Genomic DNA, 112,414 nt, shown 5'->3' with positions numbered 1-112,414 from the left:
CGGACTCGACACTCCGACGGTACTCCCGGCGCGTCCGGAGGCGCACGAAGCGGCCACCGCGTCACCTTCGGGGCTGACGTGGGGGCCAACGCCGGGCGCGGTGGCTCCCTCGCCCGGCCCGGCCCGAAGGCAAGCGCGGGGCGAGGGCCAGGGCAACCCGGCCGCCGGAGAGACTCACGGCACGCGGGACTGGCCCCGCTTGAGCCCCAGCACTTCCACCGCCGCGAAACTCTCCGCGCCGCGCCCCGCGAAGTACGGGGTCAGGACGTCGTCCAGCTCCTCGAAGCCGAACGTGTCCTTGGCCGCGTCCACTCTGGCCGCCACCTTGGGCCGTTCCAGGATGGCCACCATGCCGCCGTGGACCACGAACACCTGGCCGCTGACCTTGGCCGCGCGGGGTGAGGCGAGATAGCCGACGAGGGGGGCGACGTGTTCGGGCGCGAGGGGGTCGAGGCGGCCGTCCTCGGGGAGGTCGAAGTCGGCGAAGACGTCCTCCGTCATCCGCGTCCGCGCGCGGGGACAGATGACGTTGGCCGTCACGCCGTACTTGGCCAGCGCGCCCGCCGTGGAGGTGGTCAGGCCGACGATGCCGCCCTTGGCGGCGGCGTAGTTGGGCTGGCCCGGGGATCCGGCGAGGAACGCCTCGGAGGAGGTGTTGACGATACGGCCGTGGACCGGGCCGCCGCGGGTGGCCTTGGAGCGTTCGCGCCAGTGGGCGGCGGCGAAGCGGGTGGTGTTGAAGTGGCCCTTGAGGTGGACGCGGATGACCGAGTCCCACTCCTCCTCGGACATGGAGAAGATCATCCGGTCGCGGAGGATGCCCGCGTTGTTGACCAGGATGTCCAGCGCGCCATAGGTGTCGACGGCGAGCTGAACCAGTGCCCGGGCCTGGTCGAAGTCGGCCACGTCACCGGCGTGGGCGGTGGCGCGGCCGCCGGAGGAGCGGATCTCCTCGGCGACCCGCTCGGCCGGTCCGGCGGACGCCTCGCCCGAGCCGTCGCGGCCGCCCTGGCCGAAGTCGTTGACGACGACCTGGGCGCCGAGCCGGGCCAGTTCGAGCGCTTCGGCGCGGCCGAGGCCGCGTCCGGCGCCGGTGACGATCGCGGTCTTCCCCGCCAGCGGCCGGCCCCCGGACGGTTTCAGATCTCGATGCATGTGCGCAGCGCCTCCCCGGTCCGCATCTGGTCGAGCGCGTCGTTGATCTCGTTCAGCCGCACCCGGTGGGTGATCAGCCCTTCGAGGTCGATCCGGCCCGCCCGCCACAGCGCGATGGTCCGCTCGTAGGAGCGCAGCACATCGCCGCCGCCGTAGAGCGACGGCAGGATCCGCTTCTCGTCGAAGAACAGCTCGAACATGTTGAGTTGGAGCAGGTCGTCGGAGGCGCCCGCGCCGACGACGCACAGGGTGCCGCCGCGTCGGGTGGTCTCGTAGGCGGTGCGGGCGGTGGCGGAGCGGCCGACCACCTCGAAGACGTAGTCGAAGCCCTCCCCCGCGGTGACGCTGTTCCGGGCGTCGGCGAGGCCGTCCGGAGCGACCGCCTCGGTGGCGCCGAACCGCAGCGCCGCCTCGCGCCGCGCTTCGACCGGGTCGACGGCGACGATCTGGGCCGCGCCCGCCGCCCTGGCCCCCTGGACGACGCTGAGGCCGACGCCGCCGCAGCCGATGACGGCGACCGACGAACCGGCCGCCACCCGCGCGGTGGTGAACACCGCCCCGAGCCCGGTGGTCACCCCGCAGCCGATGAGGGCCGCGATGTCGTACGGCACGTCGTCGGGTATCGGTACGGCGCAGGGGGCGGGCAGCACGACCTCCTCGGCGAAGGTGCCGGTGCCCGCGAAGCCGAAGACCTCCGCCGGACCGCCGCCGGGGCGGCGGTAGTTGGGGACTCCGGCGTTCATGAAACCGGCCAGGCACAGATGCGGCTGGCCACGGCGGCAGGACGGACAGCCGCCGCAGGCGGGCAGCCAGCACACCAGTACCCGGTCGCCCGCGCTCAGCCCGGTCACGCCCGCGCCGACCTCCAGGATCTCGCCCGCGCCCTCGTGTCCGGGCACGAAGGGCGCGGGCTGCGGCAGGACACCGCTCATCGCGGAGAGGTCGGAGTGGCACAGTCCGGTGGCCCTGACGCGCAGCCGGACCCTGCCGGGGCCGAAGCCCACCGGCTCGATGCCGTCGAGGACTTCCAGCGTGTCCTGCCCCGTCTCGTGCAGTACGGCCGCGCGCACGGCGCCTCCTCCTGGGTCACTGGGTCAAGCGTGCTCGACGGTGGTGTCGGTGAGGACGGGCGCACCGTCCCGTTCGACGGCCGTGGCCGTCACATGGATGCGGCCCGGGCCGTCGGTGGCCTGGGGGGCGTCGGCGGCATCGGCGCCCCGGGCGGCGGGCTCCGCGCCGTCCCGCCACATCCGGACGCACAGGGTCTCGCCGGGGAAGACCACCCCGGCGAAACGGGTGGTGTACGCGCGGACCCGGGCCACATCGCCGCCCAGCGCCGTGTCCACGACCGCCTTGAGCACCATGCCGTACGAGCACAGCCCGTGCAGGATGGGCCGGTCGAACCCGGCGCCCTTGGCGAACTCGGGGTCGGCGTGCAACGGGTTCCAGTCGCCGGACAGCCGGTACAGCAGCGCCTGGTCCTGGCGGATGGCCCGTTCCACGGTGTGGTCGGGCTCGCGGGCCGGGGGCTCCACCCGTTCGGAGGGGCCGCGCTCACCGCCGAAGCCGCCCTCGCCGCGGACGAAGATCCGGGTGTCGCAGGTCCACAGCGGTCCGTCGGCGTCGGCGGCGTCGGTCCGCAACACGATCACCGCGGCCTTGCCCTTGTCGTACACCGCGGCCACCTTGGACATCTGGGTGGCCTGGCCGTTGACCGGGATGGGCCGGTGCAGTTCGACGGACTGTCCGCCGTGCAGCACGGCGGCGAGGTCGACGTCGATCCCGGGTGCGCTCAAGCCCCCCGCGAGGGCCATTCCGCCGCCCGCCACGGTGGCGAAGCTGGGGAGGACATGCAGCCGGCTCTCCAGGGTGTAGCGGAGTTCACCGGGGTCGGTGGCCGGGGTTCCGGCCCCGATGCCGAGGTGGTAGAGCTGGATGTCCTTGTGGCCCCAGGTGAGAGCCGTGGTCCGGGGTTCGGCCGAGACGGCCTTGGCGGCATCGATGGGCATAGGGCGACAGCACTCCTCGGTTCCTCGGCCACGGCGGCACGGCGGGCTGAACCCCCACCGTGCGAAGACCCCGGCCCGCCCGTCCGCACCGTCGGCCGCGCCGGGGTCGCATCTGGTCGGCAGATCCGCGCCACGCACGTCCGGCCGCCGGGGCCGGGTCCGCGGAGAACGAGAACGCGTTCTAGCCGATGGCCCCATGTATAGCCCAATCCCCCAGCACTGGGAAGAGTGCTGACACTCTGTCAGTTTTGCTCGGGACATATGTCACGGCCATCCCTACACATCCGCATCTGCCCAGGTCATGGGGGGCTTGCATACAGTGCGTGCCATGTACGCCACTACCGCGGAGATCGAGCGGCTCAGACCCCCCGGCCGCTATGCCTTCCTGCCCTGGCTCTTCATGCTCAGCGGTGATGTGCACGCCCTCGTCCGGGGCGACACCCCGCTGCCCTGGCTCGGCGGCCTGGGGGTGGCGGCCTTCGTGGCGCTCTACACCACCGCCGTCTTCGCCGGTCTGGACGGGCGGCGCCGCCACACTCGGGTGCCGCAGGCCGCGCTCGCCGGACTGGCCGTGGTCACCTACGCACTGGCCATCGGCTACGCCAAGGACTGGTTGCTGTGCTTCCCGCTGCTGTCGCTGGCCACCGGAATCGTGCTCCGGGGGCGGCGGCTGGGGCCGTTCATCCTGCTCTTCGCCGGGTCGGCGGGGGTCATCTCGGGGCTGCGCGGCGGGTCCTCGGACACGCTGACGGTGGCGTACGGGACCGTGCTCTCCGGGCTGGTGACGGCCGCCATCCTGTCGCTCTTCGAGACCGTGGCCCAACTCCGCGCCACCCGCCAGGAGCTGGCCCGGACGGCGGTGGAGAAGGAACGGCTGCGCTTCTCCCGCGATCTGCACGATCTGCTCGGCCACACCATGTCGGTGGTGGTGGTCAAGGCGGAGGCGGTGCGGCGGCTCGCCCCGCACGACCTGGAGGCGGCGCTCGGCCAGGCCGCGGACATCGAGGCGGTCGGACGGCAGGCGCTCACCGAGATCCGCGAGGCCGTCACCGGCTATCGCGACGGCAGTCTGGCCACCGAACTGGAGCGGGCCGCCTCACTGCTGGACGCCTCCGGTGTCGAGGCCGCCGTACACCGGTCCGGGCCGCCGCTGCCCCCGCAGACCGAAGCGCTGCTGGGGTGGGTGGTCCGCGAGGGCGTCACCAATGTGGTCCGGCACAGCGGGGCGCGGCGGTGCGCGATCGGGATCCGCGGTGGCACCGACCGGGTACGGCTGGAGATCACCGACGACGGACGGGGCGTAGGCTCCCGTACCGCCGGTGCGCACACCACCGCGGATCCGGCGGGTACGGCTCCGGCCACCGCGGACCCGGCCATCACGGGCCCGGCCACCGCGCGCGGGAACGGCACGGTCGGCGGCACCGGTCTGAAGGGGCTGGCCGAGCGGCTGTCGGCGGCGGGCGGTGCGCTGACGGCCGGACCCGACGGCCGCCGCGGCTTCCGGCTCGTCGCCGAACTGCCGGTGGACGAAACGGTGGACGAGCTGATGGTGGACGAGTCGGCGGACGGAGTGCGGGTGGGCACGGAGGACCAGGTGCAGAGCACCGACGAGGGAGCCCGAACGGCGTGATCAAGCTACTGCTGGCCGAGGACCAGGGGATGATGCGGGGCGCGCTGGCCCTGCTGCTCGGACTCGAGGTGGATTTCGAGATCGTCGCGCAGGTCGGCGACGGCGACGAGATCGTGCCCCGGGCGCTGGAGACCCGGCCCGACGTCGCGCTGCTGGACATCGAACTCCCCGGCCGCAGCGGGCTGGACGCCGCCGCCGACCTGCGCCAGGCGCTTCCGGACTGCCAGGTGCTGATCCTCACCACCTTCGGCCGCCCGGGCTATCTGCGCCGGGCGATGGAGGCCGGGGCGGCCGGATTCCTGGTCAAGGACGGGCCGGTGGAGGAGCTGGCGGTGGCGGTGCGCCGGGTGCTGGCGGGCGAGCGCGTCATCGATCCCGGGCTCGCCGCCGCCGCGCTGAGCGCCGGGCCCAATCCGCTCACCCGGCGCGAACGCGATGTGCTGACGGCGGCGGTGGACGGTGCGACGGTGGCCGACATCGCGGCCAAGGTGCATCTTTCCCCGGCCACCGTGCGCAACTACCTCTCCTCGGCCATCGGCAAGACCCAGACCCGCAACCGGATGGAGGCGGTCCGGGCGGCCCGGCAGAACGGCTGGCTGTAGCAACCGGGCTACGCCGGGCGGTCCGTGCCCTCACCGCCCGGCCCCGCGGTGACGGCGGACGTACGCGGCAGTGTCACCGCGATCAGCACCGTGGACACCGCGATGATCCCGGTGGCCACGGTGAACGCCTGGGCGTAGCCCGCGGCGAGCGCCTGGTCCGCGGTGTCCCCGTCGCCGCGCGCGGCCGAGATCCGCTCGGCCGCCACCGTCGCCAGCACACTCAGGCCCAGCGCACCGCCCATCTGCCGGGAGGTGTTGACCAGGCCGGACACCAGACCGGCCTCGGACGGCGTCGCCCCCGACGTGGCCGCGGCGGCCAGCGGGGTCATCAGCAGCCCCGATCCCAGCGACATCACCACGGCCGGGCCCAGGACCGTGCCGAGGAAGGTGCCGTCCGCGTCCATCCGGCTCTGCCAGGCGAAACCGGCCACCACCAGGGTGCCGCCCACCATCGCGACCGTCTTCCCGTCGAACCGCGCCATCAGCCGGGGCGCCAGCTTCGATCCGAGGACGATCGACAGGGAGTAGGGAAGAAAGGCGAGACCGGCCTTGACCGGGCTGTAGTGCAACACGTTCTGCAAGTAGAGCGACATGAAATACCACATGGCGAACATCCCGGCGCCGAACACCGTCATCGCCGCGTTCGCCGCCGTCACCGAACGGACCCGGAACAGCCGCAGCGGCATCAGCGGCTCCCGGGTACGGGCCTCCACGGCCAGGAAGGCGCCGAGCAGCGCCAGTCCGGCCAGCAGCGGGGCCAGCGAGGCGGCCGCGCCCCAGCCGTACGACTCGGTCTGGACGATGCCGTACGCGAGGGCCGCGAGCCCCGCCGTGACGAGCACCGCACCCGGTATGTCGAGCCGGCGCACGGCGCCGGACCGGCTCTCGGCCAGCCACACCGCGCCCGCCACCAGGACCAGGACGCCCACCGGCACATTGACCAGCAGCACCCAGCGCCAGGACAGATACTCGGTGAGCAGTCCGCCGACCAGCCCGCCCGCCGCTCCCCCGCCCGCACCGACCGCGGTCCAGGTGCCGATGGCCCGGGTGCGGGCCGAACCGTGCGGGAAGGTGGTGGTGAGGATGGTGAGCGTGGCGGGGGAGACCACCGCGGCACCCACGCCCTGTACGGCGCGCGCCGCGATCAGCTGCCACGGTTCCTGTGCCAGCCCGCCCGCCAGGCTGGCGGCGGTGAACAGGCCGAGGCCCAGCAGGAACACCCGCTTGCGTCCGAAGAGGTCCGCCGCGCGCCCGCCGAGCAGCAGGAAGCCCGCGAAGGTGAGCACATAGGCGTTGACGACCCACTGGAGGCCGGTCTCGCCGAGCCCCAGCGACGAACGCATCGCCGGCAGCGCAACGTTGACGACGGAGACGTCGAGCACCACGAGGAACTGACCGGCGCAGGCGGCGAGCAGCACCGACCAGACCGGTGGCGCGGCCCGCGCCGCGGGCGGGGAGGTGGCGGGAGCGGGACCGGTGGTGCGTTCGGTGGCCGACGATTCCGGGTAAGGAGTATGAGCGCCCATGGCCCCTGATGCTGTCAGTCCGGCCCCGGCACCCGCATCGGCATTTCGGCGCATCCGGGCCGCGGTGGTCCTAGGACTCGCGACCCAGGCGCTCCGCGGGAAGTGCCGCGAGGTGCGGTCGTTCGTCCACCGCCGCGTCGCGGCCGGCCGCACCCGACCGGCGGAGCCGCACATCGACACAGCCCCGCGCCCCTTCGGGGCGCGACCGAACCGCACCGGACGTCAGCGAGGCCGCTCAGCCCGGCCATGCTCCGGCCCCTCCTGCCGTACCGCCGCGGCGGTACGGCAGGATGACCGGGTGACGACACAGCCCGCCGCCGCCACGGCCCCCGACAGCACGATCCTCGCCGCGTTCGAGGCGGCCAAGGGCTTCATGCCCGTCGACGAGGGGCTCGCCCTGTACGCCGCCGCCCACCAGGCGGCCACCGCGCTGCGGCTGCCCCTCGTCGAGGTCGGCACCTACTGCGGGCGCTCCACCATCCTGCTGGCCGACGCCGCCCGTGCGGCGGGCACGGTCGCCGTCACCGTCGACCACCACCGCGGCTCCGAGGAGCAGCAGCCCGGCTGGGAGTACCACGACCCGGAGGTCGTCGACCCCGAGGTGGGGCGGATGGACACGCTGCCCACCTTCCGCCGTACCCTGCACGCCGCGGGTCTGGAGGACCACGTCATCGCGGTCGTCGGCCGCTCCCCGCGGGCCGCGTCGGTCTGGGGACGGCAGGTGGGGCTGGTGTTCATCGACGGCGGCCACACCGACGAGCACGCCACCGCCGACTACGAGGGCTGGGCGCCGCATGTCGCTCCCGGCGGGCTGCTGGTCGTGCACGACGTCTTCCCGGACCCGGCCGACGGCGGCCAGGCGCCGTACCGTATCTACCGCCGCGCGCTGGAGTCCGGCGCCTTCACCGAGGTCTCCGCGACCCGCTCGCTGCGGGTGCTGCGCCGCACCGCCGGGCCGCTGGAGGGCGGCGCCCCCGGCGCATAATCCGCGACGCCCCCGGCGCGTCATCCGGCCCGGCTACCATCGCCTGCGTGTCCTACGGCAGCTTTCCTCCCGCACCCGGCCGTCGCGGCGGCACCCTGGCCGTCGTCCTGGCCGCCCTGATCCCCGTGTGCTGCGCGGGCTGGCTGCTGTGGAGCCACCTGGGCGGCTCGGACCCGGAGGGGGGCGGCGGACGCGCGGGCGGCTCCGGTACGCCCACGGCGTCGTCCACCTCGTCCCCGCCGCCGTCGTCCCGGCCGCCCTCCTCCCCCGGACCGGGCACCGCGCCGGGCACCGCACCGGACACCGCGCTCAAGGGGAAGGTCGTGGTGATCGACCCGGGTCACAATCCGAACAACCGCGACCACCCCGCACAGATCGCCCGCCGCGTGGACATCGGCACCAACAAGAAGGAATGCGACACCACCGGGACGGCGACCAACTCCGGTTACGCCGAGGCGTCGTTCACCCTCGATGTCGCGCGCCGTGCCCGCGCCCTGCTCGAAGCCCGCGGCGCCACGGTGAAGTTCACCCAGGACGGCAAGACGGCGTACGGACCGTGTGTCGACGAGCGCGCCGAGATCGGCAACAAGGCCCAGGCGGACGCCGTCGTCTCCGTCCACGCCGACGGCGCGGGCCCCGGGGAGCGCGGCTTCCACATCATCCTGCCCAAGGGGGTGCACGGCGGGGGCGCCGACACCTCGGCCATCACCAAACCCTCCCGCCGTCTCGGGGAACGGCTGCTCGACTCGTTCACCAGGGAGACCGGCAGCGAACCGGCCGACTACGTCGGAGACGGCAGCGGGTTGAACGTTCGGGGAGATCTCGGCGGTCTCAATCTCTCCACCGTTCCCAAGGTGTTCATCGAATGCGGCAACATGCGCGACGCGAAGGACGCGGCGCATCTCACCGACGCACACTGGCGGGAGCGGGCGGCGCGCGGTATCGCACAGGGCATTACGGACTTCTTGAACGGGTAGCGTCTCCGCATCCGAACGGGAGGTCACGAGCGGGATACCGATGGGACACCCCTGCTCTCCGCGCAAAGATTCACCCGTACGATGGGGCCCACCCCCGACGCCTTCAGCGCCAAGCGCATGGCGGCAGCGCTAGTACAGACGAAACCGACAAAGGACCTCACGTTGAACATCCGCTCGCTCACTCGAGGCGACGGCGTGGTGATCGGAGCAGCGGTGTTGCTCTTCATCGCCTCCTTCCTCGAGTTCTACTCAGCCGATTGCGACGGCCCCTACTGCGACAAGCTCGACCTGCCGAACGCGTGGGACATGGACAAGCTCCTGATCACGCTCCCCGCGGTGTTCCTGATCGGTCTGATCGGCGCGGGGCTGGTCGTCGCCGGGCGCTTCCAGCCGGAAACCCGTAAGATCAGCGGGCTCACCCTCAGCCAGTGGGGCGCGGGCTTCGTCGTGGTGTCCGCGTGGAACTCGCTCTGGAGCCTCATCGCCACCCCGGACGGGGGGAGCGTGGGCGTCGGTGCGATCCTCGCACTGCTGGCCACCCTCGCCATGGCGGCGGCGGTCATCGCGACCCCCCGCGTCCCGGCCCTGGCCGCACCGCTGATGGCCGGCGGTCCGGCGGCTCCGTCCCCGTACGGCCACCAGCCCCCGCAGCCCGGTTACGGCTACCCGGGCCCGGGTGCCCAGGCCGGCGCCCCGGCGCCGTTCGGTGCGCAGCCCGGTCAGCCGCAGCCCGGTGGCCAGCCGTTCGGCGGCCAGCCCGGTCCGGCGGCTCCGGCCCCGGCCCCGGCCGGTGGCGGCGACTTCTCGCCGTTCTGGTTCGCCGTGCCGGTGGCCCGTCCGCTGTACGCCGAGGACGGTTCGTCGAACACCATCGCCGAACTGGCCCCCGGCACCTGGTACCTCGCGGTCGAGCAGCGTGGTCAGGCGCTGGTCGCCCAGACCCAGGACGGCCGTCGCGGCGTCCTCCAGGACACCACGGGGATCCAGCGCGGCTGATCTCCCGTCTCGTCGGCAACGGCCCCCCGCCCGGTCACGGACGGGGGGCCGTTGCCATTCCCCCCTACCGGCCCGTACAGTCCGGCGCATCGGCTGACAGACCGTCAACCGCGCCGGAGGGAAGGGGAGATGATGCGGCTCGGCCTGGCACTCGGCTACTGGGGCCGCGGCCCCGACCCCCGCCATCCGGAACTGGCCCGGGAGGCCGACCGGTTGGGATACCACTCGGTGTGGACCGCCGAGTCCTGGGGCTCGGACGCCTTCACCCCGCTGACCTGGATCGCCGCGCACACCAGCCGGATCCGGCTGGGCACGGCGGTGGCGCAGATGGCCGCCCGTACCCCGACCGCCACCGCGATGCAGGCGCTCACCCTGGACCATCTCTCCGGCGGGCGGATGATGCTCGGCCTCGGACTGTCCGGGCCGCAGGTGGTGGAGGGCTGGTACGGACGGCCGTTCCCCGCCAGTCCGCTGACCGCCACCCGTGAGTACGTCGACGTCATCCGGCAGGTGCTGCGCCGGGAGGCACCGGTGCGGCTCGAGGGGCGCCACCACCCGCTGCCGTACACCGGTCCTGACGCCACCGGGATCGGCAAGCCGCTCAAGCCGATCGTCCATCCGCTCCGCCCCGATCTGCCCGTACTGCTCGGCGCCGAGGGGCCCAAGAACATCGCGCAGACGGTGCGGATCGCCGACGGCTGGCTGCCGCTGTACTGGTCGCCGCTGCGCACGGAGCTGTACGCGGCGGCGCTCGCCGAGGCGCGCGAGGGCTTCATGGTGGCGGCGATGGCGCAGGTGCGGGTCTGCCAGGACATCGCGGAGGGACTGAGACCGGTCAAGGCGATGCTCGGCTTCTACATCGGCGGTATGGGCCACGCGGCACGTAACTTCCACGCCGATCTGATGGCGCGGCTCGGTTACGGCCACGAGGCGCGGCGGGTCCAGGAGCTGTTTCTCGCGGGCCGCCGCGCCGAGGCGATCGACGCGGTGCCGGACGCGTTCGCCGACGAGATCTCCCTCGTCGGCCCGAAGGAACGGATCGCGGAGCGGCTGGAGATGTGGCGCTCGGGTCCGGTCACGGATCTGCTGGCGCTCTCGCCGGACGACGAGACACTGCGGGTGCTGGCCGAGCTCACTAGCTGAACCCCTGCCTGACCTGCTGAGTTGATGGATCGCATCGAACGGTTGAGCGGTCCGGTGGCAACCCAGTGGGTTTGGTTCCGGCCGGACGGGCAATCCGGACCGGCATGTCCCCACGTTACCGCTCCAGAAGCAATCAGGCCGCGACCGTCCTGGCGGTCGTGGCGGACGTCACCGCGGTCATCCTCGGCCTGTGGATCCTGTTCGCGCTCCTCGACGCCAACCCAGCCAACGATCTCGTCAACGTCGTCCATGATGCCGCCCGGTGGCTGGCAGGCTGGTCACACGACCTGTTCACCATGGATGTCGAGTGGCTGCGGACCGTTCTCAACTACGGTCTGCCGGCCCTGGTGTATCTGTTCATCGGCCACACCCTGGCCGCACGTATGCGCCGCGGCTGACAGCCGCGGCCGACCGGGCGGCTGTACCGAGCGGGCGACCGACGCGACGCGGCCGGGACTCCCCTGACGAGCCCCGGCGCCCGCGCCATGCCGCCCCCGCGGCCGAAGCCGCCCCGCGGCACGCCGCCCGGCGACCTGAGCGGCCCCCGCCTCAGCGGCAGCAGTCGGAGTCCAGCCCCCTGGGCAGGGACTCACCGCCGAAGACGGCCGTGGTCGCCTCGTCACCGCCCAGCGCCGCCACGGCCAGCACCAGCGACCCGGCGGTCCAGGTGGTGCGCTCCTCGGGCCAGATCGCGTCGTCCTCGAAGACATAGCCGGTCCAGTACATCCCGTCCTCGGCACGCAGCCGGGGGTGGAGCCACCGGAGGATGTCCACCGCGCGGTCGGACTCGCCCATCGCCCAGAGCGCGATGGCGAGTTCACAGCTCTCGCCGCCGGTGATCCAGGGGTTGGGGTGCACACAGCGCACACCGAGCCCCGGCACCACGAAGCGGTCCCAGCCGGCCTCGATGCGTTCCTTGGCGGCGGCACCGGTGAGGGCGCCGCCGAGAACCGGGTAGTACCAGTCCATCGAGTAGCGGTTCTTGTCCAGGAACCGCTCGGGGTGATGGCGTAGGGCGTGGCCCAGCATTCCGGCCGACAGCTCCCAGTCGGGCTGGGGCTCCTCGCGGTGCTCGGCGATGGCCAGGGCGCAGCGCAGGGCCTGGTAGACGGAGGAGGAGCCGGTCAGCAGGGCGTCGGTGTCCGGGCTGCCGTCCTCGTTCCTGCGCCAGCCGATCTGGCCGCCGCTCTGCTGGAGGCCGAGGACGAACTCGACGGCGCGGAAGACGGTGGGCCACATCCGGTCGAGGAACACATCGTCGCCGGTGGCCAGGTAGTGGTGCCAGACGCCGACGGCCACATAGGCGCAGAAGTTGGTCTCGCGGCCGCGGTCGGTGGGCGCGGTGGCGGCCACCCCGTCGGGGGTGTCGGGGTAGGCCGCGTACCAGGAGCCGTCCGCGTTCTGGTGGTCGGCGAGCCAGCGGTAGGCGGCCTCGGCGCGCTCGTGCTCGCCCGCCACGTCCAGCGCCATCGCGGCCTCGATGTGGTCCCACGGGTCGAGGTGGTGGCCGCGGAACCACGGGATGGCGCCGTCCGCGCGCTGCACGGCGGCGATCGCGCGGATCGTGTGGAGGGTCTCCTCGGCGGTCAGCACCCCGGGCAGCGCGAGCCGTTCGGTCCGGGGGCCGGGGCTCGGGCCGCCGGGTCGGGGGCCGTACGCCATCACGCCCCCTCCAGCGGGGTGCCGGTGTCGCCGGGGGTGTGCGGCTTGGTCGCGTACGCCACGAAGCTCTTGCCGATCAGCGGGTTCAGCGCCCGTTCGGCGACCCGGGTGGCCAGTGGCTTCTTCATGATGTCCCAGACCAGCAGCTTGTGGTACGCCCGCACGGGCAGCGCTTTGTCGTTGTCCACGCCGAAGGCGCACTTGAGCCACCAGTAGGGACTGTGCAGGGCGTGCGCGTGGTGGCTGCCGTACGGCCGCAGCCCGGCCTCGCGCATCCGCTCCAGGAGCTGGTCGGCGCGGTAGATGCGGATGTGGCCGCCCTCCACCTCGTGGTACTCGTCCGACAGCGCCCAGCACACCTTCTCCGGGCCGTAGCGCGGCACGGTGACGGCGATCCGGCCGCCGGGCCGCAGCACCCGCACCATCTCGGCGAGTACGCCCTTGTCGTCCGGGATGTGCTCCATCACCTCGGAGATGATGACCACGTCGAAGCTGTCGTCGGGAAAGGGCAGGGCGAGCGCGTCGCCCTCCATGGCGGTCGCGGTGGCACCGGCGGGGGCCTCTCCGGCCTCCTTCATGGCGGCGAACCACTGGGCGACCTCGCGTATCTCGTCGCCGTTGCGGTCCAGGGCGACGACCCGCGCACCGCGCCGGTAGCACTCGAAGGCATGCCGTCCTGCGCCACAGCCCAGGTCGAGGACACGATCGCCGGGGGCGAGCGGGAAGCGGGAGAAATCGACGGTCAGCACGGGGGTCTGCTTTCGTCCGGCGGGTTCACGGCTTGATGAGTCGCTGGTGGGAGTTCGGAAGGGGTCAGCGCCCGGCGCGGGTGGCGGGGCCGCGCGCGCCGATGGCCGCGCGGTAGTGCTCGGCGGTGCCGCGGGCGGCCTGTTCCCAGGTGAACCGCCGCAGCACCCGCTGGCGTCCGGCCGCGCCGAGTCGGCGTCTGAGGCCGGCGTCGTCCAGCAGCCGGACCAGGGAGGCGGCGAGCGCCCCGGCGTCCCCGGGCGGTACGGCGAGGCAGGTCTCCCCGTCGGCGCCCGCGACCTCGGGGATCGCCCCGCCGGTGGTGGCGACCAGCGGGGTGCCGGTGGCCATGGCCTCGGCGGCGGGCAGCGAGAACCCCTCGTAGAGGGAGGGCACACAGGCGACCTGGGCGCCGCGCACCAGGTCCACCAGCTCACCGTCGCTGATGCCCTTGACGAACTCGACGGCACCCTCGAGTCCGTAGCGGGCGATGGCGGTGGCCACCGGGCCCTGCTCGGGGCGTTTGCCGACGACGACCAGATGGGCTTCGGGGTGCTCGGTGCGGACCTTGGCGAGGGCCTCGACGAGATACACCAGCCCCTTGAGCGGGACGTCCGCGCTGGAGGTGGTGACGACGCGCCCGGGGATCTCCGGGACGGCCGGGTCGGGCGAGAACAGCTCGGTGTCCGCGCCGATGTGCACCACATGGACCCGCCCCGGGTGCACCCCGAGGTGGTCGACTATCTCGCGGCGGGAGGAGCCGGAGACGGTGAGCACCGAGGGCAGCCGCCGGGCCACCCGCTTCTGCATCCGGGTGAAGCCGTACCAGCGGCGCACCGAGGCACGGCGCTTCCAGCCCTCGGCGGCGTCCAGTTCGAGTTGGCGGTCCACGGTGATGGGGTGGTGGATGGTGGTCACCAGGGGGAGGCCGATCCGCTCCAGCCCCAGCAGCCCGTAGCCGAGGGTCTGGTTGTCGTGGATCACGTCGAAGTCGCCGCGGCGGGCGGCCAGATGGCGGCGGGCGCGCAGGCTGAAGGTGAGCGGCTCGGGGAAGCCGCCGGTCCACATGGTGCAGACCTCCAGGGCGTCGATCCAGTCCCGGTACTCGGCCGGCCGCGGGGTGCGGAACGGATCGGGCTGGCGGTAGAGGTCGAGGCTCGGCAGCTCGGTGAGGGTCACCCCCTCCCGGGTGTCCACCACCGGGTACGGCTGGGCGCCGATGACCTCGACGGTGTGGCCGAGCCGGGCCAACTCCCGGGAGAGATGGCGGACATAGACGCCCTGGCCGCCGCAGAAGGGGTTCCCCTTGTAGCTGAGCAGCGCGATGCGCAGCGGCCGGTCGGTGGCGGTGGGGGGCTCCACTCGAAGTGGGTCGGGCCCGATCTCCTGCGCGGCCTCTGCGGTCACTCGCGCCCCCTCCTAGGTGCAGTTCAGCGGGAGCGTAACCGCTTCCGATTATCTAGAACAAGTTTCACTATCGGATCGCCCGAGAAGTCTCGAAGATACCTGGCTCTCGTGACTTCGCGAGAGCCGGAACAGGTGATTCCTACCACTCGGTAACCGAGCGTATGAGCCACCTCCGCGAGGGGTCGGGCGATATCGGCGCGAGGGGGGCAAACCCCCCGCCCCAGGGAGCGGTCACCAAGCGCGGCCCGGCCCACGGACCGCGTTGCCGGCATCCGGCGCGGTTGTGCGGGAGGCGCCGGGCCCCGACCCCTCGCCCGGACGGCAGCAACCTGCCTCAACTGCGCAGACACCGGTACGGCGGGCGCCCGCCGCGCTAGCCTAGAACGAGTTTCAGTGATGGTTCCGGTGGCTCGCACCCCCGGGCCGGGCCTGCCATCATGCTCGAGTCCGCTGGGACCCGCAGACGCAACACATCGAAGTGGGACATATGACCGCAGAAGTCAAGCCAGCCCCCTTGCAGCTGACCGAGCGGCAGGAGGCACGCCGCCGCCGCATCCTGCACGCCAGCGCCCGGCTGGCCAGTCGCGGCGGCTTCGACGCGGTCCAGATGCGCGAGGTGGCCGAGAACTCCGGTGTTGCGCTCGGCACCCTCTACCGCTACTTCCCCTCCAAGGTCCATCTGCTGGTCGCGACCATGCAGGACCAGCTCCAGCACATGCACGAGGCGCTCCGCAAACGCCCGCCGACGGACGGGGACCCGGCAGCCCGGGTCGCCCAGACCCTGATGCGCGCCTTCCGTGCGCTCCAGCGCGAACCTCATCTGGCCGACGCCATGGTCCGGGCGCTCACCTTCGCCGACCGGTCGGTGAGCCCGGAGGTGGACACGGTCTCCCGGCTCACCACCGCGATCATCCTCGACGCGATGGGGCTGGAGAGGCCGCCGACGCCGGAGCAGCTCTCCGCCGTCCGCGTCATCGAGCACACCTGGCACTCGGCACTGATCACCTGGCTTTCGGGGCGTGCCTCGATCGCCCAGGTGAAGATCGACATCGAGACGGTGTGCCGTCTGATCGACCTCACGGCTCCCACCCCGTCCCACTGACCCCACGCGGCGCAGCCCAGCGCTTCCGCATGCCCTCGATCGGCATTCGCCACCGCGCGCCAGGGGCGCACGCCATCCTCGCGCGCCCCTTACGAACTCCAGGGCGGTTGTTTATGCGCCCGCGCGCTCCCCGTTGGCGCAAAACCTGCGTTCACGGCCCAGGCAATCCCGGTATTCATGAACGGCGCGCGAGCGAGCAACAACGGCGTGCGATGAAAGTTCACTTCACTGGGGGTGGAGAAGTCCGTGATACGGGTACTTCTGGTGCACGACTCGTGCCTGCTGCGATCCGCGCTGGCGACGCTGATACGGGCTGAACCGGGCATCGACGTGACCGCGTCCTCCTGGCGTGACGCGCGTAGCAGAGCGCGCTCCTTACAACCCCATGTGTGCGTCATGGACACCGACTGCACCGGCTACGACGGGCCCGGCCGCAGAGGGGAGCTGAAGAAGATCGTGAGCGCCGCCTCCGGCGACCACGGTGCGTGCGAACTCCTGGTCCTGGCCACCGCGGGGCGTCCCGGCCCGCTGCGCCGCGCCCATGAGGCGCAGGCCCTCGGCTACATCGACAAGGACGCCCCGCCGCAGCGGCTGCTGGACGGCATCCGGCAGGTGGCCAACAAGCAGCGGTTCGTCGACGACTCGCTCGGCTACGGCTTTCTCCAGGCGGCCGAGATCCCGCTGACCCAGCGTGAACTGGGGGTGCTCTCGCTCGCCGCCGGCGGCGCCTCGATCGCCGAGATCGCCCGGACCCTCCATCTGTCCAACGGGACGATCCGCAACTACCTGGCCGCGATCACCCGGAAGACCGGGGCGCGCAATCGCGTGGACGCCATCCGCATCTCGCACGCCGAGGGCTGGGTCTGACCCCGCGGCCCCCGGGCCGGATCCCTCCCGGATCCGGCCCGCCGGTCCTCGGTCGCCTACTCGTCCGGCGGAAAGACCTGTTCGCCACCGTCGCGCAGCCGGATGGCGATGGCCTCGACCGGGCAGCCCTCGGCCGCCGCGAGCACCGCCTCGGACGCGTCGGCCTCCGCCGCCACCGGATGCGCCTGCCGGGCGGTGTCCAGCCGGAATCCGCCGGGCGCGGTGCTCGCGCACAGACCGGAGCCGACACAGACGCCGCGGTCCACCTCGATCTGCCAGCGGTCGCCCATCAGACCGGCTCCCCGTCCCACCCCTGGGGCAGGTGGATCATCTTGTGCTCCAGATACGCGGCGTATCCCTCGGGCCCGAACTCCCGCCCCAGACCGGAGTCCTTGTAGCCGCCGAAGGGGCCCAGCATGTCCAGACCGAAGGTGTTGACGGAGTAGGTGCCGGTGCGGATCCGCCGCGCGAACGCCACCCCGCGCGCGGTGTCCGCCGTCCACACACTGCCCGACAGGCCGTAGTCGGAGTCGTCGGCGATCCGGGCCGCCTCCTCCTCGTCCCCGTACGGCAGCAGACAGATCACCGGGCCGAAGATCTCCTCGCGGGCGATCCGCATGGTGTTGGTGACATCGCCGAAGAGCGTGGGTTCCACGTACCAGCCGGTGTCCCGCCCGGCCGGACGTCCGCCGCCGGTCAGCACCTTGGCGCCCTCGCGCTGTCCTCGCGCGATGTAGTCCAGCGACCGCTGCCGCTGCCGCCGGGTGACCAGCGGGCCGACCTGGGTGGCGGGGTCCAGGGGATCACCGACGACCAGGGCGGAGGCAGCGGCGGTGAGGCGTTCGGCGATCTCGTCGTAGCGGCCGCGCGGGGCGAGGATCCGGGTCTGGGCCACACACGCCTGACCGTTGTTCATCCAGGCGTTGGGGACGATCCCGGCGACCGCCGCGTCCAGATCGGCGTCCGGCAGGATGACGGCCGCCGACTTGCCGCCCAACTCCAGTGTCACCCGGGTCAGATGGCGTGAGGCGACCTCCATCACCCGCTTGCCCGCCGCCACCGATCCGGTGAACGACACCTTGTCCACGCCCGGATGCCCGACCAGGTACTCACTGACCTCCCGGTCCGCCGGAAGGATGGACACCACCCCCTCGGGCACCCCCGCCCCGGTCAGGATCTCCGCCAGCACATAGGAGTCCAGCGGGGTTTCCGGCGAGGGCTTGAGGACCACCGTGCACCCCGCCAGCAGCGCCGGGGCCAGTTTGGCCGCCGCCACGAACTGCGGGACGTTCCACGGCACCACGGCCGCGACCACCCCGACCGGCTCACGCCGCACCAGCAGCGGTCCGAGACAGCCGTCCCGCCGCTCCTCGTGGACGGCGCCGCGCGCGACGGTGAGCGCGGCGTCCCACACCATCATCGCGCCGAGCGCCTGGGCCGGCACGCTCCAGGAGTACGGGGAGCCGTTCTGGGCGCTGATGATCCGGGCCAGCTCCTCGTGGCGCATCGCGATGGCGTCCTTGATCCGGGTCACCACGGCGATCCGCTCGTCCGGGCTCATCCGGGGCCACGGCCCCTCGTCGAAGGCCGTGCGCGCCGCCGCCACCGCCCGGTCCACATCCGCCCGCGCCGCGTGCGGCACCCGCCCGATGACCCGCTCGGTGTGCGGCGAGACGACCTCGATGGTCTCCGTGCCCGCCGGATCGACCTGCACCCCGCCGATGAAGAGCTGTCCGTACTCGATGAGGTCGCCCATCGCTGATGCCTCCCGCCCAGGAACACCCTCGCGCACGAATACCTGACGCAGCATCAGAACTGATACCAGCTCTCGACACACGAGGCCAGCCTCGTGACGGAACGGGCGCCGGCCAGCGCCTGGGGCGCTGCTGGAGCTCTCCTCATGGCGCCTGGACCGTCCCCGGGCCGCCGCGCGTTTCGCCAGCCGGCGCGGCGACACGGCTCCGCCGGCTCAGAGATCTCACGACCATGCCCAGCCGGCCTCCCGCATTGCACGGGCCCGCCGTATGCCCGCTTCCGTTCGCGTGGTCGCCTCCGCCGGGTCCCAGTAACGATCCGCCGCGGTGGTCTGGTCGGGGTGTTTCCGGTAAAGGATGCTCGGTTCCGCGATGAACTCGCCGGGGGCTACCACTTCCGCGGCGAGCAGCAGGGCCACCCCTTCGGCTCCGGTCAGTGCGGGCCAGCCTCCGAGCGCAAGAACAAGAGGACGGCGCGCGGCGAAGGTTGTCGTCTGCACGGACAGACGACGTTCCACCACCTCGTCGAAGAACCTGCCGGGCTGGACCGGGCCGCCCGGAGGGTCGTTCGGCCCCGGTGAGGTGTGACCGTCTTCATGGAGGTCAAGGCACGCGGAAACACACCACGGAACTCGCTCCAATGCCTCGATGTCACGCTCGAGGGCTCCCGGCAACAATACGTCGTCGGCGTCCAGCGTCCGGATCAACTCTCCTGTCGCACGTGCGAGAGCGTGTGTCCGCGCCACCGCCACCCGCCCTCGCAGTCCGGATTCGACCGAAATCCTGGGATCCTCGGGAAGGATGCCGGCGGTGATTCCGGGGTGACCGTCCTCCTGGACGCACCATTGCCATTCCCAGCCGCCCGGAAGCTTCTGCTCGCGCAGGGATTCGTAAGTCTCGTCAATGTAATGATGGCCGCCGTTGTATACAGAGGTGATGACGCTGATCGTGGGCATGGGGCACTTCCTCTCCAAAAGGCCGGCGACGCGACCGTAAGAGATCACGATAACCAGCAATCACCAAAGAGGAGTCGGCGCAAGAAATCTGAAATGCCATCACTTTCTTTTCGGGAGGCGTGACCGATGCCGACGCGGCCGGAGAGACCGAGCCGCACGCGATGTCCGGGCGGGCCGGTGACGCGGCCGATCAATGACGGCCACTCGATGGCCGGTCGGCGCTGATCCGCCGCGGAGCGTCACACGAGAAATCTGACGGCTATTCAGTTCCGGTTTATAGTGGGCAATAGCCGATGACAGGGGGACGCGGATGACGGCGCGGACGACCGGAGCGGTGCGGGTGACCGACCACGGCGGCGGGGTCTGGAGCATCCCGGTGCCCATCCCCGACAACCCCCTCGGCCACACCCTGGTCCACCTCCTGGACACCGACCGCGGCCCGGTCCTCATCGACACCGGCTGGGACGACCCGACCGCCTGGGACACCCTCACCGCCGGGCTGGAGGCGTGCGGCACCTCCGTCACCGGCCTCCACGGCGTCCTCATCACCCACCACCACCCCGACCACCACGGGCTCTCCGCCCGGGTGCGGGAGGCGTCCGGCGCATGGATCGCCATGCACCCCGCCGACGCCACGCTCGTCCGCCGCACCCGCGACGCCGAGCCCGCCCGCCGGCTCGACTACCTCGCCGGAAAGCTGGCCGCGGCCGGAGCCCCCGAGGACCATCTGGCACCGCTGCACACCGCCCGCGCCGCCGGCCGCACCGGCACCTTCCCCGGGCAGCGGGCCGCCCTCCCCGACCGCGAGATCGCCCCCGGCGCCCTCCTCGGCCTGCCCGGCCGCCGGCTGCGCGCCGTCTGGACCCCGGGCCACACCCCCGGCCATGTCTGTCTGCACCTGGAGGAGCGGCACCCCGCGAACGCGCCCGGCCACGGCCGCCTCTTCTCCGGCGACCATCTGCTGCCCGGGATCAGCCCGCACATCGGCCTCTACGAGGACCCCGAGGACACCACCGTCACCGACCCCCTCGGGGACTACCTCGCCTCCCTCGAACGCGTCGCCGCCCTCGGCCCGGCCGAGGTGCTCCCCGCCCACCAGCACCCCTTCACCGACGCCCCGGCCCGGGTGCGCGCCCTCCGCCACCACCACGAGCAGCGCCTCACCGGCCTCCTCGCCCTGCTCACCACCCCGCTCACCCCCTGGCGGCTCGCCGAGGCCATGGAGTGGAACCGCCCCTGGGCCGAAATCCCCTACGCCTCCCGCAACATCGCCGTCTCGGAGGCCGAGGCCCATCTGCGCCATCTGGTCACCCGGGGCCGGGCCGAACCCGTCCCCGGCACCGACCCGGTCACCTACCGGGCCGTCTGAGCCCGCCGTTCCCGGAGCGCCCGATTCCGGACAGCCCGGAGAATCGGGGGCCGACCGGGCGGTTAAGGTATGCGGGAAAACTTCATCCGCGTCCGCTCGGGGGAAGCCGGTGGGAATCCGGCGCTGACCCGCAACCGTGACCGTGCGGCGCCGCCCCGTGCGCGCGCCGTGCCCAGCCGGAGTACCTGGCGGACGCACCGCAGGCTCCCGCCGCCGGACCACCGGCGGCGGCACCGTCGAGGTATGCGGAGCTGAGCCCGGTGCCGACGCGTCGCGGAGTCTCCGCGCGTGGCGGGTCCGCCGTGCGCGGCCACGCGTACGCCCGCCGTCCCCCACGTCGCCCGTCGCAGCGACTCTGACCGAGAGGCACCACAGCCATGATCGTACGCCGCAGCGTCGCGGCTCTGGCCGTCTCCGCCGCCCTGTGCGCGGCCGTCGCCCCCGCGGCCTCCGCCGATGGCAAGCCCGCCCCGAAGGCGTCCGGCTCCGCGCTGCCCAAGGGGCTCTACGGCGCCGAGGACCCCAAGTTCGACGGGGTGTGGCGGCAGTCGCTGGCGCTGCTCGCTCAGGACGCGGTGGACGTCACCCCGGCGAAGTCGGCGGTCGACTGGCTGGCCGGGCAGCAGTGCGAGGACGGCGGCTTCGCCGCGTACCGGGCCGACCCCGCCAAGGCGTGCGACCCGAAGAAGGGCGAGTTCAGCGACGCCACCGCCGCCGCCGTCCAGGCGCTGGCCGCGGTGGGCGGGCGCGCGAAGGCCGTCGAGAAGGGCATCGGCTGGCTGAAGCGGAACCAGAACGGGGACGGCGGCTGGGGCATGAACCCCGGCGGCCCCAGCGACGCCAACTCCACCTCGGCCGCCATCGGCGCCTTCGCCGCCACGAGTGTGGACCCGGCCGAGGTCACCTCCGCCGAGAGCGGCAAGACCCCGTACGACGCGCTGCTCGGCCTCCAGTTGGGGTGCGACGCCAAGGCGGACGAGCGCGGGGCGTTCGCATACCAGAAGGACAAGGGCGAACCGGCCGCCAACGACCTGGCCACCGCGAGCGCCGCGCTGGCCGTACGGGGCAGCGGCTTCGTCCCGGACACCGAGGGCAGGGCGAACAACGGCAAGCCCAAGCCGCCGGCCTGCGGGAGCGGCGCCGAGGACCGCACCCCGGAGCAGGCCGCCGAGGGCGCCGCCGCGTACCTCTCGACGACCATGGCCGGACACGGCGGCCACCTGCTGTCCGCCATGCCCGGCGCCAAGAACCAGCCCGACGTCGGCGGCACCGCGGACGCGATCGTGGCGCTCTCCGCGGGCGGCCACCGCGCGGCCGCGGCCAAGCCGCTGGCCTGGCTCCGGAGCAAGGACGGCGGCGCGGCGGCCTGGGCCAAGGGCAACCCGGGCGCGCTGGCCAAGCTGGTGCTCGCGGCCCACGCCGCCGGGGCCGACCCGCGCGACTTCGGCGGCACCGACCTCGTTCAGCGGCTCAACGCCACCGGCCCGAAGCCGCAGGCCGCGTCGGGCCCGGAGGCGTCCGCCAAGAGCAAGGACGAGAAGGACGACAGCAACAGCGTCTGGTGGATCGTGGGCATCTGCGCGGTGGCCGGTATGGGCATCGGCTTCCTGCTCAGCGGCCGGAAGAAGCAGCGGGTCTGATGCGGACAGCGCCCTGCGCCGCCCCGCCCTTCCGCGCCCGGTGGGCCGCCCGGCCCCTCCGGCGGCCCGCCGCATGGGCCGAGGCTCCCCGCGACGCGGGGCCGTCAGCCGCGCGGGACGAGGCGGGCGCCCTCCCGTGCGCCGAGCGCGAAGTGGCCCGCCCCGCCGGGCGCGGGCCGTGGCGGACCGGAAAGGTACGGCGGGCGGGGGTGTCGCGCCTGGCCTCCGCCGTGGTGGCCGTCCTGGCCGGGCTGCTGGTGCCGGTGGTCGGGGCGGCTCCGGCGCAGGCCGGGTCGGGTTATCGCTACTGGTCGTTCTGGGAGCGCGAGGCCGACGCCACGAACTGGACGTACGCCACCCAGGGGCCCTCGGTGGCACGGCCCGGCGACGGCGACACGATCGGCTTCCGGTTCGCCGTCAGCGAGGACTCCCGGAACGCCGTCCAGCCGCGCGGCACCGCCGACTTCAACAGCATCTGCGCCGACACCCCGGCCAAGGACGGCAGCAAGCGGATCGCGGTGATCATCGACTTCGGCACGGCCGAGGACGCGCCCGGCGGTGACACCCCGCCCAAGAAGGCCCGTACCCACTGCGCCCGGATCGATGAGCGGGCCACCGCCGGGGAGGTGCTGGCCGCCGTCGCGAAGCCGCTGCGCTACAACTCCGCCGCGCTGCTGTGCGCCATCGCCGGATACCCGTCCTCGGGCTGCGGCGAGAAGACCGGCTCAAGCGGTGCGGGCGCCAAGGCCGGGGCCGACAAGGGCGGCACGAGCGGGGACGGTGGCGACGGCGGTCCGTCGGCCGGACTGATCGGTGGGATCGCGGCCGTCGTCGTCCTCGGGGCCGCGGGCGTCCGGCAGGCGCGACGCCGCCGCACATGAGCACCACGCCCCCGCGCACCACCCGCGGTCCGGGCGCCGGTTCCGGCCGGGCCCGGGACCGCGACCCCGGGCTTGCCGCCCGCCTGACCGCCCGCCTGCGCCCGCCCGCCGCCACCCGCGGCGGCGCGCTGCACGCGGGCGCCTGGTGGCTGTGGGCCCTGGGGCTGGCCACGGCCGCGTCCCGCACCACCAATCCGCTGCTGCTCGGACTGGTGATCGCGGTCGCGGGCCATGTGGTCGCGGCGCGCCGCACCGACGCGCCCTGGGCCCGCTCGTACACCGCCTTCCTGAAGCTGGGGCTGGTGGTGCTGACGATCCGGTTGTTCTTCGCGGTGTTCCTGGGCTCGCCGATCCCCGGCACCCGGGTGGTGTTCACCCTTCCCGAAGTCCCGCTCCCCGACTGGGCGCGGGGGGTGCGGATCGGAGGCCGGGTCACCGCCGAGGGGCTGGTGTTCGCTGCGACGGACTCAAGCTGGCCACCCTCCTGATCTGTGTCGGCGCGGCCAACGCGCTGGCCAGTCCGGCCCGGCTGCTCAAGTCCCTGCCCGGTGCGCTGTACGAGGCCGGGGTGGCGATCGTGGTGGCGATGACCTTCGCGCCCCGGCTGGTGTCCGACGTCCAGCGGCTGCGCGCCGCCCGCCGGCTGCGCGGCCGCCCCGACCGCGGGATCCGCGCCCTGCTCCAGGTCGGACTTCCGGTGCTGGAGGGCGCGCTGGAGCGGTCGGTGGCGCTGGCGGCGGCCATGGACGCGCGCGGCTACGGCCGTACCGCGCGGGTGCCACCGGCCGTACGGCGCGTCACCACGGCCCTGACGCTGGGCGGGCTGCTCGGTGTGTGCTGCGGAACGTACGGACTGCTGGCGGCCGAAGGCGCGGGCTACGGGCTGCCGTTGCTGCTCGCGGGGCTCGCCGCCGCGCTCGGCGGACTGTGGCTGGGCGGCCGCCGCTCGGTGCGCACCCGCTACCGGCCGGACCGGTGGGGGGTACGGGCGTGGCTGGTGTCGGGCTCGGGCGCGGCGGCCGCGGCGGCGATGATCTGGGCCGCGTCTTACGCGCCGCGGGCGCTGCAACCGCCCGCCGTCCCGCTCACCGCGCCGACCCTGCCGCTGTGGCCCGCGGCCGGGGTACTGCTCGGGCTGCTCCCGGCGTTCGTGGCCCCCGCGCCCCCGGGACGGACGCCGGAGCCGACGGCGGAACCGGGACCAGAATCCGGACCGGGGCCGGGGCCGGAACCGGGACCGGCCGTGCCCGGCCCGCGCCCCGACCGGCCCGCCGCCGACCGCCCGGCCGCGGAGCGGCGGCCCCACGACGCCCGGCCGGACGGCCGACCCGACGCAGATTCCGAGGAGGTCACACCGTGATCCGCTTCGAGCAGGTGTCCGTCACCTACGAGGGCGCGGCCCGGCCCGCGCTGCGCGAGGTGGACCTGACCGTTCCCGAGGGCGAGCTGTGTCTGCTGGTCGGCCCGTCCGGGTCGGGCAAGTCCACCCTGCTGGGCGCCGTCTCCGGACTGGTGCCGCACTTCACCGGCGGCACCCTGCGCGGACGGGTCACGGTCGCGGGCCGTGACACCCGCACCCACAAGCCGCGTGAACTGGCCGATGTGGTGGGCACCGTGGGGCAGGATCCGCTGGCCCACTTCGTCACCGACACCGTCGAGGACGAACTCGCCTACGGCATGGAGTCGCTGGGCGTCCCGCCGGACACCATGCGCCGCCGGGTCGAGGAGACGCTCGACCTGCTCGGCCTGGCCGAGCTGCGCGACCGCCCCATCGCGGATCTCTCCGGCGGTCAGCGGCAGCGCGTCGCCATCGGTTCGGTGCTCACCACCCACCCCCGGGTGCTGGTCCTGGACGAGCCCACCTCCGCGCTGGACCCGGCCGCGGCCGAGGAGGTGCTGGCCGTACTGCAACGGCTGGTGCACGACCTCGGCACCACCGTGCTGATGGCCGAACACCGTCTGGAGCGGGTGGTGCAGTACGCGGACCAGGTGATCCTGCTGCCCTCCCCCGGCGCCGCCCCACTGGTCGGCGCACCGGCCGAGATCATGCCGGTCTCGCCCGTCCAGCCGCCGGTGGTGGCCCTCGGCGGCCTCGCCGGATGGTCGCCGGTCCCGCTGTCGGTGCGCGACGCGCGCCGCAGGGCCGGGCCGCTGCGGGAACGCCTCGCGGATGCCGCCCCGCACGCGGTGGCCGAACCCGCGCCGGGCGCGCCGGTGGCCGAGGTGTCCCGGCTGGCCGTACGCCACGGCCGGGTCGAGGCGCTGCGCGGGGTCGGTCTGTCGGTGCGGCCCGGTGAGACGGTGGCGCTGATGGGGCGCAACGGCGCGGGCAAGTCCACACTGCTGGCGAGCCTGGTCGGTATGCACCGGCCCGCCGCCGGATCGGTGCGCGTGGGCGGCGCCGCGGGCGACGGCGGGGTGGATCCGCACCGCACCCGGCCCGCCGAACTCCTGCGCCACGTCGGCCTCGTACCGCAGGAGCCGCGCGATCTGCTCTGCGCGGACACGGTCGCCGCCGAGTGCGCCGCGGCCGACCGGGACGCGGACGCGGCCCCGGGCACCTGCCGGGCGCTGGTCGCGCGGCTGCTGCCGGACGTGGCGGACACCACCCACCCCCGCGATCTGTCGGAGGGCCAGCGGCTGGCCCTCGCCCTGTCGGTCGTCCTGACCGCCCGCCCCCCGCTGCTCCTGCTCGACGAGCCGACCCGCGGACTGGACTACGCGGCGAAGGCGCGGCTGGTGGAGGTGGTGCGGGAGCTGGCGGCGGACGGCCATGCCACCATGCTGGCCACGCATGATGTGGAGCTGGCGGCCGAACTCGCGCACCGGGTGGTCGTCCTGGCCGAGGGGGAGGTGGTGGCGGACGGGCCGATGGCGGAGGTCGTGGTCTCCTCGCCCGCCTTCGCCCCGCAGGTGGCGAAGATCCTGGCACCGCTGCCGTGGCTGACCGTACCGCAGGTGCGCCAGGCGCTGGAGGCGGCGCCATGAGCGCACCGGACGCCGTTGACACACCGGGGCGGCGGGTGCGGCCGGTGCGGCTGGGGCCGCGGTCGGTGGCCGCGCTGGCGCTGGTGTCCGCGGTCGGGACGGTGGCCTTCGGCTGGCCGCTGTTCGCACCGGGCGACTCCGGTGTCACCACCCACGCCGCCGACGCGCCCTGGCTGTTCGCCGCCCTGCTGCCGCTGCTGCTGGCCGTGGTCGTGGCCACCATCGCCGACACCGGTCTGGACGCGAAGGCCATCGCGATGATCGGGGTGCTGGCGGCCGCCGGTGCGGCCCTGCGTCCGCTGGGCGCGGGGACGGCCGGGATCGAGCCGATGTTCTTCCTGATGGTGCTGTCGGGGCGGGTGCTGGGGCCCGGTTTCGGGTTTGTGCTGGGCGCCGTGTCGATGTTCGCTTCCGCGCTGCTCACCGGCGGAGTGGGACCGTGGATGCCGTTCCAGATGCTGGCGATGGGGTGGGTGTCGATGGGTGCCGGGCTGCTGCCCGGCCCCTCCCGGCTGCGCGGCCGCGGTGAGTTGCTGCTGCTGGCGGCGTACGGGGCGGTGGCGTCCGTGTGCTACGGCACCGTGATGAACCTCCAGGGCTGGACGCTGATGCAGGGCATGGCCTCGGGGATCAGCTATGTGCCGGGGGATCCGGTCGGCGAGAACCTGGCCCGGTTCGTGGCGTACTGCCTGGCCACCTCGCTCGGCTGGGATCTGCCGCGCGCCGTGGTGACGGTGGTGCTGACCCTGGTGCTCGGCGGCACCGTCCTCAAGGCGCTGCGCCGGGCCACCCGCCGGGCGGCCTTCGACGCGACGGCCGTGTTCGAGGAGCGCTGAGGCGAGCGCTGACCGCACACGGGACGGGCGGGCCCGGTCGTACGCACCGGGCCCGCCCACCGGCCGGCAGTGCGCGCTCCCGGTGTCACAGCCGCTGGATGATGGTCCCCGTCGCGAGGCCGCCGCCCGCGCACATCGTGATCAGCGCGAACTCCCGGTCGGCGCGCTCCAGTTCATGTAGGGCGGTGGTGATCAGCCGGGCGCCGGTGGCACCGACCGGATGACCCAGCGCGATCGCGCCACCGTTCACATTCACCTTCTCCAGGTCCTGTTCGAAGACCTGCGCCCAGGACAGCACCACGGAGGCGAACGCCTCGTTGATCTCCACCACGTCGATGTCCTTGAGCGACATCCCGGCCTTGCCCAGCACCGCCCGCGTGGCGTCGATCGGGCCGTCGAGGTGGAAGTGCGGATTCGCGCCGACCAGCGCCTGGGCCACGATCCGGGCGCGCGCCTTCAGCTTGAGGGCGCGCGCCATCCGCTTGGAGGCCCACATCACCGCACACGCGCCGTCGGAGATCTGCGAGGAGTTGCCCGCGGTGTGCACGGCGGTCGGCATGATGGGCTTCAGCCGGGACAGCGCCTCCGTGCTGGTGTCGCGCGGCCCCTCGTCCCGGTCGACCAGCCGCCACATCCCCTGTCCGGCCGCCTGCTCCTCCTCGGTCGTGGGCACCTGCACGGCGAACGTCTCGTGTTTGAAACGCTCCTCGGCCCACGCCCGCCCGGCCCGCTCCTGCGAGAGCAGCCCGAGGGCGTCCACCTTCTCCCGGGTCAGCCCGCGGTTGCGGGCGATCCGCTCGGCCGCCTCGAACTGGTTGGGCAGATCGACGTTCCACTCGTCCGGGAACGGTTTGCCCGGACCGTGCTTGGAGCCACTGCCCAGCGGCACCCGCGACATGGCCTCGACCCCGCAGCCGATCCCGATGTCGATGACCCCGGTGGCGACCATGTTGGCCACCATGTGATTCGCCTGCTGCGAGGAGCCGCACTGACAGTCCACCGTGGTCGCCGCGGTCTCGTACGGCAGGCCCATCGCCAGCCAGGCGGTGCGCGCGGGGTTCATCGACTGCTCACCCGCGTGGGTCACCGTGCCGCCGACGATCTGCTCGACGCAGTCGGGCTGGATACCGGTGCGGGCGAGGAGTTCGCGGTAGGTCTCGCCGAGCAGATAGGCGGGATGCAGATTGGCCAGCGCGCCACCGCGCTTGCCGATGGGGGTGCGTACGGCTTCGACGATGACGGGTTCCGCGGCCATGTCTCGTCCTCTCCTCGTCCTCGCCTCCGCGGGGCTCCCGGCAGCACCCGCGCCCGTAGCGTACGTACTACCTATGCAACTAGTACGTGTTCTAGTTCCGCCCTCAGTCTGCTGACGCCCGCCCCGGCGGCGCAAGGGTTGTGCAGAGCCCGAGTCGGGCCGTTCACGACAACAATGGCCGCCATATCTCTTGCCACTTGTAGAACCGGTTACTACGTTGCGGACACTTCTGATGGGCCGTCAGATCTACGGGATCTGGAATCTGGAGTGGCCGATGTCGTGTCCAGCGCTCCCCGAGGGCTTCGATCTCACCGACCCCGACCTCCACCAGCACCGGGTGCCCCTCCCGGAGCTCGCCCTGCTGCGCCGGACCGCCCCGGTGTGGTGGAACGCGCAGCCGCACGGCGTCGCCGGGTTCCAGGACGACGGGTACTGGGCCGTCACCCGCCACGCGGATGTGAAGGAGGTGTCCACCCGGCCCGAGATCTTCTCCTCGCACCGCAACACCGCCATCATCCGCTTCAACGAGCACATCCAGCGCGAGCAGATCGACGTCCAGAAGCTGATCATGCTCAATATGGATCCGCCCGAGCACACCCGGGTCCGCCAGATCGTCCAGCGCGGTTTCACCCCGCGGGCCATCCGCGCGCTGGAGGGCGCCCTGCGCGACCGCGCCGTGCGCATCGTGACGGAGGCGAAGGCGAACGGCACCGGGGACTTCGTCACCGACATCGCCTGCGAACTGCCGCTCCAGGCCATCGCCGAGCTGATCGGCGTCCCCCAGCGGGACCGCTCCAAGATTTTCGACTGGTCCAACAAGATGGTGGCGTACGACGATCCGGAGCTCGCCATCACCGAGGAGATCGGCGCCGAGTCGGCCATGGAGCTGATCTCCTACGCGATGAACCTGGCCGTCGACCGCAAGGCCCGCCCCGCCCAGGACATCGTCAGCCGGCTGGTGGCCGCCGAGGACGAAGGCAATCTCCAGTCCGACGAGTTCGGCTTCTTCGTGCTGCTGCTCGCGGTGGCCGGAAACGAGACGACGCGCAACGCCATCAGCCACGGGATGCACGCCTTCCTCACCCACCCCGACCAGTGGGAACTGTTCAAGCGCGAACGCCCGGCCACCGCCGCGGACGAGATCGTCCGCTGGGCCACCCCCGTGATGTCCTTCCAGCGCACCGCCACCCGGGACACCGAACTCGGCGGTGCGCGGATCCGCGCGGGACAGCGGGTCGGGGTGTTCTACTCCTCCGCCAACAACGACCCGGAGGTCTTCGACCGCCCCGAGGTCTTCGACATCACCCGCGACCCCAACCCCCATCTCGGCTTCGGCGGCGGCGGACCGCACTTCTGCCTCGGCAGGAGCCTCGCGGAGCTGGAGATCCGGCTGATCTTCAACGCGATCGCGGACGCCGTCCCGGACATCCGGCTCACCGGCGATCCACGGCGGCTGCGCTCGGCATGGCTCAACGGGATCAAGGAGCTGCGGGTGGCCTACGCGCAGCGGCCGGACCAGCGGGTGGGCTAGGCGTCACAGCGGGCACAGCGGGCATAGCGGGTACAGCGGTCACTTGAACGGGACGTTCACACAGGCCACCCGGTCCCCGGCCATCCCCGCCTTCCCCTGCCGGGTACTGGTGGCATGCTCGTGGATCACCACCGAACGCGCCTCACCGGCCCGGAAGTGCCACTTCACCCACGACTTGGACCAGCCCTTGCCGACCGAGTTGGTGGTGAGGTCGAGCCACACCTCGTTGTGCGGGTTGGCGAACTGGGGATTGGTCGAGGGCTGCTTCGGGTCCTGCTTGTTCTGGTAGTGCGGCCCCGACGAGTCGGGCTTGGTGCCATACGGCTTCGTATGGACATGGATCCCGAAGTGATGGTCGGGCGCGAGGCCGCGCAGGCTGATGAACACGAACGTTCCGTGGTGCATCATGCGGTAACCGTGCTCGTGGCCGTGCGCACCCTCGTGGTTCTTCATGCCCTTGCCGCCCACCCGCGCCTCCGCGATGAACACGCTCGCGGTCGTCGGCACCAGCTGCTTGTCGTAGGTCACCGCACCGGCGTTCTGCGCCTGTGCCGCAGGCTGGAACGTGTCGTGGACGAAGACGAAGGGGTGTGGCGACGCGGCGACCGCGGGTGTCGCGAGGGCCATGGAGGCACCTATGGCGACCGCCGCGGTTGCTGCCTTCACCAGCAACATCCTTGATCCCTCCTCGGTCGGGGTCCCGATCCCCGTCTCGATTCCCGGATCCCCCGTGCAACGCGCTTTCGCTCCTTTCCGCCCTCTTTCAACGCTAGACCCGCTGGTCATGCCGCTCAACGCGAGGACTACCCCCCTTTGGGGGCCCGTCCGCGGCGGACTGGGGCTCCTCGACGGGCTCGGCATCGTCGTGCCGTCCGCCGCGCTGCCGCACCAGCCCCGGTACCAGTCCACGGGCCCGGGCGACCGCGGCGCCCATCGTCGCCGACAGCGGTGGCGCCTCCTCGTGCGGGCACGTGCCCACGCCGAGCAGCAGGTACTGGAGGCCGAACCCGGCCGACACGATGACCGCGCCGCCGATCGCGTCCAGAAGGTAGTGGTTCGCGGTGCCCACGATCACGGCCGTCGTGAGCAGCGGGTACAGCGCGCCGAGCACCTTCGCCCAGACGTACGGCGCCACGATCGCGATCACCACCCCGCACCACAGCGACCACCCCACGTGCAGCGAGGGCATGGCGGCGTACTGGTTGGACAGCTTGGTCAGCGCGCCGAAGTCCGGGTTCCGGAGATCCTGCGGACCGTGCGCGGTGTCCACGTACCCCAGGCCCATCAGCCGCGGCGGGGCGAGCGGGTAGAGCCAGAAGCCGACCAGCGCGAGCAGGGTGGCGAACGCCAGTGGGGTACGGGCCCAGCGGTAGGTGGCCGGGCGGCGCAGATACAGCCAGCCCAGCAGCGACAGCGGGATCAGGAAGTGGAAGGTGCTGTAGTACCAGTTCATGCTGTGCGCCAGCCACGACGTATCCGCCACGATCCCGTTGAACCAGTGCTCGATGTCGATGTGCAGCCAGCCCTCGAGCGTGAGGACTTGGTCCCCGTGGCCCTCGGCGACACCGCGTTCGTCGGGCGCGTGGCCGCGGATCCACGAGTACGCGAAGTAGCCGACGCGGATCAGCATCAGTTCGAGCATCAGATTGGGGCGGGACAGCGGCCGCCGCAGGAAGCGGAGTAACGGCACCCAGGAGAAGCGGCTCTTCGCGGGCTCCACCACCGGAGTCGGGACCGGGCTGTCCCACACCGGCGAGGCCCGGGAGAGGAACGGCACCACACAGGCGGCGGCGAGCGCGGCCAGCAGCGGTGCGTTGTAGCCGATATGGCCGAGAACCTCGATGTCGGGCAGCAGCGCCGTACGGTTGAGCGACATCACCAGCACCACCAGCATCGGCCACACCAGCCGGTCCGAGGCGCGTTTGCCGACCCGGCCGACCACGGCCAGCAGGATCCACAACTGCTGGTACTGCCAGGAGGTGGGCGAGACCGCCAGCGCCACACAGCCGGTGATCGCGGCGGCCAGCAGCAGCTGACCGTCCTGGGCGTAGCGCACCGCGCGGCGCAGACCGACCACCACGACCGTCACCGCCAGCAGCGCGAGCAGCCCCAGTTCGGCCGGGCCCGCGAGGCCGATGCGCAGCAGCAGCCCGTGCAGGGACTGGTTGGCCAGGCTGTCGGCGGGTGCGCCGAGTCCGGCGCCGCCGATGTGGTGCGCCCAGTACGTCCAGGAGTCTTGCGGCATCGCGGCCCAGGCCAGCGCGGTGCAGGCGGCGAACGTCGCACCCGCGAGCGCGGCCGCGCGGCGCCGTCCGACGAGCCACATCACGACCGCGAACAGCAGCAGCGCGGGCTGGAGCGCCGCGGCCACCCCGATGAGCACACCCGCCTGCCGTCCGGAGGTCCTGGGCATCACGGTGAGGACGACCAGCAGCACCGGGATGACGCTGGTCTGGCCGAGGGTGAAGGTGCTGCGCACCGGGAGCGAGAGCACCAGCAGGCAGATGCCCAGGGGCGCGGCCAGCAGCGAGGTGCGCCGGGAGACCGGGCCGGGCAGGGCGCGGGCGGCGACGAGGCCGAGGACCACGACGAGCAGCAGGGTGCCGAACGTCCAGGCGACCCCGAGGCTCTGCTCGGCGGCGCGGGTCAGCGGTTTGAGCACCAGCCCGGAGAAGGGGGTGCCGGTGAACGCGTCCCCGTCGTAGAGCGATCCGCGCACATGCAGGACGCCGTGCTCGCCGATCCATGTCTCGAGGTCGGTCAGCCGCTCGTCCGGTGGCAGCCGCAGCACCGCCGCGGCCTGACGGGCCGCCAGTACACCGGCCAGCAGCCACAGGGCTCCCAGCACCATTCTGGTCCGTGACGCCCCTGCCCCGACGGCGCCGGATCCCGACCCCGAGCCCGGGGTTGTCCCCAGTCCGCTCCGCTCCGCGTTCGCCACGCCCTGCCGTCCCCCACTCGCCCTCTGTATTCATCCGGATGTGATGAGACCCTACTGAGCCCACTTCTCAGACGCGGAACACTCCCCCTTCACCTGACTGTCGTTTCCGATTGTCCGGAAGATGTCAGGGTTTGGCGGGAGTGCATCCACTCGGATGCGAGTCCTTACGGTCCGGACCAATTTCATCAGGGGTGCGGGGTGCGTCGCGAATCGGGCCCGGAGCGGATGCCCGCAGCGGTACTGAGGGCAGGTCAACCGGTGTGCGCGGCGGCCCCGGTGGCCGACTGAGGCCCGCTGAGGCTCGATCAGGAGGCCGGACCCGCCGCCCGCTGGAACGCCCCCGGGGTCACCCCGAAGCAGCGGACGAACCAGCGGTGGAAGTGACTCTGGTCGGCGAACCCCGCCTCGGCCGCGGCCTGCGCCGCGCTGCGCCCGGCCACCAGCAGTCCGCGGGCGCGGCGCAGCCGGAGTTGACGCTGAAAGTCGCTGGGGGCCATGCCGTACTCGGCACGGAAGGCCCGGTAGAGCGCGTACCGGCTGCATCCGGCCGCCTCCGCGAGCCGGGTCGCCGGAATCTCCAGCAGGTACTCCTCCTCCAGCACCGCCCGGGCGCGCCGGGCCGCCTGCGCCTGTGCGCCGCCGACCGGGAGCGTACGGGCGCGCACCGGCCGGGTGGCGGTGCGCCGCACCATCGCGCCGACGGCGGCGGTCAGCCGCTCGTCGCGCACCAGCGGGCCCGCGCCGCCGACGAGGGCGGTGTGCAGCCGCAGCAGGGCGTGGCCGAGCACCGGGTCGGACTGTACGGGGTCGTCGAAGAGCGGCAGCGCCACCTGGCCGGGGTCGATCTTCCTCATATCGGAAAGGACGTCTCTCACCACATCCGGACCAATATGCACAATCCGGTACTTATAGCCGAGCTCGGCGGCGGCCTCACCGTCATGCGGATCGTCGGGGTTGAAGACCATCGCCAGCCCCTCCCCACTGGTGCGCAGCGCGCCCCGGCAGCGGAAGCGCTGGGCGCCGATCTCGGTCACACCGAAGGAGTACGCGTCATGGCTGTGGGGATGGAAGCGGTGCCTGAAGAAGTGCGCGTGCATGGCTTCGACCGGCCGGTCGGGGTCGCGCCAGTAGCGGGCCCAGTCACCGGAGCCGTTGTTGCGCTCGTCAGCTGGGTTCACCACTCCATTGTGCAGCCGACCGCCCCGCACCAGCGTTCAAGACCACATTCCGGACCGTGGGGGAAGGTCTCCCCATGCGTGACGACACCAAGATCGCGGTCATCGTCCGGGACGACCTGGCCGACTGGCAGAAGCTCAACGTGACCGCCTTCCTCTCCAGCGGGCTCGCCCACGCCACGGACCAGATGGTCGGCACGGCGTACGAGGACGCCTCGGGCAACACCTACCTCCCGATGTTCCGCGAGCCCGTCCTCGTCTACGCCGCCGACTCCCCCGCCCTCACCCGCACCCACACCCGCGCCCTCTCCCGCGGGCTGGCCACGGCCCTTTACACCGAGGAACTGTTCACCACCAACAACGAGGACGACAACCGCGCGACGGTACGGGCGGTGGCGGCCGACGACCTCAACCTGGTGGGCCTCGCGGTGTACGGACCGCGCAACGCGGTGGACAAGGTGGCCAAGGGGCTGAAGCTGCACGGCTGAGTGGCAGGATGGCCCCATGAGCGTAGTCAAGATCAACGTGCTGACCGTCCCCGAGGAGCAGCGCGAGGTGCTGGAGAAGCGCTTCGCCTCGCGCGCGGGGTCCGTGGAGAACTCCGACGGCTTCGAATGGTTCGAGCTGCTGCGCCCGGTCGAGGGGACCGACCAGTACCTCGTCTACACCCGCTGGCGCAGCGAGGAGGACTTCCAGGCGTGGATGGAGGGCCCGATGAAGGCGGCCCACCAGCGCGGCGGCGAGGACGCCCCGCAGCAGAAGCCCGCGGCCTCCGGCTCGACGCTGTGGTCGTTCGAGGTCGTCCAGCAGGCGTCCCCCAAGCAGGACTGAAACGGGCCCCGTACGCGTCGCTAGCCCCCTGACGCCGACCAGAGGGCTAGCGGTTTCGTGTTGTACCCGTCAGAACGACTGGCGGATGGTCCCGTGTGCCGATACACATCGGGGACACTGGCACGGCGGCCAGACCGATGTGTCAACTGGTTTCAGGGGATCGGTGGACCTGACCACGCGCGTTGGCCCGCAGGTCTTCCCGCTGTCCCGCGAAACACGCAACGTCATCATCGAGCGGCCCTTCACCGGGCTGCCTCTTGATCCCCGTTACGCCGTGCTTCGGCTTGCTGTCGTAACAGCGCCCCGCACACATCGCAGTCGTCGTTGGCGTGTTCGCGGGTGGGGTGGCTGGGCTAGTGTCCGACACGTTGTCGCTCCCGTTAGCGATGGCCATGCCCCCGGGCCGGTCGCACGGTCGCGGGGGTCCTTACGTACGTCAAGACAACCGCGCCGGTGGAGTCCCGGTTGGTGACTGACTGGTGACTGCGTGGTGACAGCCCGTACCCTGGTCGCCATGAACAGCGGGGAGTTCAGCCAAAGAGTCCGCGACCTGCTTCACGATCGGGGCATGAGCGTCCGGGCGGTTGCCCGTCACCTGAACTACGACCATGCCTATCTGTCCCGCGTGCTCTCCGGGAAACAGCAGCCGTCGGTGCAACTCATCACGGGGCTGGACAAGCTGCTTAAGGCAGACGGGGAACTCACCGAAATCGCGGTACGAGTAGCACCGCCAACGGTTTCGCCGGAAGCTGCTGAATCACCGGCCATCACTGATCGGATACTCAGACTCAGCGAGGCACGCGGAGCCGACTTCGCACAGGCCATCCGGGAGACTTCCCATCGCCTGGTCGTCCTGGACAACGAACTCAGCGGAGTATCCATCGCAGAGCCCGCAGGCCGTGCGTTCAAGGTCGTGCATCGGCGGCTCGGAGTCGGAGACTACGATCCCCGTTACGAGCGCGACATTCAGTCGGCCGCTGCGGAACTCGCCGAAGTCGCCGGTTGGGCTCTTTTTGACGCGGAAATACACGGCGCCGCCCGGCGCTTCAACTATGAGGCACTGTTCCTCGCGAATCTCTCGGGGGACCGCTCCATCGCACTGCTGACGCTACAGAACATGGCGATGCTCAGTGAATGGCGTGGACGGAACCAAGAGGCGCTGGCCATCGCCCGCTCGGTGCTCAACCGTAGACGGCTGTCCCCGCGCGTGGAGGCGATGTTCCGCATCCGTGAAGCGAAGGGACTGGTCGGCACGGGACGTACGTCGGATGCCATCGAGTCGCTTCAACGCGCCCGATCGCTCATCGAGGACGGTGACGATGTCGGTGCACCGGACTGGTCATGGTGGGTGACCCACAGGGAAATCGACGGCCACTGGGGTCACGCACTTCAGATCGCCGGTGACGTACAGAATGCCATCGAGCGGCTACTGCAATCCGCACAACCAGGGCGTGGCGTCGCGACCGGCTACGCAGGTATGTCATCCGCACGACTCGCGCAATGCCTACTGGACGTCAATGCCTGGCGCGACGCGGAAGACGTCGTCAGGTCCCTGGTCACCGCCGCACCCGGAATCTCCTCGGGACGGACCCTCCGCCTGATCGGTCACGTCGCCAAGCAGCGCGAAAGGCTAGAGGGTGCACCGCCCAGCCTTACGGACACTCTTGAGCACCTGGGGGAAAAGCTCGACGAGGATCCGTTCACCCTCTGACAGGGTGTGTTGCCGAGATGCCCGAGTCGCGCACTGCGGGCACCGCCGCCGGCCGTAGAGACTTTTGGGCGGGAGCTGCCACGGGGTGAGAGAACAGGGGCCTTACGCTGGTCCGGCGAATCGGGCGGATCTGTGATCCTGCCCGCGTTTGCGACCGACCGCCGTCTCCGTGACGCCACGCGACAGCGGCTGTTTACAGCGAGACCTTCCGTTCGTCGGCCTTGAGACCGCGGAGTGTCCACAGTCCGTACAGAGCCAGCAGCGGTTTGACGACCACCCACTCGCCAGGGCGGTAGTCATCCGCGCGCACCAGCCTCTCTGCAAGATCGGGGCGCTGCCGCCGCAAGTACGCACGGGCCTTGAGCGCATGAGCTGGCTGGGAGGCGATCTTGATGCGGTTCACGTCCTCAAGTAATGGGATCACGTTCGTGATGTTCTCCCACGTCGTCGCGCTTTGGTCTTCGAGGAGCACCGTGCCGTCGAACTGGAGCACCGACGTCGCGTAGTCAGCCATCAGCTGGGCTTCCGCAGCGCCGCCGCCGGCCGCACCGCCGCTGAAGATCACGCGGGTCCCATGCGCACCGTCGGCGGCGATGGAGCGAATTCCAGCACGGGTTCGCCATCGGTTGATCAAGTTCGCCGTCGCCTGGGGATTCCGGTACCCCAACACCACCACGGCCTCGGAAGCGCCCCCGCTGTTCCCCACGAGAACTCGAGACCAGCGCCAGTTCAACCACTCACCCCAGGCCAGGGCTGCAACCCCAGCTATTGCCAGTCCTGTCCTTCGCCGCATGGGGTGACTCTAGGTGTTGCGGGGCAGGACGTTGGTGACGATCGTCAGGACTGGGCGGGGATCCGTCGGCAGCGGCACCGTGGTTCAGCGTTGGTCGAGTCGGACGACTCCGTCCAGCAGCGACAGCAGGAGGTCGTCGAGCCGGTCGTGGTCGAGTTGGAGCCGGGTGGCGATGTCGTCGCACGTGGTGAAGCTGATGGCGGCCGCGACAGTTACGCCGGCGCCGTGGGTGTCGAACGGGCTGCGCACTCGGTCGGCTTCGGCGAGCCGGGTGACGAACAGAGCGACCTGGTCGAAGCGCCACTTCTCTCGGCTGCTGATGACGCGGTGGGCTTCCGGATCGACCGCGGAGAGGCTGATCAGGCGCCGGAGCAGGTCCGGGTCGGTGCTCCAGAAGCGGCATGTCTCGGAGACCATCGCCCGGAAGGCGGCGACCGGGTCGTCGAGGGCGGCTGCCGCGTGCATACCCGCCACCAGTCCGGCGCGCTGGGCGAGATCTTCGGCGACCGCGTCGAGCAGACCGAGTTTGGAGCCGAACTGCCGGTAGATGGTCACACGGGTGACGTCGGCGTCCGTGGCGACGTGTTCGAGGCTGAGGTTGCGGTACCCGGAGGCGATCAGATGCTGCCGGGCGGCCGTGAGGATGTTGGCCCTTGTGCGTTGGACTCCGCGGGCGCGCAGCCCTTCGTATCCCGGCTTCGACTCGTTCTGCTCCACGCCGTCAATGATACAGCTTGTATCTCGTGATACGGCTTGTATCATGAACTGCATCGACCGCTTCGGCTCCGGATGACGAGGGGTGCCCGACATTGACCGATCACCCAGTGGCACTGGTGACGGGGGCGAACAAGGGACTGGGAAAGGAGACCGCTCGACAGCTCGCCGCGCGCGGGATCACCGTTGCACTCGGATGTCGCGACATCGAACACGGCAAGGCTGCCGCCCACGAGTTGGCCACAGCGGGCGTCGCGCCGGTCCCGGTCCGGCTCGATGTCACGGACGCGGACAGTGTCCAGGACGTTGCCGACTGGCTGGAAGCCGAGTTCGGGCGGCTGGATGTGCTGGTCAACAACGCGGGAACGGTCGTTGACCAACCCGCCGAACACACCACCGCCGCCGTGATGCGGCAGACCTACGAGGTCAATGTCTTCGGTGCGGTCACGATGATCCGGACCATGCTGCCCCTGCTCGGCACATCGCGGGCACCGCGCATCGTGAACGTCTCCAGCACCACCGCGTCGATGGCGATGACCAGCGGTGGCACCGACTTCGGCGGCGACGCGGACATGCGACTGGCCTACTCCTCGTCGAAGGCGGCGCTGAACATGCTCACCGTCCAGTACGCCAAGGCATTCAGCAAGAACGGCACACTGTCGCACCTCAAGATCAATTCGGCCACGCCGGGCTACACCGCCACCGATATGACCAGGCACCGCGGCACCCGCACGGTCACCGAAGGAGCCCGCATCATCGTCGACCTCGCCACCCTGCCCGAGGACGGCCCCACCGGCGGCTTCTTCAACGACAACGGAACGGTGCCGTGGTAGGGCCACAAAGGGGCCGCCCCCGGCTCCACGGCTCTCAGCGAGACCGCGGGGCACACCGCGGGACACACCGCGCGGTCAGCCGGAAGCGTGGCCGGGCCGGAGGCCGGGGTACGGGGTCAGACCCAACTGGGGCTGGCTGCCTGCTCCTTGACCGTCACATTCAGCCGGTTGAAGAAGTTGGCCGTGGCGATCGTGAGGAGGATCGCCGAGAGCCGCCTCGGTGACACGGCCGGCGCCCTCCGCGCTGAGGTCATGAACGCGCAACCGCGACGTCAACGGCCCGCCGCTCCACCTTCCCGATACGCGCGGGAGTCATCACGCGGATCAGCCGACCGCTGGTGGCCGTGTCCTTACCGACCACCAACATGTCGATCACCGGCTCTCCTCCTTGCTCGACGCCCCGCAGGCGGATCCCGGCACGGCCCGGCCTCGCATCGTCGACCGTGACGTCGTACACCAAGGTTGTCGAGTCATAGGCCATGACGAGGCGAGGACAGGACATCGCGGCATCTCTCAGACGCTCCGAGGGCCTCCTCGACGCACCGAGGTCGGGTCGCTTGATCACCAGGAGGTAGGCCCCCGTCTTGGCATGCCGGAACCCCAGCGAGCCGGCCCGGCCCCCGTACGATCGGTCCAGCGTCTCGAACAGATTCCGGCATGCCGCCGGATGTATGTCCCTGATCTCGGATTCCGCACCGTCGATCAACGGCTCCTGGCGCCAACCCGCCGCCGCCAATTCCTCGGCCAGCGACGGGCGCGGGGCATGCGGTCGGTCGGTTGAGCATCCGGACGCCCCACCGAGTGCCAACGAGAGAGCGAGAACGCTCAGCGGTCCTTTGTGTCCCACCGCACATGCTCCAGGTATTCAGCGCTCTCGGCACCGTCCCGCCGTGCCAGCTCGATCAGTTGCGCATATCGGAGTTCGCCCTCTCCGACGGTGATGACCTCCTGGACCGCATCTGCCATCGGCAGCATCTCCGGAGAAAGCGATACCGCCTCCGGTGCGTCCAGTTCCTCCGCGGCGCGGAGGAAGTGGACGATCACGGCGGCCAGCGCCACGTCCCTGGCCTCGAGTTGCACAGCGTCCCTGAGCCTGGCGACCTCTTGAGCCATCCCCAGGAGTTCGCGCGCGTCAGCCACCATAGGTCTCATTGCGGCCCTAGAGAGTCAGCGCCCGGATGGGCGAGTAGTAGGTGGGCAGCGTCCAGACATTGCCGTGCTGCCCGAAGTGCGTCCCCTTGGTGCGGTACTTCCAGGTACCGGGCCGCTTCAGGGTGTCGTCGTTCACGTGAATGACCGGACCCTTGTTGTGGCTGACAATCGCGTCACCGCGGTCTTTCCAGGAACGGTCGTAGATCTGGATGTGTGCCTGCGTGTTGGCCTCGTCCAACCTGTCGGAACACCTGACCCGCACGAAGCCCTTGACGGTCCGGCGATTCGATGCCCAAGGCGTACCGACACCCCTGTCCCACTTGCACGTTATGTGATGCTGAGGTGTCGCCTCGTCAGCCAGGGCGACCGGCACCGGCCCCATAGGGCCGACAGCGAAGGCGAGCGGTAAGAGCATTGCTGCGATCTTCAACGCCGCACGCATGAATGCAGTTCCTCATCTCAATATGCCGGAAACGGCCATCCTTGGCTGGATGACCTCCTTTCCCAACCATCCAGAACGCTATGACCACCCCATATGCACCGCAAGCGAACATTGCGCGCGGAAGGTGAACACACCCAGAACATCCGGCAACACCACGGCACATCCCATACACCCTTGGCCGGGGATAAATTGACGTTTGAATAACGTGCCCGAGGTGCTGTCGAGACCCCGACTCACAGACACGCACCCGACTCGATGGGAGCCGACGGCTTTCGAGTCAGACCGCCCGAAGCCGCTTGTAGAAGAACGAGCAGTCCTCGAGGGTGCCGTCCGGGTCGGCGGCGTAGGCCGGGACGAGGCCGTAGCGGGTCCAGCCGTCGGCGAGGTAGACGTGTTCGGCATCGCTGCCGGTGCGGGTGTCCAGCAGCAGGAGGGTGACCCCGGCGGCCACGGCGGCGGCTTGGGCCGTGGCCAGGAGGGCGCGGGCCAGCCCGCGGCCGCGGGCGGTGCGGTGGACCATCAGCTTGAGGATCTCGGCGCGGTGGCGGCCGTTGGGCTTGGCGGACAGGGCCAGGCTGACGGTGGCGGTGATACCGGCCGCGTCCCGGCAGACCCAGACCAGCAGACCGCCGTCGGCGACCGCCGGGGCCTGGGTGCGCCACCAGGCGGCGGCCGACTCCTGGTCGAAGGGGGCGAGAAAGCCCATCGAGGCACCGTCGTCCACGGCGTCGACGAGGAGTGCGGCGAGCCCCTTGACGCTGCTGTCGAAACTCTCGGGGGCCAGGCGGTCGATGGTGTAGTCGAAGGACGTCACGGGAGCACCACCAGCACCGCGTAACGCACGGGTTCGGCACCCACACAGCGGAACCGCGAACTCCCCCACAGCCGGAACCGCAGACAGTCCCCCGCCCCCAGCTCGTGCACCCGGCCGTTGGCGGTGATCTCCACGGCCCCCTCCAGCACCCAGATGTGCTGCTCGAGCCCTGGCACCGGCGGTCCGTCGTACGCGATGTCCGCGCCCGGGCTCAGGGTGCCCTCGACGATCTCGCCGCGCAGTCCGGCATGGGGCGGCGAGACGGAGCGGCGTACGAAGCCGGACGAGTCGTCCCGCCACACCGGTTGCGCCGTGGCGCGCACCACCTGCGGCGGTTCCGACTCCACCTCGGCCAGCAGCCGTGACATGGTCCGCTCGTAGACCGCGCACAACCTGTTCAGCAGGGCCGCCGTCGGGCTGATCTCACCGCGCTCGAGGCGGGAGAGCGTCGACCGGCTGATGTCCGCCCGCCGTGCCAGCTCGTCCAGCGACCAGCCCCGTTCCGTTCGCAGCTCCGCAAGCCGCGCGGACAGCCGCGCGTCCAGCACGTCCCCGTCCGCCTCCAGACCGTCTCTCATATCCGAGATGATATCCCACATACGAGAAAACCCGCCCCCGGTCGGGAGACCGGGGGCGGGCGGAGGCTCACGGGGACGCTCGCTCAGATGCTGAGCAGGCGCTCCAGGACATTGCGGTAGCCGCGCATGGCCAGCCGCAGTTCCTCCGTCTCGGACACGACCGTGCCGTCGTCGTGCCAGGCCGAACGCAGGGTCTCGCGGCGCTCGGTGAGCAGGGCGTTGATCCGGCTCGCGAGCTCCTCGAGGAGGACGTCCGCCTCCTCGACCGCGCCGCGCGGGGAGTCCACGAACCCGCTCACCGCCTGCCGCAGACGCTCGTCGAGCGCCTCGTGCTCACTGGTCGGCAGCACCGGGAAGCTGGGCCCGCTCGGCGTGCGCGACGTACTCGGCGTACCGGGCGCGCCGCCGGACGGTTCCGCGCGGGGCGGGGCGGTCTCCTGCTTCTCCACGGTCCGCAGCCGCCGCGTCTCGTGTCGTTCGCCGTTGAGTCGGTTGATGCGCTTGAGTCGTTGGGTGTCGCGCTCCGGGGTGTGCGGGGCGATGGGGTCCTCCATCGCTACGGGGTCCGTCGTCGGGTCCGTCACCAGGCTCCGCCCTTCCTCGTACGGCCAAGGCCCAGCTCCCACCGGCCGCCGCGGCGCGAACGGTGCGCGGTGCGCGGGGGCGAGGTGGGGGTGTGATGTGTGTCGCCGTCGGCGTGGTGCGGTGGCTTCACCAGGTCCTCGAAGAACGGCCGGGCGTGCGCCACGGCCTCACGCAGCTCCTCCGTGTCCGCGAGGCCCTCGCGGGCCCGCGCCGCCGCGGTGTGGATCTGCCGGTAGCCCTGCACACACTGCGCATGGTGCACGGACAGCGCGGTGACCTGCTCCGCGTAGCTGGCGGACGGATAGCCGCGGTCCCGGGCGAGGCGCGCCAGCAGCTGGTCGGCAGCGGCCACCGCCCACTCGGGCGAATCGATGAACTGCTCCTGCACACCGGCCCATTCGGCCGCGTAACGCTCGCGCAACTCACCGGCGAGCGGCTCGGCCCGCAGGTCTCCGTACCGTGCGAGCCGTTCCTCCAGTTCACGGTGGGCGGCCGCGGTGTCACCCGCGTGCTCCGCCACGCTGAGTTCGTATTCCGGTCCGAAATGGCGCCGCAGCACACGCTCTCCGCGCCCCGCACCGCCACGTGCGATCCGGACGGCGAGCGCGGCCGCGACGACGACCGCAACGACAACCACGATGATGATGGCGCCAGTTGACATGGTCTGCTTCTGCCTTCCCGCCAGTCGCCCCCGACGGATCCGGGAGCGCCTTACCTCTGCGGGTAGCCCGAGCGCCCGCCCTCAAACGAAGTCGCGACCCGGGCACCCCTGCTGCGAGGATCGCGGCATGCCCGGCACCGCACCCCGTACGCCCCGCGCCACCGCCTGCTGGACCGTGTCCGCGCGGCCGGTCGACGACCCGGTGGCGACCGCCCTGTTGCGCGCCTACCTGGTCGATGTCGCCGACCGCTACTACCAGTTGCACGAGGGCCGGAACGCCACCCCCGAGGAGATCGAAAGCGCGCTGCTGGAGATGCCCAGCGACGACCTCACCCCGCCGGAGGGGGTGTTCCTGCTCGCCCACCACAACGGCGGACGCGAACCCGCCGGATGCGCCGGGCTGCGGCGGCTCGACACGCACACCGCCGAGCTGAAGCGGGTGTTCATCCGCCCCGGCAAACGCGGTCTCGGCGGGGGCGGTGCGCTGCTCACCGCCGTCGACGCGGCGGCTGACGCGCTGGGCGCCCGGCGGATCGTGCTCGACACCCGGTGGGACCTGGTCGAGGCGCGGTCCCTCTACGCCCGCCACGGCTACCGGGAGGTTGCGCCGTTCAGCGACGGGCCGTACGCCGAGGTGTGGATGGCCAAGGAGCTGGGGTGATCCCGTTGACGGCGCCCCTTCGACGGCACCCCGCCGAGGACGCTCACGGGGCGCGGTCCACACCCCGCGCCGTACGCCCCCCTCACCGCGCCCACGGCGGCTCCGGCCCCTGCCACGGACCGCCGCCCCGGCCGCCACCGTTGCCGTTGCGCGGCTGCTCCGCGTCCGAGCCGCACATCTCCCGCGCCAGCTCGTCCACCAGCTCTATCAGGTCCGTGGGGCGCGACGGCGACCACCAGTCGCCCAGCAACTCGGCCAGCGACGCCTGACGGGCCCGGTACAGCTTGGCCACCACCTCCCGCCCCTGGGCGGTCAGCATCAGCTCCAGCCCGTACCGCCGGCCGAGCCCCCGCTCCTCGATCTGCCGGGCCGCCTCCGTGATGACCCGCAGCGGCACGGGGGTGCGCTCGGCCAGCAGCGCGGGCTCGACCGACCCGTGGTGGTCGATGCGCAGCAGCATCCAGCTCGCGGCCGGTCTGAGATCGAACCCGGCCCGCCGGGTGATGTCCGCGTAGATCTGCCGACGGCCCTCCCGGCTGCCCAGCAGCGACAGGGCCCGCGCGCATTCGTCGTGCGAGGAGCGCTCGACCGGGTTGCTCGCCAGGACCTCGCTCGCGTCGGGTGCGGTGACACTGCCGCGCAGCGGCTCCTCCCGCAGATACCAGGCGAGGACGAAGGCGATCAGCACCACCGGCACCGCGTACAGGAAGACATCGGTGATGGAGACGGAGTACGCGTGCAGCACCGCCGAGCGCTGGTCGGACGTCAGCCGTCCGATGGCCCGCGGGTCGGCGGTCAGGGCGCCGATGTCGACACCCGCCGGGAGCCGCTGTCCGGCGAGCGCGTCGGCGATGTGCGGGCCGAGGTTGTTGGCGAAGATCGTGCCGAAGACGGAGACGCCGAACGAGGCGCCGATCGACCGGAAGAAGGTGCTGCCGGAGGTGGCGACGCCCAGGTCCGCGTAGCCCACCGAGTTCTGCACGATCAGCACCAGCACCTGCATGACCAGGCCCAGCCCGCTGCCGAAGACGAAGAAGTACGCGCTGGTCTCCACCACCCCGCTGGTCGCCTCCAGCTGGTGCAGGAGCAGCAGCCCGACGGCGGTGACCGCGGTGCCCAGGATCGGGAAGACCTTGTAGCGGCCGGTGACGCTGACCAGATGCCCGGAGACGGTCGAGGCGAGCAGCATGCCGATGACCATCGGGAGCATGTGGACGCCGGAGACGGTCGGTGAGACGCCCTGGACGACCTGGAGGAAGGTCGGCAGATACGTCATGCTGCCGAACATCGCGAAGCCGACGACGAAGCCGATCACCGCGCAGAGGGTGAAGGTTCGGCTGCGGAACAGTTTCAGCGGCAGCACCGGCTCCGCGGCCTGCGACTCCACCCGTACGAAGGCGAACAGCAGCCCCGCGCCGAGCGCCGCGAGCCCGACGATCTGCCAGGAGCCCCAGCCGTAGGTGACACCGCCGAGCGAGGCCACCAGCACCAGGGCGACGGCGACCGCGGCGATCAGGGCGGTGCCGAGGTAGTCGATGGTGTGCGGGGTGCGGCGTGCCGGGATGTGCAGCACGGTGGCGATGACGAGGAGGGCGACGATGCCGAGGGGCAGGTTGATGTAGAACACCCAGCGCCAGCTGAGCTGGTCGACGAAGAGCCCGCCGAGCAGCGGTCCGAGCACACTGGTGGCGCCGAAGACCCCGCCGAAGAGACCCTGGTAGCGGCCGCGTTCACGAGGCGGGACGATATCGCCCACGATGGCCATCGACAGCACGATCAGACCCCCGCCGCCCAGCCCCTGGAGGGCGCGGAAGGCGATCAGCTCGCCCATGTTCTGGGAGATGCCGCACAGCGCCGAGCCGATCAGGAAGAGGACGATCGCGGCCTGGAAGAGCTTCTTCCGCCCGTACTGGTCACCCAGCTTGCCCCACAGCGGGGTGGCGGCGGTGGAGGCGAGCAGATACGCCGTGACGACCCAGGACAGATGCTCCAGACCGCCGAGGTCGGCGACGATCGTCGGCAGCGCGGTGGAGACGATCGTGCTGTCGAGGGCCGCGAGCAGCAGTCCGAGCAGGAGCGCGCCGATGGCCACCAGGACGGTACGCTGCGGCCGGCCCTCCCAGGGGGCAGCTGCCACCGGACCCGGCGCGCCCGGCGCCGGAGTCGGGTGGCCGGCGTCCTGCGCCATGGCGACTCCTCGGCTGCTCGGGTTCCCATCTTCACCCCATCCTCACCTTTATGCCCCGTTACGGCCCGCCGAGCGGGTCCACGCAGCGGCCCACACCGCGGACGAACACCTGCGCGCAAGCCGATCGGATGCCGCATAATCGCTGCGAATCCAGGGAGGGAAAGACCCGTGACGGCAGAATCCTGCCCGCACTGCTTGGCCCCGGCGCGCGCCAACGGCCGCCCCGGGTGCGCCTGCGCAGCGCGCGCCGCCGCCGCTGCCACCGCCGTCTCGACGGCGGGCGACACCGATGAGGCGACGCATGTGCGGCCCGTTGTCGCGCGCTCCGAGGAGAGTGTGACCAGACCCGGTCCGCGCGATGTGCGGCTGTTCGAACGCGGCCCGTCAAAGGCGGAGGCGCAGGCAAAGGCGCAGGCGGAGGCAAAGACGGAGGCGGAGGCAAAGACGGAGGCGGAGGCAAAGACGGAGCCGAGCACCGGCACGGCGGACACCGGCGCAGACACCGGCCCCGGCACGAGCGCCGACGCCGACAGCGGCACGAAGGCCGACGCCGACGCCGACGCCGAGACCGACGCCGCCGCGACCCAGGCGATCCAGCCCGTCGGCGACCCCGGCGGGAGCGGTGACCCGGACGCGGACGCCGCGGCCGGAGACACCGGCGACGCCACCTCCGGCCGCCACCGCAAGAGCCGCCGCAAGCCCGTCGCGATCATGCTCGCGGGCGCCGCCGCCGTGGCCGTGGCCGGGACGCTCGCCTTCGGCACCGGACTGCTGGGCGGCGACAACGAGGACGACGGCGGCGGAAAGCGCGAACGCACGCTCGCGACCACCCGGCCCAGCTCCCCGGCCGACAACGGCGGCGGGGCGTCCGAGGACGGCGGCGGGTCCGGCGGGCCCACGTCGTCCTCGGGGCCCGGCCTCTCCGGGCCCGCCGGAGCGCACGGATCCGGCGCCCCGCGTACAGACTCCGGCTCCGGCCCGGGCCGCGACGTCGACCCCGCGCTCCCGAGCGCCTCCGCCTCGGCCCCCGCGACCCACACCAAGGCCGGGCCGAAGCCGACAGAGTCGACCGGCCCGGCCTCCACCCCGCCCACGAGCCCGGACCCCACCGGTCCGGCCGTGCTGGGCGAGGGCGACAGCGGACCCGAGGTCAGCGAGCTTCAGAAGCGGCTGACGCAGTTGCTGATGTACCTCGGCGCGGCGGACGGCGAGTACGACGAGGGGGTCAAGGACGCGGTCTCCAGCTATCAGGACCGCTATGACGTCAAGGGCGACCCGGACGGGGTCTACGGCGAGAACACCCGCCGTGACCTGGAGTCCAGGACCGATGAGCCGTGATCGTGCCGCCCGCCGAGACGGCGGGCGGCAGCGGGCCCGGCAGATCGGCCACGGGAAGCACTGGCGTTGGGGCGGACCTATTTGTATGGTGGAGGAACAAAGTGGTTCCGCCCGCACTCCCTGACCGGCGGGCGGAGCCACTTGTCTTCTTTTTTCTCTTGCTCACCCCTTTTAGCGCGCTTAGTCGCGTACATCGCGTTCCGCTTCCCGAGCACTGAGGAGTCCGCCGATGCCGGCCACCACCGCACTCACCGCCCGCGCCCTGCTCCTCGACATGGACGGCACGCTGGTGAACTCCGACGCCGTCGTCGAGCGCTACTGGCGGCTGTGGGCCGCCGACCAGGGGCTGGACGAGGAGAGCGTGCTCAAGGTCGTCCACGGGCGGCAGGCCCACGCCACCATGGCGGTGCTCCTCCCGGACCGGCCCGCCGAACAGAACCTGGCCGACAACCAGTGGATGCTGGAGCGGGAGAGCACCGACCTCGACGGCGTTGTCCCGGTGCCCGGAGCGCCCGCCTTCATGGCCGCGCTGGCCGGTCTTCCGCACGCCTTGGTCACCTCGGCCGACGAGCGGCTCGCCCGCGCCCGGATGGACGCGGCCGGACTGCCGATACCCGAGGTGCGGGTGACCGCGGAGAGCGTCGGCGTGAGCAAGCCCGACCCGGAGGGCTTCCTCAAGGGCGCCGCCGAACTGGGCTTCGCCCCCGCGGACTGCATCGTCTTCGAGGACTCGGAGGCGGGCATCGCGGCCGGGCGGGCCGCCGGGATGCGGGTGGTCGGCGTCGGCCCGCGCGCCGCGGCCCACGCCCCGGACGTCCATGTACGGGACCTGGAGGGGATCCGGGTCGAGGCCGCGCCCGACGGCACCCTCCGGCTGCGCATCACGGCCTGAGCTCCCTGAGCTCCGGAGCCCCTGGACCCCTGGGCCCCCTGAGCCCCCTTCGGCCGGCCCGGTCCGCCTCCGCGCCGTCAGCCGGTCACGGCCTCGTAGACGCTGAACCCGCCCAGTGTCAGCATCACCAGCGCCGCGACCTTCGTGATCAGCCGCAGCGGTACGTACCTCATCAGCGTGCGGCCGCCCAGGATGCCCAGGCCCGCGACCGTCCACAGCGCCAGCACCGCGCCGACGCCGACCGACAGCGGGTCGTGGTAGCGGGCGGCGAGGTTGGCGGTCATGATCTGGGTCAGATCGCCGAACTCCGCGACCAGGATCAGCGTGAAGCCCGCCCCGGAGACCTTCCAGAAGCTCTGGTCGGCGGGCTTGCGGATCTCCTCCTCGTCCTCGTCCTTCTTGAAGAGCAGCATCGCCGCGCCACCGAGGAAGAGCGCCCCCACGAACGCCGAGAGGAGCCGTTGCGGCAGCAGGCTGAGCGCACTGCCCGCCGCGATGGCGAGGCCGACATGGAGGGCGAAGGCGGCCGCGACACCCGCGAAGACGTAGGCCGCGCGGTAGCGGGCACCGAGCATCAGCCCGGCCAGGGCGGTCTTGTCGGGCAGCTCGGCGAGGAAGACGACGCCGAAGACGACGGCGGCGACGGTGAAGCTGAACACAGGCTGGTTACCTCATCGGGTCGGGCCGCACCGAGGGGCCCCGGGGAGGGATCGCTTCGGCACGGCAGCGTCGGACACTGCGGCCGAAGGTCTCGCTGGCGTACGGGCGACCGGTCCGCGCGATGTGACGGCGGTCTCACTCTCGTACGCTCCGGGCGCCGGCCCGCACCTCGAGGGGCGGGCAGTATGTCGACGGTCCGGCGAGGAGCTACTCCCCTTCTGCTGCCCACCAGGATACGGGACGCCCCCGGAAGCCCCGGCGGCTGCCCCGCAGGCCCGGCGGCCCCGCAAGCCCCGGCGGCCGGGACCCCCCGCGGCCGGAGCCACCGGTGAACGGCGGCCGCGCACCACGCGGTGGTACGCGGATGTGAGGCATCCGCTTCCAGTAGCCCCTTGCGTTGACATGGCCGCGTCGCCACCCTGTTACCTGGCGCCCACCCCACAGCAACGCGGCGCCGACACGATGGCCGGGCACCGGCCAACGACCCCCCACATCAAGGGAGTTCGCATGTCCACAATGCGCGTCCACTCCGCCCGGCGCAGCGTCTACGCGCGTCGAATATGCGTCTTCGGCGGATTCGCGGCTCTGTTGGGCACTCTCGTCCTGAACGGGCCGAATGCCCAGGCCGAGCCGCCCGCCCCGCCGAGCGCCGAGACCGTCCGCGGCTACCTGGGCGAGCTGACGGTGAAGGCGGAGGGATCGATGGACGGTTACAGCCGCGAGAAGTTCCCGCACTGGATCACCCAGAACGGCGCCTGCAACACCCGCGAGGAAGTCCTCAAGCGCGACGGCACCAACGTCCAGACCGACTCCAGCTGTGCGGCCACCAGCGGCAGCTGGAAGTCCCCCTACGACGGCGCCACCTGGACCGACCCCGCCGACGTGGACATCGACCACGTCGTGCCGCTGGCCGAGGCGTGGACGTCCGGCGCGAACTCCTGGACCACCGACCGGCGCCAGGGCTTCGCCAATGACCTGACCCACGCACAGCTCATCGCCGTCACGGACAATGTGAACCAGTCCAAGAGCGACCAGGACCCGGCGGAGTGGCTTCCGCCGAGCACGTCCTACCACTGCATGTACGCCCGGATGTGGGTCTCGGTGAAGCACGAGTACAAGCTGTCGGTCGACGACGCCGAGAAGTCCAAGCTCAGCCAGATCCTCAACGGCTGCTGAGACCGCTCCACCGCACCCCCGCGCCGCACGGACGGCGCGAAACACGTGCCGGGACCTCCCTGCTCTCCTCCGTCGTTCCGTACCGTACGCATACGGAAACGACGGAGGAGGGCCGGATGGCCGGGCTGCGCCTGGGACCACTGCTGCGGCAGGTCGACTGGGAGACCGGGACGAACGCGACCGTCTGGGTCGAAGCCGACCGGCCCTGCGAAGCCGAGGTGAGGTGCGCCGACGGCGCCGGCGGCACCGCCGCCACCTGGCATATCGCCGGGCACCACTACGCCCTGGTCCCGGTCACCGGGCTGCGCCCGGGAAGCGAGACGGCCTACCGGGTGCTGCTGGACGGCGAGCAGGTCTGGCCGCTGCCCGATTCGGACTTTCCAGACAGCACGATCCGCACCCCCGCGGCCGCCGCCGGCGCCGGAAGCCCCGCCACCGCCGGAAGCGAGGACGTGCCCGTACGCATCGCGTTCGGCTCCTGCCGCTGGGCGGCTGCGCCCTCCGACGCCTCGCACGACCCGGTCGGGCCCGACGCCCTGGACACCCTCGCCGCCACCCTGGCCCGCACCCCCGGCGCCCCGCGCCCCGATGTGCTGGTGCTGCTGGGCGACCAGGTGTACGCGGACGAGACCTCCGAGGAGACCCGCCGCCGCATCGCCGCCCGCCGCGATCCGAACGAGCCACCGGGTGAGCAGGTCGCGGACTACGAGGAGTACACCTGGCTCTACTACGAATCGTGGCTGGACCCCGAGGTGCGGTGGCTGCTCTCCACCGTCCCCAGCTGCATGATCTTCGACGACCACGACGTCATAGACGACTGGAACACCAGCGAGGCGTGGCTCAGCCGGATGCGGGCCACCCCGTGGTGGGAGGAGCGGATCGTCAGCGGTCTGATGTCGTACTGGGTGTATCAGCACCTGGGCAACCTCTCCCCCGCCGAACTGGCCGCCGATCCGCTGTACGCGGCGGTGCGCGAGGCGGCCGACGGCACGGAGGCGCTGCGGGAGTTCGCCTCCCACGCCGACGCGGACCCCGCGTACACCCGCTGGAGCTACCGCCGCGACTTCGGGCGGGTGCGGCTGCTGATGGTCGACACCCGGGGCGCCCGGGTGCTGAGCGAGCACGAGCGGGCGATGCTCCATGACAAGGAGCTGGCATGGGCCCGCGAACAGGCGCTGGAGGGCACGGACGCACCCCACCCGCCCCACGGCACGGACTCACCCCACGCGCCCCACGCGTCCCAGGGCACAGGCTCGCCCTACGACCACCTGCTGATCGGCAGCTCCCTGCCCTGGCTGCTCCCCCACTTCGTGCATGACGTCGAGACCTGGAACGCCTCGGTGTGCACCGGCAGACGCGGAGCGCGCTGGGCGCGCATCGGCGAGGATCTGCGGCAGCGGGGCGACTTGGAGCACTGGGCCGCGTTCCCCGAGTCCTTCGACGCCCTGACCGATCTGATCGTGCAGGTGGGCGGCACGGCCTCGGCACCGGCCACGATCAGTGTGCTGTCGGGCGATGTGCACCACGCGTACATCGCCGAACCGGACTGGTCGCGCTGGCCGGGGCGGCCGCGCAGCCAGGTGCGCCAGCTGACCTGTTCTCCGGTGCACAACAGCATCCACGCCTCGATCCGGGCGGGTTTCCGCTTCGGCTGGAGCGGGGCGGGAAGGGCGATCGGCCGGCTCTTCACCCGCCACGGCCGGGTTCCGCGTTCGAAGCTGAGCTGGCGCAAAACCGGCGGCCCGTGGTTCGGCAACCAGCTGATGACGCTGACGCTGCGCGGACGTACCGCGCGGCTGCGGCTGGACCAGGCGCGGAGTGGCTCGTCAGGCGGCCCGGCCCGGCTGACGGCGGAGTTGGAGACGGAGTGGACCGGGCCCTGACCGCGGGGCGCCCTCCTCCCGCCCCCCGCCGACCTCGCACACCGTGGTGCGAGTGATCCGCCCCACACCGGAGGGATCAGTTCCGGCCAGCGGCTCGATTCCCCGGGAGCGACCGGCATGAGGGGCGCGCGTCCTGCGTCCAGCATCTGCGCGGTACGGCGGACGCGTTGCTGAGGGGACTGCCGCGTACCGGGCAGGGCCGCCCGCACCAGGTGGACGGCCTACGAGACGGGCGGTGTCGATGTCACCCCGGCGCCGTACCGGCTGGTGGACGCTCAGAACAGGCCGCATCCGTGTCGGTTCGCCGTCGGCGTGCCGACCGAGGGCGTTCACTGGGTGATGGCCGCCGGGGCCCGGCCGGGGGTGAATTCGGTCACGTTGTGCGACACCGACGCCATTGCGCGTGCGGTGCTGCGGGTGGCCGTATCGGACGGAGCCTGGCAGGAAAGTGTCCCCGTCCCGCGTATCCGCCCCTGAAGGGCGAGGCCAGACGTTCTCGAAACAGTGGACGGGGGCTCAAGTTTGGCAGGAACTTGAACTTGCAACAATAGGTGAGGGTAACCTAACCTGGCGCGTTGTTTCCCGTCCCCGGAACAAGGAGCACGCCCTCATGTCCCCCTCGACCGCGCCACGCTCGCTCGGCGAACTGCTCGACACCGGCAGGCCGTACGTTCTGTCCCTTTTCCGCATCGTTGTGGGTCTGCTCTTCTTCTGCCACGGCGCCTCCTCCCTGCTGGGCTGGTTCGGCGGGATGATGGGCACCGGCAAGACCGTCGACGCGGGCACCTGGCCCGGCTGGTACGCCGCGGTGATCCAACTCGTCGGCGGCGGCCTGGTGATGCTCGGACTGGGCACCCGCAGCGCCGCGTTCATCTCCTCCGGTTCGATGGCCTACGCCTACTTCGTTGAGCACCAGCCCGAGAAGCTGTGGCCCATCGAGAACGGCGGCGAGGCGTCCGCGATGTTCTGCTGGGCGCTGGTGCTCCTCGTCTTCACCGGCCCCGGCCCGCTGGCGCTGGAGCGGCTCTTCTCGCGCGCGTCGGCCGCGGACGCCCCAGCGCGGCGTCAGCCGACCGCGGTGTAACAAACCGGCCGTTCAGGACCTGTCTCGTCCTGCATCACGCCATGCGGGGCACATGTGCCCCGCATGGCGTGATGCGCACAACATGGTCACCCCTTACCGCTATCCTCTTCCGTCACAGGCGTACGCTGTACGGCTGTACAGGCCGCGTCTGCCGCTTCCCGGCGACAAACGCAGCGGGGGAACGGGATCGGGAGTAGAACGGTGCTGGAAGAATTGGGGTCGCTGACCAACACCCCATGGATTTACGCGGTTATCGCGGTGTCCGTCCTGCTTGACGTCTTCCTGCCCGTCCTGCCCAGTGGGGTCCTGGTCATCACCGCGGCCACCGCCGCAGCCGGGACCACGGTGGACGCCGTCGGCGCGGTGCGCCAGGCGGACGCCGCCGACTTCCCCGCGATGCTGGCCCTGGTGCTGTGCGCCGCGACCGCCTCCGTCCTGGGTGACATGGTTGCCTATCGGCTGGCCTTCCGTGGCAGCGACCGTCTGGATCGAGCCATTGCTCGCTCCCGCCGGCTCACCAACGCCCAGGAGAAGTTGGACACCGCTCTGGTCCGGGGCGGCGGTCCGCTGGTGGTCATAGCCCGTTTCGCGCCCGCCGGGCGCTCGGTCGTCAGCCTGGGCGCCGGTGCCGCCCACCGCAGGGTCAAGGAGTTCCTCCCGTGGTCGGCGGTGGCCGGGCTGGCATGGGCCGCGTACAGCGTGGCCCTCGGCTATGTCGGTGGCCAGTGGCTCGGCGCCACCTGGCTGGGAACCGCGGTCTCGGTGCTCGCGCTCTTCGCGGCGGGCGCGGGTGCGGCGTATGTGATGAAGCGCCCCGACGAGGACGAGGCGGGCCCGATGCCGGTGGCTGCCGCCGCGGCGGGCCAGCCGGTCCAGTACCCGTAGCGCGGTGTCCGGGCACACGGGAGTCGCGGCCGTGCGGACCGGAGCCGAGGCCGGACGCACCGGAGCCGAGGCCGTGACCGGGCGTGCCGCACCGGTCCGCGGCCGCACCGGGCCCGTGTCGGTGGGCGATTACGACTCGGCCCCGGATTCCGGCTACCGTCCCCCCATGCGTACCCCCTTCCTGCCGGGCCCGGCATGCTGAGCCGCACCGCCGGGCTGGTCGCGGCGTTCCTGGCCGGCCTCGCCCTGGTCGTCGCCGCCGTCCTCGTCGTGCGGCAGCTCACCGCGCCCTCGAAGCCCGGGTTGCCGGTGATTCCGGAGGCCCGGCGCCCGGTGGTGGAGGTCGCGGCGCGCCTCTGCTCCCCGCTGAGCGTTCCGCTGCTGGCCGCGCAGATCGACGCGGAGAGCGGCTGGCGGGCGGACGCCGACTCCGGGCAGGCCCAGGGCATTTCGCAGTTCGCCCCGGACACCTGGAAGGAGTGGGGGCGGGACGGCAACGGCGACGGCAAGGCCGATGTCTGGGAGCCCCGGGACGCCATCCCCTCGCAGGCGCGCTACCTGTGCCATCTGTACACCGTGGTCGAGGAGGTCCCCGGCGGCTCGACCCGGCTGGGGTCGACCCGGCTGGCGCTGGCCGCGTACAACGCGGGGCCGAGCGCGGTGATCAGGGCAGGGGGCGTGCCGAAGATCCACGAGACGCGCGGCTACGTGGACAAGATCATGAACGATCTGCTGCCCAAGTACCGGAAGAGCGAGGCGAAGTACCAGGAGAGCGAGGCGAAGCACCGCTCCAAGAAGCGCGGCACCCCCAGCCCCTCGCCTTCCTTCCCCGCCTCGCCGTCGTCTTCGTCGTCCGCCTCGTCCTCCGGGGCCACCGCGTCGTCCACCTCGCTGTCACCCGCCCCGGACGCCGCCGCGGCCCCGCCGTCGACCACGCCCGGCGCCACCGCGCCCCCTACCCGTCGGCGGCGATGAAGTCCTCCACGGCCCGGACCAGTTCCAGCGGGGTCTCATCGGCCGGGTAGTGCCCGGCGCACGGCAGCTCGACCAACTCGGCGTTGGTGTACCAGCGCAGCCAGGTCTGCCGCATGACGTCGGCCGTCAGCGCCGGGTCGTGCGCCCCGACCACCACCCGGACCGGTACCTCGGCCCCGCTGACCTCCTCGTGGAAGTCCTCCAGGGCCCAGGAGTCCAGCCACGCCCGGAACGCCTTGGCATCGCTGTACTTCACCGAATGCCGCACCATCAGGTCCAGCCACGCGGCCGGATGGCGATTGCCGGTGGTCAGGTCGATGATCACCCGCCGGTTCTCCGGACGCTCGGCGGCGGACGCGAACAGTTCCCACTGCTCGCCCTCCATGGGCACCCCGCTCGCGGGCACCGGCGCCACCCCGATCAGCCGTCGGACACGGTGCGGGGCCGCGGCCACCACTCGCTGGACGACGGCGCCGCCCATCGAGTGTCCGATGAGCGAGAACCGGTCCCAGCCGAGATGGTCGGCGAGCGCGAGCAGATCCCGCCCCGCCTCACCGGTGGTGAACGCGCCGGAGATGTCTCGCGCCTCCCCGTAACCGCGCAGATCCGGCAGGACGTAGGTGAAGGCCCTCCGGTCGACGTGCGGCAGCATGGCCGTGTACGCGGCCCGGTCCGAGAACCAGCCGTGCACCGCCATGACATGGTGCGGACCGTCCCCGACGGTCTCATACGGTGGAACGATGGGCCCCATGGCACCTCCGGTCCCAGTCGGGTACGGGCGCGCGGCGCATACCCGTGGGGGACAACGGTGACGTCTCCCGCGGAAGGGGGCAAGCCCGATGCGCATATGCGTGCCCGTTGATGTGGAGGACGTCCACATCGTGGACATGATGTGTTGCATGTGTCGGGGGAGCTTAGGGATGGTTCACGAGGTTCGCCACATTCTTGCTTGATTTTGACGAACCGATCGGTCACGGCGGGACGTGCGATCTGGCGGCGAGCGCGTTCACCAGACATATTGCGGCCCAACTGGTCCACGGTATAGGCAGGTTGAATGGTCCGCACCGCTGTGGACAGGACGCTAGAACTCCCGGATTAGGGTGTCAATACGGCCTTGACGGGCGCGGTGACGGGTCATGGGCACCGGCCCTGCGGCACGGCCCGCCGCGCCGTTCCCCCGTACGGGCGGGCTCCCCGGCCCCGCCTGCGTGTCAGCCGTACCGCGCGGGCAGAGGCGTAGTCAGATGACGGCTGTGGCGCGCGATGACGGGACGATCCGGCGATACGGTGCCATGGTCCTGCGGATCGCGGCCGTGGCCGCCCTCTACTACGCGGGCGCCAGGATCGGACTGTTGCAGGAGCTGGTGCGGGGCCAGGTCACCCCGCTGTGGCCACCGACCGGGATCGCGCTCGCCTGTCTGCTGCTGCTCGGCCCCGGCATCTGGCCGGGGGTCGCGCTCGGTGCGCTCGCGGTCAACGCCCCGATCGGGCCGTCGCCGCTCGCCGTCGTCGCGATCGTCGCGGGCAACACCCTCGCCCCGCTCTGCTCCTTCCTCCTCCTGAAGCGCGCGGGATTCCGCATCTCCCTGAACCGGCTCCGGGACGCGCTGGCCCTGGTGTTCCTCGGTGCGCTGCTCGGGATGCTGATCAGTGCCACCGTCGGGACCGCCGTACTCGTCCTGGCGGGCGCGCTGCCGTCCGGCGGCTTCTGGCCGGCCTGGTCGGTGTGGTGGACGGGCGACGCGATGGGGGTCCTGGTGATCACTCCGCTGCTGCTCGCCCTGCGCGGGGCGCGGGTGCCGCGCGAGATCCACCTCTACCGATGGCTGGAGGCTGCGGTCCTGCTGCTGGGCACGGCGGCCGTCACGCTTGTCGCCACCCGGAGCATCGCGAGCCTGCTCTTCCTCGTCTTCCCGTTTCTGATCTGGGCGGCGCTGCGCTTCCAGTTGGCGGGCGCCGCGCCGTGCTCGTTCATCGTCTCCGTGCTCGCGATCAACGCGACGGCGGAGGACATCGGTCCGTTCTCGGGCAACTCCCTGCTGACCCAGATGGTGACGCTCCAGGCGTTCAACGGCACCACCGCACTGACCGCCCTGCTGCTGTCGGCGATCATCGCCGAACGGAACAACACCCGGCGGCAGATCGAGCGGGTGTGCGCGGAGCTGGCGGAGGTGGTGGTCCGGCTGACGCCGGACGAGACGCTGCGGCCGTGGCCGTCGCAGCGGGACGACGAGGAACCTCCGGACGGACGGGGCTAGTGCGGGCGGGGCCCGGGGAGCCCGGGCGGGGGCGGCGCCGTCTGACAGGGCGTACCGAACACAGCGCGCGACGGGGGCGTACGCGGCAGGGGTGTACGCGAACGAACGCACCCGGCAGCGGCGTACGCCACGGCGCGGCCCGAGCGAGCGCGCCCCGACCCGACCGCATCCGCCCCCATCACCACACCCCCCGGCGGCAACCGGGACACCGCGCGCCAAGAGAACGACAGGAACCATGACCGCCACGACAGCCACCCGCTACCTCTATCTGACCCGGCACGGCGAGGCCACCGCGGACGAGCACGAGCTGACGGGCGTGGGCCGCCGCCAGGCCGTCCTGCTCGGCAAGCGGCTCCGGGGCGTGCCCCTGTCGGCGATCCACCACGGTCCACTGCCCCGTGCCGCCCAGACCGCACGGCTGATCGGCGACCAGCTCGACGGCGTGCCCGCGCATGTCTGCGAACCGGCCGGGGACCACGTCCCGCACACCCCGAGCGGCATGAACCCCCCGCCGACCCGGCGGACTTCCTGCTCGAGTTCGTCCACCGGTTCCCGGCGGGGGAGCGGGAGCGCGGCCCGCTGCCGGCCCGGCAGGCGGTGGAGCGGTTCACCGGCCCGGTGGACGGTCCCGAGGACCGCCACGAGCTGCTGGTGACCCACAACGTCCTCATCGGCTGGCTGGTCCGGGAGGTGCTCGACGCCCCCAACTGGCGCTGGCTGGGACTGAACCACGGCAACGCGGCGCTGACGTTCATCCGCTGGCCGCCGCCGGGCCGCCCGCCCTCCGTGGTCTTCTGGAACGACATGGCGCATCTGTCGTCGGAGCTGCGCTGGACCGGCCTCGGACCGGATCTGCGGGCCATGCCCTGAGCGGAGCCGCGCGCTGACCGCGGTCGCGCCCTGACCGACACCGAGGGGGCACACCGAAGGCCGGACCCGCGCTGTTGGGTCCGGCCCCCGCTGTGTCCGAGTCGCATGCAGCCCAGCAAGCGTGAATAAGGACAGGACCCACCGTAGAGCCCGGCACTGACATTGATGCTGATACTCAGGTTCCGGTGGCCGTGGCTCGGGCACTGACTGACGCCCTGCTGGGCTGTCTTCGCGTTGTTCTGTCCGGCCGCCGGAACCTGTTCTCATGGCTCCGGCCGGGCGGAACATGACCTGATAGGAGCTTGACCAGAAGCCCCTTCAATGTCCTGTCTGCGCCACCCGGCCGGTGCCCACCTCCGGTTGGAAGGTGCCGTCAGCATGACATCAGAGGTCGCGGAGGACACCGCGGACCAGGACGTGTCCGGTGGGGTCGACTCCCACGCCGACACCATCCACGTCGCTGTCATCAGCGACAACGGCGGCCACCTCGCGGACGCCGAATTCGCCACCACCGCCGCCGCCGGATACGCGGCGGCCCTGGCCTTTCTGACCGCATATGGTCATGTGATCGCGATCGGTGTGGAAGGCACCTCCTCCTACGGGGCCGGCTTCACCCGGGCCGCCCACTCCCAACGGGCACCAGGTCGTCGAGGTCAACCGTCCCGACAAGGCCGAACGCCGCCGCACCGGCAAGTCCGACCCGATCGACGCCTACGCCGCCGCCCGCGCCGCCCTGTCCGGACGAGCCGGCAGCGCTCCCAAGGACGACACGGTCGGGGGGATACGCGCCTTGCACAACGCCGCCCGCTCGGCCGTCAAGGCCCGGACAGCCGCACTCAACCAGATCGGCAACGTCCTTGTCACCGCCCCAGAGACCATCCGCGCGAAATACGGGCAGCTCAAGGGCACCGACCGCACCGAGGCATCGGATCCATCCGGCACATGAGACCACGGTCAGCCGCCGGTCCTTGCTCAGCGGGGGCGGGTGCGGGAAAGATCATTCACCACACCGGCGGCCCGGGCGGCGGTCAGCCACTGCGGGAACTCCTGGAGCAACTGGTCGTAAAGGCTTTCGTCGGACAGCGACTTCGGGGACGGCCCGGCGGCGAAGAACCCGGCGTTGTCGACCAGGCGCCTGTCCGGCACCGGCAGCTCGTCCAGCTTCCGCAGGAAGCGGAACTCGTCGGAACCGAAGCCGATGAACTGCCAGAAGATCGGCAACCGCGCGGCCGTGCACAGCACATGCTCCGCGGCGGTCTTGGACGTCGGGGAGCCGTCGGTCTGGAAGACGACGAACGCCGGGTCGTCGGCTCCCGATGCCTGGTAGTGGTCGATCACGGCCTGCATGGCGATGTGATAGTTGGTGCGCCCCATGTGCCCCATCGCGTCGTGCAGCGGATTGATCCGGTCCCGGTAGTCGTCGAGGCTGATCTCCGCGGTGCCGTCGATGTCCGTGGAGAAGAACACCACCGGCACCACCCCGTCGTCATCGAGGTTGGCGGCAAGGGCGAGCGTCTGCTCCGCCAAGTGCTGCACGGAACCGTCGCGGTAGGAGGGCCGCATGCTCCCGGACCGGTCCAGCACCAGATACACGGCGGCGCGCTGCCCGCCGACCCGGTGCTTGGCCAGGGACACCGCGGCCGCCTTGTAGAGGCTGACCAGCCCGGGAGCCCGGGCGGCAACCTTCTCCAGACTGACCCCGGCGGCGGAGGCGCCGGTCGGGGCGGCGTCCGTGGGAGTCGGCTTGGGTGGCTTGCGGTAGTCGATTCGGGGGCGCTTGCGGTAATCGATGACCACGCAGGCATTGTGCACCCAAGCGCCGGGGCGCGTCCCCCCTTCGACCGAACCGTACTGGCTGATCGGGATCGATACCGCCCGCGGCTGGTGCGTTCGGGCAGGGTCTCCGTGCTCACCGCACTCGCAGACGAGACGACGCGCCTCGGCGTGCCACCCGGCTCGTGGACTGCCGACCGCCCCAGCTACCGGCGGATGCCCCTCGCCCCCGACCGGTATCCGGCCGACGCCCAGCCGCCGCACCAGGCCCTGGCCCAGGCAGCCGACGAAGTCCTCCAGAAGGCCCGTACCCAGGAGGTAGACCGTGGCCGCACAGCTCCTGGCCGCCCCGGACAGGAGAAATCCGTTGCCGCGCCACGGCGCGGATCGGCATCCTTCATGACCGTGATCACTACGGACACATCCGCGAACGCCACCCTCGTGATGCCGGTCAGCGTACGCGACCTCCGGCATCGGGATCTGCCCGCCTGCACCTGGTCCGGCTCACCCACACATCTACGCCGTGTGGAAAGGGAGTTGGCGCGGGCCGCCGTCGGCGAGGTGGACTATCTGGCGGTCTGCACCCCGGCGGATCTGCCGGTCGCCATCGGTGGTGTGGACTATCAGGCCTCCGAGGGGGCCGGAACGCTCTGGCAGCTCGCCGTGCTCCCGGCGCTCCAGTCGCAGGGGCTGGGAACGCTGTTGATCCGGGCCGCCGAGCGGCGGATCAGGGCCCGTGGTCTGCGCAGGGCCGAACTCGGTGTGGAGGAGGACAATCCGCGGGCCCGGACCCTGTACGAGCGGCTGGGCTATACCGCGTACGGTCGCGCGCCCGACGCCTGGGACGAGGAGGGGCCTGACGGTTCGGTCCGGCGACACGAGACGATGTGCGTTCTCATGCGGAAAGGGCTGTGAGCGCCCGTCGTGCTCCGGCCAGCCGACCAGCACTGACCTGGCGTCATGGGCTCATGGCATTGCCGCCGTGCGGGCACGAGGTGTGGAGAAGCGTCGCATGCAGGGGCTCTCGACACCCCGGTACAGCGACCATGAGGCCAGCACGACCAGCGGAAGAGCGATGGGGAATATCGCGATGCCGTTCCATTCCTGGTCTCTGAGGGGCAGGACCACCATCGCCAGAGCCATGCCGTGGACGAGATACATGGCGTACGAGATCTCACCCAGGAAAACAGCGGGTGATGTGCGCAGCAGGGACGCCTTGCCACGTCGGTCCAGCTCCGCGGTCGCGTGCACGAGCAGGACGATCGGGACCACGGTCGCAGCGGCATAAGTGCAGGTTTGCGGCAGGTATTCGCTGCCGAAGACGATGATGCCGATGACGCTCATCCCCGCCGGGAAGGCGCCGATCCGGGGCAGCCGGATTCCGGTGATGGCGATACGAGCCGTCACCATGCCGAGGACGAATTCCGGCAGGCGCGCGAGGGGCAGCAGATACACGGACCAGAAGCTGAAGAACTCCGTGCCGTCAGGACCGACAACGCATGCGCAGATCACCGGCCATGCCCAGGTGAGGGCGATGGCTGTGCCGGCGCCCAGGAGAAGGCCGCGTCGCGACAGTCGATTGATCAGGGGTAGGAGCGAAGGGAAGAGGAGATAGAAGAACATCTCCGCGGCCAGTGACCAGGATGGCGGATTTCCTGCCAGTACGAAGCGCTCGCTGGGAATCCAGGTGTTGACCAGGAACAGGTTGGAGAGGTTGGCCGCGATCCCGGAAGCGCTCGTGGTGGCCGCCGTGCTGGTGATGATCAGGGCGGTCACGACCAGGCACCAGGTGAAGAGGTGATTGGGGAAGATCTTGGCGACGCGCCGACGCCAGAACGCCCGTGTGGTGTCGGTCGGGCGGGCGGAACAGCATACGGCGCATAGGAGACCTCCCGCTGATGGGCGCGGGGGCCCATCGCTACCGCTCATACGCATGGTGAGCGGGTGGGTCACCCGGGATCGACATGGATGTCCGACCGTGGCCGTGGAGAGCTGGGCGACCCCCTCGCGCGGATAGCCACGATTGACCCACCGCTCCGGGCCGCGGCATAGCAGGAAGGGCAGAATTCACCCGCATGGCCTAGAGCGCGCCGAGTTGACGGATCCGGCGTGCGCGGAGCCCGTCGAGCGTGGCCCGCTCACGCCCCCGGCGCCGTCCACGGATCCTCGCGGGACAGCAGCTCGGACAAGGACACTCCGGACCGGGACGCGAGGGTCCGCAACCTCCGCAGTTCGGCGCGGGTGCGGGGCCGCGGCTTCGGCTCCTTGCCGCACCCGCACCCCGAGAACCCCTCGTAGCGCAGCCCCTCGCCCAGGACCTCGGCGACCACCGACCATCCCGGACGTCACGCCTCCGCGGCGGCGCGAAGTCATGGCCCGCGCACACCAGCGGCCGGGCGCAGTTCGGGCAGGGCCGGTTCGTGCCCACCGGGCCCGGGAGCTGCTTGAAGCTGACACGACATGACAGACACGCGTAGTGCAGCTTGTAGATGGTCATGGCGTAGAAACACATCCGCTCACCGTAGTGAGCCGCCCCGCGACAGGTCCAAGGGTTTCACATGGCGCTCATCCGCGCTCAGCGATCGCTCCGGGCGTCCTCCCCATCCGGCGCAACAGCCGATCCTGTACGGACTCATGAGCTGCGGGCGCAGCTCCGGGTGCGGCGAAGAACCGGTGGCTTGTATTGACGTCGGCGGGAGTCTCGGGCAGACCGGCATAGATCTCGTCGAGATGGTCGCTGATCCAGGCAACCAGCCCCGAATGAAGATGCTCATCGGCACCGACCGCGCGGGCGAGATCCCAGGTGTGCATGGTGATATCAGTCAGCTTGACCCCCAACGCCCGCTCGCCGGTGAGCTTGCCCAAGGGGTAGTCGAGCACCCTGTTCAGAGCGCCCGGAGCGGCGAAGGCCTCAGCGCACAACTGGAGGGAACGGACGTAAGCGCCGACTGCATCCGTGCCGAGAGCATCGGCGTCCCGTGAACGCAGAAATTCCGCGCCTGTTCCGCCGTCCAGAAGCCCGACGTAGTTGAGATTTCCGCGGACCACATGATTCACCAACTGCCGGACATTCCACTCCGTACACGGCGTCGGCCATGTCCACTGAGCGGACCGCACCGCTCGCAGTCTTTGTTCGAACTCGGCCCCGGACAGCAGGAATCGCTCGATGAGTGTTTGTGAGGAGTCAGCCACGCCCCAAGCCTCGCGGTCACCGGAACGCGGGGCCGGCGGATATCGGACATCGCGTTGCCGGCTTGGGGTGCCCGTCGAGTCCAGTGAGCTTGCCGTGCTCGGCGTCGGCCGCTGTCTGGAGTTCGATGAGTCGTCAGGGATTTCCACGGCCGGGTCATAGGCCGCTGATCAGACCCTCAATCGGATGGCGATCAGGTAGCGGCTAGGAACTCGACAGCCCGCTCATCCAGCTCAGCGGCATACCGCACTCCGCGGGCCCGAAAACGAGCAAGATCACTACGCATCCGCTTCACCGCCTTGCGGGTGCGGACGGACCGCACACCGTTCATATGGTCCATCGCCCGGTTCCAGGTGGCACACGCCTGCTCGATGCTGCCGCCCTTGAGCTGCATCTCGGCGCTCGCCACCAGGTCGAGGGCGACGATCCGCGCATAGGTAACTGGACGAGATGCTGCGGCCCGCGCGTACTGCTCCGCTGCCGCCTTCCGGTCGCCCAACGTCTCGTAGACCTTGGCATTGCGCGAGTAGACCGACGCAGCAGGCGGACCCCAGGCAAGAGCCCAGAACGGCACCTCGTCCCCGCAGTCAGCGGCCAGGAGAGTACGCGCCCGCTCGGCCTCACCAACGGCCGCCTGCTTCTGCCTGGACTTGGCCAGGGTGTGGGCGTGCACGACGCGGAAGAGCGCTTCTGTCTGCACGTCGACCTTGCCCTTGGCGCGGTTCAGCCCGGTCTCGGCCAGGCCGAGGCAGTGTTCGGGCCGGTGCAGCTTGAGCCCTTGCATGGCCATCGTGCGCATCACGAACCCGTCGTGGCCGGGAACACCGGACTCGACGGCGAGAACGTAGGACTGCAAGTAATAGCGCTGAGCCAGGCCCTGCTGTCCTGCGTCGTAGGACTTCCAGCCGAGCAGGTGCACGCCGCGGCTGGCGGCAGAAAGCATGTGCCGGCGGATCTCGTCGGTTCGGAAACGGCCTCGGCACAGAGGGGCGACGTCGTCGCGCAGGTATTGCACCAGGGCACTGCGTCCGTGCTGTCCGCCGTGGCGTTCGTCCATCTCGGAGAAGAGGCGCACCATGTCGCGGACCGCAGCCACTTCCGCCATGCCTATGGTCTGACCGGTGCGGGCAGCGGCGGTGCGGGCGGCGATCTCTTGTACGTACGACAGTGGGAGGCTGGCGGCGGCGACCGAGTAGGCGGACGTGGTGAGGAAGCGGCGCCGGTCCAATTCGTGCCTCCACATTGGCAGCAGGGTGTCCAGTGGATCCTTGTTGAGGGACAGTCCCAGGCTGTCGTCCTCCTCTTCGTGTGGCGCAATGCCCAGATCGTGAAGGGTCAGCAGGCGGCCGAGCTGGCGGGAGAGTGCCACGGCGAGATAGCGGCCGGTATCGCCTGCGGGGACGACACCACTGATCCAATGCTCGATGGTGGACTTGTTGGTCCGTAACGCCGTCCCACACTCGGCGGCTACGGCGCGCACCTCCTTGGCCAGGGCCTCGTACGTCAGCCCAGACTCGGCGACCAGGTTCCTCAGCTGGTGATTCGGCGTGCCCTTGGTCATGAGTACCTGCCCCGTATACCCGATATACCGCTTGCACTGCCCGACACCGTACCGCCGACATCCCGACCTGGGTTGACTGGTTGTCAGGGCCAGGCGGTCGGGGAAATGCGACTCTCCCGGCCCCGGCCGCGTGGCCAGGCACGACGTCCACAGCGCGCTCACTCCCGGGCGCGAGGGACGGAACACCATGGAGGTAGGAATCATGAACACACAGATGACCGCTCCCGTGTACACCGCTCCGGTCGTCCTGGACGCCGGTGATGTCGTCCGGGTGACGCTGGGCACGAACAACTTCGACACCGCCGACGACACCCAGTACAAGAACGCCTGATCCATCGGCTGCCTGGGGCCGGGCGGTGTGCGCCGTGGCCCGGCCCCAGGCTCCGGACTTGAACGGGCCCGGGGCGTCGAGGAGGACCGTGTTGGGGCACGGCCGTTCGCAGCCCGGCGCCCGTTCCGTTTCGACCACCAAGAGCGATAGCGACGAGAGCGGGCTGCTGATGCGGTGGAGCACAGGATGGTGCGGAGCGAGCCGACACGACCGGCTACCGAGGAACAGAAAGCCCGTACCGGGCTTGGACGCAGCGTGGACCGTTGACTGGCCCACCAACCAAGTCCGGTCAGCAGGCTCCGGCGCGCTGGCACTGGCAGTCATCGGTGACTGCGGGGCCGACGGTCAGCAGCTGCACCAGGCGCTGACGGCCGTGCGGGCGAGAGACTGGGCGGCGCTGACCTGCTGGCCTGGCTCCTACCTCACGATCGCGCGTAGCGGCGAATGCCTGGCGGTCATCGGCGATCTGGCCGGCCAGCACCCGGTGTACTGGCGGACAGAGGGCGCAGGAACGTGGTGGTCGACCTCGGCCGGGGCGCTGGCCGCACTCGATGGGGCACCGTTCGATCCGACGGCTCTCGCCGCTCACCTGGCCCTGGCCCAGCCGGACGTCTTGGGGCAGCGGAGCCTCTTCCGTGCAGTGAGTCGCGTCCCGACCGGCCACCTGCTACTGATCAGCCCCGATGGGGCGAACACCGTCCGCTACGAGCCGGTCAACTACCAGCCCATGAGCCTTCCAAACGCCGCCCCGCGGGTACGGGCAGCGCTGAGCGAGGCGGTCGATACGCGTCTGGATGGCACACGAGCGGTGAGCGCGGACCTGGCCGGGCTGGACTCCACAACGCTGGCTTGCCTCGCTGCCCGGCGCGGGCCCGTCACCGCAGTCACTTTCGCCGATGCCCGACTGAGGGATGACGACCTCGAGTATGCGGTACGCACTGCTGCGGCTGTACCGGAACTCACCCATCACACGGTGCCCGGCCGCGAAGAGACGGTGTACTACAGCGGCTTGGACGACCTATCCGCGCTGCCTCTGACCGACGCGCCCAACGCATACACGGTCACAGCCGGCATCAAGCGGGCCGTGCTGGAAACGGTCACCGAACACCAACCGGCGGGCGTCCACCTCACCGGAGCGGCCGGGGACGCCGTGCTGTCCGCGCCTTCCTCCTACCTGTCCGACCTGCTGCGCGACCGCCAGCACCGCCGGGCCCTCGCGCACGCACACGCCCACGCCCGGCTGCGGCACATCTCCCCGCTGACCGTACTGCGACGCGCCCGCCCGGCCTCGCGCACCGGCCTGGCCGATGCCTGGCGGCACACCGCCACCGAACTGCGCCACGCTCCCCGCGAATGGGTACCGCAGGCCGAACGTCCCGTCGCCTGGACACCCCTGCTGGCCACCGCTGACTGGATGAGCCCCGAGATGCGCCACCAACTCGCGGAAGCCCTCGACACGGCCACTGGCGAACTCGTCGAGGAGCCTCGGCATCTGGCTGCCTGGACGGACCGGCAGGACCTCGCGCGGGTCGGGGCAGACACCAGCGGCTTATGCGAACTCGCCCGCGCCGGACACGGCGTGGAGATCGCCGCCCCCTTCCTGGACAACGAAGTCATCCGAGCCTGCCTGGCAGTCCCCGCCGACCAGCGCGGCGCACCTGGCCGATACAAGCCGCTGCTGGGCGAGGCATTCACGCACACCGGCCTCCTGCCCGACTTCGTCCTTTCCCGCTCGACCAAGGGCGGCTTCAACGCGCTCGCCTACGCAGGACTCACCCAGCACGCGCCGGTCCTCGCCCGCCTGCTCGGCCCCTCCTCCCGCCTCTCCGCCGCCGGACTGATCACCCAGCCTCCCGTAGAGCGCATGCTGCAACGCGCCGCCGCGGGCCAGCCGACCGCTCAGGGCGCCCTGCATCTGGCGGTCAGCGCCGAGGTCTGGCTGCGCCAGCTGGAGACCACCACATCCACCTCATGGTGGGAGGTGGACAGCCATGTGGCAGCTGCGTGAGGGCGCTCATGCGGTGCTCACCGACGAAGGCGGCGCCATTCTGGACGAGCACAGCGGCCGCTGGACCTGCCTGACGCCGACCGCGTCGGCCGCGGTGATGCTCCTGCTCGCCTCCACCACCGAGGAGGAAGCTGCCGACCGCTTCGCCGAGCGGTACCGGATCCCCGGTGAGCAGGCGGCCGCCGACGTCCACACGGTCGCGGACACACTGGCCAAGAACAAACTCGCCAATTCCGGCGAGGCGCCGTCCCGGCGGCGCTGGTGGAGGTGCCACTCGTGACCAGCATGGAGGCATACTCCACCACCCGTTCCGGCACCTTGGGCGAGCGGCTGGCCGCCGCGGCCGGGCTCGTGCTCGCCCTGGTACTGCTCAAGCTGCCCTTCCGACACACCGTCCACGCCGCCCGTCTTGCCCGCCGCCTCGACCGACGCGACCTCGATGCGGCCCGGGCCGAGGCCCTGATCGGCGCCGTACGGCACACCGCCCGCCTGTGGCCGGGACGAGCCGCGTGCATGGAAACCTCGCTCGGCGCGGTCCTGGCGGCCGCCCTGCTCGGCCGTCGTCTGAACTGGTGCCTGGGCGTGCGGTTCTCCCCACCGCCGGTCGAATACCACGCGTGGGCCGATCTGCCCGGCCACGGGCCGGTCGGCGAGTACACCGCCGCAGGGTGGCACCACCACACTGCCCTGACGATCTGACCCACCCGGAGTCGCCGGCGCGTGTCCTTCCCCCGCCAGGCGCAGTTATCGCAAACGAGTGCCCCATCACCTCGAAGGAGTGAACAGTGACCGCCGTCGCCGACTTCGCCGAGCTCGTCCCCGAACGCCACTACACCCACCACGAAGGCCGCGGCGCCACCCCACACCGCTCCAACCCCAAGGTGATCCACCGCGAGCTGACCACTCTCGACGTCCAGTCGGGCATGAGCGTCGCCGAGATCGGCACCGGGTCCGGCTACTCCGGCGCCTTGCTCGCACGGCTCGTCGGCTCCCACGGGTCTGTCGTCAGCCTCGACATCGACGAGTACCTCGTGCGCTGGGCCAACCTCATCCACCACGAGCGTGGAATCGACAACGTGCGTTGCCACGTCGCGGACGGCACCACCGGGTTCCCCGAGCGAGCCCCGTACGACCGGATGGTGGCGTGGTGCACCCCGCCGTTGCTGCCCCAGGCGTGGGTGGAGCAGGTAGTCGACGGTGGCCTTATCGTCGCTCCGCTGCCGATCGCGCCTGTGCCCAACATGACCGTGGTCGCCAAGATCCGCATCCGTGACAAGCAACCCCTCGTGGAGGCCGTGTTCACGGGCGGCTACATCGAGGCGACCACCGCGCCGAAAGGCGACCTCGACCTACCTGGCAGGTGGGTCGACTGGGAAAACCGCATCCCGGTTCCCTCCTGGATCTCCATCGCGTGGCGCGGGAAGGATGACTGGCGAAACTCAGGCGCCCGCACCACTCTGCACCGGCTACTGAAGAACGCGCATACCGAGCCGTACGGCGGCGCCAAGGTCGACTGGCCGTCGTGGCGGACCTTCCTTGCCGCGGCAGGCAATCCGTATCTGACGATGGCAGGGCTGAACCCGGACCTGTGGGCGCTCGGGCACTCGACCCGGACGACGGCGGCGGTCATCCAACAGGACGGTATGATCCTGGGTGACCGGCCCGGCTCTCCTTCTCTTGCAGTCCTGCGCGGGTGGCTCAGCGACTGGGAGGCGGCAGGGCGCCCAGCTCCCGAGAGCTATGCGCCGGGCCTGGAGCGGTGTGACGACGGGCAAGCGCCCACTGGGTGGGCGCTGCGGCTATCCCGGTAATCACGGGCGCCGCTTCGCCCTGTGCGCGGCGATGCCGATCGCGCTGATCGCGTACACGTTCGCCAACCACCGATCTCCTGCCGCACGGAACACGTACGTGCTGGTAGACGCTGACGCCATCCATCGTCACCTAATTGGACAATGCACGGATCGGCAAGGCTCAAGGATTACAAGGCGCTCTCCCGTGGCGCACACCTCCCCAGGCGATAACCACGGGCCTACTGAGGCAGGAGTCGATGGCGCTGGATGGAGAGCAGCGCCGTCCATCAGAGTCGTGCGGTCTGACCCTATGGACCGGGTACCCCTGTTGCCTAGAGTTACACCCCGTTGCATTTGAGTGATCCGCTGGGGATGTGGCATCTATGTGGCATCCGAACGCTAATGGCCCCTCAATTCAATCGAGTTGAGGGGTCGATACAGGCTTTCAGCTGCTGTCATTCACTGTGGGCGCAGACGGGTTCGAACCGCCGACATCTGCCTTGTAAGGGCAGCGCTCTACCGCTGAGCTATGCGCCCCAGAGCGAGAGGTCAGCCTACAGTGTCCGCGGGCCGGGGCAGCAATCCCGGTTTCGCACTCGACCCGCCGGAGGCGAACCGCCCGACCGCTGTGCACGTCAGTGACGGGTGGGAGAATGACATCCGGGCCTACGGGCGATCCATGGCGATCCCACGGGCGATCCATTGGGAGAGGCAAGTGGCGGCGACACCTGGTGGCGGGGGCGGGCGGCGTTGGTTCGGGGGGCGTGGGGAGAGTCAGCGGGCCGAGGCCCAGGCGGCGAAGGACGCGGCGGCGGCCGCGTTCTACGAGCTGGACACCGCCCAGCGCGATCTGCGGATCTCGATAGAGACGATCACCGCCGTGGACGACTCCCCCGCCGCGCGCCGGGCCGCCGCCGACTTCGCCGCGCTCGGACAGCGGATCGACCAGGTCAGCCATGACTACATCACCGCCGTCGACGCCCATGATCTCGACCGGGACGATCTCGACGGGGCCACCGCCACCCGGGCGCGGAGGGATCTGACCCGGGCCAAGGACGAGCTGCTGCGCACCAAGGCCGATCTCGACCGGTTCGAGCAGGGGCTCGGGCCGCTGTTGCGGCAGGCGGAGACGCAGCTCGCGCGGCTGGCGCCCGCCGTGGAGCGGGCGCGGCAGGCGCTGCTCGCCGCCACCAACGCGCTGGACACCGTACGGGCCTCCGGGCTGCGCGCGGACGATCTCGCGGCGCGGCTGGCCGCCCTCTCGCCCGAGCTGACCAAGCTCAACCAGGGCGCCGGGCAGCACGGTGTGCAGGACACCATCCGGCGCGCCGACGATGTGCTGCGCAAGGCGGAGGCCGTGCGCGGCGAGGCCGAGCGGCTGCCGGAGCGGGCCGCCGAGATCGACCGGCGGCTGGTGTCCCTGCGGACCCGGGCCCAGGCGATCACCACCCGGGCCGGCGGGGTCGAGCCGGTCCTCAGCGAGCTGCGCCGCCGCTACAGCGCCGCCTGCTGGCAGGACCTCCAGCCCGTCCCCGCGCAGGCCGGGCGGGATGTCGCCCTGGCCGAGGCGAAGCTCAAGGAGGCGCAGACGGCCCGGGAGGAGCAGCGCTGGCCGGACGCCACCGCGCTGCTCGCCACCGTACGGGCCCTGCTGAACACCACCGACGAGGCCGTCTCCGCCGCCGGGGACCGGCTGCGGCGGCTGGACGAGGTGTCGTTCGACCACCAGAAGGAGGTCGACCGCACCCGCTTCGCCATCCGCGACGCCCAGCGGCTGGCCATGGCCGGCCGCAGCACCCCCGACCCGCGCCATGCGCGCCCGCTGGACGACGCGGTGGGACGGCTGGGGCGGGCCGTCGCGGGGCTGGAGGGGCGGCATCCCGACTGGTGGCACTTCCTGTCCGAGACCGAGGCCGTACGGCAGACGGCCGCCCGGGTGGTGCAGGAGATCCGCGACGAGCGCGGGGGCGGGGCCGGCGGGCGCTGAATCACTGGGCTGCGTGTCCCCGGCGGATCTGGTTCACCGCCCTGACCTGGCCTTCGCTGGCTATGCTCCTGTCATGCCTCGCTACGAGTACCGATGCCGCTCCTGCGGCACCGCCTTCGAGCTGAACCGGCCGATGGCCGAGTCCACCGCGCCCGCGTCCTGCCCCGAGGGGCACGACGACACCGTGAAGCTGCTGTCGACCGTGGCCGTCACCGGCACCGCCTCCGGTGCCTCCGCCGCCGCGCCGCCCCGGCCACAGGGCGGCGGCGGATGCTGCGGGGGCGGGTGCTGCGGCTGAGGTTGAGGGGATCCGGCGGGGGGCGGATGCTGGGAGGTACCTGCGTACCCGCGTGGGTGCGGTACGGCCCCGCGGGTACGGCCTCGACGGCGATGCCGAGGTCCGGCGAAGCGAAGGAGGCCGGAGATGGCTACGGGCCGCCCCTCCCCCATCGGTGCGCACCCCGCGGGAATCGCACGGCATTTCCCCGAGCGGATCGGTGGCCACACCACTCTCGACGAACATCTGCCCGTCGATCACCGGCTGAGCAGGGTCTACCGCGCCGGGGCCGGGCTCACCGGGCTGGTCCTGGTCGCCTTCGGCATCCTCGGCCTGGTCAACAAGATCGGGTTCTTTGCCACCGGTGACAACACGGTCGCCGGTCTCAACACCAACGGCGCGCTGAGCGTGCTGTCCATCGCCATCGGGCTGCTGCTGTTCATCGGCATGGTCATCGGCGGCAATTTCGCCTCGACGCTCAATATCGTGCTCGGGGTCCTCTTCCTGCTGAGCGGGTTCGTCAATCTCGCCCTGCTGGAGACCGACGTCAACTTCCTGGCGTTCCGCCTCCAGAACGTGCTGTTCAGCTTTGTGGTCGGGCTGATGCTGATGTGGTTCGGCATGTACGGGCGGGTGAGCAGCAAGCTGCCGCACGACAATCCGTACTGGCGGGCCCGCCACCCCGATCTGGCGGAACGCGAGGACCGGGCCCGTGCGGCCGCCGTCACCCGCCACCGTGCCGTCGAGGGCACCGGTGGCGGGGGGGCGGAGGCGGCAGGGGAGGAGAAGGGGCGAGGGACCGGTCGGCCGCCCGGTAAGTGGGGCAAGCTGGACCGGCCCGACAAGCCCGAGGGCGAGAGCGAGGGCCGTTCGCACTCCGACCGGCCGCCCGGTAAGTGGGGCAAGCTGGACCAGCCCGGAAAGACCTCCCCCGAGGGGCAGCACGAGGGGAGGGGCGAAGGGCAGGACACCCAGGAACCGCCCCCGCGCCGCCGACGGTCCCGGCGGCTGCGCGACCGGTTCAGCCGCGGCGACGGGCCAGCGTGAGCCCGTCCGCGACCGTCAGCATGATCGCTTCCATCCGGTCGTCCGCGGCCACATGATCGTTGAACTTCCGGATCGCGGCGCCCGGGCCCGTGGTCGCCGGGTCGGTGACGTCGCCGTTGAAGAAGACGTTGTCCGCGACGATCACCCCGCCGGGGTTCAGCCGCGGCACCAGCTCCTCCCAGTAGTCGATGTAGCTCGCCTTGTCCGCGTCGAGGTAGGCGAGGTCGATATGCGGTTCGGCGGGCATCGCCTTCAGCGTCTCCAGCGCGGGCGCGATCCGCAGGTCGATGCGGTCGGCGACACCCGCCTTGGCCCACGCCTCCCGCCCGTACGCGGTCCACTCCTCCGAGACGTCGCACGCGATCAGCTTGCCGTCGGCGGGCAGCGCCTGCGCCATGGCCAGTGCGGAGAAACCGGTGAAGGTGCCGACCTCGACGATGTGGCGGGCGCCGGTCAGCCGGACCAGGAACGCCAGTAGCGGGCCCTGCTCCTCGGCCGACTGCATCCCGGCGTACTCGGGGAGCCGGGCGTGCGTGACCTCGACGAGCTCACGCTGCACGGGGTCGAGTCGCGGGTTGTGCCGCAGCATGTACTCGTACAGCTCGGACGTGATCGGAGTGCTCTTGCTCTCGGCCACGGATCCCCCTTCGCTTCTTCGCTCAACTGCCCAGGTGGCGCGGGACAGCCAGGACTCGGCGACTGTAACCCGAGCCGCCGGGGAGATCGAGCTTGTCGAAGATCGCGTCGATGCGCTTCGGAACCGGGCGGGCGTTCCGCCGGCGAGGCCGCGCGACCACGCCCCGCCCGGTTCCTGGCGGATCAGCCCCGGCCGCGGGAAACCGCGCGGATGACCTCGCTGCGCGCCCGCGCCCAGGTGACCGAGGAGCGCTCGGACAGGGCGCGGATGATCTCCTCGCCCGCCGCCACGCCCTTCTCCTCGAGCGCGGTCACCTCCGGTGCCGTCCAGCCGTCGTCGGCCAGTTCGCCGTGGCCGGGGCGCCAGCCGCGGTCGGCGGCCAGCAGCAGATCGGTGTCGAGCAGCGAATCCCCGGCGGCGAGCACCTCGTCCGCCCCGGCACGGCGCTTGATCTCGGCCACCGCCGCGCTCTTGGTGAGCGGTTTCGGCACGGCGTAGAGCTTGCGGCCCTGGAGGGAGACGGTCCAGCCGCGCGGCTCCGCCCACTCCGCGAGTTCCTTGGCGTACTCCTCGGGCAGCAGGTCCCGTTCGACCACGAGATAGGCGAACAGGTCCTCCGCCACCCGCTCCTTGAGCAGCCAGGCGGGGTCGGCGGTGGCGCTGAGGTGGGCGGTGATCTCGGCGAGCGGGGCGCATTCGCCGTCCAGCCTGGTGCGCACACCGGCGTGCCACTCGGGGTCGGACTCGCCGTTGACCAGCAGATGGCCGCCGTTGGCGCAGATCGCGAAGCGGGACGGCGGGCCGGGGAGGCGGACCCGGCGGTACTGCTCGGGGGTGCGGGTGGTCGTCGGCACGAAGATGGAGGTACGGGCCAGTTCGGCGAGCAGCCCGGCCGCGGTCTCCGTCATGTACGACAGCGGACGGCCCTCGTACACCTCGACGCACAGCAGCCGCGGAGCCTCGGCGTCCGGCATGTCCAGGCCGAGCGCGGCCGCCGAATAGATCAGGGTGCGGTCGAGGTCACTCGCCACCACAACGCTCATCGTGCCGCCGCCGTTCTTCTCTTGGCCATCTCGTCCGACATGTTGTTTTCAGCCACGTTGCTGTCAGGCGTAGTGTGGCCGACCTCGCCGTCATCGGCTGTGACGTGGACCGCTTTTCCGTCCACTCCGGTGGCGCCGCGGGTGTAGCGGGGGTGGATCAGCCCGACGCAGGTGTAGGGCAGATCGTCGGTCTCCTCCACCGGTACGCCGCGCTGTTCGGCCAGCAGCCGCACATGGTCCAGGTCCGCGCCGGCACCGCGCTTGGCGAGGATCTTCCACGGGACACGGCGCAGCAGCACCCGGGTGGTCTCGCCGACACCCGGCTTGACGAGGTTGACGTCGTGGATGCCGTACTCCTCGCTGATCCGCTCGACGGCGGCCCAGCCCTCCCAGGTCGGGCTGCGGTCGGCGGCGGCGAGCCGCTTGACGTCGGCCGCGACATCCTCGGCGACCGCGTCGAAATGGGCGCTGACGGTGTCCAGGAAGTGCCCGGACACATCGGATCCGGCCAGTTCGCGGTAGAACTTCGCGCCGTGGAAGTCATCCGGTCCGACCAGGTCGGCGCGGAGCACGGTGCGCGATATCAGCCCGGAGACGGTGGAGTTGAGGCAGGCGGAGGGGACGAGGAAGTCGTCCCGGGTGCCGTAGGTCTCGACACAGCGGCCCGGGTCGGCGAGGACGGCGATCCGCGGATCGATGTCCGGGTACGGGGCGACGGCGTCCGCCAGTTCACGGGTGATCGCGCCCTTGCCGGTCCAGCCGTCGACGAAGACGATGTCGGACGGGTCGTGATGGTCCGCCAGCCAGCGCAGCGCCGCCGTGTCGATACCGCGGCCGCGCACGATGGAGATCGCGTAGTGCGGGAGGTCGAGCCCGTGCGCATGCCGCGCCCAGCGGCGCATCAGCACCCCGACGGGGGTTCCGGCACGGGCGAGTGAGACCAGGACGGGGCGCGGGCGGGGGCCCCTCCCACGCCGGGGGCGTAGGGGGAGCTCGGCGAGCACGGTCTCGGTGACGGCGCCGACCGCGCGTGCGATGCGGGCGGCCGAGGCGGTCAGCGCGGCCCGGAACAGCGCCTGGTACTCCTCGCTGGGCTGGTACTCCTGCGGCAGCGACTCGGCGTAGTGCGCACCGCCGCTCTGGATCGCCTCCTCGCGCTCCTCGGTGGGGGCCTCCAGCGTGACCTGCGAGAAGTCCTGGAGCAGCCAGCCGACTTCGTCGGGGGCGTAGGAGGAGAAGTCGGGTCCGCGCAGCGGCTCGGGCGGTGGTCGGTGCATACGGGGGGCCTGTCGTTCGGTGCGGGTGACGGGGGTCGGGGAGGAAAGCTCAGCAGGCTCGGAAGGCTCAGCGGGCGCGACCGGTACGGACGGTGCGGTCGGCACATGCGACGGGACCACGGCCAGCAGCACCCGGCCGGTGTGCGGCGCCAGCCGGGCCAACAGCCCGTCGGGGGCGTGCAGCGCGGGGGTGTCGGCGGCCGAGTCGACGACGGCGACGACCGCGTCGAAGCGGCGCGCGGGGTCGCCGCCGGGCGCCACGTTGTACGCGAAGCGCGGACCGGGCCCGTCGGCGGGGCCGTCATGGGCGGGGAACGCGATCCGGGTGCGGATGGCGTAGCCGGGGTCGTCGACGGCGAGCACGGGCGACCGCGTGGTCGTCGAGTACCGCACCTCGGCCCCGTCGAGGGCGTGGTCCAGCGCCTCGGCGAGCCGCAGCGGTGCGTACATCAGCTCCTCGAAGCCGAGAACGAGGACCCGGGTGTCCCTGAGGCGGGTGCCGTCACCCGGTGTCGGCAGCACCTCGGCGATCCGGGCGGCCATGCCCGGGAGCGCCGCCTCCAGACAGGCCCGGTGGGCGGGGGTGAAGCCGTGGCGGCCGCCGTCGGGCAGCCCCGCGGGCCAGCCCAGGTCGACCCGGACGGCGGCGGGCGCGGACGGGGGCGCGTCCGGGTCATCCGTCCCGGCCCCGGGCTCGGGCGCGGGCTCGTGCTCCGCCACCAGCCGCTGCCCGTGTTCGAGGACGCCCTCGGGCAGGTGGACCGTGCCCGTCGCCGCGGCGATCAGGTCCACCCGGGCGCCGAGTTCGGCCGTGAACGCGTCCAGCCGGGCGCGGTCCCCCTCGGAACGCATGTCGACCAGGGCGACCACCACGTAGTGGTCCCGGGGGAAGCGCCGGTGCAGGGCGGCGATGGTGTTGAGCACCGTCCGACCGGTCGAGAACTCGTCGTCCACCAGGACCAGCGGACCGTCACCGGCCAGCAGTTCCGGGTCCTCCGGCAGCAGCAGATGGGAGGTGGCGTGGCTGTGCTCCTCCTCGAAGCCGCCGACGGTCGCGACGCCGTCGACCGGACGACGGGTGGAGTGCAGATACGGCGCGAGGGCGAGGCCGTCCGCGACGCTGTGGCCCAGACCGGTGGCCGTCTCGGCGTATCCGAGCACCACCGCGCGCGCCGCGGCCTCGTCGCCCAGCAGCTCCCGGACCCGGTGGCCGAGCCGTACGCCCGCGCCGTGGACCGCCGCGGGCCGCTGCGGGACATGTTTGCCGAGCACGTTCGACACCAGCAGATGGGCGCGCTTGGGGTTGCGCCGCAGCGCCAGCCCCAGCAGTCCGGTCAGCTCCTCGCCGCCGTCCAGCCGTACCCCCAGCCGGTCCGCGACCCACTGTCCCGACCACACCACGCCGTACGCCTCGTCTCTCTCATCGTTCTCGTTCGGTTGTCCCGTCAGCCCCCCGTGGCTTTCAGCGTCCCCGCCGCCCCAGCCGTTTCCGCCGCGTCCGCCGCGGCCCGTCGTTCAGCCCGCCCCCACGCTCGCCGACAGCAGTTCCACGAAGCTCACGTCCTCCCGGGCGACGCCGAAGACCTCGGCGCGCAGCATGGTGCGCTCCGCCCAGGCCCGGTGCGGCTTCACCTCGTTCATCTTGTTGGTGTACGAGGAGCGCAGCACCCCGCCGCCGTACCGCTCGGGCTCCAGGATGTCCGCCGCGTCGCTGAACTCCTCGTGGCTGACGACGGAGAGCACGTGCACGGGGGCGACATGGGTGGGGTGGATACAGGTCTTGCCCAGCAGGCCGTTCGCCCGGTCCAGCTCGATCTCGCGCAGCAGACCGTCCATGTCGTGCTCGATCAGCGCGGTGCGCAGCGCCTCCGCGCTGCCGCTGAAGGGGCTGTGCCGCAGCTGCGGTTTGAACATCCGCTCATGCTGTTTGAAGTACTCCCACACCGGGCCGGTGACCGTGAAGCCGGTGCCGTCGGCCCGGCCCAGCATGTTCACCACGTCCGCGATCACGGAGGCGACGAGCTGGACGTCGTAGGCGGTCATATCGGGCGCGCGGCGCAGTCCGTACGCGGAGCACAGATCGGTGACCCCGAGCCGCAGGGCCAGCACCCGCTCCCGGTACTTGTCGACGATCCGGCCTATGCCGCTGAGGGTGTCGGTGCGGGTCTCCCGGTGCATCAGCTCGGGGGATTCCAGGACCGGCATCGCGAACAGCCGCCGTCCGCCCAATTCGGCCAGCGTCTCGGCGTTTTCGGCGGATATCAGCGCTTCGAGGAAGGAGACGCCCCGTTCCTCGGTGAACTTCGGCAGTACGAATCCGGACAGCAGCCGGACGGTCGGTCCAAGCCTCCGGACGAGATCGACGATCTGTTCCGGGGTGCGGACCCGGATGAACAGCAGGGGCAGCGCGGCGTCCGGACCGCGTTCGGCGAGCGTGCCGAATTGGCGCACGAGGTTCTCCTCCGCCTCGGCCACTTCGGCGTCATGGATGGAGTCCTCCAGGCACAGCACCATGGACACCACGCCCCGACCTGCCTGTTTGACGATGTCTTCGGCGAGCCGGGGCCGGGTGGCGGGCGAGTAGAGCGTGGCACCGAGGGCGACCGCCAGGGTCCGGGAGGGCGAGTCCACGGTGAATTCACCGGGCTCCCGGTGGAAGAGGCTCGACCGTACCTCATCCCGCAGGTGTCCAAAATGCCTCATACGTCTCCCCGTGCTGCCAGTACCCGCTGCGGGCCGTGACGGCCCTTGGTTGGCCGATAATCGTACGTGCGAGGAAGGGTCAAAAGTTCCCCAAGATCGTGAAAATCGCGTAACTCATAGGGGTTGAATCCATGTCCAGCGCGCCATCCCGGCCGCCGCGTCCTTCCGCACACCGGACGCGCACCGCCTCCGCCCCCGCACCCTGCGTTGTCCCGGGGCCGTCCGGGAGGGCAGGATTGCGGCCATGACGCACGCGATGCTGAAGGGATCGAACATCCCGCTCGAGACTACGGCCATACGAGCGGTGCTGCGCTGGACCCCCGGCACCGACGTACCCGATGTCGACGCCTCGGCGCTGCTGCTGGCCGAGGACGACCGCGTGCGTTCGGACGAGGACTTCGTCTTCTACAACCAGCCGCGGCACCCCTCGGGCCTGGTCCGCCATCTGCCCAAGAAGCGGTTGCCGGAAGGGCTGACCGACACCATCGAGGCCGAGCTGTCCGGCCTGGAGGCGGGGGTGCGCCGGGTGGTGCTGGCCGCGTCCGCGGACGGCGGCACCTTCGGACAGGTACGGGATCTGAGCCTGGTGCTGTACGACGCGTCGGCCGCGACCGACGCGGAACCGATCGCGATCTTCGAGGTGCAGCCGGAGACGGGCAGGGAAGCCGCACTGATCTGCGGGGAGCTGTACCGGCGCGAGGACAGCTGGAAGTTCCGCGCGCTGGGCCAGGGCTATGACACCGGACTGGTCGGTCTGGCCACCGAGTACGGCATCTCGGTGGACGACGGCGAGGACGAGGGCGCGGCGCCCGCGCCGGGTGAGCCGGAGGACGCGACCGAGCCCCCGTCCGCCTCCGCCGCACCGCCGTCGCCCCCCTCCCCGACTCCGCCTCCCGCACCGGCCCCCTCGTCCTCCCCCACCCCGTCGCAGGCCGAGACCCAGGCGCTGCCGCCGCAGGCACCCGCGCCCGGCTACGGCTATCCGCCGCCGCACCCCCAGCCGCACCCCCCGGGGCCGACCCCGGACCCGTGGGACCCGCAGCGGATGACGCCCGCCGCGGCGCAGGGGGACGGTCACGGCTATGTGCCGCCGCAGCCCAGCGCGCCACCCCCGCCGCCGCCCGCGGGCTATCCGCAGCCGCCGGCGCAGCAGCCCTACCCGCCACAGCCGTCCTACGGCTATCCGCAGCCGCCCGCGTACGGCTATCCGCAGCAGGTGCAACGGACCGGGCCGGTACCGCCACCGCCTCCGCTGCCCGCGCCGGTGCCGGACCCCAACTTCACGCTGCCGCCGCAGGGGCCGCAGTTCCAGAACCGCTAGCGGGACCTCTCCGGCCCCGGCCGGGGCCGGAGAGGGCGCGGCGCGGGGCTACACCTTGGCCTTGTAGCCGCGGCCCCACTGGAGACCCCAGCCGTACAGCCGGTCCAGCTCGGCCTGGAAGCCGTAGACGTACTTCACCTCGCGGCGCACCACCATCTCGCCCTTGACGTTCTCGATCATGACCACGGCGCAGGAGCGGGCCTGCGGGGCCCGTTCGTGCAGGGCGATCTCCACCCGGGGGCCATTGCTCGGGTAGAGCGTGACCATGCCATGGGTGCGGTCGAAGGCGGGGGTGCCGTCGTAGATGTAGACGAACACCAGCAGCCGCTTGATGTCGTCCTTGTGGTCCATGTTGATGTAGATCGTCTCGCCGGAGCCCGATCCGAACCGGTCGTCCCCGCTGAGCTTGACGTACGGCGGCTCGTTGAGATTGCCGAAGAAGTTGCCGAGCGGCTGGACCACCCCCTTGGAGCCGCTCTTCAGCTCGTACATCACCGCCAGGTCGAGGTCGACGTTGACCATGGCGGGCCCCTGGGCCTGCACCACCGCGGGCTTGAACATCCGCAGCGGATGGCGCAGCGAGCCGCGCCCGGACTCGTTGAAGTCCGAGGTCCGCATCTGCCAGGAGAGGTTGATCCGGAGGTTGCCGCTGGCGGCGCCCTGCTTGGTCAGGGAGATCACGGAGTGCCGCTTGGTCAGCTCGACCACTCCGGACGCGTCACCACTGTCGAACTCGCGCCACGCGGACCGCCCCCAGTTGCTCCAGAACGCCATCGTGCGCACCCCCACCCTTCATGGCTTCCGCCTGCGTGAACTGCCGCGGGGCGGCCGGGAGCTGAAAACTCTCGGCCGCCCCGCTCAGAGCGTTCCTCAAACGCCCCCCGGTCACACTCCGGAGGTGACTTCCGTCTTTGGCTCGGAACCCTCGCCCGCTTCGTGTTCCCGGCGGTTGCGCACCACCGAGGACCAGTACGAGGCGCCGATCAGCACCACACCCACCAGGCCGGTGATGACCTCGTTGATCTCGTACTTGATGGTGGCGAGCAGGATCAGGGCGAGCGCGCCGATGGCGTAGTGCGCGCCGTGCTCCAGGTAGACGTAGTCGTCCAGGGTGCCCTTGCGGACCAGATAGACGGTCAGCGACCGGATGTACATCGCGCCGATGCCCAGACCCAGCGCCATCTCGAAGATGTCGTTGGTGATCGCGAAGGCGCCGATGACGCCGTCGAAGGAGAACGACGCGTCGATGACCTCGAGGTAGAGGAACATGAAGAACGCGGCCCTGCCGGCCAGGCCGACCACGGTGGCGCCACCGCTCCGGCCGTTCTTCGCGGCCGGGGCCGGCTCCTCCGCGTCGTCCTTGCCGCTCTTCTCGTCGCTCTCGTCCTCGTCGTCCTCCTCCTCTTCGAGCTTGTCCTCGAAGTAGCCCGAGATACCGCCGACGATCAGATAGGTGACCAGACCGGCGACACCGGAGAGCAACACGGTGGAGCTCTTGTCACCGCCGCCGTGGGCCACATCGGTGGCCACGGTGGTCGCGGCGACCAGCAGGGTCACCAGGGCGATCACGATCGAGAAGGTATCCAGCTTGCCCAGCTTGGCCAGGGGCTTCTCCAGCCAGGCCAGCCACTTGATGTCCCGATCCTCGAAGATGAAGTCGAGGAAGATCATCAGCAGGAACATCCCGCCGAAGGCCGCGATCGCCGGATGCGCGGCCGTCACCAGGTGTTCGTACTTGTCCTTGTTGTTGATCGCGAGATCCACGGCCTCCAGCGGCCCCATCTTCGCGGTGATGGCGACGATCACCACCGGGAAGACGAGGCGCATACCGAAGACGGCGATCAGAATGCCGATGGTCAGGAAGATCTTCTGCCAGAAGGCGTTCATCTTGCGCAGAATGCCCGCATTGATGACCGCGTTGTCGAATGAGAGCGAAACCTCCAGGATCGAGAGGATCCCGACGATCGCGAGCCCCTTCCACCCCCAGAGGACGCCGGCCAAGGCCAGACCGCCCGCCGTTACGGCGAACGACCAACCAAAGGTTTTGAGGAGCACAGGCAACCCAATCCTTCTTCGTAAGGTCTCCCCCGCGCGCTGTACGCGGCTTTACGAAACGTTGACCCCGAAGTCTAGAGCGATGCCGCGCAGCCCCGACGCGTACCCCTGCCCCACGGCCCGGAACTTCCATTCACCGCCGTAGCGGTAGACCTCGCCGAAGATCATCGCGGTCTCGCCGGAGGCGTCCTCGGAGAGATCGTAGCGAGCCAGCTCCTGACCGTCGGCCTGGTTCACCACCCGGATGAAGGCATTGCTGACCTGCCCGAACGTCTGACGCCTGGCATCGGCGTCATGGATCGAGACCGGGAAGACGATCTTGTCGACCTGGGCCGGGACCTGGCTGAGGTCGATCAGCAGCGACTCGTCGTCACCCTCGCCCTCACCGGTGAGGTTGTCACCGGTGTGCTCCACCGAGCCTTCGGGGCTCTTGAGATTGTTGTAGAAGACGAAGTACTCGTCTCCGAGCACCCGCCCGTTCTGACACAGCAGTGCGCTGGCGTCGAGGTCGAACGGCGCTCCGGTGGTGGAGCGCGCGTCCCAACCCAGGCCGACGAGCACCTGTGTGAGATTCGGCGCGGCCTTCGAGAGGGAGACATTGCCTCCCTTGGCGAGCGTAACGCCCATGATCCTGGTTCCTCCCCGGGTGTTGCGTGCGCGAAGCGCATCCGGCGCCGCACTCCTGCCTGGGTGCAGGGATGCGGCGCCGGGCGCGGTGGTGCCGTCGCGGCCGCGGGCGCCCACCCGAGGTGCGCACGCGCGGTCCACGGATCGCCGTGGCGGCGCTCGTCAGACGTTGACGCCGAAGTCCTGCGCGATGCCACGCAGCCCCGAGGCGTACCCCTGGCCGATGGCGCGGAACTTCCACTCCGCCCCGTTCCGGTACAGCTCGCCGAAGACCATGGCGGTCTCGGTCGAGGCGTCCTCGGACAGGTCGTAGCGGGCCAGCTCATTGCCGTCGGCCTGGTTCACGACGCGGATGAACGCGTTGCGCACCTGGCCGAAGCTCTGCTGGCGGGACTCGGCGTCGTAGATCGACACCGGGAACACGATCTTGGCGACATCGGCCGGGACCCCGGCCAGGTTCACCTTGATCTGCTCGTCGTCGCCCTCGCCCTCACCGGTGAGGTTGTCACCGGTGTGCTCCACGGAGCCGTCCGGGCTCTTGAGGTTGTTGAAGAACACGAAGTTCTGGTCGTTGCCGACCTTGCCCTCGGCGTTGGTCAGCAGGGCACTGGCGTCGAGGTCGAAGTCGGTGCCCGTGGTGGTGCGGGCGTCCCAGCCCAGACCGACGATGACCGCGGTCAGGTTCGGGGCTTCCTTTGACAGCGAGACGTTGCCGCCCTTGCTGAGGCTGACTCCCACGAGTCCTCCCAAAAAAGGTTCGTCAGGAGCACTGCGTGCCCCCTCATGGTGGATGCGGATACCTTCGGTGAGCCTTGCGGAACCCATAAGGATCAACGCGTCGATCCTAGTGAGCGGTTCCCGGCGGCTACAGGGTTTCGCGGCTTGCGGCCGAGACTCAGAGCGTCTCGAGGGCCTTCACGTACTCGTTGAGGTCCCGGGCGTCGGGCAGACCGTTGACCACGGTCCAGCGCACCACGCCCTCCTTGTCGATCACGAACGTGCCGCGCACCGCGCAGCCCTTCTCCTCGTCGAAGACGCCGTAGGCGCGGCTGGCCTCGCCGTGCGGCCAGAAGTCCGACAGCAGCGGGTACTCCAGCCCCTCCTGCTCGGCGAAGACACGCAGGCTGAAGGGCGAGTCGTTGGAGACCGCGAGCAGCTGCACCTCGTCGTTGACGAAGGTCGGCAGCTCGTCGCGGAGGGCGCACAGCTCGCCGGTGCACACGCCGGTGAAGGCGAACGGGTAGAAGAGGAGCACGACGTTCTTCTCGCCCCGGAAGTCGGAGAGCCTGACCGTCTCTCCGTGCTGGCTCTTCAGCTCGAAGTCGGGGGCCTTGGTACCGACCTCTATCGCCATGGGATGTCCCTTCGCTCTCTCGCTCATGTGATCCGTTACGGTGGCGTCCACCCTACGCGCCGAGCCCCCCTCCGAAAGCGAACGGAGGGGGGCTCGGCTGTGTGGTTTCCCGGTCTCAGCGCTTGCTGGTGCGGGCGGCCTTCGGGGTGACCAGGCGGCTGCCGGTCCAGTCCTTGCCCGCGTTGAAGCTCTTGGTCTGGGACAGGCCGGCGGTGGTCGCGGCCTCGTTGATGTCGCTCGGCTCGACATAGCCGTCACGGCCGGTCTTGGGCGTCAGCAGCCACACCGGGGCGCCGTCGTCGATCATCTGGATGGCGTCCACCAGCGCGTCCGTCAGATCACCGTCGTCCTCTCGGAACCACAGCACCACGGCGTCGGCCACGTCGTCGTACTCCTCGTCGACGAGCTCCTGGCCGGTGATCTCCTCGATGACCTCGCGGAGCTCCTGGTCGACATCGTCGTCGTAGCCGATCTCCTGGACCACCTGCTCGGGCTGGAAACCCAGCCTCGCGGCCAGGTTGGTCCGCTCCTCCGCGTGGTCCGCGGTCGCGCTCACGGATTGCCTCCTGTCATCTTTCGTTCACTCTTCGGATCCGGCGACCCCGCGCGCGTACGCGAGGGGCATGGGGCGTAGTCCACACGGGCCGGGCGGATCGCGCAAGTACCCGGCCAGCGATCCCGCCCAAACGTTGACGTCTCGCCGCAACTCCCATCATGGAGGAACGGCGCGAATCAGCGGGTAGCCGCCTCGATTGCCCCATTATGTCCGGCTTACGTGTGTGTATCGCCACCCTACGCCGACCCGGAGCCGAACGGTCGTACGCAGGTGCCCTCCGTCGTGGGCGTAAGGTTGCGATTTGGCCGTCACACCCGACCGGCCCGCAGCGCCCATCTCGCCAGGTGGCGGTTACCACCCAGTAGAGATGACGTATCCCGTACCCGAGGTACACGATGGAGACCGGCGCGACCAATAGAGCACGAATCCATCTCCGTGCACCGCACGACCGAAAAGCGAAGGAATAGCGTGGCTTCCGGATCCGATCGCAACCCGATCATCATTGGCGGCCTTCCCAGCCAGGTCCCGGACTTCGATCCCGAGGAAACCCAGGAGTGGCTCGACTCGCTCGACGCAGCCGTCGATGAGCGTGGCCGGGAACGTGCCCGCTACCTGATGCTTCGCCTGATCGAGCGCGCCCGCGAGAAGCGGGTGGCCGTGCCCGAGATGCGCAGCACGGACTACGTCAACACGATCGCCACCAAGGACGAGCCGTTCTTCCCCGGCAACGAGGAGATCGAGCGCAAGATCCTGAACGCGACCCGCTGGAACGCGGCGGTGATGGTCTCCCGGGCCCAGCGTCCGGGCATCGGGGTGGGTGGCCACATCGCCACCTTCGCCTCCTCCGCCTCGCTGTACGACGTGGGCTTCAACCACTTCTTCCGCGGCAAGGACAACGACAGCGGCGACCAGATCTTCTTCCAGGGCCATGCCTCCCCCGGCATCTACGCCCGGGCCTTTCTGCTGGACCGGCTGACCGAGGCGCACCTGGACGGATTCCGTCAGGAGAAGTCCAAGGCCGGCCACGCCCTGTCCAGCTATCCGCACCCGCGGTCGATGCCGGACTTCTGGGAGTTCCCGACCGTCTCCATGGGCCTGGGCCCGCTGGGCGCGATCTACCAGGCCCGGATGAACCGCTACATGGAGTCGCGCGGTATCGCCGACACCTCCGCCTCCCATGTGTGGGCGTTCCTCGGCGACGGCGAGATGGACGAGCCGGAGTCGCTCGGCCAGCTCTCCCTGGCCGCCCGTGAGGGCCTGGACAACCTGACCTTCGTGGTCAACTGCAACCTCCAGCGGCTCGACGGCCCGGTGCGCGGCAATGGCAAGATCATCCAGGAGCTGGAGTCGCAGTTCCGCGGGGCCGGCTGGAACGTGATCAAGCTGGTGTGGGACCGCAGCTGGGACCCGCTGCTCGCCCAGGACCGCACCGGTCTGCTGGTCAACAAGCTCAACACCACGCCGGACGGTCAGTTCCAGACGTACGCGACCGAGACCGGCGCCTACATCCGCGACCACTTCTTCGGTGACGACCAGCGGCTGCGCTCCATGGTCGAGCACATGACCGACGACCAGATCCTGCACCTGGGCCGCGGCGGTCACGACCACCGGAAGATCTACGCGGCCTACGCGGCGGCCAAGGCCCACAAGGGCCAGCCGACCGTGATCCTGGCCCAGACGGTCAAGGGCTGGACGCTCGGCCCGAACTTCGAGGGCCGCAACGCGACCCACCAGATGAAGAAGCTGACCGTCGACGACCTCAAGGGCTTCCGCGACCGGCTGCACCTGCCGATCCCGGACAAGGAGCTGGAGTCCGGTCTGCCGCCGTACTACCACCCGGGCCGGGACTCCGAGGAGATCCAGTACATGCACGACCGCCGCAAGGCGCTGGGCGGCTACGCGCCGACCCGTGTCGTGCGCGCGAAGCCGCTGGCGCTGCCGGGCGACAAGACCTACGCGGCGGTGAAGAAGGGCTCCGGCCAGCAGTCGATCGCCACCACCATGGCGTTCGTCCGGCTGCTGAAGGACCTGATGCGGGACAAGGAGATCGGCAAGCGCTTTGTACCGATCGCGCCGGACGAGTACCGCACCTTCGGCATGGACTCGCTCTTCCCCTCGGCGAAGATCTACAACCCGCTGGGCCAGACCTACGAGTCGGTCGACCGTGAACTGCTGCTGGCGTACAAGGAGTCCCCGACCGGGCAGATGCTGCACGACGGCATCTCCGAGGCGGGGTGTACGGCCTCGCTGATCGCGGCGGGCTCGGCCTACGCCACCCACGGCGAGCCGCTGATCCCGGTCTACGTCTTCTACTCGATGTTCGGCTTCCAGCGCACGGGCGACCAGTTCTGGCAGATGGCCGACCAGCTCGCGCGCGGCTTCGTCCTGGGCGCGACCGCCGGTCGTACGACCCTGACCGGTGAGGGTCTCCAGCACGCCGACGGCCACTCCCAGCTGCTGGCCTCGACCAACCCCGCGGTCGTCGCGTACGACCCGGCGTTCGGCTTCGAGATCGCCCACATCGTGCAGGACGGTCTGCGCCGGATGTACGGCGAGAACAGTGAGGACGTCTTCTACTACCTCACCGTCTACAACGAGCCCATCCAGCATCCGGCCGAGCCGGAGAACGTGGACCGCGAGGGCATCCTCAAGGGACTCCACCGCTTCAAGGAGGGCGAGAAGGGCGCGATCCCGGCGCAGATCCTCGCCTCCGGTGTCGCGGTGCCGTGGGCGGTCGAGGCCCAGCGCGTGCTCGCCGAGGACTGGAACGTGAAGGCCGATGTCTGGTCGGCGACCTCCTGGAACGAGCTGCGCCGTGACGCGGTCGAGGCCGAGGAGCACAATCTGCTCCACCCGGAGGAGGAGCAGCGCGTTCCGTACGTCACCCGGAAGCTGGCGGACGCGGAGGGCCCGAAGGTGGCCGTCTCCGACTGGATGCGTGCCGTTCCGGACCAGATCGCGCGATGGGTGCCGGGCACCTACCAGTCGCTGGGCGCCGATGGCTTCGGCTTCGCCGACACCCGGGGAGCGGCGCGCCGCTTCTTCCACATCGACGCGGAGTCGATCGTGCTCGGGGTGCTGACGGAGCTGGCCAAGGAGGGCAAGATCGACCGCTCGGCGCTGAAGCAGGCGATCGACCGCTACCAGCTGCTGGACGTGGCCGCGGCCGACCCGGGCCCGGCGGGCGGCGACGCGTAGCCGTCCGCGACGGCGCTGACCGGATATGACCGGACGCGGGGCGGGCTGGACCTCCAGCCCGCCCCGCGTTTCGTGTGCTCCCGGCTCACTTCAGGGCGACGGCAGAGTCGTCGCCCTGGCGGATCGTGACCGAGCCGGAGTCGCCCGGTACCGACCACACGTCGTCGGCACCCCCCGTACTTGTAGACGGCGTCACCGGCCGGGTACAGCCGTGCGCTTATGCGGGGCGTTTTGAGGCCTGGAATTCATTCATGAGGACGGCAGTCAGCCGACCATGCGCCTGAGCCAGGTGTAAAGCCGACCTGAGCGTCTGGTAATTGCTCAGCCAAGCACCAGAAGCAGTGCGGCCGCGACCAGCTCCTGGAGGGGCCCGATCGGGTCGGAGACGACCCGCCTGGGATGCCCGGGTGCGTCCCGACCTGCCCTTCAGTTCACTCCCGTAACTCCAGACAAATGCGCCCACCAGACAAGCGTTCGCAGTGAGAAAAAATCATTCAAACGGATCCGGAATTCCCCTACCGGCCCATTGTGACGCTCCTTCGGTCGTGGCTATGTTCCTGACCGTTGCCCGAAAAATCGGGACACGAGTCCAGCGCCCCTGCGCACTGCGGAGCAGCAGCGCGAAGGGGCGGGCAGCCGCGCCGAAAACGCTTTCCGTAGGCGGTCTCCGGAGCAGAACGGTGCGGCCCGGAATTGGGGGGAAGAGATTTCCATGGTCACATACGGAGAAATCCGCACGGCACTGCACCGCGGCGAGGCGCGCTGGAACGTCAACGAAGGGGCGGGCGACGAGGCGCAGGTGCCGGTGTACGCGCTGGGCGTTCCGAGCGACGAGCACCTGGTGCCGGCCGCCGAAGCGCCGCCGGTCGACCTGGCCGCACTGCTGCGGCAGAATCCGACAACCAACCAGATGCTGGCCGCCCGTCGGGCGGCACTCGGGCTGCCCAGCGGGCCACTCGCCGTCGACCAGAACCTCATTGCCCGTGCCGCGCCGCAGAACGGCGTCGACGAGGCGGGGTTCAGCGCCCAAGTGGACTGGCGCAACCGCTGGGGAACCAACTGGGTCACCCAGGTCAGGGACCAGAACCCGTGCGGGTCCTGCGTGGCGTTCGGAACCACCGCGGTGGTCGAGAGCCGGGTGCGGATAGAGCACGCCGTATGGACCGTGCGCTCCGAGGGCGACACCCATGACGGCCAGGGCCTGCGGTGCGCGGACGGTTCCTGGCCGAACACCTATTTCGACTGGATCAAGGGACACGGGATCGCCGACCCGGCCTGCTGGCCTTACCACACGGACAACGCCCCGTACCGGCCGACAGCGGATCGCTCGGGACGGACGGTGAAGATGGACGGATATACCCAGTTGGGGTCGACCGACGACCAGAAGCGCTGGCTGGACACGGTCGGTCCGATCAGCTGCTGCATCGAGGTGCCCGACGACTTCTTCGCCTACCGCACCGGCGTCTACCACAAGACGGTGTCGCACATCGCGGGCCTGCACTGCGTCGCGATCGTCGGCTACAGCGACCCTGACCGGTGTTGGATCGCCAAGAACTCCTGGGGGCGTGCCTGGGGCGACGGAGGCTACGTCCGCATCGGCTACGGGGAGATCCGCATCGACGAGTTCGCCAAATACGGCGTGCTGTCCACCAACCCCGACCCGTGGACCAAGCGCCGCCTGCACAACGGCAACCTCTACGAGAGCGGAAACGGTGCCACCCACCGCAACTTCGAAATGCTGGCCACCGCCGAAGGCCGGCGCATCCGGCACTGGTGGCGGGACAACACGGCAACGGGCTTCCCGTGGGCGCAGGCATCCGAGTTCGGCCTGGACGCCGCGTGCTGCCCGACACTCACCAGCACTACCTTCAACCGCAACTTCGAGTCGGTGCACCTCACGGACGCGGGTCGGCTGCACCATTGGTGGCTGGACCAGAACAGCGGCAAGTGGAACGACGGCGGCATCTTCGGCCCGGCCAACGCAGCGGGTGTGCCCGGATTCATCCAGTCCAACTACGGCGCGCCCGGCAACTTCGAGGTCGTGGTGCGGCTGGGCACCGGCGTGCTCCAGCACTGGTGGCGCGACGGCGGCGGCTGGCACGCGGGGCCGACGTTCGGCTCCCATGTCGCCTTCAGCGGCGCCTCACTGGTGCAGAGCACCTACGGCACCCAGGGAAACTTCGAGCTGGTGTGCACCCTGGGCACCGGCCAGATGCAGCACTGGTGGCGGGACAACGACCACGGCATGGTGTGGCGGCCGGGACCGCTCTTCGGCTCCGGGATCGCCGGCCCGCCCGTGATGATCCAGGGCCAGTACGGCATGGCCACCGAGAACGGGACCGGAAACTTCGAGCTGTGCGTGGCCGCCGGCGGCCGCGTACAACACTGGTGGCGCAATAACTCGGCCGACATGAGCTGGCACTGCAGCGCCGTCTTCGGCCACGATATAGCCGCGGTCACCGGACTGGTCGAAGGCAGTTTCGGCTTCAACCTGGAGATCGTCGTGCTCCGCACCGACCGCCGCTTGCAGCACTACTGGCGCGACGGCGCCGGCTGGCACGAGGGCCCGGTCATCGGCCAGGCCTGACCGCCGCGCACGAGGCCCCGAGCCGCCCGCGGCCCGGGGCTCCTGCCCCCGTCGAACGGACCGCCCGCATGACCGCCCCGCACAGGACCCTCACTCTCCGGCCCGGTGAACGGCAGGAGCTGCGGCTGCCGACGCTCAGCGCCGCCGGCTACACCTGGACCTGGCAACTACAGGGAGACGCGGAGGCCGTCGAGGTCGTCCAGGGGCGCCCGCCGGCCGAGGAACTGGCAGGCCGCCCCTTCGGCACCTCCGCCGACACCTTGTTCACCCTGGCGGGGGTGCGGCCCGGCCGGGCCCGTCTGCACCTGGCACACCGCCGGGTTTGGGAGCGGGACAAGCCTCCGCTGGAGCAACGTAGCTACGACATCACGGTCCAGCCCACCCCGTAGAGCTCCACGCGACGGCCACCGTGCCACCCGTCTCGGCGGACCGCCGGACATCCCCTCGCTGCCGCCACCCCTCCCGCGGCAGGCGGACGTAGCTCCACGGGCGTGCGGAGGCGTCCGGGACGCACCGAGGACGGGTGAACACCACGGCAGGCGACGGCCGTCGGAGCGGCGGGCCCGTCAGGGCAGCGGGGCGCGGTGCAGGGTGACGAGCAGGCACCAGACCCGCTGCGCGATCTGGGCGGGAGTGGCCCGGATGAGGCCGTGCAGCCAGTCGGCGAGCACCCCGGCGAAGGTCGCGGCCACGGCCGAGGCCACCAGTTCCGGCTCCGGCGCGCCGGCCAGCGTGCGTTCGGTGTGGCTGCGGGCGCGCAGATCCTGGTGGAGTACCAGGCCGAGCGGGCCGCCGCCGCCCGGGCGCAGGAGTTCCCGGTAGAGGCCGGCGTGCGGGGTGAGCTGGTCGAAGAAGGTGCGCAGGGCGGGCGGCGGGGTGGCGGGGTCGGGGGTGCCGCGCCAGGCGTGCAGGGCGTCCACCGCATCGCGGACGATATCCGCGCAGGCGTCGACGGCGAGCGCCTCCAGGTCGGTGTAGTGGAGGTAGAAGGTGGCGCGGCCGACCCCGGCCCGGCGTACCAGGGCGGCGACGCTGACCGCGGCCAGCGGGCGCAGGCCGCACTCCTCCAGCAGGGCCTGGCGCAGCTTGGCCCGGGTCCGGGCGGTGCGGGGGTCGGCCTGCACGGCGGTCACCGGGCCAGCAGGACGGCGGCGAGCGCCAGCCCCCCGGGCAGCGCCTGCGCGACGAGGATGCGCCGGTTCGTGGTGAGGCCGCCGTACAGCCCGGCGACGAGCACGCAGGCGAGGAAGAAGACCTGGACCCGGAGCCCGGTCGGGTCCCCGGCGGCCAGGCCCCAGACCAGCCCGGCCGCCAGGAATCCGTTGTAGAGGCCCTGGTTGGCGGCCAGCGGGGCGGTGGCGCGGGCCAGGGCCGCATCGAAGCCGGAGAGCTCACGGCCCGGCTTCTTCTCCCACAGGAACATCTCCAGTACCAGGATGTACGCGTGCAGGGCGGCCACCAGGCCAACCAGCACATGCGCGGTCGTCTCCATCGGTGCCCCCACTTCATAGACAGGTGCTCATAATACATAGACAGCTGTCTAGGATGCTCCCGTCGCGGGCACTGCCCGGACGCCGGGCGGGCTGGACCTCCAGCCCGCCCGGCGCCGGTCCTCAGCGCTCCCAGATCTTGAAGGCCCGTACCCGGTAAGCGGTTTCCGGGGCCCAGGTGCCGGTGGGATAGGTACGGAACTCACCGGTCTCGGCGCACTCCGCGCTCTGGTACGCGGTGACCGGCCGCCCGGTGCGGTTGGCCAGCGAGGCGGCCCAGCCGCCGGACGGCAGGGCGACACAGCTCTCGATGTCGGTGCCGGCCAGTTCATGGACCTGGCGCGGTCCGGTGAAGCCGGTTCCGTGCCACAGACACAGCTGTCCGGCGTCACAGTCGCCGAGCCGTGGTGGCGGTGCGGCGTGGACCGGTGCCGCCGTGGCCGCCGTGAGGGCCAGGGCGAGCGCGGAGAGGGCCGCGGTGACGGTCGTGGTGACGATGGCGCGCGTCGGGCGCGTTGGGCGCATGGTGAACGAACTCCCCGTGTGGACACAGCAGAAACGGGAGTCAGCCTGTCGGCCGACTCCCGCTGTGCGCCACGGAGTTGAGCGAGGGTCACCCTGATAGGGGGTGTCCCACCCGGATTCCGCAACCGGTTTCCCTCAGAGGTATCCGGGGGATCCCGTACGGGTCAGATATGTCCCGCCCCGGCGCCCGCCTCCGCGTTCGCCCCGCGCTTGGTGAAGGCCGCGACCACGGCGGCGATCACCGCGACCACCCCGGCGACCACGAACGCGAGGCTCATCCCCGACACGAAGGTGTCATGTGCGACGCCGGTGATCTTCCCCGCGAGCTCCGGCGGAGTGCCCTTGGCGATCGGCGCCCGGCCGACCTCGACCGCCTCGGACGCCTTGGACATCTGCTCGCCCGAGACCGGCGGCAGCTTGGCGCCGGCCCATTTGCCGGGCAGTTCGTCGTCCACCTCGGCGGCCATCACCGCACCCAGGACGGCCGTCCCGATGCTGCCGCCGACCTGCATGGACGCCTGCTGGAGACCTCCGGCGACACCGGACAGCTCGATCGGCGCGTTGCCGACGATGACCTCGGTGGCACCGACCATCACCGGGGCGAGGCCGAGGCCGAGCAGACCGAACCACAGGGACATCTCCGTGGTGGAGGCGTCCACGTCCATCGTGGAGGCGCCGAACAGCGCGACCGCGGTCAGCGACATGGCGACCACCAGCGGAACCCGCGGTCCGACCTTGGTGATGACGGCGCCCGCCAGCGGCGAGGACACGATCATCATCGCGGTCAGCGGCAGTAGGTGGAGCCCGCTCTTGACCGGGCTCATCCCGTGCACGTTCTGGAGGTAGAAGGTGACGAAGAAGAGTCCGCCCATGAAGCCGAACGCCATCAGCACCATCAGCACGGTCCCGGCCGACAGCGGGACGGAGCGGAACATGCCGAGCGGGATCAGCGGTTCGGGAGTGCGGGTCTCCCAGAAGGCGAACACCACGAAGCAGACCGCCGCGAGGCCCAGGAAGAGCAGCGTCGCGGGGTCGCCCCAGCTCCACTCCGAGGACTTGATGACCGCCCAGATGAGGCAGAACATCCCGCCGGACAGCAGCAGGATGCCGGGGATGTCGAAGGACTTCGGGGCCTTCTCGGCGCGGTGGTCGACCAGGATGAACAGGCCGAGGGCCAGGGCGAGCAGACCCACCGGCAGATTGATGAAGAAGACCGACTGCCAGTTGACGTGCTCGACCAGCAGCCCGCCGACGATCGGTCCGCCCGCGGTCGAGGCGCCGATGACCATGCCCCAGACGCCGATCGCCATATTGAGCTTCTCGGCGGGGAAGGTGGCGCGCAGCAGGCCGAGCGCCGCGGGCATCAGCAGCGCGCCGAACAGGCCCTGGAGCACCCGGAAGGACACCACGAGCGGAACGGTCGAGGAGAAACCGATGGCCGTGGAGGAGAGCGCGAAGCCGACAACACCGATGAGGAAGGTCTGCCGGTGGCCGAAGCGGTCACCCAGCTTGCCCGCCGTGATCAGCGCGACGGCCAGGGCGAGCAGATAGCCGTTGGTGATCCACTGGGCGTCGGCGAGCGAGGCGCCGAGGTCCTGGGCGATGGCGGGGTTGGCGATGGCGACGATGGTGCTGTCGAGGGCGACCATGGCCACCCCGAAGGCGACGGTCAGCAGCGTCAGCCAGGGATGACCCCGCAGCCCCTTGCGGGGGTCGGATATGGGCGGAGGTTCCGCCGCCGTACCGGCGGCGGTGGTCGAAGACGTCATGTCCGGAGGCTAATGTCAGCCTCTGACATTTGACAAACGGATTCATCCGCGGGTTGCTGACTACTTCCCCACAGGTATCGTGAGCAGCCCGAACGCAGCAGGAAGCGAGAGCCGACAGGTGACAACGGACGAGGCGGGAGCGGCGGTGGTGACGCCCGCGCCGACCGGACTGCGCGAGCGGAAGAAACGGCGCACCCGGAGCGCCCTGGTGCGCACCGCCTTCGAGCTGTTCACCCGTCAGGGGTACGACGAGACCACGATCGACGAGATCGTCGAGGCGGTGGACGTCTCCCAGCGCACCTTCTTCCGGTACTTCGCCAACAAGGAGGAGGTCGCCTTCGCCACCCAGGGGGCGGCGGAGGCGCTGTGCTTCGACGCGCTGTGCGACCGGCCCGCCGACGAGGCACCGCTGAACGCCCTGCGCAACGCCGTCCTGGACGCGTGGGACCGGATGGGCGAGACCCTCGAGGAGCTGGTGCCCACCGAACTCCATCTGCGGATGTACCGGGTGATCGAGTCGACCCCCGCCCTGCTCGCGGTGCATCTGCGCCGGACCATGGAGCTGGAGGAGCGGCTGGCCCGGGAGATCGCCCGCCGCGAGGGGCTGGACATCGACGAGGACCCGCGCCCGCGCCTGGTGGTGGCGATGTTCGGCGGGGCGGTCCGGGTCACCGGGAAGCTGTGGGGCGAGGGTGACGACACCAGCCAGGCGGCGCTGCGGGACATCGCCGCCCGCCAACTCGACCATGTGGGACCGGCACTCGCCGAACATTGGAGCAAAAACGATTAAATCGGACATAGCCCCCACGTTGGGTGGCCCCCAAACGTGATATGACTCACGGCATTTGGCGACCACCACCGCGCTTCTCCTAGTGTGTCCCGCGGTGACTTCCTTCTCGGAGCTCAGCTCCCCCTCTCCCGGTTCCACCGCCTGGCGCGCGCTGCTCGCCCTGGCGGTGGTGTTCGTCCTGCTCGCCACCACCGGCTGGACGGCCGTACGGGCCCAGAGAGGGGACCGGGACCCGCTCGCCGCGTCGGTCGACGCCTGGCGCCACGCGTCCCTGGACGGTCACCGGCTGCCCGACCCGTACTCCTCGCCACGGCGGCTGAGCCGCTGGTTCGACACGCTGAGCAAGGCCGAGACCAGCCGCCTCGTACGCCGCTATCCGCTCGTCGTCGGCAATCTCAACGGCGCGCCGGTGGGGCTGCGCTACCGCGCCAACCGGGTCGCCCTGATCCAGGCCCGGGCCGTGGAGCGCGAGCGGATGCACGACAACAGGCTCACCCCGCTCGGCCGCAACGACGCCACCCGCCGGATGCACCGCTACCAGGATCTGCTCGGCCCCGGCCGCCAGATCCTCTCCTTCGACCCCTCGGGCCAGGGCCGGGCCGCCGAGGTCTTCGGCGACCTCGCGCACGCGGGCCGGGTCTCGGTCGTGGTGCCGGGGGTGGACACCAACATCCTGACCTTCCAGAAGAGTGACAAGCCGTACGCCGCCACGGTCGGCATGGCCCGCGCCCTCTACCGAAACGAGCGGACCAACGCCCCGGAGACCCGTACCGCCGTCATCGCCTGGGCCGACTACACCACCCCGGCGGGCATCGGCATGGACGCCGCCACCGGCAAACTTGCCGCCCAGGGCGCACTGCGGCTGCGAGCCCTGGTCAACGCGCTGCCCGCGCCCTCCCGGGTCTCGCTGATGTGCCACAGCTACGGCTCGGTGGTGTGCGGTGTCGCCGCCCGTGACCTGCCGCCCAGCGTCACCGACATCGCGGTGGCCGGAAGTCCCGGAATGCGCGCCGACCACGCCTCCGACCTGGGCACCAGCGCCCGGGTCTGGGCGATGCGCGACTCCGGGGACTGGATCCAGGACATCCCGCACCTGGAGGTCGGCGGGCTCGGCCACGGCGCCGACCCGGTCTCCTCCGGCTTCGGCGCCCGCAGGCTGTCCGCCGACGGCGCGGACGGCCACGCCGGGTACTTCGAGCCCGGTACGACCAGCCTGGACAACCTGGCGCGGGTGGGCGTCGGCGCGGTCCAGTCCGTGAGCTGCGCGGACGGTGACGAATGCACCGCCGGGCTGACCTGATCGCACACCACACACGCGACGCGCGTAGCGCTCAAGGGAGGACGGGCGGGCCACCGCCGCATACGATGAGCCGCATGGGTGATGTGCTGGCCGGTTTTCAGACCGTCTGGGAGTTCGACACCGACTCCGTGCTCATCCGCTTCGAACGGGGGATCCGCACGCCGAAGCTGCTCCAGGCGCTCGGCGAACGCCGCGTTCCCTTCGAGGCGCTGTCCGCGGTGGAGCTCGCTCCCGGCAAACGAGGCACCGTGGTGCTGCGCGCCGTGCCCAGACCCGGCGCCGACCCGCTGATGGACGCCGCCGACGGCCAGCTCAAAGAGGCGTACGACCCGTACCGGCTGGTGCTGCCCGCCGAGCGCGAGACGCTGGCCGAGTACTACGCGGAGGAGATACGCGGCGCGCTCGCCCGCGACGCCGACACCCCCGCCGAAACCCATCTGGTCACCGCGCCCGCGCCCCCGATGTCCTTCAAGGCGTACGACGGCAAGGCGTCTTTCGACGGCAAGGAGATCTCCTTCCGCTGGTTCTGGACCGGAGCCTCCTCGGCCAAGTGGAAGGCCGGGGACCAGCGCTTCCGGGTCGACGAGCTGAGCGGTGTGGAGTGGTGCTCACCGGAGAGCAAGGGCTCCGCGGGCCCCGCCCCCAAGGAGGGCGCCGCCAAGAACGGCAACGGCCATCTGCGGCTGATCGAGCGCGCCACCGAGGACCGCCCCGCCGGCCGGGCCGACCACGATCCCGCCGCCGTGGTGTTCGGGATGGGCTACGGCCTGGTCCACCAGTCGCTGCCGTTCGCCGCCGCCGTGCTGGAGGCCGTACGGGCCGGCAACGCGGGGCAGGGCACCGAGAGCGCCCCCGTGCCGGCCCGTCCCCCGGGCCCCCGCCGCGACCCGGCCGACATCGCCGAACGCATCCGCCACCTCGGCGAACTGCACACCCAGGGGCTGCTGACGGACGACGAGTTCAGCACGAAGAAGGCCGAGCTGCTGGCGGAGCTGTAGCACGGCGAGGGACCGCTCCGGCACCGCCACCGCACCGATACCCAGGTATGACCCGCATCCGACTCCCAGGTATGACGTGCGGGCGCGCCGCGGAGCCTACGCTGAATCCGCCATGTCCAGCCGCTCTTACGCCCCCGCCGACGCCGCCCCGGCCAACGCGCCCGCCACGGCCCCCACTTCCACCGCGCACGAGGGCCTGTTCGCGGCCGCCCGGCGGCAGGTGGGCACCCTGCTCCGCGCCCTGACGACACCCAGCTATCCGGCCACCCCGCTGTTCGCCCAGTCGCCCCGGCGCTGGCTGCGCAGACTGCCGTACGGGGTGGCGATGGTGCTCACCGCGGTGCTGGTCCCGGTCTCCGCCCAGGTCCTCACCAACGACTACGAGGAGTCCGGCGGGACCGCCACCCTGCTGGCCATCGCCCAGACCACCCCACTGCTGCTCGCCGTCACCCGCCCCCTCCAGGCGTGGTGGATCACCATCATCAGCGATGTGCTCGGCGCGATGATGGTGCTCGACCCCGGTATGGAGCACCGCGTCTGGCCCTGGCTGCCCGCCGGGATCGTGGGCTATCTCTTCCTGATGCTGGCCCTCGCGCTGCGCGAACCGCGGCCCACGCTGGTGGCGGTGTGGCTGGTCACCGGCGGCGCCGGACTCGCACTCGGCACGGGCTTCGACACCGGGGCCGACAGCAGCGGAGTGCTGCTGTTCGTGCTCAGCGGTGTGGTGCTGCTGATCGGCGGCGCGCTGCGCGAACGCGGGGACGTCCAGCGGCGGCTGGCCGAGCAGGAGACCATCAGCGAGGCCGAACGCGCCCACCGCACCCTGCTGGAGGAACGCGCCCGAATCGCCCGCGAACTGCACGACGTGGTCGCCCATCACATGTCCGTGATCACCGTGCAGGCGGACAGCGCGCCCTACCGGATCGGCGGCCTCCCGCCCGACGCGGAGCGGGAGTTCGGCTCCATCGCCGACACCGCCCGGGAGTCCCTCGCCGAAATGCGGCGGCTGCTGGGCGTACTGCGCAGCGAGGAGACCCGCGGCGAGCGGGCGCCGCAGCCGGGGCTGCGCCAGGTGCCCCAACTGGTCGAGGCCACCGTACGGGCCGGGATCCCGACCGAGCTGACCGTCGCGGACGCCGTCGCCGGACTCGGCCCGCTGCCGCAGGCGGTGGAGCTGTCGGCGTACCGGATCGTGCAGGAGGCGCTGGCGAACGTGGTGCGGCACGCGCCCGGCGCCGCCACCCGGGTCTCCGTCTCGGCCGCCGGGGATCCCGCCGCGCTCACCGTCCTGGTCGTCAACGGGCCGCCCGCCGGTGTGCCGACCACTCCCCTGGAGACCACCGGCACCGGCCACGGCCTGGTCGGCATGGTCGAGCGGGTCCGGCTGGTGGGCGGGATGCTCGACACCGGCCCGCTGCCCGACGGCGGTTTCCGCGTCGCGGCCCGGCTCCCCCTCGTAGACCTCGAAGAACCCTCGTAGCCCCGAAGAGACGGATCCATGACCATCAAGGTGATCATCGTCGACGACCAGGCGATGGTGCGTGCGGGGTTCGCCGCGCTGCTCGCCGCGCAGAGCGACATCGACATCGTCGGCGAGGCGCCCGACGGACGGCAGGGTGTGGAGGTCAGCAGGCGCACCCACCCCGATGTGGTGCTGATGGACGTCAGGATGCCCGAGATGGACGGCCTGGAGGCGGCCCGCCAACTGCTCGACCCCCCGCGCGGGGTCGTCCACCGGCCCAAGGTGCTGATGCTCACCACCTTCGACGTGGACGACTACGTCTACGAGGCGCTGCGCGCCGGGGCCAGCGGCTTCCTGCTCAAGGACGCCCCGCCCGCCGATCTGATCTCCGCGGTGCGGGTGGTGGCGGCGGGCGAGGCGCTGCTCGCCCCCTCGGTCACCCGCCGTCTGATCGCCGACTTCGCCCGCCAGCGCCCGGCGTCCCGCCGCAACAACACCCTCGCGCTGCGCCGCGGCGGGCTGACCCCGCGGGAGACGGAGGTGCTGGAGCTGATCGCGCGCGGGCTGTCCAACCAGGAGATAGCCGAATCGCTGGTGCTGGCCGAGCAGACGGTGAAGACACATATCGGCCGGGTGCTGGCCAAGCTGGAACTGCGCGACCGGGCGCAGGCGGTGATCTTCGCATATGAATCGGGGCTGGTGTCGCCCGGCGGGCCGTAGGGGCCGGCACGCCCGTGGCACCTCGTACGGTGATCACCATCCGGGGACGATGAGGCGTCGGCCTGGCTGCTGTCCGCGTTTTGAGCCCGCGGCTTGACGTCGGGAGAGTCCTCGTCCCGGGCAGGAGGGCAAGTTGTCCGTTGACTGTGAGCTCACCGGTGGCCGCACCACAGGGGACGGAGTCGTTCGTGGAGTCCTCGTCGGCCAACGGCTCCCTTCGGGTAGTGGCGGCGCAGGTTGGCGGCGAGGACGCGGTCGAGCGTGCGGTCGGACAGCATCGGGCCCAGGCGCATGATCAGGGCGGCATCCCGGCCGGCGGTGTAGCGGGTGCGCGGTCTACGCGTCGTCACGGCCCTCGTGATGACCCGGGCGGCGGCGTCGGCGGTCAGGCCTGAAGCAGTGCCCGAGGTCATCAACTTGTTGTTCGCCTGGACCAGGCTGCCGTAGCGCTCGTCCTGCTCCGGCGTCATCCGGGCAGCCAGGTGGTTCGCCGTCTCGACCCCGCGGGCAGCCATCTCCGTGCGGACGCCGCCGGGCTCGACCACGACCACCTGTACGCCCAGCGGAGCGACCTCCCGGCGGAGCGAGTCGCTGACCGCCTCCAGGGCGAACTTCGCGCCGGCGTACGCGCCGTATGTGGCCATGGCGAACTTGCCGCCGACCGAGCTGATGTTGATCACACGACCCTTGCTGCGCAGCAGCGCGGGTAGGAGCGCTTGAGTGACGGCGATGTGGCCGAACAGGTTGACTTCGAACACCCGCCGCCACTCCGTCATCGGCAGGGCTTCGACCGGGGCGTTCACCTGGACGCCGGCGTTGTTGACGAGCGCGTGCAGCGGGCGCGGGTCGTCGGCGACCCGCGCGGCGAGTGCCTCCACCTGCTCGGACTTGGTGATGTCGAGGATGACCGGCTCGATGCCGGTCGATCGGATGGCGTCGGCGTCACGGTCGCGTCGCACGCCGGCCAGGACGTGAAATTCCTGGCGAGCCAGTTCGCGGGCGGCTGACGCGCCCATGCCCGTGGAGGCTCCGGTTACGACGATCAGCTTCTGGGTTTCAGATGACGTTGTCATCTTGGATACGGTACCGGTTCAGATGACACTGTCAACTGTATGATGGACGTCATGACTACCCGTGCGGAGTCCGCCGCCGCCACCCGCCGCGCTCTGCTCGACGCGGCCGCCGAGCTCCTCGACCTCGGCGGCCCCGAAGCGGTCACCTTGCGCGAGGTGGGCGCGCGGGCAGGCGTGACCCGGGGAGCGCCGTACCGGCACTTCACGGGCAAGGACAGCCTGCTGACCGCCATCGCGGCCAAGAGCTGGGAACGGATCGGCGACCAGGTGCACGCCCTTCGGACCGACCCGGCCCTGTCTGCCTCCGAGAAGCTGCGCGGCGCTCTCCGCGCCCTCATCGACGTCGGCCGTAACCAGCCGCACCTGTACCAGGTGTTGTTCAGGCGGCGCGCAAACCTTCCTGGGCCACTCGGTGACGGGATGGATCGCATCCGGCGTCAGCTATGCGGGCCGGAAGGCGACCCGGCCGTGGCCGACCGCGCGGCCGAACGCTTTCAGGACGAGTTCCTGGACATCGTCGCCGCCCTCGTGGGAGAGCGGAACGCACGGCACTACGGCGCCCTGCTGCTGACCAGCGCCCACGGCATCGCGGGCATGGAGCTCAGCGGCTACCTCGACACAGACAAGTGGCAGACCACCACCGACGAACTCGTCGACACCCTCGTCCGCATCGTCACGGACGCCGGCGAAATGACATAGCAACGCCCACGCACCCTCGACGGCAGACGCCCCGTGCGAGGACGGCGAAGACCCGCGGCGAGCTGATGCTTTCCTTCTCGTCTCGCTCGACCTGCACCTCCTGGGTGCCTTCGCTCTGCCGGTTGCGGAAGCCATCCGCACTATCCTCCGGTCCGCCTGAACACCTGCCGGTTCGGCAAGAAACCTTCGTTTTCTGAAGATCGCCGCGCGGGGCCGCCCGGACCCCGCAGGGGCTCAAAACCCCTCCAAAACCAGGGGCATTCAACAACCCCGGACCACCGTTTTCTGACATGACCCGGGGCCATGACCGCCCTCGAACCGGCTGAGCCGGACCTCCTCGTCGCCGAACCGCTCCTCCGCACCGAAATCAAGATCGGGTACGCCCGCTACGGCCGCAGCCTCCAGGACCTCATCAACATGGTCGCCGAACTGCGCGAGCGAGGCATCGGCTTCACCTCGCTGCACGAGAACACTCGACACCGCCACCCCCGGCGGCCGGCTCGTCTTCCACGTCTCGCCGCCCTGGCGGAGTTCATCCGCGAGCTCATCGTCATCAGCACCAACGAGGGCCTGGCCGCCGCCCGCGCCCGCGGCCGCGTCGGCGGACGCCCCAGCGTCGCCACCGAGGAGATCATCCGCGCCGCCCGCGATCCGCTGCCCGACCCCGGCCGCTCGATCACCTCGATCGCCAAGCTCCTCGGTGTCTCCCCGGGCACCCTCTACAACCACATCCCCGACCTGCGGAACTGCGGTCGGGCGCCGTACCCCGCCAGCTCCAAGCACCCGCGAAGCAGTCCAGCGTCAGCAAGATCAATTTCAGCGGCACTTTCTGTACCGCAACTACTGAGGCCCGGTGAGTCCCGTAAGTTCACGCAAACTGAAGGGTTCTCGGTGGGAACTCAAGGGTCCGTCGTCGTGCTCTGCGGAGTTGCTTCCGTGGGTTCGGGGCCAACTCGCGACCTTGCCGTTCCTGGCCCCCTGGACCGGCAAGACGCCGAGCGGCCCCCTGCTCGAACGCAGCGAAGCGGAGTTGCGAGCTTGGGGAAGGAGTTGAGAGCTTGGGGGCGGGGCAGCCTCGGGTCGCTGCTGTACCGGCGGGCGGTGGGCGAGGCCGTCGCCACGGCGCTGGCGGTACGCGACGGCGCGCCGTCGACCGGCCCCGCACCCACGTACGCGCAGGTGCAGGCCCTCGTCGACGGGCCCGGCGTCACGTGCCGGTGAGCTTGTCGAGGTCGGGGGCGTAGACGGTCATCCAGTGCGGGTTCAGCCGGTAGTAGACGACCTCGCGGTTCCAGTCGAAGGCGTCGTCGCCGTAGAAGTCCTTCAAGTAGGCGAGGAGTTCCTGCCAGTCGGCCGTGGTCTCGGCGTCCTCGGGGTTCAGCTCCTCCACCGTGCCGTGGGTGAACACGCCGAGGTCCTCGCCGCGCATGTGCGCGACGCTGGCGGCCGGACGGGCCGCGAGATGACGGGCCTTGGCGGCGTTGCGCGCCGTGCCGAAGTGCCACCGGCCGTGCAGGAAGTGCCCGTCGGCGCCGCTGATCCGCGGTTCGCCCTTTGCGGTCACCGTGGAGAGGGCGAGCGTGCACATGCCGGTGAGGACCCCGGTGAGCTGCGCCGCCGTGATGGTGCGGCCCTCGACGATCGAGCGGAGGTGTGCGGTCGAGCCGGAGAGGGAGGAGTCGAGGAGGGACTGGAGCTTGTTGAGTTCTTCTGGGGTTTCGCGCATACGTCCATCGTCGGCCGTAAACCCGACACCCTCTGTCGTCATTGATGAAGCAGCGGTGAGGTTGCTCCGCGCGGGCGGGCAGCTAAGTTCGGCACGGAAAAGAACGCCGAAGCCGTCCGGCGGCAAGTACAGGACCAAGGTGCCGTCGAGCACGGTCACTGGATGCGCCAAGAACGCCTCAACACCTACGAGAGCTTTCTTGAAGCCTGGGATGAGTGCCTGCGCCTCTCCCAAGGATCTGCTGGCGCCGACTCCAAGTCGCGTCAATCCGGGCCAAGTTCTCTTCCTGAGGGCGATGCCGAGTGCTCGGCTGCCTGTTCCAGTAGTGCCCGTGCGGAGTCCGCGTAGCGCATCGCAGTCTTCTCGTCGAGCCCGAACACCTCGGCGAGGTGAAGCGGATCGGGCCCGTGGGTCAGCGCCTCTTCGAGCTGCCGGTCGACGCGGAGCCGCTCCAGCGTCGCGTCCTGGCTGCGCATCGAGGAGCTGATCCAGTGGTTGCTGGCGCGGCTAGTCTTGGTGGCGGTCTGGTTGTTGATCAGCAGATGGAGGTTCGCGGTGCTCGGCCACCGGTTTCGCCGGTGCTCCAGCCAGTCCAGCAGCAGTTTCAGGGTGAGGTCGTCGAGCGGGCGGAGCGTCCGGCGGTGGTCAGCCGTCGGTTGCCGAGGTCGACGTCGTCGAGCATGAGCATGCCGATCTGGGCGACCCGGGCGGCGTGCACCGCGGCGAGGGCGAGGATGAGTCGTGTTGCCGGGGTGGTGGCCGCCGCGACGGACCGGCCGACCTGGGCGGGGACCAGCGGCTGGAGCACGCCGTACTCGTACTGGCCGACCTTGATCCGGCTGGTCGGGTTGCGGAAAAGCAGCCCATTCCGCTTGGCCCAGGAGAACAGCGAGCGCAGGGCCACGAGTTGGTCACGCCGGTGGTGGCCGTGCAGTGTCTTAATGTAGGTCCGGACGTCGTCGCGGGTCACTTCCCGCAGGTGGTCATAGCGGTCCGACCATTCCAGCAGGGCCGGCCGGACACGGTTGAGGTAGAGCCAGACCGTGCCTTCCCGTCGCGGGAGGCTGCGGGGCCACCGTCACGCAGGACGCGGGTCCAGCGCTCGGCCTCCGAGCGGATGCCGGGTGCGAGACCCTGCAGACGCTCGGCGAGCCAGCCCTCGAAGGAGGGTTCGCTGTCGTCCTCGAAGATCCCCATCTCCTCCAGGACCGTGACGACGTGGCCGACCGGGAGGTCGCGGGACCGGAGCGGGGTGAAGATCTCGCTGTGCCGGATGGCGTCGCCCTCGACGTACCCGGTGAGGACAAGGGCCAGGCCACGGTTGACGCCGAAGCGGATGTTGCGTCCCCAGCCCCGTGCCTCGGCGAACCGGTGAGCGAGGTACTTCGCCCAGGTCAGCCAGGGGCTGGTCAAGTCGACGCCGGAGGGGTCGAGGCGGCCGTAGTCGCGCGGGACCTGTCCGAACAGCGGCAGCTGTCTCCAGTCGGCATTCGGCCGCCAGGCCGGCGCGGGCGGCGGCTTGCGAGGGGCGCCCCGCCGTCCGCCGCGCCGCCGAGGGGCGGGTGCCGATCCGTTGCGGTGGTGCATGCCTCACGGGGTGTCGCACAGTTCCCCCGGGTCACCCCCTACCCCGGTATGACTCCCGACTTGGCACCGCGGTGTGACGCCCCGCCACCCACCGGCTCCCTACGTTTCCCTCGCCACCGAACGGAAGAGGGAAACCCGCGGCCATGTCCCCGACGCACCGACCCAGGCACTACGCCCGCCGTCTGATCACGGCCGCGCTCACCGTCACCGTCATGGCCGGCACGGCCGGGTGGACCGTCGCCCACGAGGAGCAGGCGATCACCGGGCCGCCGCCCGGCACCGCCTCCTGGCTCGCAGACCACTCGCTGCCGGGCCCCGGGCGGGAGCTGCCCGACCCGGCCACCACCTCCCCGGCCCGTATCGCCCGCTTCTTCGCCGGGCTCACCGACGTCCAGCGGCGGGCCCTGGCCATCCGCCATCCGCAGGTGGTGGGCAACCTCGACGGTGCGCCCCTCGCACTGCGCTACGAGGCCAACGCCCGCGCCGTCCGGGCCGCGCGCGACAAGGAGCGCGCCGCCGACCCCGGCAGCCCGCTCGTCGAGCGCTACACCACGCTGCTCTCCCCGGGCCGTCACATCCTCGCTTTCGATCCGCGCGGCCGCGGCCAGGTCGCCGAGGTCTTCGGCGATCTGGCGACGGCGCGGCGCACGGCCGTCGTGGTGCCCGGCTCCGACATCGATCTGAACACCTTCGACCGCGACCACGACCGGTACGGCACCCCCGTCGGCATGGCGCGGGCGCTGCGGGCGCAGATGGCCCGGGAGGCGCCCGGCACCCCCACCGCCGTGGTGGCGTGGGTCGGCTACACCACGCCGGTCGGGCTCGGCCCGGACGCCGCGACCAGCCGGCTGGCCGAGGCGGGGGCACCGCGTCTGGACCGGTTGCTGGCGGGTCTGGCGGTGACCACCGCGGCCACCGCGGAGGCGCCGCCCACCGTCTTCTGCCACAGCTACGGCTCGGTCCTCTGCGGGCTCGCCGCCTCCGCGATGGACCGCGCCCGGGTCTCGGACCTGGTGGTCCTGGGCAGCCCCGGGATGCGCGCCGACAGCGCCGAGGGCCTGCGCACCTCCGCGCGGGTGTGGGCGGCCCGGGACAGCACCGACTGGATACGGCGGGTGACGGGCTACGCGTTCCTGGGTCTCGGCCACGGCGAGGACCCGACCGACCGGTCCTTCGGTGCCCGGGTCGTCTCCGCCGACCGCGCCCACGGCCACACCGGCTACTTCGCCCCCGGTACGGACTCGCTGCGCAACTTCGCCCGGATCGCGCTCGGCCGGTTCGACGGGATCCGGTGCGCGGACCACGACGACGGTGCCCAGGACTGCCGCCATGGCCTCGTATGACCCCCGTCCCTCGGCGCTCGCGGCGCTGTGTGCCGCTCTGTTCGCCCTGGAGCGCCCGGAGTGCCCCGAGGACCCCGAGGGCCCCGGCGACGGGAGCCGCGCGGGTGACGGCGCGGGCCCGGCCGGGGTCCGCCGGGCCGTGCTGGGCCGGGCCGCCGCCGCGTTCGCCGTCCTGTGCGTGACGGTCGCGCTGGCGGCCCTCTGCGGCTGAACCGGCCGCCCGCTCTCGATCAGGCGCCTTCCGCCCGCTGCCGTGCCCCGGAGTAGATGCTGATCTTGTAGTCGATGACCTCGAGCGTGCTCTGGAGCTCCGCGATCCGCATCCGGACGTTCTCCCGGTGCTCGGTCAGCAGCTCCTCGCGCTCGCGAAAGGTGTCCTGCCCGGTACGGACCATCTCTGCGTAGCGGACCATGTCCGCCACCGGCATCCCGGTCAGCCGCAGCTTGCCCACCAGCTCCAGCCAGTCCAGGTCGCGGTTGGTGAACCGGCGCTGCCCGGTGTGGGTGCGGTCCACGTGCGGCATCAGCCCGATCCGCTCGTACCAGCGCAGGGTGTGCGCGCTCAGCCCGGTGTGCGCGGCCACCTCGCTGATCGTGTAGCGGTCCTGTCCGGTCGGCCGCGGGTACGGATGTTCCTCCGCACAGATCCGCGGCTTCGCCGGAGCCGGAGCGCTCTCCATCACGGTCATGCCGATACCCTCTCGCCGGTCTCGATGCTGTGCGCGTTCCCTGCCCGGGACAACGCTATGGACTTGGAGTGCACTCCAAGCAAGCGGATTGTGGGGCGAAATCCGGCGGGCACTAGGCTCAGGGCCATGGAAAGCCTGCGGATGATCGAGAACTGGCCGGTCCCCACGGCGGCGGCGGCCGTCGTCACGGCGGACGGCACCCCGGCCGGATCGTACGGCCCGGCCGACCACCGCTTCCCCCTCGCCTCGGTCACCAAGCCGCTCGCCGCCTACGCCGTACTGGTCGCCGTCGAGGAGGGCGCGGTCGAGCTGGACGAACCGGCCGGGCCCGAGGGCTCCACCGTCCGTCATCTGCTCGCGCACACCTCCGGGCTCGCCTTCGACGAACACCGCACGGTCGCCGCCCCCGGCAACCGCCGGCTGTACTCCAACGCGGGCTTCGAGGTGCTGGGCGACCACCTCGCCAAGGCCACGGACATCCCCTTCGGCGAGTATCTGCGCCAGGCGGTGCTGGAGCCGCTCGGCATGACCGCGACCGAGCTGACCGGCTCCCCCGCCAAGGACGGCGTCTCCACCGTGGCGGACCTGGTGCGGTTCGCGGCCGAGCTCCAGGCGCCGCGGCTGCTGGCGCCCCAGACGCTGGCCGAGGCCACCTCGGTGGTGCACCCGGGGCTGACCGGGGTACTGCCCGGCTACGGCCACCAGCGGCCCAACGACTGGGGGCTGGGCTTCGAGATACGCGACGGCAAGTCGCCGCACTGGACCGGCGGTTCCTCCTCGCCGCGCACCTACGGGCACTTCGGCCAGTCCGGCACCTTCCTGTGGGTCGACCCGGAGGCGCGGGCGGCCTGTGTGACCCTGACCGACCGGGCCTTCGGACCGTGGGCCGTGGAGGTCTGGCCGGCGCTGACCGACGCGGTCCTCGCCGAGCTGCGCACCGGCTGAGCCCCGCGCGGGCCCCGGGGGCGTCAGCCGTACACCGGCTCCGCGTGCATCTCCCACACCAGCAGCTCCGCCGGGCCCTCGGCCCGCGCCACCAACCCGTGGGCATCCCGCAGCCGGGCCGCGTCGCCCGCGCCCAGCGTCTCGTCCCCGATCCGCACCGCGCCGCGCACCCCGTGGACGTAACTCCAGGGCGCCTCCGGCAGCGCGGTGCGCTCACCGTCCCCGAGCCGCCGCACATGCAGCACCGCCTCGGTGCGCTCCAGCGCGTACGGGGTGCCGTCGGCGATACCGCGCACCACCTCGTACCCGGGCTCGGCCGGGGCGACGGGGCCGGGCACCAGCCACATCTGTACGAAGACCAGGGATTCCGCGCCCGCGTTCCGCTCGGTGTGACGCACCCCACTGCCCGCGCTGAGCCGCTGGACATCGCCGGGGCGCACCACGGTCCGGGCACCGGTGGAGTCCTCGTGGGTGAGCTCGCCCGCGACCACCCAGGTCACGATCTCCAGATCGCGGTGGGGGTGCTCGGCGAAGCCCGCGCCGGGCGCGAGACGCTCCTCGTTGCACGCCACGAGCAGCCCGAACCGCACATTGTCCGGGTCGTAGTGGCCGGAGAAGGAAAAGGCGTGGCGCGTCTCGATGCCGGCGCCGTCCCCGCCCGGATACCGTGCACCGGACCGCTGTATCCACATCACGCGGTCCACGGTAGTGCGCTCCCCTCCTCTCCCTCCTCTCCCTCCTCTCCCTCCTCTCCCTCCTCTCCCCTCCTCTCCCCTTTCTGCCTCCTCCGACCTCCCCGCCCCCCGCGTACGCCATCCGATAAGGCAGTCTTGTCCTCGTGCCTGAACCAGCCGCGAACCTCCCGCATCCCCACAGTGCCACCCTGCGCCGCCTGGAGAAGTCGTCCGGGAAGCTGGCCGCCGGCGCCATCGCGCGCATGGACGAACAGCTGCCGTGGTACCGGGCGATGCCGCCCGAGAACCGCTCCTGGATCGGTCTGGTGGCACAGGCGGGTATCGCGGCCTTCACCGAGTGGTTCCGGCATCCGGAGGCCCCACAGGCGATCAGCACCGATGTCTTCGGCACCGCCCCGCGCGAGCTGACCCGGGCGATCACCCTGCGGCAGACCGTGGAGATGGTGCGGACCACCATCGAGGTCATGGAGTCCGCGATCGACGACGTGGCGGCTCCGGGCGACGAGTCGGCGCTGCGCGAGGCGCTGCTGGTGTACGCGCGGGAGATCGCGTTCGCCACCGCCCAGGTGTACGCGCAGGCGGCCGAGGCGCGCGGCGCCTGGGACGCCCGGCTGGAGTCGCTGGTGGTCAACGCGGTGCTGTCGGGCGAGGCGGACGAGGGGGCGCTGTCCCGCGCCGCCGCCCTCGGCTGGAACGCGCCCGAGCATGTGTGCGTGGTGCTGGGCACCGCCCCGGACGGGGACAGCGAGCTGACCGTGGAGGCGATCCGGCGGGCCGCCCGGCACGCCAAGCTCCAGGTGCTCACCGGGGTGCTCGGCGACCGTCTGGTGGTGGTCGCGGGCGGTTCGGACAATCCGCTCCAGGCGGCGAAGGCACTGATCGGGCCGTACGCCCCGGGCCCGGTGGTGGCCGGTCCGGTGGTCTCCGACCTGCTGGCGGCGACCCGCTCGGCGGGGGCCGCCGCGGCGGGACTGAAGGCGTGCACCGCCTGGCCGGACGCCCCGCGGCCGGTGCTGGCGGACGATCTGCTGCCGGAGCGGGCGATGGCCGGGGATCCGGCCGCCCGTGAGCAGTTGGTGGAGGAGATCTACAGACCACTGGAGGAAGCGGGCTCCGCGCTGCTGGAGACGCTGAGTGTGTACCTGGAACAGGCCAGCAGCCTGGAGGGCGCGGCCCGGATGCTCTTCGTACACCCCAACACCGTCCGCTACCGGCTGCGACGTGTGACCGACGTCACCGGGTGGTCACCGTCCGACGTCAGGTCGGCGTTTACGCTGCGCATAGCCCTGATCCTGGGTCGGCTCGCCGATGGAGACATACTTTCCTGACCCTTTGTTGGAGTCCAACAATTCCCCTGACGGTTCTTCGTCCTTGTCCTCACGGGCGAGCCGGACCACCCACAAGAGAGAGTGTGAGAGTGCTCGTACTCGTCGCTCCCGGCCAGGGCGCTCAAAAGCCCGGCTTCCTGACCCCCTGGCTCGACCTCCCCGGTGTCACCGAACGTCTGACCTGGTGGTCGGCCGTTTCCGGCCTGGACTTGATCCACTACGGCACCAAGGCCGACGAGGAGGAGATCCGCGACACCGCGGTGGCCCAGCCGCTGCTGGTGGCCGCCGGTCTCGTCGCCGCCCACGCCCTGTTCTCCGACGGCGCCGGAGCCCCCTCCGGTCCGGCCGCCTCGGCGCACCGGCTGGGCGCCGCCGCGGGCCACAGCGTCGGTGAGATCACCGCCGCCGCGGTGTCCGGGGTGCTGACCGACGAGGCGGCCATGGTGCTGGTCCGCCGCCGTGGCCTGGCCATGGCGGACGCCGCGAGCCGCGCCGAGACCGGTATGGCCGCCATACTGGGTGGTGAGCAGGACGAGGTCGTCGCACACCTCGACAAGCACGGGCTGACCCCGGCCAATGTCAACGGCGCCGGGCAGATCGTGGCCGCGGGCACCGCCGAGCAGCTGGCGGCGCTGGCCGAGGACAAGCCGGAGGGCGTGCGCCGCGTCGTTCCGCTCAAGGTGGCCGGTGCCTTCCACACCGACCACATGACCCCGGCGGTCGCCACGCTCGAGGCCCTGGTCGCAGGTGTTCCGGTCGCCGACCCGCGCACCGCTTACGTCTCCAACCGCGACGGCAAGGTGGTGACCTCCGGTACCGAGGTGATCGAGCGGCTGGTCGCCCAGGTGTCCAACCCGGTCCGCTGGGACCTGTGCATGGGGACCTTCCAGGAGCTGGGTGTCACCGGGCTGATCGAGCTGGCCCCGGGCGGGACGCTCACCGGTATCGCCAAGCGCGCGCTGCCGGGCGTGGTGAACGTGCCGCTCAAGACGCCGGACGACCTCGACGCGGCCCGCGCGCTGATCGCCGAGCATGCCGACCCCGCCGCCGCCACACCGGCCGAACAGGAGCTCCGAGACGCATGACCGCGAAGATCAAGCCCAGTAAGGGCGCACCGTACGCGCGCATCCTCGGTGTCGGCGGCTACCGTCCGACCCGGGTGGTGCCGAACGAGGAGATCCTCAAGCACATCGACTCCTCGGACGAGTGGATCCGCAGCCGCTCGGGCATCGCCACCCGTCACTGGGCCGGACCGGACGAGACGGTCGCCCAGATGTCGGTCGAGGCGGGCGGCAAGGCCATCGCGGACGCGGGGCTGACGCCCGAGCAGATCGGCGCCGTGATCGTCTCGACGGTCTCGCACTTCAAGCAGACCCCGGCGGTCGCCACCGAGATCGCGCACCTGCTCGGCACCGGCAAGCCGGCCGCGTTCGACATCTCGGCGGGCTGTGCGGGCTTCGGCTACGGAGTGGCCCTGGCCAAGGGCATGGTCACCGACGGCACCGCGGAGCATGTGCTGATCATCGGCGTCGAGCGGCTGTCCGATCTGACCGATCTGGAGGACCGGGCCACGGCCTTCCTGTTCGGTGACGGCGCGGGCGCGGTGGTGGTCGGCCCGTCCAAGGAGCCCGCGATCGGCCCGACCGTCTGGGGCTCGGAGGGCGACAAGTCCGACACCATCAGCCAGACGCTGCCCTGGGATGTCTACCGCGAACGGAGCAGCGAGGAGGTACGTTTCCCCGCGCTCCGGCAGGAGGGCCAGGCGGTCTTCCGCTGGGCCGTGTACGAGATGGCCAAGGTCGCCCAGCAGGCCCTGGACGAGGCCGGGATCACCGCCGACGACCTCGACGCGTTCATCCCCCACCAGGCCAATCTGCGGATCATCGACTCGATGATCAAAACCCTCAAGCTGCCGGAGCACGTCACGGTCGCCCGTGACGTGGAGACCACCGGCAACACCTCGGCCGCCTCCATTCCGCTCGCCATGGAGCGGCTGTTGGCGACGGGGCAGGCGAAGAGCGGCGACACCGCGCTCGTCATCGGATTCGGAGCGGGTCTCGTCTACGCAGCGACGGTCGTTACCCTCCCTTAGGCTCCATAGTCCATATCCACGCAGCCCCGTACGACCGGGACGCTGCGCACCCAACCGCAACACACCGAAGAAGGAGCGCCGCAATGGCCGCCACTCAGGAAGAGATCCTCGAGGGTCTCGCCGAGATCGTCAACGAGATCGCCGGTATCCCGACCGAGGACGTCCTGCTGGACAAGTCCTTCACGGACGACCTGGACGTCGACTCGCTGTCCATGGTCGAGGTCGTCGTCGCCGCCGAAGAGCGCTTCGACGTCAAGATCCCGGACGACGACGTCAAGAACCTCAAGACCGTCGGCGACGCCGTCGACTACATCGTCAAGCACCAGGGCTGAGCCGAGGGCTCGTCGCCACCCATGCGGTGGCAGGTCCAGCACCCTCTACACGTGGAGTAAGAATTCCTGTGAACTCGACCAATCGCACCGTGGTCGTCACCGGTGTTGGTGCCACGACGCCGCTGGGTGGCGACACCTCGTCGACCTGGGAGGCCCTGCTCGCCGGTCGGTCCGGTGTCAGCCTCCTGGAGCAGGACTGGGCGGCCGATCTGCCGGTCCGGATCGCCGCGGGCATCGCGGTCGACCCGGCCACCGTCATCCCCCGGCCGCAGGCCCGCAAGCTGGACCGCTCGGCGCAGTTCGCGCTGATCGCGGCCCGTGAGGCCTGGGCGGACGCGGGCTTCACCGCCAAGGCGGGCGAGGACGGCTCGGTGGACCCCGACCGGCTGGGCGCGGTCGTCGCCTCCGGTATCGGCGGGGTCACCACCCTGCTCGACCAGTACGACGTGCTGCGGGAGAAGGGCGTCCGCAAGGTCTCCCCGCACACGGTGCCGATGCTGATGCCCAACGGCCCGGCGGCCAACGTGGGTCTGGAGGTCGGCGCCCGCGCCGGTGTCCACACCCCGGTCAGCGCCTGTGCGTCGGGTGCGGAGGCCATCGGCTACGCCATCGAGATGATCCGCACCGGCCGTGCCGATGTGGTCGTCGCCGGCGGCACCGAGGCGGCCATCCACCCGCTGCCCATCGCCGCGTTCGGCAACATGATGGCGATGTCCAAGAACAACGACGATCCGCAGGGTGCCTCCCGCCCCTACGACGTCGACCGCAACGGCTTCGTGCTCGGCGAGGGCGCCGGTGTGGTGGTCCTGGAGTCGGCTGAGCACGCCGCCCAGCGCGGCGCGCGGGTCTACGCCGAGGCCGTCGGACAGGGCATCTCGGCCGACGCCCACCACATCACCCAGCCGGAGCCGTCCGGCAACGGGATCGCGCACGCCCTCCAGAACCTGCTGGACGCCACCGACCTCAAGCCCGCCGAGATCGTGCACATCAACGCGCACGCGACCTCGACGCCGCAGGGCGATGTCGCCGAGATCAAGGCGCTGCGCAAGGTGTTCGGCCAGGACGTGGACCACATGGCGCTGTCCGCCACCAAGTCCATGACGGGCCATCTGCTCGGCGGCGCGGGCGGTGTGGAGACGGTCGCCAGTGTGCTGGCGCTGTACCACCGGATCGCCCCGCCGACGATCAACATCGACAACCTCGACCCCGAGGCGGACGCGGACGTCGTGCGCGGTGAGCCGCGGGCGCTTCCGGCGGGCACCATCGCGGCGCTGAACGACTCGTTCGGCTTCGGCGGACACAACGTGGTGCTGGCCTTCCGCACCGTCTGACGGCCACGTCGCTCACCTCACGGTGGCCCGCTGCCGGCTCCGGCCGGAAGCGGGCCACCGGTGTGCGGGGCCTCAGCCCC

110 protein-coding genes, 1 tRNA gene, 5 pseudogenes and 1 riboswitch (1 of these 117 only partly in view) are annotated in these 112,414 nt (G+C 71.0%); of the genes and pseudogenes, 60 read left to right on the top strand and 56 right to left on the bottom strand.

Translation table 11 applies throughout. The features are described from left to right. Positions 1-174: 174 nt before the first annotated feature. From HUT19_RS28790 to HUT19_RS28780, 3 genes are read right to left on the bottom strand one after another with little or no spacing between them, the layout of a single operon-like run. Positions 175-1,155, bottom strand: a complete 981-nt coding sequence (locus HUT19_RS28790; RefSeq protein ID WP_176183235.1) for a 3-oxoacyl-ACP reductase — start codon at positions 1,153-1,155, stop codon at positions 175-177. Then, positions 1,140-2,225, bottom strand: a complete 1,086-nt coding sequence (locus HUT19_RS28785; protein WP_176183234.1) for a Zn-dependent alcohol dehydrogenase — start codon at positions 2,223-2,225, stop codon at positions 1,140-1,142. The genes HUT19_RS28790 and HUT19_RS28785 overlap by 16 nt, the downstream gene beginning before the upstream one ends. A 24-nt stretch (positions 2,226-2,249) precedes the next feature. Beyond that, positions 2,250-3,164 carry a MaoC/PaaZ C-terminal domain-containing protein gene (locus HUT19_RS28780; protein WP_176183233.1) on the bottom strand — a complete coding sequence of 305 codons (915 nt, stop codon included), beginning with the start codon at positions 3,162-3,164 and terminating at the stop codon, positions 2,250-2,252. 328 nt (positions 3,165-3,492) lie between these two features. On the opposite strand from HUT19_RS28780, the gene HUT19_RS28775 reads away from it, so the two are divergent. Both HUT19_RS28775 and HUT19_RS28770 read left to right on the top strand, forming a co-directional pair. Continuing rightward, positions 3,493-4,794, top strand: a complete 1,302-nt coding sequence (locus tag HUT19_RS28775) for a sensor histidine kinase (RefSeq protein WP_176183232.1) — start codon at positions 3,493-3,495, stop codon at positions 4,792-4,794. Then, positions 4,791-5,396 carry a response regulator transcription factor gene (locus tag HUT19_RS28770; protein ID WP_176183231.1) on the top strand — a complete coding sequence of 202 codons (606 nt, stop codon included), beginning with the start codon at positions 4,791-4,793 and terminating at the stop codon, positions 5,394-5,396. Before HUT19_RS28775 ends, HUT19_RS28770 begins: the two co-directional genes overlap by 4 nt. A gap of 8 nt (positions 5,397-5,404) precedes the next feature. On the opposite strand, the gene HUT19_RS28765 is transcribed toward HUT19_RS28770, so the two are convergent. Further along, on the bottom strand, positions 5,405-6,922 hold the full coding sequence (locus HUT19_RS28765) for an MFS transporter (protein WP_176183230.1): 1,518 nt from the start codon (positions 6,920-6,922) through the stop codon (positions 5,405-5,407). 373 nt (positions 6,923-7,295) lie between these two features. On the opposite strand from HUT19_RS28765, the gene HUT19_RS28760 reads away from it, so the two are divergent. The 5 genes from HUT19_RS28760 (at position 7,296) to HUT19_RS28740 (ending at position 11,421) form a co-directional block, all read left to right on the top strand. Further along, complete coding sequence (locus tag HUT19_RS28760) at positions 7,296-7,907, top strand: class I SAM-dependent methyltransferase (protein ID WP_176187421.1); 612 nt, start codon at positions 7,296-7,298, stop codon at positions 7,905-7,907. 47 nt (positions 7,908-7,954) lie between these two features. Further along, positions 7,955-8,884 carry an N-acetylmuramoyl-L-alanine amidase gene (locus HUT19_RS28755; protein ID WP_176183229.1) on the top strand — a complete coding sequence of 310 codons (930 nt, stop codon included), beginning with the start codon at positions 7,955-7,957 and terminating at the stop codon, positions 8,882-8,884. Between the two features lie 162 nt (positions 8,885-9,046). Next, positions 9,047-9,880 (top strand): DUF5336 domain-containing protein, encoded by an 834-nt coding sequence (locus HUT19_RS28750; protein ID WP_176183228.1) that lies wholly within the window; start codon positions 9,047-9,049, stop codon positions 9,878-9,880. 132 nt (positions 9,881-10,012) lie between these two features. Further along, a complete protein-coding gene (locus HUT19_RS28745) occupies positions 10,013-11,023 on the top strand; it encodes an LLM class F420-dependent oxidoreductase (RefSeq protein WP_176187419.1) in 1,011 nt (336 codons plus the stop codon). A gap of 104 nt (positions 11,024-11,127) precedes the next feature. After that, positions 11,128-11,421: a hypothetical protein gene (locus tag HUT19_RS28740; RefSeq protein ID WP_176183227.1), complete on the top strand. Its 294-nt coding sequence runs from the start codon at positions 11,128-11,130 to the stop codon at positions 11,419-11,421. Between the two features lie 151 nt (positions 11,422-11,572). On the opposite strand, the gene HUT19_RS28735 is transcribed toward HUT19_RS28740, so the two are convergent. From HUT19_RS28735 to HUT19_RS28725, 3 genes are all read right to left on the bottom strand, one after another. Further along, complete coding sequence (locus HUT19_RS28735) at positions 11,573-12,685, bottom strand: prenyltransferase (protein ID WP_176183226.1); 1,113 nt, start codon at positions 12,683-12,685, stop codon at positions 11,573-11,575. Beyond that, the gene (locus tag HUT19_RS28730; protein ID WP_176183225.1) at positions 12,685-13,434 is read right to left on the bottom strand and encodes a class I SAM-dependent methyltransferase; all 750 of its coding nucleotides are present in this window, start codon (positions 13,432-13,434) and stop codon (positions 12,685-12,687) included. Before HUT19_RS28730 ends, HUT19_RS28735 begins: the two co-directional genes overlap by 1 nt. Positions 13,435-13,498: 64 nt before the next feature. Then, positions 13,499-14,839: a glycosyltransferase family 4 protein gene (locus HUT19_RS28725; RefSeq protein ID WP_176183224.1), complete on the bottom strand. Its 1,341-nt coding sequence runs from the start codon at positions 14,837-14,839 to the stop codon at positions 13,499-13,501. A 487-nt stretch (positions 14,840-15,326) separates the two neighbouring features. On the opposite strand from HUT19_RS28725, the gene HUT19_RS28720 reads away from it, so the two are divergent. Next, positions 15,327-15,941 (top strand): TetR family transcriptional regulator, encoded by a 615-nt coding sequence (locus HUT19_RS28720; RefSeq protein ID WP_176183223.1) that lies wholly within the window; start codon positions 15,327-15,329, stop codon positions 15,939-15,941. 246 nt (positions 15,942-16,187) lie between these two features. Then, a complete protein-coding gene (locus HUT19_RS28715) occupies positions 16,188-16,808 on the top strand; it encodes a LuxR C-terminal-related transcriptional regulator (protein ID WP_176183222.1) in 621 nt (206 codons plus the stop codon). A gap of 56 nt (positions 16,809-16,864) precedes the next feature. On the opposite strand, the gene HUT19_RS28710 is transcribed toward HUT19_RS28715, so the two are convergent. The 3 genes from HUT19_RS28710 to HUT19_RS28700 all read right to left on the bottom strand — a co-directional run bounded on the left by HUT19_RS28710 (position 16,865) and on the right by HUT19_RS28700 (position 19,518). Next, entirely contained in the window at positions 16,865-17,098 is a 234-nt protein-coding gene (locus HUT19_RS28710) for a ferredoxin (RefSeq protein ID WP_176183221.1), read from the bottom strand. Next, positions 17,098-18,564: an aldehyde dehydrogenase gene (locus tag HUT19_RS28705; RefSeq protein ID WP_176183220.1), complete on the bottom strand. Its 1,467-nt coding sequence runs from the start codon at positions 18,562-18,564 to the stop codon at positions 17,098-17,100. The genes HUT19_RS28710 and HUT19_RS28705 overlap by 1 nt, the downstream gene beginning before the upstream one ends. 222 nt (positions 18,565-18,786) lie before the next feature. Next, positions 18,787-19,518: a glycosyltransferase gene (locus tag HUT19_RS28700; RefSeq protein ID WP_176183219.1), complete on the bottom strand. Its 732-nt coding sequence runs from the start codon at positions 19,516-19,518 to the stop codon at positions 18,787-18,789. 310 nt (positions 19,519-19,828) lie between these two features. Here HUT19_RS28700 and HUT19_RS28695 point away from each other — a divergent pair, with 310 nt between their 5' ends. The 6 genes and pseudogenes from HUT19_RS28695 to HUT19_RS28670 all read left to right on the top strand — a co-directional run bounded on the left by HUT19_RS28695 (position 19,829) and on the right by HUT19_RS28670 (position 27,232). Next, positions 19,829-20,887 carry an MBL fold metallo-hydrolase gene (locus HUT19_RS28695; protein ID WP_176183218.1) on the top strand — a complete coding sequence of 353 codons (1,059 nt, stop codon included), beginning with the start codon at positions 19,829-19,831 and terminating at the stop codon, positions 20,885-20,887. 76 nt (positions 20,888-20,963) lie between these two features. Further along, positions 20,964-21,095, top strand: a riboswitch (cobalamin riboswitch). A gap of 169 nt (positions 21,096-21,264) precedes the next feature. Further along, positions 21,265-22,527 (top strand): prenyltransferase/squalene oxidase repeat-containing protein, encoded by a 1,263-nt coding sequence (locus HUT19_RS28690; RefSeq protein ID WP_176183217.1) that lies wholly within the window; start codon positions 21,265-21,267, stop codon positions 22,525-22,527. A gap of 209 nt (positions 22,528-22,736) precedes the next feature. Then, complete coding sequence (locus tag HUT19_RS28685; RefSeq protein WP_176187417.1) at positions 22,737-23,408, top strand: SCO2322 family protein; 672 nt, start codon at positions 22,737-22,739, stop codon at positions 23,406-23,408. Continuing rightward, a pseudogene (locus HUT19_RS28680) lies at positions 23,405-24,768 on the top strand (energy-coupling factor transporter transmembrane component T). Before HUT19_RS28685 ends, HUT19_RS28680 begins: the two are co-directional and overlap by 4 nt. Further along, positions 24,765-26,396 (top strand): ABC transporter ATP-binding protein, encoded by a 1,632-nt coding sequence (locus HUT19_RS28675; RefSeq protein ID WP_176183216.1) that lies wholly within the window; start codon positions 24,765-24,767, stop codon positions 26,394-26,396. The pseudogene HUT19_RS28680 and the gene HUT19_RS28675 overlap by 4 nt, the downstream one beginning before the upstream one ends. Next, positions 26,393-27,232 (top strand): ECF transporter S component, encoded by an 840-nt coding sequence (locus HUT19_RS28670; RefSeq protein WP_176183215.1) that lies wholly within the window; start codon positions 26,393-26,395, stop codon positions 27,230-27,232. Before HUT19_RS28675 ends, HUT19_RS28670 begins: the two co-directional genes overlap by 4 nt. An 85-nt stretch (positions 27,233-27,317) precedes the next feature. Here the strand turns inward: HUT19_RS28670 and HUT19_RS28665 are convergent, their stop codons facing one another. Next, a complete protein-coding gene (locus tag HUT19_RS28665; RefSeq protein WP_176183214.1) occupies positions 27,318-28,487 on the bottom strand; it encodes a steroid 3-ketoacyl-CoA thiolase in 1,170 nt (389 codons plus the stop codon). 274 nt (positions 28,488-28,761) lie between these two features. Here HUT19_RS28665 and HUT19_RS28660 point away from each other — a divergent pair, with 274 nt between their 5' ends. Next, complete coding sequence (locus tag HUT19_RS28660; protein WP_176183213.1) at positions 28,762-30,018, top strand: cytochrome P450; 1,257 nt, start codon at positions 28,762-28,764, stop codon at positions 30,016-30,018. A gap of 39 nt (positions 30,019-30,057) precedes the next feature. On the opposite strand, the gene HUT19_RS28655 is transcribed toward HUT19_RS28660, so the two are convergent. The 3 genes from HUT19_RS28655 to HUT19_RS28645 all read right to left on the bottom strand — a co-directional run bounded on the left by HUT19_RS28655 (position 30,058) and on the right by HUT19_RS28645 (position 34,056). Next, entirely contained in the window at positions 30,058-30,693 is a 636-nt protein-coding gene (locus HUT19_RS28655; protein ID WP_176183212.1) for a superoxide dismutase family protein, read from the bottom strand. A 94-nt stretch (positions 30,694-30,787) separates the two neighbouring features. Beyond that, positions 30,788-32,869: a bifunctional glycosyltransferase 87/phosphatase PAP2 family protein gene (locus HUT19_RS28650; RefSeq protein WP_176183211.1), complete on the bottom strand. Its 2,082-nt coding sequence runs from the start codon at positions 32,867-32,869 to the stop codon at positions 30,788-30,790. Positions 32,870-33,264: 395 nt separating this feature from the next. Further along, on the bottom strand, positions 33,265-34,056 hold the full coding sequence (locus HUT19_RS28645) for an AraC family transcriptional regulator (RefSeq protein ID WP_176187415.1): 792 nt from the start codon (positions 34,054-34,056) through the stop codon (positions 33,265-33,267). 155 nt (positions 34,057-34,211) lie between these two features. Here HUT19_RS28645 and HUT19_RS28640 point away from each other — a divergent pair, with 155 nt between their 5' ends. The 3 genes from HUT19_RS28640 (at position 34,212) to HUT19_RS28630 (ending at position 36,676) form a co-directional block, all read left to right on the top strand. Next, entirely contained in the window at positions 34,212-34,622 is a 411-nt protein-coding gene (locus HUT19_RS28640; RefSeq protein WP_176183210.1) for a DUF2000 domain-containing protein, read from the top strand. Positions 34,623-34,638: 16 nt separating this feature from the next. Next, the gene (locus HUT19_RS28635; RefSeq protein WP_176183209.1) at positions 34,639-34,965 is read left to right on the top strand and encodes an antibiotic biosynthesis monooxygenase; all 327 of its coding nucleotides are present in this window, start codon (positions 34,639-34,641) and stop codon (positions 34,963-34,965) included. 514 nt (positions 34,966-35,479) lie between these two features. Continuing rightward, a complete protein-coding gene (locus HUT19_RS28630; RefSeq protein WP_176183208.1) occupies positions 35,480-36,676 on the top strand; it encodes a helix-turn-helix transcriptional regulator in 1,197 nt (398 codons plus the stop codon). Between the two features lie 193 nt (positions 36,677-36,869). On the opposite strand, the gene HUT19_RS28625 is transcribed toward HUT19_RS28630, so the two are convergent. Both HUT19_RS28625 and HUT19_RS28620 read right to left on the bottom strand, forming a co-directional pair. Beyond that, the gene (locus HUT19_RS28625) at positions 36,870-37,469 is read right to left on the bottom strand and encodes a YdcF family protein (protein ID WP_176183207.1); all 600 of its coding nucleotides are present in this window, start codon (positions 37,467-37,469) and stop codon (positions 36,870-36,872) included. A gap of 84 nt (positions 37,470-37,553) precedes the next feature. Beyond that, on the bottom strand, positions 37,554-38,186 hold the full coding sequence (locus HUT19_RS28620) for a TetR/AcrR family transcriptional regulator (RefSeq protein ID WP_176183206.1): 633 nt from the start codon (positions 38,184-38,186) through the stop codon (positions 37,554-37,556). A gap of 92 nt (positions 38,187-38,278) precedes the next feature. Here HUT19_RS28620 and HUT19_RS28615 point away from each other — a divergent pair, with 92 nt between their 5' ends. Further along, the gene (locus tag HUT19_RS28615; RefSeq protein WP_176183205.1) at positions 38,279-39,016 is read left to right on the top strand and encodes an SDR family oxidoreductase; all 738 of its coding nucleotides are present in this window, start codon (positions 38,279-38,281) and stop codon (positions 39,014-39,016) included. A gap of 250 nt (positions 39,017-39,266) precedes the next feature. On the opposite strand, the gene HUT19_RS28610 is transcribed toward HUT19_RS28615, so the two are convergent. From HUT19_RS28610 to HUT19_RS28580, 7 genes are all read right to left on the bottom strand, one after another. Next, entirely contained in the window at positions 39,267-39,722 is a 456-nt protein-coding gene (locus HUT19_RS28610) for a hypothetical protein (RefSeq protein WP_176183204.1), read from the bottom strand. Positions 39,723-39,841: 119 nt separating this feature from the next. Further along, positions 39,842-40,159 carry a hypothetical protein gene (locus HUT19_RS28605; RefSeq protein ID WP_176183203.1) on the bottom strand — a complete coding sequence of 106 codons (318 nt, stop codon included), beginning with the start codon at positions 40,157-40,159 and terminating at the stop codon, positions 39,842-39,844. A 16-nt stretch (positions 40,160-40,175) separates the two neighbouring features. After that, positions 40,176-40,406, bottom strand: a complete 231-nt coding sequence (locus tag HUT19_RS28600) for a hypothetical protein (protein ID WP_176183202.1) — start codon at positions 40,404-40,406, stop codon at positions 40,176-40,178. A 481-nt stretch (positions 40,407-40,887) separates the two neighbouring features. Further along, positions 40,888-41,424, bottom strand: a complete 537-nt coding sequence (locus tag HUT19_RS28595; RefSeq protein WP_176183201.1) for a GNAT family N-acetyltransferase — start codon at positions 41,422-41,424, stop codon at positions 40,888-40,890. After that, the gene (locus tag HUT19_RS28590) at positions 41,421-42,002 is read right to left on the bottom strand and encodes a helix-turn-helix domain-containing protein (protein ID WP_176183200.1); all 582 of its coding nucleotides are present in this window, start codon (positions 42,000-42,002) and stop codon (positions 41,421-41,423) included. The genes HUT19_RS28595 and HUT19_RS28590 overlap by 4 nt, the downstream gene beginning before the upstream one ends. Before the next feature lie 83 nt (positions 42,003-42,085). Continuing rightward, a complete protein-coding gene (locus HUT19_RS28585; RefSeq protein ID WP_176183199.1) occupies positions 42,086-42,586 on the bottom strand; it encodes a hypothetical protein in 501 nt (166 codons plus the stop codon). Beyond that, the gene (locus HUT19_RS28580; RefSeq protein ID WP_254885840.1) at positions 42,583-43,248 is read right to left on the bottom strand and encodes a hypothetical protein; all 666 of its coding nucleotides are present in this window, start codon (positions 43,246-43,248) and stop codon (positions 42,583-42,585) included. Before HUT19_RS28580 ends, HUT19_RS28585 begins: the two co-directional genes overlap by 4 nt. Before the next feature lie 127 nt (positions 43,249-43,375). On the opposite strand from HUT19_RS28580, the gene HUT19_RS28575 reads away from it, so the two are divergent. Further along, the gene (locus HUT19_RS28575) at positions 43,376-43,909 is read left to right on the top strand and encodes a GNAT family N-acetyltransferase (RefSeq protein WP_176183198.1); all 534 of its coding nucleotides are present in this window, start codon (positions 43,376-43,378) and stop codon (positions 43,907-43,909) included. 82 nt (positions 43,910-43,991) lie between these two features. Here HUT19_RS28575 and HUT19_RS28570 read toward each other — a convergent pair whose 3' ends face one another. After that, complete coding sequence (locus HUT19_RS28570) at positions 43,992-46,097, bottom strand: MFS transporter (RefSeq protein WP_176183197.1); 2,106 nt, start codon at positions 46,095-46,097, stop codon at positions 43,992-43,994. 168 nt (positions 46,098-46,265) lie between these two features. Between HUT19_RS28570 and HUT19_RS28565 the strand changes: the two genes are divergently transcribed. Together HUT19_RS28565 and HUT19_RS28560 are read left to right on the top strand one after the other, a co-directional pair. Beyond that, entirely contained in the window at positions 46,266-47,435 is a 1,170-nt protein-coding gene (locus tag HUT19_RS28565; RefSeq protein WP_176183196.1) for a peptidoglycan-binding protein, read from the top strand. Positions 47,436-47,664: 229 nt separating this feature from the next. Further along, positions 47,665-48,327 (top strand): HAD-IA family hydrolase, encoded by a 663-nt coding sequence (locus tag HUT19_RS28560; RefSeq protein WP_176183195.1) that lies wholly within the window; start codon positions 47,665-47,667, stop codon positions 48,325-48,327. A gap of 77 nt (positions 48,328-48,404) precedes the next feature. On the opposite strand, the gene HUT19_RS28555 is transcribed toward HUT19_RS28560, so the two are convergent. Further along, on the bottom strand, positions 48,405-48,986 hold the full coding sequence (locus HUT19_RS28555) for a TMEM165/GDT1 family protein (protein WP_176183194.1): 582 nt from the start codon (positions 48,984-48,986) through the stop codon (positions 48,405-48,407). Positions 48,987-49,494: 508 nt separating this feature from the next. Between HUT19_RS28555 and HUT19_RS28550 the strand changes: the two genes are divergently transcribed. From HUT19_RS28550 to HUT19_RS28530, 6 genes and pseudogenes are all read left to right on the top strand, one after another. Then, on the top strand, positions 49,495-50,163 hold the full coding sequence (locus tag HUT19_RS28550; RefSeq protein WP_176183193.1) for an HNH endonuclease family protein: 669 nt from the start codon (positions 49,495-49,497) through the stop codon (positions 50,161-50,163). A gap of 116 nt (positions 50,164-50,279) precedes the next feature. Further along, positions 50,280-52,046 (top strand): alkaline phosphatase D family protein, encoded by a 1,767-nt coding sequence (locus HUT19_RS28545; protein WP_176183192.1) that lies wholly within the window; start codon positions 50,280-50,282, stop codon positions 52,044-52,046. A 146-nt stretch (positions 52,047-52,192) separates the two neighbouring features. Beyond that, positions 52,193-52,523, top strand: a pseudogene (locus HUT19_RS43300) (FAD-binding protein); the annotation flags it as partial. Between the two features lie 133 nt (positions 52,524-52,656). Then, positions 52,657-53,130, top strand: a complete 474-nt coding sequence (locus HUT19_RS28540; RefSeq protein ID WP_176183191.1) for a DoxX family protein — start codon at positions 52,657-52,659, stop codon at positions 53,128-53,130. Between the two features lie 201 nt (positions 53,131-53,331). Further along, positions 53,332-54,015 (top strand): DedA family protein, encoded by a 684-nt coding sequence (locus HUT19_RS28535; RefSeq protein WP_176183190.1) that lies wholly within the window; start codon positions 53,332-53,334, stop codon positions 54,013-54,015. A 195-nt stretch (positions 54,016-54,210) separates the two neighbouring features. Next, positions 54,211-54,990: a lytic transglycosylase domain-containing protein gene (locus tag HUT19_RS28530; RefSeq protein ID WP_176183189.1), complete on the top strand. Its 780-nt coding sequence runs from the start codon at positions 54,211-54,213 to the stop codon at positions 54,988-54,990. On the opposite strand, the gene HUT19_RS28525 is transcribed toward HUT19_RS28530, so the two are convergent. After that, positions 54,971-55,741 (bottom strand): alpha/beta fold hydrolase, encoded by a 771-nt coding sequence (locus HUT19_RS28525; RefSeq protein ID WP_176183188.1) that lies wholly within the window; start codon positions 55,739-55,741, stop codon positions 54,971-54,973. The genes HUT19_RS28530 and HUT19_RS28525 overlap by 20 nt on opposite strands. Positions 55,742-56,234: 493 nt before the next feature. Between HUT19_RS28525 and HUT19_RS28520 the strand changes: the two genes are divergently transcribed. Together HUT19_RS28520 and HUT19_RS28515 are read left to right on the top strand one after the other, a co-directional pair. Further along, complete coding sequence (locus tag HUT19_RS28520) at positions 56,235-57,248, top strand: MASE1 domain-containing protein (RefSeq protein ID WP_176183187.1); 1,014 nt, start codon at positions 56,235-56,237, stop codon at positions 57,246-57,248. A 235-nt stretch (positions 57,249-57,483) separates the two neighbouring features. Then, a pseudogene (locus tag HUT19_RS28515) lies at positions 57,484-58,118 on the top strand (histidine phosphatase family protein). A 384-nt stretch (positions 58,119-58,502) separates the two neighbouring features. Here HUT19_RS28515 and HUT19_RS28510 read toward each other — a convergent pair. Next, positions 58,503-58,682, bottom strand: coding sequence for a hypothetical protein (locus HUT19_RS28510; protein WP_176183186.1), 180 nt, complete (start codon positions 58,680-58,682; stop codon positions 58,503-58,505). 13 nt (positions 58,683-58,695) lie between these two features. Between HUT19_RS28510 and HUT19_RS28505 the strand changes: the two genes are divergently transcribed. Further along, positions 58,696-59,064 (top strand): transposase, encoded by a 369-nt coding sequence (locus HUT19_RS28505; protein WP_176183185.1) that lies wholly within the window; start codon positions 58,696-58,698, stop codon positions 59,062-59,064. A 26-nt stretch (positions 59,065-59,090) separates the two neighbouring features. Here the strand turns inward: HUT19_RS28505 and HUT19_RS28500 are convergent, their stop codons facing one another. Beyond that, the gene (locus tag HUT19_RS28500) at positions 59,091-59,810 is read right to left on the bottom strand and encodes a VWA domain-containing protein (RefSeq protein ID WP_254886236.1); all 720 of its coding nucleotides are present in this window, start codon (positions 59,808-59,810) and stop codon (positions 59,091-59,093) included. A 480-nt stretch (positions 59,811-60,290) separates the two neighbouring features. Here HUT19_RS28500 and HUT19_RS28495 point away from each other — a divergent pair, with 480 nt between their 5' ends. Next, positions 60,291-60,806, top strand: coding sequence for an N-acetyltransferase (locus tag HUT19_RS28495; RefSeq protein ID WP_176187412.1), 516 nt, complete (start codon positions 60,291-60,293; stop codon positions 60,804-60,806). A gap of 51 nt (positions 60,807-60,857) precedes the next feature. Here HUT19_RS28495 and HUT19_RS28490 read toward each other — a convergent pair whose 3' ends face one another. The 4 genes from HUT19_RS28490 to HUT19_RS28475 form a co-directional block, all read right to left on the bottom strand. Beyond that, positions 60,858-61,820, bottom strand: coding sequence for an acyltransferase (locus HUT19_RS28490; RefSeq protein ID WP_254885839.1), 963 nt, complete (start codon positions 61,818-61,820; stop codon positions 60,858-60,860). Between the two features lie 209 nt (positions 61,821-62,029). Further along, a complete protein-coding gene (locus HUT19_RS43295; protein ID WP_254885838.1) occupies positions 62,030-62,221 on the bottom strand; it encodes a hypothetical protein in 192 nt (63 codons plus the stop codon). Positions 62,222-62,456: 235 nt separating this feature from the next. Then, positions 62,457-63,083: a TIGR03086 family metal-binding protein gene (locus tag HUT19_RS28480; protein WP_254885837.1), complete on the bottom strand. Its 627-nt coding sequence runs from the start codon at positions 63,081-63,083 to the stop codon at positions 62,457-62,459. A 191-nt stretch (positions 63,084-63,274) separates the two neighbouring features. Beyond that, on the bottom strand, positions 63,275-64,642 hold the full coding sequence (locus tag HUT19_RS28475; protein ID WP_176183183.1) for a hypothetical protein: 1,368 nt from the start codon (positions 64,640-64,642) through the stop codon (positions 63,275-63,277). Between the two features lie 202 nt (positions 64,643-64,844). Between HUT19_RS28475 and HUT19_RS28470 the strand changes: the two genes are divergently transcribed. The 5 genes from HUT19_RS28470 to HUT19_RS28450 all read left to right on the top strand — a co-directional run bounded on the left by HUT19_RS28470 (position 64,845) and on the right by HUT19_RS28450 (position 68,792). Beyond that, the gene (locus tag HUT19_RS28470) at positions 64,845-64,973 is read left to right on the top strand and encodes a lasso RiPP family leader peptide-containing protein (protein ID WP_176183182.1); all 129 of its coding nucleotides are present in this window, start codon (positions 64,845-64,847) and stop codon (positions 64,971-64,973) included. Positions 64,974-65,142: 169 nt separating this feature from the next. After that, on the top strand, positions 65,143-66,981 hold the full coding sequence (locus HUT19_RS28465) for an albusnodin/ikarugamycin family macrolactam cyclase (RefSeq protein ID WP_303332614.1): 1,839 nt from the start codon (positions 65,143-65,145) through the stop codon (positions 66,979-66,981). Continuing rightward, positions 66,965-67,261: a PqqD family protein gene (locus tag HUT19_RS28460; RefSeq protein WP_176183180.1), complete on the top strand. Its 297-nt coding sequence runs from the start codon at positions 66,965-66,967 to the stop codon at positions 67,259-67,261. Before HUT19_RS28465 ends, HUT19_RS28460 begins: the two co-directional genes overlap by 17 nt. Before the next feature lie 5 nt (positions 67,262-67,266). Beyond that, positions 67,267-67,680 (top strand): lasso peptide biosynthesis B2 protein, encoded by a 414-nt coding sequence (locus tag HUT19_RS28455; RefSeq protein ID WP_176187406.1) that lies wholly within the window; start codon positions 67,267-67,269, stop codon positions 67,678-67,680. Positions 67,681-67,766: 86 nt separating this feature from the next. Next, positions 67,767-68,792, top strand: coding sequence for a protein-L-isoaspartate O-methyltransferase (locus tag HUT19_RS28450; protein ID WP_176183179.1), 1,026 nt, complete (start codon positions 67,767-67,769; stop codon positions 68,790-68,792). 444 nt (positions 68,793-69,236) lie between these two features. Here the strand turns inward: HUT19_RS28450 and HUT19_RS28445 are convergent. Next, positions 69,237-69,308: transfer RNA gene (locus HUT19_RS28445), tRNA-Val, on the bottom strand. Positions 69,309-69,486: 178 nt separating this feature from the next. On the opposite strand from HUT19_RS28445, the gene HUT19_RS28440 reads away from it, so the two are divergent. From HUT19_RS28440 to HUT19_RS43290, 3 genes and pseudogenes are all read left to right on the top strand, one after another. Then, positions 69,487-70,758: a hypothetical protein gene (locus HUT19_RS28440; protein WP_254885835.1), complete on the top strand. Its 1,272-nt coding sequence runs from the start codon at positions 69,487-69,489 to the stop codon at positions 70,756-70,758. Positions 70,759-70,831: 73 nt separating this feature from the next. Beyond that, positions 70,832-71,056 (top strand): zinc ribbon domain-containing protein, encoded by a 225-nt coding sequence (locus HUT19_RS28435; protein WP_176183177.1) that lies wholly within the window; start codon positions 70,832-70,834, stop codon positions 71,054-71,056. Between the two features lie 126 nt (positions 71,057-71,182). Further along, positions 71,183-71,737: pseudogene (locus HUT19_RS43290) on the top strand (DUF4383 domain-containing protein); the annotation flags it as partial. A gap of 319 nt (positions 71,738-72,056) precedes the next feature. Here HUT19_RS43290 and HUT19_RS28425 read toward each other — a convergent pair. The 5 genes and pseudogenes from HUT19_RS28425 to HUT19_RS28410 all read right to left on the bottom strand — a co-directional run bounded on the left by HUT19_RS28425 (position 72,057) and on the right by HUT19_RS28410 (position 77,742). Then, positions 72,057-72,671 carry an O-methyltransferase gene (locus HUT19_RS28425; RefSeq protein WP_176187404.1) on the bottom strand — a complete coding sequence of 205 codons (615 nt, stop codon included), beginning with the start codon at positions 72,669-72,671 and terminating at the stop codon, positions 72,057-72,059. Between the two features lie 70 nt (positions 72,672-72,741). After that, positions 72,742-72,828: pseudogene (locus HUT19_RS43285) on the bottom strand (DNA-binding response regulator); the annotation flags it as partial. A gap of 73 nt (positions 72,829-72,901) precedes the next feature. Beyond that, entirely contained in the window at positions 72,902-73,762 is an 861-nt protein-coding gene (locus HUT19_RS28420; protein ID WP_176183175.1) for an HAD family hydrolase, read from the bottom strand. Continuing rightward, a complete protein-coding gene (locus HUT19_RS28415; RefSeq protein WP_176187402.1) occupies positions 73,759-76,437 on the bottom strand; it encodes a phosphoribosyltransferase in 2,679 nt (892 codons plus the stop codon). The genes HUT19_RS28420 and HUT19_RS28415 overlap by 4 nt, the downstream gene beginning before the upstream one ends. A 117-nt stretch (positions 76,438-76,554) precedes the next feature. Then, positions 76,555-77,742, bottom strand: coding sequence for an HpcH/HpaI aldolase/citrate lyase family protein (locus tag HUT19_RS28410; protein ID WP_176183174.1), 1,188 nt, complete (start codon positions 77,740-77,742; stop codon positions 76,555-76,557). 244 nt (positions 77,743-77,986) lie between these two features. On the opposite strand from HUT19_RS28410, the gene HUT19_RS28405 reads away from it, so the two are divergent. Continuing rightward, positions 77,987-79,063 (top strand): TerD family protein, encoded by a 1,077-nt coding sequence (locus HUT19_RS28405; protein ID WP_176183173.1) that lies wholly within the window; start codon positions 77,987-77,989, stop codon positions 79,061-79,063. A 48-nt stretch (positions 79,064-79,111) separates the two neighbouring features. Here HUT19_RS28405 and HUT19_RS28400 read toward each other — a convergent pair whose 3' ends face one another. From HUT19_RS28400 to HUT19_RS28375, 6 genes are all read right to left on the bottom strand, one after another. Next, on the bottom strand, positions 79,112-79,837 hold the full coding sequence (locus tag HUT19_RS28400) for a TerD family protein (RefSeq protein ID WP_176183172.1): 726 nt from the start codon (positions 79,835-79,837) through the stop codon (positions 79,112-79,114). A gap of 111 nt (positions 79,838-79,948) precedes the next feature. Continuing rightward, a complete protein-coding gene (locus tag HUT19_RS28395) occupies positions 79,949-81,118 on the bottom strand; it encodes a DUF475 domain-containing protein (protein ID WP_176183171.1) in 1,170 nt (389 codons plus the stop codon). A gap of 51 nt (positions 81,119-81,169) precedes the next feature. Beyond that, positions 81,170-81,745, bottom strand: coding sequence for a TerD family protein (locus HUT19_RS28390; RefSeq protein ID WP_176183170.1), 576 nt, complete (start codon positions 81,743-81,745; stop codon positions 81,170-81,172). Positions 81,746-81,907: 162 nt separating this feature from the next. Further along, the gene (locus tag HUT19_RS28385) at positions 81,908-82,483 is read right to left on the bottom strand and encodes a TerD family protein (protein WP_176183169.1); all 576 of its coding nucleotides are present in this window, start codon (positions 82,481-82,483) and stop codon (positions 81,908-81,910) included. 157 nt (positions 82,484-82,640) lie between these two features. Next, on the bottom strand, positions 82,641-83,099 hold the full coding sequence (locus tag HUT19_RS28380; protein ID WP_176183168.1) for a peroxiredoxin: 459 nt from the start codon (positions 83,097-83,099) through the stop codon (positions 82,641-82,643). Positions 83,100-83,214: 115 nt separating this feature from the next. Then, positions 83,215-83,655, bottom strand: a complete 441-nt coding sequence (locus HUT19_RS28375; protein ID WP_176183167.1) for a DUF3052 domain-containing protein — start codon at positions 83,653-83,655, stop codon at positions 83,215-83,217. 468 nt (positions 83,656-84,123) lie between these two features. Between HUT19_RS28375 and aceE the strand changes: the two genes are divergently transcribed. From aceE to HUT19_RS28360, 3 genes are all read left to right on the top strand, one after another. Further along, positions 84,124-86,853, top strand: coding sequence for a pyruvate dehydrogenase (acetyl-transferring), homodimeric type (aceE, locus tag HUT19_RS28370; RefSeq protein ID WP_176183166.1), 2,730 nt, complete (start codon positions 84,124-84,126; stop codon positions 86,851-86,853). Positions 86,854-87,565: 712 nt separating this feature from the next. Next, the gene (locus HUT19_RS28365) at positions 87,566-89,440 is read left to right on the top strand and encodes a C1 family peptidase (RefSeq protein ID WP_176183165.1); all 1,875 of its coding nucleotides are present in this window, start codon (positions 87,566-87,568) and stop codon (positions 89,438-89,440) included. A gap of 68 nt (positions 89,441-89,508) precedes the next feature. Next, positions 89,509-89,829, top strand: a complete 321-nt coding sequence (locus tag HUT19_RS28360) for a protease inhibitor I42 family protein (RefSeq protein ID WP_176183164.1) — start codon at positions 89,509-89,511, stop codon at positions 89,827-89,829. Positions 89,830-90,006: 177 nt separating this feature from the next. Here the strand turns inward: HUT19_RS28360 and HUT19_RS28355 are convergent, their stop codons facing one another. The 4 genes from HUT19_RS28355 to HUT19_RS28340 form a co-directional block, all read right to left on the bottom strand. After that, complete coding sequence (locus tag HUT19_RS28355; protein WP_176187400.1) at positions 90,007-90,564, bottom strand: TetR/AcrR family transcriptional regulator; 558 nt, start codon at positions 90,562-90,564, stop codon at positions 90,007-90,009. Between the two features lie 5 nt (positions 90,565-90,569). Then, the gene (locus HUT19_RS28350; protein WP_176183163.1) at positions 90,570-90,932 is read right to left on the bottom strand and encodes a DUF1304 domain-containing protein; all 363 of its coding nucleotides are present in this window, start codon (positions 90,930-90,932) and stop codon (positions 90,570-90,572) included. Positions 90,933-91,053: 121 nt separating this feature from the next. Continuing rightward, complete coding sequence (locus HUT19_RS28345; RefSeq protein ID WP_176183162.1) at positions 91,054-91,455, bottom strand: peptidase inhibitor family I36 protein; 402 nt, start codon at positions 91,453-91,455, stop codon at positions 91,054-91,056. Positions 91,456-91,619: 164 nt separating this feature from the next. Continuing rightward, positions 91,620-93,224, bottom strand: coding sequence for an MFS transporter (locus HUT19_RS28340; RefSeq protein WP_176183161.1), 1,605 nt, complete (start codon positions 93,222-93,224; stop codon positions 91,620-91,622). Positions 93,225-93,342: 118 nt separating this feature from the next. Here HUT19_RS28340 and HUT19_RS28335 point away from each other — a divergent pair, with 118 nt between their 5' ends. The 5 genes from HUT19_RS28335 (at position 93,343) to HUT19_RS28315 (ending at position 98,494) form a co-directional block, all read left to right on the top strand. Next, positions 93,343-94,014, top strand: coding sequence for a TetR family transcriptional regulator (locus HUT19_RS28335; protein ID WP_176183160.1), 672 nt, complete (start codon positions 93,343-93,345; stop codon positions 94,012-94,014). A 94-nt stretch (positions 94,015-94,108) separates the two neighbouring features. After that, on the top strand, positions 94,109-95,314 hold the full coding sequence (locus HUT19_RS28330; RefSeq protein ID WP_176183159.1) for an alpha/beta hydrolase: 1,206 nt from the start codon (positions 94,109-94,111) through the stop codon (positions 95,312-95,314). 74 nt (positions 95,315-95,388) lie between these two features. Beyond that, entirely contained in the window at positions 95,389-96,312 is a 924-nt protein-coding gene (locus HUT19_RS28325) for a DUF4429 domain-containing protein (protein ID WP_176183158.1), read from the top strand. 112 nt (positions 96,313-96,424) lie between these two features. Next, a complete protein-coding gene (locus HUT19_RS28320; protein ID WP_176183157.1) occupies positions 96,425-97,792 on the top strand; it encodes a sensor histidine kinase in 1,368 nt (455 codons plus the stop codon). A gap of 18 nt (positions 97,793-97,810) precedes the next feature. Further along, on the top strand, positions 97,811-98,494 hold the full coding sequence (locus HUT19_RS28315) for a response regulator transcription factor (protein ID WP_176183156.1): 684 nt from the start codon (positions 97,811-97,813) through the stop codon (positions 98,492-98,494). A 152-nt stretch (positions 98,495-98,646) separates the two neighbouring features. On the opposite strand, the gene HUT19_RS28310 is transcribed toward HUT19_RS28315, so the two are convergent. After that, on the bottom strand, positions 98,647-99,567 hold the full coding sequence (locus tag HUT19_RS28310) for an SDR family NAD(P)-dependent oxidoreductase (RefSeq protein ID WP_176183155.1): 921 nt from the start codon (positions 99,565-99,567) through the stop codon (positions 98,647-98,649). 51 nt (positions 99,568-99,618) lie between these two features. Between HUT19_RS28310 and HUT19_RS28305 the strand changes: the two genes are divergently transcribed. Together HUT19_RS28305 and HUT19_RS43280 are read left to right on the top strand one after the other, a co-directional pair. Further along, the gene (locus HUT19_RS28305) at positions 99,619-100,266 is read left to right on the top strand and encodes a TetR/AcrR family transcriptional regulator (protein ID WP_217712289.1); all 648 of its coding nucleotides are present in this window, start codon (positions 99,619-99,621) and stop codon (positions 100,264-100,266) included. A gap of 303 nt (positions 100,267-100,569) precedes the next feature. Beyond that, positions 100,570-101,487 (top strand): recombinase family protein, encoded by a 918-nt coding sequence (locus HUT19_RS43280; RefSeq protein WP_254885833.1) that lies wholly within the window; start codon positions 100,570-100,572, stop codon positions 101,485-101,487. Here HUT19_RS43280 and HUT19_RS28290 read toward each other — a convergent pair. From HUT19_RS28290 to HUT19_RS43265, 4 genes are all read right to left on the bottom strand, one after another. Next, positions 101,474-101,992, bottom strand: coding sequence for a pyridoxamine 5'-phosphate oxidase family protein (locus tag HUT19_RS28290; protein ID WP_060943813.1), 519 nt, complete (start codon positions 101,990-101,992; stop codon positions 101,474-101,476). The genes HUT19_RS43280 and HUT19_RS28290 overlap by 14 nt on opposite strands. Positions 101,993-102,255: 263 nt before the next feature. Continuing rightward, the gene (locus HUT19_RS43275) at positions 102,256-102,468 is read right to left on the bottom strand and encodes a hypothetical protein (RefSeq protein ID WP_254885832.1); all 213 of its coding nucleotides are present in this window, start codon (positions 102,466-102,468) and stop codon (positions 102,256-102,258) included. A 128-nt stretch (positions 102,469-102,596) separates the two neighbouring features. Beyond that, entirely contained in the window at positions 102,597-102,962 is a 366-nt protein-coding gene (locus HUT19_RS43270; RefSeq protein WP_254885831.1) for a hypothetical protein, read from the bottom strand. Then, positions 102,959-103,579 (bottom strand): hypothetical protein, encoded by a 621-nt coding sequence (locus HUT19_RS43265; RefSeq protein ID WP_254885830.1) that lies wholly within the window; start codon positions 103,577-103,579, stop codon positions 102,959-102,961. The genes HUT19_RS43270 and HUT19_RS43265 overlap by 4 nt, the downstream gene beginning before the upstream one ends. Before the next feature lie 143 nt (positions 103,580-103,722). Between HUT19_RS43265 and HUT19_RS28280 the strand changes: the two genes are divergently transcribed. Together HUT19_RS28280 and HUT19_RS28275 are read left to right on the top strand one after the other, a co-directional pair. Next, positions 103,723-104,922 carry an alpha/beta hydrolase gene (locus HUT19_RS28280; protein WP_176183153.1) on the top strand — a complete coding sequence of 400 codons (1,200 nt, stop codon included), beginning with the start codon at positions 103,723-103,725 and terminating at the stop codon, positions 104,920-104,922. Further along, positions 104,909-105,133, top strand: coding sequence for a hypothetical protein (locus HUT19_RS28275; RefSeq protein ID WP_176183152.1), 225 nt, complete (start codon positions 104,909-104,911; stop codon positions 105,131-105,133). Before HUT19_RS28280 ends, HUT19_RS28275 begins: the two co-directional genes overlap by 14 nt. A gap of 19 nt (positions 105,134-105,152) precedes the next feature. Here the strand turns inward: HUT19_RS28275 and HUT19_RS28270 are convergent, their stop codons facing one another. After that, positions 105,153-105,602 (bottom strand): MerR family transcriptional regulator, encoded by a 450-nt coding sequence (locus HUT19_RS28270; protein ID WP_254886235.1) that lies wholly within the window; start codon positions 105,600-105,602, stop codon positions 105,153-105,155. Positions 105,603-105,737: 135 nt separating this feature from the next. On the opposite strand from HUT19_RS28270, the gene HUT19_RS28265 reads away from it, so the two are divergent. Beyond that, positions 105,738-106,556 carry a serine hydrolase gene (locus tag HUT19_RS28265; RefSeq protein ID WP_176183150.1) on the top strand — a complete coding sequence of 273 codons (819 nt, stop codon included), beginning with the start codon at positions 105,738-105,740 and terminating at the stop codon, positions 106,554-106,556. Between the two features lie 23 nt (positions 106,557-106,579). Here the strand turns inward: HUT19_RS28265 and HUT19_RS28260 are convergent, their stop codons facing one another. Next, positions 106,580-107,248, bottom strand: a complete 669-nt coding sequence (locus HUT19_RS28260; protein WP_176187398.1) for a pirin family protein — start codon at positions 107,246-107,248, stop codon at positions 106,580-106,582. 146 nt (positions 107,249-107,394) lie between these two features. Between HUT19_RS28260 and HUT19_RS28255 the strand changes: the two genes are divergently transcribed. From HUT19_RS28255 to fabF, 5 genes are all read left to right on the top strand, one after another. Further along, positions 107,395-108,579 carry a CdaR family transcriptional regulator gene (locus HUT19_RS28255; RefSeq protein ID WP_176183149.1) on the top strand — a complete coding sequence of 395 codons (1,185 nt, stop codon included), beginning with the start codon at positions 107,395-107,397 and terminating at the stop codon, positions 108,577-108,579. 89 nt (positions 108,580-108,668) lie between these two features. Further along, entirely contained in the window at positions 108,669-109,664 is a 996-nt protein-coding gene (locus HUT19_RS28250) for an ACP S-malonyltransferase (RefSeq protein ID WP_176183148.1), read from the top strand. Beyond that, positions 109,661-110,671 (top strand): ketoacyl-ACP synthase III, encoded by a 1,011-nt coding sequence (locus HUT19_RS28245; RefSeq protein WP_176183147.1) that lies wholly within the window; start codon positions 109,661-109,663, stop codon positions 110,669-110,671. The genes HUT19_RS28250 and HUT19_RS28245 overlap by 4 nt, the downstream gene beginning before the upstream one ends. Before the next feature lie 83 nt (positions 110,672-110,754). After that, positions 110,755-111,003 (top strand): acyl carrier protein, encoded by a 249-nt coding sequence (locus tag HUT19_RS28240; RefSeq protein WP_176183146.1) that lies wholly within the window; start codon positions 110,755-110,757, stop codon positions 111,001-111,003. A gap of 68 nt (positions 111,004-111,071) precedes the next feature. After that, positions 111,072-112,334 carry a beta-ketoacyl-ACP synthase II gene (gene fabF / locus HUT19_RS28235; RefSeq protein ID WP_176183145.1) on the top strand — a complete coding sequence of 421 codons (1,263 nt, stop codon included), beginning with the start codon at positions 111,072-111,074 and terminating at the stop codon, positions 112,332-112,334. Positions 112,335-112,406: 72 nt separating this feature from the next. On the opposite strand, the gene HUT19_RS28230 is transcribed toward fabF, so the two are convergent. Continuing rightward, positions 112,407-112,414: the end of an NAD(P)-dependent oxidoreductase gene (locus HUT19_RS28230; protein ID WP_176183144.1), read on the bottom strand. The gene runs 886 nt beyond the window's last position; 8 of the gene's 894 nt are visible here — the last part of the coding sequence; its start codon lies off the right edge, out of view — the gene reads right to left on this strand; its stop codon occupies positions 112,407-112,409.

Source organism: Streptomyces sp. NA02950, assembly GCF_013364155.1.
In the GTDB taxonomy this organism is placed as follows: Bacteria; Actinomycetota; Actinomycetes; order Streptomycetales; family Streptomycetaceae; genus Streptomyces.
Note: the sequence above shows the minus strand (reverse complement) of the source record. Positions and strands in the feature narration are given on the sequence as shown.

Bases quoted from the DNA above. Each gene is read 5' to 3' on its own strand.
- HUT19_RS28790 (WP_176183235.1), bottom strand. From the start codon at position 1,155: ATGCATCGAGATCTGAAACCGTCCGGGGGCCGGCCGCTGGCGGGGAAG.
- HUT19_RS28780 (WP_176183233.1), bottom strand. From the start codon at position 3,164: ATGCCCATCGATGCCGCCAAGGCCGTCTCGGCCGAACCCCGGACCACG.
- HUT19_RS28775 (WP_176183232.1), top strand. From the start codon at position 3,493: ATGTACGCCACTACCGCGGAGATCGAGCGGCTCAGACCCCCCGGCCGC.
- HUT19_RS28765 (WP_176183230.1), bottom strand. From the start codon at position 6,922: ATGGGCGCTCATACTCCTTACCCGGAATCGTCGGCCACCGAACGCACC.
- HUT19_RS28760 (WP_176187421.1), top strand. From the start codon at position 7,296: ATGCCCGTCGACGAGGGGCTCGCCCTGTACGCCGCCGCCCACCAGGCG.
- HUT19_RS28745 (WP_176187419.1), top strand. From the start codon at position 10,013: ATGCGGCTCGGCCTGGCACTCGGCTACTGGGGCCGCGGCCCCGACCCC.
- HUT19_RS28740 (WP_176183227.1), top strand. From the start codon at position 11,128: ATGTCCCCACGTTACCGCTCCAGAAGCAATCAGGCCGCGACCGTCCTG.
- HUT19_RS28735 (WP_176183226.1), bottom strand. From the start codon at position 12,685: ATGGCGTACGGCCCCCGACCCGGCGGCCCGAGCCCCGGCCCCCGGACC.
- HUT19_RS28720 (WP_176183223.1), top strand. From the start codon at position 15,327: ATGACCGCAGAAGTCAAGCCAGCCCCCTTGCAGCTGACCGAGCGGCAG.
- HUT19_RS28710 (WP_176183221.1), bottom strand. From the start codon at position 17,098: ATGGGCGACCGCTGGCAGATCGAGGTGGACCGCGGCGTCTGTGTCGGC.
- HUT19_RS28705 (WP_176183220.1), bottom strand. From the start codon at position 18,564: ATGGGCGACCTCATCGAGTACGGACAGCTCTTCATCGGCGGGGTGCAG.
- HUT19_RS28700 (WP_176183219.1), bottom strand. From the start codon at position 19,518: ATGCCCACGATCAGCGTCATCACCTCTGTATACAACGGCGGCCATCAT.
- HUT19_RS28695 (WP_176183218.1), top strand. From the start codon at position 19,829: ATGACGGCGCGGACGACCGGAGCGGTGCGGGTGACCGACCACGGCGGC.
- HUT19_RS28690 (WP_176183217.1), top strand. From the start codon at position 21,265: ATGATCGTACGCCGCAGCGTCGCGGCTCTGGCCGTCTCCGCCGCCCTG.
- HUT19_RS28670 (WP_176183215.1), top strand. From the start codon at position 26,393: ATGAGCGCACCGGACGCCGTTGACACACCGGGGCGGCGGGTGCGGCCG.
- HUT19_RS28665 (WP_176183214.1), bottom strand. From the start codon at position 28,487: ATGGCCGCGGAACCCGTCATCGTCGAAGCCGTACGCACCCCCATCGGC.
- HUT19_RS28660 (WP_176183213.1), top strand. From the start codon at position 28,762: ATGTCGTGTCCAGCGCTCCCCGAGGGCTTCGATCTCACCGACCCCGAC.
- HUT19_RS28655 (WP_176183212.1), bottom strand. From the start codon at position 30,693: ATGTTGCTGGTGAAGGCAGCAACCGCGGCGGTCGCCATAGGTGCCTCC.
- HUT19_RS28650 (WP_176183211.1), bottom strand. From the start codon at position 32,869: ATGGTGCTGGGAGCCCTGTGGCTGCTGGCCGGTGTACTGGCGGCCCGT.
- HUT19_RS28645 (WP_176187415.1), bottom strand. From the start codon at position 34,056: ATGCACGCGCACTTCTTCAGGCACCGCTTCCATCCCCACAGCCATGAC.
- HUT19_RS28640 (WP_176183210.1), top strand. From the start codon at position 34,212: ATGCGTGACGACACCAAGATCGCGGTCATCGTCCGGGACGACCTGGCC.
- HUT19_RS28635 (WP_176183209.1), top strand. From the start codon at position 34,639: ATGAGCGTAGTCAAGATCAACGTGCTGACCGTCCCCGAGGAGCAGCGC.
- HUT19_RS28630 (WP_176183208.1), top strand. From the start codon at position 35,480: ATGAACAGCGGGGAGTTCAGCCAAAGAGTCCGCGACCTGCTTCACGAT.
- HUT19_RS28625 (WP_176183207.1), bottom strand. From the start codon at position 37,469: ATGCGGCGAAGGACAGGACTGGCAATAGCTGGGGTTGCAGCCCTGGCC.
- HUT19_RS28605 (WP_176183203.1), bottom strand. From the start codon at position 40,159: ATGGTGGCTGACGCGCGCGAACTCCTGGGGATGGCTCAAGAGGTCGCC.
- HUT19_RS28590 (WP_176183200.1), bottom strand. From the start codon at position 42,002: ATGAGAGACGGTCTGGAGGCGGACGGGGACGTGCTGGACGCGCGGCTG.
- HUT19_RS28580 (WP_254885840.1), bottom strand. From the start codon at position 43,248: ATGTCAACTGGCGCCATCATCATCGTGGTTGTCGTTGCGGTCGTCGTC.
- HUT19_RS28575 (WP_176183198.1), top strand. From the start codon at position 43,376: ATGCCCGGCACCGCACCCCGTACGCCCCGCGCCACCGCCTGCTGGACC.
- HUT19_RS28570 (WP_176183197.1), bottom strand. From the start codon at position 46,097: ATGGCGCAGGACGCCGGCCACCCGACTCCGGCGCCGGGCGCGCCGGGT.
- HUT19_RS28560 (WP_176183195.1), top strand. From the start codon at position 47,665: ATGCCGGCCACCACCGCACTCACCGCCCGCGCCCTGCTCCTCGACATG.
- HUT19_RS28550 (WP_176183193.1), top strand. From the start codon at position 49,495: ATGTCCACAATGCGCGTCCACTCCGCCCGGCGCAGCGTCTACGCGCGT.
- HUT19_RS28545 (WP_176183192.1), top strand. From the start codon at position 50,280: ATGGCCGGGCTGCGCCTGGGACCACTGCTGCGGCAGGTCGACTGGGAG.
- HUT19_RS28540 (WP_176183191.1), top strand. From the start codon at position 52,657: ATGTCCCCCTCGACCGCGCCACGCTCGCTCGGCGAACTGCTCGACACC.
- HUT19_RS28530 (WP_176183189.1), top strand. From the start codon at position 54,211: ATGCTGAGCCGCACCGCCGGGCTGGTCGCGGCGTTCCTGGCCGGCCTC.
- HUT19_RS28525 (WP_176183188.1), bottom strand. From the start codon at position 55,741: ATGGGGCCCATCGTTCCACCGTATGAGACCGTCGGGGACGGTCCGCAC.
- HUT19_RS28520 (WP_176183187.1), top strand. From the start codon at position 56,235: ATGACGGCTGTGGCGCGCGATGACGGGACGATCCGGCGATACGGTGCC.
- HUT19_RS28510 (WP_176183186.1), bottom strand. From the start codon at position 58,682: ATGACCATATGCGGTCAGAAAGGCCAGGGCCGCCGCGTATCCGGCGGC.
- HUT19_RS28495 (WP_176187412.1), top strand. From the start codon at position 60,291: ATGACCGTGATCACTACGGACACATCCGCGAACGCCACCCTCGTGATG.
- HUT19_RS28490 (WP_254885839.1), bottom strand. From the start codon at position 61,820: ATGAGCGGTAGCGATGGGCCCCCGCGCCCATCAGCGGGAGGTCTCCTA.
- HUT19_RS28475 (WP_176183183.1), bottom strand. From the start codon at position 64,642: ATGACCAAGGGCACGCCGAATCACCAGCTGAGGAACCTGGTCGCCGAG.
- HUT19_RS28470 (WP_176183182.1), top strand. From the start codon at position 64,845: ATGAACACACAGATGACCGCTCCCGTGTACACCGCTCCGGTCGTCCTG.
- HUT19_RS28465 (WP_303332614.1), top strand. From the start codon at position 65,143: ATGCGGTGGAGCACAGGATGGTGCGGAGCGAGCCGACACGACCGGCTA.
- HUT19_RS28460 (WP_176183180.1), top strand. From the start codon at position 66,965: ATGTGGCAGCTGCGTGAGGGCGCTCATGCGGTGCTCACCGACGAAGGC.
- HUT19_RS28455 (WP_176187406.1), top strand. From the start codon at position 67,267: ATGGAGGCATACTCCACCACCCGTTCCGGCACCTTGGGCGAGCGGCTG.
- HUT19_RS28435 (WP_176183177.1), top strand. From the start codon at position 70,832: ATGCCTCGCTACGAGTACCGATGCCGCTCCTGCGGCACCGCCTTCGAG.
- HUT19_RS28425 (WP_176187404.1), bottom strand. From the start codon at position 72,671: ATGCTGCGGCACAACCCGCGACTCGACCCCGTGCAGCGTGAGCTCGTC.
- HUT19_RS28420 (WP_176183175.1), bottom strand. From the start codon at position 73,762: ATGAGCGTTGTGGTGGCGAGTGACCTCGACCGCACCCTGATCTATTCG.
- HUT19_RS28410 (WP_176183174.1), bottom strand. From the start codon at position 77,742: ATGAGGCATTTTGGACACCTGCGGGATGAGGTACGGTCGAGCCTCTTC.
- HUT19_RS28405 (WP_176183173.1), top strand. From the start codon at position 77,987: ATGACGCACGCGATGCTGAAGGGATCGAACATCCCGCTCGAGACTACG.
- HUT19_RS28400 (WP_176183172.1), bottom strand. From the start codon at position 79,837: ATGGCGTTCTGGAGCAACTGGGGGCGGTCCGCGTGGCGCGAGTTCGAC.
- HUT19_RS28390 (WP_176183170.1), bottom strand. From the start codon at position 81,745: ATGGGCGTTACGCTCGCCAAGGGAGGCAATGTCTCCCTCTCGAAGGCC.
- HUT19_RS28380 (WP_176183168.1), bottom strand. From the start codon at position 83,099: ATGGCGATAGAGGTCGGTACCAAGGCCCCCGACTTCGAGCTGAAGAGC.
- HUT19_RS28365 (WP_176183165.1), top strand. From the start codon at position 87,566: ATGGTCACATACGGAGAAATCCGCACGGCACTGCACCGCGGCGAGGCG.
- HUT19_RS28360 (WP_176183164.1), top strand. From the start codon at position 89,509: ATGACCGCCCCGCACAGGACCCTCACTCTCCGGCCCGGTGAACGGCAG.
- HUT19_RS28350 (WP_176183163.1), bottom strand. From the start codon at position 90,932: ATGGAGACGACCGCGCATGTGCTGGTTGGCCTGGTGGCCGCCCTGCAC.
- HUT19_RS28345 (WP_176183162.1), bottom strand. From the start codon at position 91,455: ATGCGCCCAACGCGCCCGACGCGCGCCATCGTCACCACGACCGTCACC.
- HUT19_RS28340 (WP_176183161.1), bottom strand. From the start codon at position 93,224: ATGACGTCTTCGACCACCGCCGCCGGTACGGCGGCGGAACCTCCGCCC.
- HUT19_RS28325 (WP_176183158.1), top strand. From the start codon at position 95,389: ATGGGTGATGTGCTGGCCGGTTTTCAGACCGTCTGGGAGTTCGACACC.
- HUT19_RS28320 (WP_176183157.1), top strand. From the start codon at position 96,425: ATGTCCAGCCGCTCTTACGCCCCCGCCGACGCCGCCCCGGCCAACGCG.
- HUT19_RS28315 (WP_176183156.1), top strand. From the start codon at position 97,811: ATGACCATCAAGGTGATCATCGTCGACGACCAGGCGATGGTGCGTGCG.
- HUT19_RS28310 (WP_176183155.1), bottom strand. From the start codon at position 99,567: ATGACAACGTCATCTGAAACCCAGAAGCTGATCGTCGTAACCGGAGCC.
- HUT19_RS28305 (WP_217712289.1), top strand. From the start codon at position 99,619: ATGACTACCCGTGCGGAGTCCGCCGCCGCCACCCGCCGCGCTCTGCTC.
- HUT19_RS43280 (WP_254885833.1), top strand. From the start codon at position 100,570: ATGACCGCCCTCGAACCGGCTGAGCCGGACCTCCTCGTCGCCGAACCG.
- HUT19_RS28290 (WP_060943813.1), bottom strand. From the start codon at position 101,992: ATGCGCGAAACCCCAGAAGAACTCAACAAGCTCCAGTCCCTCCTCGAC.
- HUT19_RS43275 (WP_254885832.1), bottom strand. From the start codon at position 102,468: ATGCGCAGCCAGGACGCGACGCTGGAGCGGCTCCGCGTCGACCGGCAG.
- HUT19_RS43265 (WP_254885830.1), bottom strand. From the start codon at position 103,579: ATGCACCACCGCAACGGATCGGCACCCGCCCCTCGGCGGCGCGGCGGA.
- HUT19_RS28280 (WP_176183153.1), top strand. From the start codon at position 103,723: ATGTCCCCGACGCACCGACCCAGGCACTACGCCCGCCGTCTGATCACG.
- HUT19_RS28275 (WP_176183152.1), top strand. From the start codon at position 104,909: ATGGCCTCGTATGACCCCCGTCCCTCGGCGCTCGCGGCGCTGTGTGCC.
- HUT19_RS28270 (WP_254886235.1), bottom strand. From the start codon at position 105,602: ATGGAGAGCGCTCCGGCTCCGGCGAAGCCGCGGATCTGTGCGGAGGAA.
- HUT19_RS28265 (WP_176183150.1), top strand. From the start codon at position 105,738: ATGGAAAGCCTGCGGATGATCGAGAACTGGCCGGTCCCCACGGCGGCG.
- HUT19_RS28260 (WP_176187398.1), bottom strand. From the start codon at position 107,248: ATGTGGATACAGCGGTCCGGTGCACGGTATCCGGGCGGGGACGGCGCC.
- HUT19_RS28245 (WP_176183147.1), top strand. From the start codon at position 109,661: ATGACCGCGAAGATCAAGCCCAGTAAGGGCGCACCGTACGCGCGCATC.
- HUT19_RS28240 (WP_176183146.1), top strand. From the start codon at position 110,755: ATGGCCGCCACTCAGGAAGAGATCCTCGAGGGTCTCGCCGAGATCGTC.